The sequence below is a fragment of the Chitinophaga sp. S165 genome (genome assembly GCF_003182155.1).
Lineage (GTDB): Bacteria > Bacteroidota > Bacteroidia > Chitinophagales > Chitinophagaceae > Chitinophaga.
On sequence record NZ_QGTG01000001.1, the window covers coordinates 766,747 to 882,089 of the forward strand.

The 115,343-nt window shown below is 45.7% G+C and carries 76 protein-coding genes (2 of these 76 only partly in view); 31 read left to right on the forward strand and 45 right to left on the reverse strand.

Features of this window, described 5'->3' with window-relative positions:
* Window positions 1-9,290 carry the 5' portion of an Ig-like domain-containing protein gene (locus tag C7475_RS02885; RefSeq protein ID WP_158286402.1) on the reverse strand. 1,945 nt of this gene lie to the left of the window's left edge, so the window shows 9,290 of its 11,235 coding nt (coding positions 1-9,290); the start codon lies at window positions 9,288-9,290; its stop codon lies off the left edge, out of view.
* 249 nt (window positions 9,291-9,539) lie between these two features.
* Here C7475_RS02885 and C7475_RS02890 point away from each other — a divergent pair, with 249 nt between their 5' ends.
* The 5 genes from C7475_RS02890 to C7475_RS02910 all read left to right on the forward strand — a co-directional run bounded on the left by C7475_RS02890 (window position 9,540) and on the right by C7475_RS02910 (window position 14,921).
* Complete coding sequence (locus tag C7475_RS02890) at window positions 9,540-10,166, forward strand: response regulator transcription factor (RefSeq protein ID WP_110050840.1); 627 nt, start codon at window positions 9,540-9,542, stop codon at window positions 10,164-10,166.
* A 100-nt stretch (window positions 10,167-10,266) separates the two neighbouring features.
* Window positions 10,267-11,448: an AhpC/TSA family protein gene (locus C7475_RS02895; RefSeq protein ID WP_110050842.1), complete on the forward strand. Its 1,182-nt coding sequence runs from the start codon at window positions 10,267-10,269 to the stop codon at window positions 11,446-11,448.
* 152 nt (window positions 11,449-11,600) lie between these two features.
* Complete coding sequence (locus C7475_RS02900; RefSeq protein WP_146217447.1) at window positions 11,601-11,882, forward strand: hypothetical protein; 282 nt, start codon at window positions 11,601-11,603, stop codon at window positions 11,880-11,882.
* A 105-nt stretch (window positions 11,883-11,987) separates the two neighbouring features.
* Entirely contained in the window at window positions 11,988-14,336 is a 2,349-nt protein-coding gene (locus C7475_RS02905) for an ABC transporter permease (protein WP_110050846.1), read from the forward strand.
* A 30-nt stretch (window positions 14,337-14,366) separates the two neighbouring features.
* On the forward strand, window positions 14,367-14,921 hold the full coding sequence (locus tag C7475_RS02910) for a putative glycolipid-binding domain-containing protein (protein ID WP_110050849.1): 555 nt from the start codon (window positions 14,367-14,369) through the stop codon (window positions 14,919-14,921).
* A 280-nt stretch (window positions 14,922-15,201) separates the two neighbouring features.
* Here the strand turns inward: C7475_RS02910 and C7475_RS02920 are convergent, their stop codons facing one another.
* From C7475_RS02920 to C7475_RS02930, 3 genes are read right to left on the reverse strand one after another with little or no spacing between them, the layout of a single operon-like run.
* Window positions 15,202-15,954 (reverse strand): hypothetical protein, encoded by a 753-nt coding sequence (locus C7475_RS02920; protein ID WP_146217448.1) that lies wholly within the window; start codon window positions 15,952-15,954, stop codon window positions 15,202-15,204.
* 37 nt (window positions 15,955-15,991) lie between these two features.
* A complete protein-coding gene (locus C7475_RS02925) occupies window positions 15,992-17,080 on the reverse strand; it encodes a hypothetical protein (RefSeq protein ID WP_146217449.1) in 1,089 nt (362 codons plus the stop codon).
* 11 nt (window positions 17,081-17,091) lie between these two features.
* Window positions 17,092-19,389: a hypothetical protein gene (locus C7475_RS02930; protein WP_110050857.1), complete on the reverse strand. Its 2,298-nt coding sequence runs from the start codon at window positions 19,387-19,389 to the stop codon at window positions 17,092-17,094.
* Between the two features lie 467 nt (window positions 19,390-19,856).
* On the opposite strand from C7475_RS02930, the gene C7475_RS02935 reads away from it, so the two are divergent.
* Entirely contained in the window at window positions 19,857-20,066 is a 210-nt protein-coding gene (locus C7475_RS02935) for a YwbE family protein (protein WP_110050859.1), read from the forward strand.
* Here the strand turns inward: C7475_RS02935 and C7475_RS02940 are convergent.
* Window positions 20,063-25,111, reverse strand: a complete 5,049-nt coding sequence (locus C7475_RS02940; RefSeq protein ID WP_110050869.1) for a DUF4132 domain-containing protein — start codon at window positions 25,109-25,111, stop codon at window positions 20,063-20,065. The two genes, C7475_RS02935 and C7475_RS02940, sit on opposite strands and share 4 nt — an antisense overlap.
* 41 nt (window positions 25,112-25,152) lie before the next feature.
* Window positions 25,153-25,578, reverse strand: coding sequence for a hypothetical protein (locus C7475_RS02945; protein WP_110050871.1), 426 nt, complete (start codon window positions 25,576-25,578; stop codon window positions 25,153-25,155).
* Window positions 25,579-25,653: 75 nt separating this feature from the next.
* Here C7475_RS02945 and C7475_RS02950 point away from each other — a divergent pair, with 75 nt between their 5' ends.
* Complete coding sequence (locus C7475_RS02950) at window positions 25,654-25,887, forward strand: hypothetical protein (RefSeq protein ID WP_110050873.1); 234 nt, start codon at window positions 25,654-25,656, stop codon at window positions 25,885-25,887.
* A gap of 14 nt (window positions 25,888-25,901) precedes the next feature.
* Here the strand turns inward: C7475_RS02950 and C7475_RS02955 are convergent, their stop codons facing one another.
* The 11 genes from C7475_RS02955 to C7475_RS03005 all read right to left on the reverse strand — a co-directional run bounded on the left by C7475_RS02955 (window position 25,902) and on the right by C7475_RS03005 (window position 41,787).
* Window positions 25,902-26,786: an AraC family transcriptional regulator gene (locus C7475_RS02955; protein ID WP_110050875.1), complete on the reverse strand. Its 885-nt coding sequence runs from the start codon at window positions 26,784-26,786 to the stop codon at window positions 25,902-25,904.
* Between the two features lie 130 nt (window positions 26,787-26,916).
* The gene (locus C7475_RS02960; RefSeq protein WP_110050877.1) at window positions 26,917-29,469 is read right to left on the reverse strand and encodes a TonB-dependent receptor domain-containing protein; all 2,553 of its coding nucleotides are present in this window, start codon (window positions 29,467-29,469) and stop codon (window positions 26,917-26,919) included.
* A gap of 83 nt (window positions 29,470-29,552) precedes the next feature.
* Window positions 29,553-29,918, reverse strand: coding sequence for a winged helix-turn-helix domain-containing protein (locus C7475_RS02965; RefSeq protein WP_110050879.1), 366 nt, complete (start codon window positions 29,916-29,918; stop codon window positions 29,553-29,555).
* Between the two features lie 148 nt (window positions 29,919-30,066).
* Window positions 30,067-31,044, reverse strand: coding sequence for a GTP 3',8-cyclase MoaA (moaA, locus tag C7475_RS02970; protein ID WP_110050881.1), 978 nt, complete (start codon window positions 31,042-31,044; stop codon window positions 30,067-30,069).
* A complete protein-coding gene (locus C7475_RS02975; RefSeq protein WP_110052795.1) occupies window positions 31,034-31,642 on the reverse strand; it encodes an NTP transferase domain-containing protein in 609 nt (202 codons plus the stop codon). The genes moaA and C7475_RS02975 overlap by 11 nt, the downstream gene beginning before the upstream one ends.
* Window positions 31,643-31,653: 11 nt before the next feature.
* On the reverse strand, window positions 31,654-32,772 hold the full coding sequence (locus tag C7475_RS02980) for an XdhC family protein (protein WP_110050883.1): 1,119 nt from the start codon (window positions 32,770-32,772) through the stop codon (window positions 31,654-31,656).
* 1 nt (window position 32,773) lies between these two features.
* The gene (locus C7475_RS02985) at window positions 32,774-33,439 is read right to left on the reverse strand and encodes a hypothetical protein (protein WP_110050885.1); all 666 of its coding nucleotides are present in this window, start codon (window positions 33,437-33,439) and stop codon (window positions 32,774-32,776) included.
* A 9-nt stretch (window positions 33,440-33,448) separates the two neighbouring features.
* Window positions 33,449-35,656, reverse strand: a complete 2,208-nt coding sequence (locus C7475_RS02990; protein ID WP_110050887.1) for a xanthine dehydrogenase family protein molybdopterin-binding subunit — start codon at window positions 35,654-35,656, stop codon at window positions 33,449-33,451.
* Window positions 35,653-36,126, reverse strand: a complete 474-nt coding sequence (locus tag C7475_RS02995) for a (2Fe-2S)-binding protein (protein ID WP_110050889.1) — start codon at window positions 36,124-36,126, stop codon at window positions 35,653-35,655. The genes C7475_RS02990 and C7475_RS02995 overlap by 4 nt, the downstream gene beginning before the upstream one ends.
* Before the next feature lie 1,075 nt (window positions 36,127-37,201).
* Window positions 37,202-37,552, reverse strand: a complete 351-nt coding sequence (locus C7475_RS03000) for a hypothetical protein (RefSeq protein WP_110050891.1) — start codon at window positions 37,550-37,552, stop codon at window positions 37,202-37,204.
* Window positions 37,553-37,554: 2 nt separating this feature from the next.
* Window positions 37,555-41,787 carry a DUF6443 domain-containing protein gene (locus C7475_RS03005; protein WP_110050893.1) on the reverse strand — a complete coding sequence of 1,411 codons (4,233 nt, stop codon included), beginning with the start codon at window positions 41,785-41,787 and terminating at the stop codon, window positions 37,555-37,557.
* Between the two features lie 533 nt (window positions 41,788-42,320).
* On the opposite strand from C7475_RS03005, the gene C7475_RS03010 reads away from it, so the two are divergent.
* The 3 genes from C7475_RS03010 (at window position 42,321) to C7475_RS03020 (ending at window position 45,353) form a co-directional block, all read left to right on the forward strand.
* Window positions 42,321-42,860, forward strand: coding sequence for a hypothetical protein (locus tag C7475_RS03010; protein WP_110050895.1), 540 nt, complete (start codon window positions 42,321-42,323; stop codon window positions 42,858-42,860).
* Window positions 42,861-43,113: 253 nt separating this feature from the next.
* The gene (locus tag C7475_RS03015; RefSeq protein WP_110050897.1) at window positions 43,114-43,518 is read left to right on the forward strand and encodes a DUF2809 domain-containing protein; all 405 of its coding nucleotides are present in this window, start codon (window positions 43,114-43,116) and stop codon (window positions 43,516-43,518) included.
* Window positions 43,519-43,580: 62 nt separating this feature from the next.
* Window positions 43,581-45,353 carry a cellulase family glycosylhydrolase gene (locus C7475_RS03020; protein WP_110050899.1) on the forward strand — a complete coding sequence of 591 codons (1,773 nt, stop codon included), beginning with the start codon at window positions 43,581-43,583 and terminating at the stop codon, window positions 45,351-45,353.
* Window positions 45,354-45,470: 117 nt separating this feature from the next.
* Here C7475_RS03020 and C7475_RS03025 read toward each other — a convergent pair whose 3' ends face one another.
* Window positions 45,471-45,842, reverse strand: a complete 372-nt coding sequence (locus C7475_RS03025; RefSeq protein WP_110050901.1) for a DUF779 domain-containing protein — start codon at window positions 45,840-45,842, stop codon at window positions 45,471-45,473.
* Between the two features lie 27 nt (window positions 45,843-45,869).
* A complete protein-coding gene (locus tag C7475_RS03030; RefSeq protein ID WP_110050903.1) occupies window positions 45,870-47,402 on the reverse strand; it encodes an aldehyde dehydrogenase family protein in 1,533 nt (510 codons plus the stop codon).
* A 156-nt stretch (window positions 47,403-47,558) separates the two neighbouring features.
* Between C7475_RS03030 and C7475_RS03035 the strand changes: the two genes are divergently transcribed.
* On the forward strand, window positions 47,559-48,482 hold the full coding sequence (locus tag C7475_RS03035) for an AraC family transcriptional regulator (RefSeq protein WP_110050905.1): 924 nt from the start codon (window positions 47,559-47,561) through the stop codon (window positions 48,480-48,482).
* Here the strand turns inward: C7475_RS03035 and C7475_RS03040 are convergent, their stop codons facing one another.
* Entirely contained in the window at window positions 48,483-50,360 is a 1,878-nt protein-coding gene (locus C7475_RS03040) for a M1 family metallopeptidase (protein WP_110050907.1), read from the reverse strand.
* A 98-nt stretch (window positions 50,361-50,458) separates the two neighbouring features.
* Between C7475_RS03040 and C7475_RS03045 the strand changes: the two genes are divergently transcribed.
* From C7475_RS03045 to C7475_RS03070, 6 genes are all read left to right on the forward strand, one after another.
* Window positions 50,459-50,695: a hypothetical protein gene (locus C7475_RS03045; RefSeq protein WP_146217450.1), complete on the forward strand. Its 237-nt coding sequence runs from the start codon at window positions 50,459-50,461 to the stop codon at window positions 50,693-50,695.
* 167 nt (window positions 50,696-50,862) lie between these two features.
* The gene (locus C7475_RS03050) at window positions 50,863-51,432 is read left to right on the forward strand and encodes an RNA polymerase sigma factor (RefSeq protein ID WP_110050911.1); all 570 of its coding nucleotides are present in this window, start codon (window positions 50,863-50,865) and stop codon (window positions 51,430-51,432) included.
* A gap of 89 nt (window positions 51,433-51,521) precedes the next feature.
* Window positions 51,522-52,481, forward strand: a complete 960-nt coding sequence (locus C7475_RS03055; RefSeq protein WP_110050913.1) for a FecR family protein — start codon at window positions 51,522-51,524, stop codon at window positions 52,479-52,481.
* A 127-nt stretch (window positions 52,482-52,608) separates the two neighbouring features.
* On the forward strand, window positions 52,609-55,938 hold the full coding sequence (locus tag C7475_RS03060; RefSeq protein ID WP_110050915.1) for a TonB-dependent receptor: 3,330 nt from the start codon (window positions 52,609-52,611) through the stop codon (window positions 55,936-55,938).
* 19 nt (window positions 55,939-55,957) lie between these two features.
* Window positions 55,958-57,496 carry a RagB/SusD family nutrient uptake outer membrane protein gene (locus C7475_RS03065; RefSeq protein WP_110050917.1) on the forward strand — a complete coding sequence of 513 codons (1,539 nt, stop codon included), beginning with the start codon at window positions 55,958-55,960 and terminating at the stop codon, window positions 57,494-57,496.
* A 28-nt stretch (window positions 57,497-57,524) separates the two neighbouring features.
* Entirely contained in the window at window positions 57,525-58,391 is an 867-nt protein-coding gene (locus tag C7475_RS03070) for a glycerophosphodiester phosphodiesterase family protein (protein ID WP_110050919.1), read from the forward strand.
* 81 nt (window positions 58,392-58,472) lie between these two features.
* On the opposite strand, the gene C7475_RS03075 is transcribed toward C7475_RS03070, so the two are convergent.
* Window positions 58,473-58,973: a 2'-5' RNA ligase family protein gene (locus C7475_RS03075; protein ID WP_110050921.1), complete on the reverse strand. Its 501-nt coding sequence runs from the start codon at window positions 58,971-58,973 to the stop codon at window positions 58,473-58,475.
* 214 nt (window positions 58,974-59,187) lie between these two features.
* On the opposite strand from C7475_RS03075, the gene C7475_RS03080 reads away from it, so the two are divergent.
* Window positions 59,188-62,241, forward strand: a complete 3,054-nt coding sequence (locus tag C7475_RS03080) for a two-component regulator propeller domain-containing protein (protein ID WP_110050923.1) — start codon at window positions 59,188-59,190, stop codon at window positions 62,239-62,241.
* A gap of 25 nt (window positions 62,242-62,266) precedes the next feature.
* A complete protein-coding gene (locus tag C7475_RS03085; protein WP_110050925.1) occupies window positions 62,267-62,914 on the forward strand; it encodes a response regulator transcription factor in 648 nt (215 codons plus the stop codon).
* A gap of 309 nt (window positions 62,915-63,223) precedes the next feature.
* Here the strand turns inward: C7475_RS03085 and C7475_RS03090 are convergent, their stop codons facing one another.
* From C7475_RS03090 to C7475_RS03100, 3 genes are all read right to left on the reverse strand, one after another.
* Window positions 63,224-63,649 (reverse strand): SRPBCC domain-containing protein, encoded by a 426-nt coding sequence (locus C7475_RS03090; protein WP_110050927.1) that lies wholly within the window; start codon window positions 63,647-63,649, stop codon window positions 63,224-63,226.
* 89 nt (window positions 63,650-63,738) lie between these two features.
* Window positions 63,739-64,404 (reverse strand): flavin reductase family protein, encoded by a 666-nt coding sequence (locus C7475_RS03095; RefSeq protein ID WP_110050929.1) that lies wholly within the window; start codon window positions 64,402-64,404, stop codon window positions 63,739-63,741.
* 140 nt (window positions 64,405-64,544) lie between these two features.
* The gene (locus C7475_RS03100; RefSeq protein ID WP_146217451.1) at window positions 64,545-73,067 is read right to left on the reverse strand and encodes a gliding motility-associated C-terminal domain-containing protein; all 8,523 of its coding nucleotides are present in this window, start codon (window positions 73,065-73,067) and stop codon (window positions 64,545-64,547) included.
* Window positions 73,068-73,663: 596 nt separating this feature from the next.
* Here C7475_RS03100 and C7475_RS03105 point away from each other — a divergent pair.
* Window positions 73,664-74,155 (forward strand): DinB family protein, encoded by a 492-nt coding sequence (locus tag C7475_RS03105; RefSeq protein WP_110050933.1) that lies wholly within the window; start codon window positions 73,664-73,666, stop codon window positions 74,153-74,155.
* A 124-nt stretch (window positions 74,156-74,279) separates the two neighbouring features.
* A complete protein-coding gene (locus C7475_RS03110) occupies window positions 74,280-74,699 on the forward strand; it encodes a VOC family protein (protein ID WP_110050935.1) in 420 nt (139 codons plus the stop codon).
* 91 nt (window positions 74,700-74,790) lie between these two features.
* Here the strand turns inward: C7475_RS03110 and C7475_RS03115 are convergent, their stop codons facing one another.
* Entirely contained in the window at window positions 74,791-76,128 is a 1,338-nt protein-coding gene (locus C7475_RS03115) for an alkaline phosphatase family protein (RefSeq protein ID WP_110050937.1), read from the reverse strand.
* 170 nt (window positions 76,129-76,298) lie between these two features.
* On the opposite strand from C7475_RS03115, the gene C7475_RS03120 reads away from it, so the two are divergent.
* A complete protein-coding gene (locus tag C7475_RS03120; protein ID WP_146217452.1) occupies window positions 76,299-77,177 on the forward strand; it encodes a hypothetical protein in 879 nt (292 codons plus the stop codon).
* A 71-nt stretch (window positions 77,178-77,248) separates the two neighbouring features.
* Here the strand turns inward: C7475_RS03120 and C7475_RS03125 are convergent, their stop codons facing one another.
* From C7475_RS03125 to C7475_RS03155, 7 genes are all read right to left on the reverse strand, one after another.
* Window positions 77,249-78,301 carry an acyltransferase family protein gene (locus C7475_RS03125; RefSeq protein ID WP_110050941.1) on the reverse strand — a complete coding sequence of 351 codons (1,053 nt, stop codon included), beginning with the start codon at window positions 78,299-78,301 and terminating at the stop codon, window positions 77,249-77,251.
* Window positions 78,302-78,328: 27 nt separating this feature from the next.
* Entirely contained in the window at window positions 78,329-79,183 is an 855-nt protein-coding gene (locus C7475_RS03130; RefSeq protein WP_110050943.1) for a PKD domain-containing protein, read from the reverse strand.
* 23 nt (window positions 79,184-79,206) lie between these two features.
* Entirely contained in the window at window positions 79,207-80,703 is a 1,497-nt protein-coding gene (locus C7475_RS03135; RefSeq protein WP_110050945.1) for a RagB/SusD family nutrient uptake outer membrane protein, read from the reverse strand.
* A 14-nt stretch (window positions 80,704-80,717) separates the two neighbouring features.
* The gene (locus C7475_RS03140; RefSeq protein ID WP_110050947.1) at window positions 80,718-83,981 is read right to left on the reverse strand and encodes a SusC/RagA family TonB-linked outer membrane protein; all 3,264 of its coding nucleotides are present in this window, start codon (window positions 83,979-83,981) and stop codon (window positions 80,718-80,720) included.
* Window positions 83,982-84,169: 188 nt separating this feature from the next.
* Window positions 84,170-85,321 carry a FecR family protein gene (locus C7475_RS03145; protein ID WP_110050949.1) on the reverse strand — a complete coding sequence of 384 codons (1,152 nt, stop codon included), beginning with the start codon at window positions 85,319-85,321 and terminating at the stop codon, window positions 84,170-84,172.
* 55 nt (window positions 85,322-85,376) lie between these two features.
* Window positions 85,377-85,958, reverse strand: coding sequence for an RNA polymerase sigma factor (locus C7475_RS03150; RefSeq protein ID WP_110050951.1), 582 nt, complete (start codon window positions 85,956-85,958; stop codon window positions 85,377-85,379).
* Window positions 85,959-86,296: 338 nt separating this feature from the next.
* Window positions 86,297-87,433: a TlpA disulfide reductase family protein gene (locus tag C7475_RS03155; RefSeq protein WP_110050953.1), complete on the reverse strand. Its 1,137-nt coding sequence runs from the start codon at window positions 87,431-87,433 to the stop codon at window positions 86,297-86,299.
* A 449-nt stretch (window positions 87,434-87,882) separates the two neighbouring features.
* Here C7475_RS03155 and C7475_RS03160 point away from each other — a divergent pair, with 449 nt between their 5' ends.
* The gene (locus C7475_RS03160) at window positions 87,883-88,254 is read left to right on the forward strand and encodes a hypothetical protein (RefSeq protein WP_110050955.1); all 372 of its coding nucleotides are present in this window, start codon (window positions 87,883-87,885) and stop codon (window positions 88,252-88,254) included.
* Window positions 88,255-88,359: 105 nt separating this feature from the next.
* On the opposite strand, the gene C7475_RS03165 is transcribed toward C7475_RS03160, so the two are convergent.
* Genes C7475_RS03165 through C7475_RS03175 form a run of 3 tightly spaced genes read right to left on the reverse strand, consistent with a single transcriptional unit; the run spans window position 88,360 to window position 91,494 of the window.
* Entirely contained in the window at window positions 88,360-89,220 is an 861-nt protein-coding gene (locus C7475_RS03165) for a hypothetical protein (protein WP_110050957.1), read from the reverse strand.
* Window positions 89,210-90,889 (reverse strand): P-loop NTPase fold protein, encoded by a 1,680-nt coding sequence (locus C7475_RS03170; protein ID WP_110050959.1) that lies wholly within the window; start codon window positions 90,887-90,889, stop codon window positions 89,210-89,212. Before C7475_RS03170 ends, C7475_RS03165 begins: the two co-directional genes overlap by 11 nt.
* Window positions 90,886-91,494 carry a hypothetical protein gene (locus C7475_RS03175; protein ID WP_146217453.1) on the reverse strand — a complete coding sequence of 203 codons (609 nt, stop codon included), beginning with the start codon at window positions 91,492-91,494 and terminating at the stop codon, window positions 90,886-90,888. The genes C7475_RS03170 and C7475_RS03175 overlap by 4 nt, the downstream gene beginning before the upstream one ends.
* A 413-nt stretch (window positions 91,495-91,907) precedes the next feature.
* On the opposite strand from C7475_RS03175, the gene C7475_RS03180 reads away from it, so the two are divergent.
* The gene (locus tag C7475_RS03180) at window positions 91,908-92,987 is read left to right on the forward strand and encodes a serine hydrolase (RefSeq protein ID WP_110050964.1); all 1,080 of its coding nucleotides are present in this window, start codon (window positions 91,908-91,910) and stop codon (window positions 92,985-92,987) included.
* Window positions 92,988-93,053: 66 nt separating this feature from the next.
* Here C7475_RS03180 and C7475_RS03185 read toward each other — a convergent pair whose 3' ends face one another.
* From C7475_RS03185 to C7475_RS03225, 9 genes are all read right to left on the reverse strand, one after another.
* Window positions 93,054-95,558: a zinc-dependent metalloprotease gene (locus C7475_RS03185; RefSeq protein ID WP_158286403.1), complete on the reverse strand. Its 2,505-nt coding sequence runs from the start codon at window positions 95,556-95,558 to the stop codon at window positions 93,054-93,056.
* Between the two features lie 29 nt (window positions 95,559-95,587).
* Window positions 95,588-96,085, reverse strand: coding sequence for a hypothetical protein (locus C7475_RS03190; RefSeq protein ID WP_146217454.1), 498 nt, complete (start codon window positions 96,083-96,085; stop codon window positions 95,588-95,590).
* 141 nt (window positions 96,086-96,226) lie between these two features.
* Window positions 96,227-97,762, reverse strand: coding sequence for a RagB/SusD family nutrient uptake outer membrane protein (locus tag C7475_RS03195; protein ID WP_110050970.1), 1,536 nt, complete (start codon window positions 97,760-97,762; stop codon window positions 96,227-96,229).
* Window positions 97,763-97,780: 18 nt separating this feature from the next.
* Window positions 97,781-101,149 (reverse strand): SusC/RagA family TonB-linked outer membrane protein, encoded by a 3,369-nt coding sequence (locus tag C7475_RS03200; protein ID WP_158286404.1) that lies wholly within the window; start codon window positions 101,147-101,149, stop codon window positions 97,781-97,783.
* A 341-nt stretch (window positions 101,150-101,490) separates the two neighbouring features.
* Complete coding sequence (locus C7475_RS03205) at window positions 101,491-102,657, reverse strand: FecR family protein (RefSeq protein ID WP_110050974.1); 1,167 nt, start codon at window positions 102,655-102,657, stop codon at window positions 101,491-101,493.
* A 45-nt stretch (window positions 102,658-102,702) separates the two neighbouring features.
* Window positions 102,703-103,314 (reverse strand): RNA polymerase sigma factor, encoded by a 612-nt coding sequence (locus tag C7475_RS03210; protein ID WP_110050977.1) that lies wholly within the window; start codon window positions 103,312-103,314, stop codon window positions 102,703-102,705.
* 144 nt (window positions 103,315-103,458) lie between these two features.
* Window positions 103,459-104,430 (reverse strand): ion channel, encoded by a 972-nt coding sequence (locus C7475_RS03215; RefSeq protein WP_110050979.1) that lies wholly within the window; start codon window positions 104,428-104,430, stop codon window positions 103,459-103,461.
* 502 nt (window positions 104,431-104,932) lie between these two features.
* Complete coding sequence (locus C7475_RS03220) at window positions 104,933-106,954, reverse strand: integrin alpha (protein ID WP_110050981.1); 2,022 nt, start codon at window positions 106,952-106,954, stop codon at window positions 104,933-104,935.
* 77 nt (window positions 106,955-107,031) lie between these two features.
* Complete coding sequence (locus C7475_RS03225; protein ID WP_110050984.1) at window positions 107,032-109,200, reverse strand: FG-GAP-like repeat-containing protein; 2,169 nt, start codon at window positions 109,198-109,200, stop codon at window positions 107,032-107,034.
* 228 nt (window positions 109,201-109,428) lie between these two features.
* On the opposite strand from C7475_RS03225, the gene C7475_RS03230 reads away from it, so the two are divergent.
* The 6 genes from C7475_RS03230 (at window position 109,429) to C7475_RS03255 (ending at window position 113,626) form a co-directional block, all read left to right on the forward strand.
* On the forward strand, window positions 109,429-109,851 hold the full coding sequence (locus C7475_RS03230) for a glycerophosphodiester phosphodiesterase family protein (protein WP_110050986.1): 423 nt from the start codon (window positions 109,429-109,431) through the stop codon (window positions 109,849-109,851).
* Window positions 109,848-110,207, forward strand: a complete 360-nt coding sequence (locus C7475_RS03235) for a hypothetical protein (protein ID WP_110050988.1) — start codon at window positions 109,848-109,850, stop codon at window positions 110,205-110,207. The genes C7475_RS03230 and C7475_RS03235 overlap by 4 nt, the downstream gene beginning before the upstream one ends.
* Before the next feature lie 229 nt (window positions 110,208-110,436).
* A complete protein-coding gene (gene rluF / locus C7475_RS03240; protein ID WP_110050990.1) occupies window positions 110,437-111,429 on the forward strand; it encodes a 23S rRNA pseudouridine(2604) synthase RluF in 993 nt (330 codons plus the stop codon).
* A gap of 64 nt (window positions 111,430-111,493) precedes the next feature.
* Entirely contained in the window at window positions 111,494-112,027 is a 534-nt protein-coding gene (locus tag C7475_RS03245) for a DUF1877 family protein (RefSeq protein WP_110050993.1), read from the forward strand.
* A gap of 157 nt (window positions 112,028-112,184) precedes the next feature.
* On the forward strand, window positions 112,185-112,568 hold the full coding sequence (locus C7475_RS03250; RefSeq protein ID WP_110050995.1) for a PKD domain-containing protein: 384 nt from the start codon (window positions 112,185-112,187) through the stop codon (window positions 112,566-112,568).
* Between the two features lie 170 nt (window positions 112,569-112,738).
* The gene (locus C7475_RS03255) at window positions 112,739-113,626 is read left to right on the forward strand and encodes a DUF3626 domain-containing protein (protein WP_110050998.1); all 888 of its coding nucleotides are present in this window, start codon (window positions 112,739-112,741) and stop codon (window positions 113,624-113,626) included.
* Between the two features lie 6 nt (window positions 113,627-113,632).
* Here the strand turns inward: C7475_RS03255 and C7475_RS03260 are convergent, their stop codons facing one another.
* Window positions 113,633-114,355 (reverse strand): hypothetical protein, encoded by a 723-nt coding sequence (locus C7475_RS03260; protein WP_110051000.1) that lies wholly within the window; start codon window positions 114,353-114,355, stop codon window positions 113,633-113,635.
* A gap of 645 nt (window positions 114,356-115,000) precedes the next feature.
* Here C7475_RS03260 and C7475_RS03265 point away from each other — a divergent pair.
* Window positions 115,001-115,343, forward strand: the beginning of a protein-coding gene (locus tag C7475_RS03265) for a DUF262 domain-containing protein (protein WP_158286405.1). The gene runs 1,472 nt beyond the window's last position; 343 of the gene's 1,815 nt are visible here — the first part of the coding sequence; its start codon is at window positions 115,001-115,003; the stop codon falls past the right edge of the window.

The following is a 115,343-nucleotide window of genomic DNA, read 5'->3' on the forward strand; positions in this document are numbered from 1 at the left end:
GTATCGATAACTATATTCAGCGTTGCACTAGATGCACTGGTATTACCTACGCCATCAGTAGATGTTGCTGTGAAGGCATGTGTACCATCAGTCAATGCTGTCGGTGTGGTGAAGGTATAAGTACCACCTGCGCTAGCTGTAGTTGTACCGGCAATGTTACCATCTATAATGATAGTTACAGTGCTATTAGCTTCTGCTGTACCAGTTACTGTTGGTGTATTGTCAGCAGTTGGATTCACTGCAGTAGTGATAGTTGGTACAATTGGCGCCTGCGTATCGATAACGATATTCAGTGTTGCACTAGATGCACTGGTATTACCCACGCCATCCGTAGATGTAGCAGTGAAGGCATGCGTACCATCAGTAAGCGCTGTTGGTGCGGTGAATGTATAAGTACCTGCTGCAGTAGCAGTAGCTGTACCGGCAACATTACCATCTATAATGATGGTCACTGTGCTGTTAGCTTCTGCTGTACCGGTGACGGTTGGTGTATTGTCAGCAGTTGGATTCACTGCGGTAGTAACAGTCGGCACAATTGGCGCCTGCGTATCAACAACGATATTCAACGTTGCGCTTGTTCCACTAGTATTACCTACGCCATCAGTAGATGTAGCGGTAAATGCATGCGTACCATCAGTCAGTGGTGTTGGTGCGGTGAAGGTATAAGTACCTGCTGCAGTAGCAGTAGCTGTACCGGCAACATTACCATCTATAATGATGGTCACTGTGCTGTTAGCTTCTGCTGTACCGGTTACTGTTGGTGTATTGTCAGCAGTTGGATTCACAGTGGTAGTGATAGTTGGTACTATCGGAGCCTGTGTATCGATAACGATATTCAGTGTCGCACTTGTTGCACTCGTATTGCCCACGCCGTCGGTGGATGTAGCAGTGAAGGCATGCGTACCATCAGTCAGTGGCGTTGGTGCTGTGAATGTATAAGTACCACCTGCGGTAGCAGTAGTTGTACCGGCTACACTTCCATCTATAATAATGGCCACAGTACTATTAGCTTCCGCTGTACCGGTGACAGTTGGAGTATTATCCGCAGTTGGATTCACAGCTGTAGTGATAGTCGGTACAATTGGCGCCTGTGTATCGATAACGATATTTAGTGTTGCACTAGATGCACTGGTATTACCTACGCCATCGGTAGATGTAGCTGTGAAGGCATGCGTACCATCAGTCAGTGGTGTTGGTGCGGTGAATGTATATGTACCTGCTACAGTAGCAGTAGTTGTACCGGCAATACTACCATCTATAATGATTGTTACTGTGCTATTAGCTTCTGCCGTGCCAGTTACAGTCGGTGTATTATCTGCGGTTGGATTTACTGCAGTGGTAATGGTTGGTACAATTGGCGCCTGCGTATCAATAACGATATTCAGCGTCGCACTTGTTGCACTGGTATTACCTACTCCATCCGTAGCCGTAGCAGTGAATGCATGTGTACCATCAGTCAGTGGTGTTGGACTCGTGAATGTATATGTACCTGCTGCAGTAGCAGTAGTTGTACCGGCAACAATACCATCTATAATGATCGTCACAGTGCTATTAGCTTCTGCCGTGCCAGTTACAGTCGGTGTATTATCTGCGGTTGGATTTACTGCAGTGGTAATGGTTGGCACAATTGGCGCCTGCGTATCGATAACGATATTTAGTGTTGCACTAGATGCACTGGTATTACCTACGCCATCGGTAGATGTAGCGGTGAATGCATGCGTACCATCAGTAAGCGCTGTCGGTGTTGTGAATGTATAAGTACCGGCTGCAGTAGCTGTAGTTGTACCAGCAACACTACCATCTACAATGATAGTAACAGTGCTGTTAGCTTCTGCTGTACCAGTTACAGTTGGTGTGTTATCCGCAGTTGGATTCACTGCTGTAGTGATAGTCGGTACTATCGGTGCCTGCGTATCGATAATGACATTCAGCGTCGCACTTGTTGCACTGGTATTACCTACTCCATCCGTAGATGTTGCGGTGAATGCATGCGTACCGTCAGGCAGCGCTGTTGGTGCGGTGAATGTATAGGTACCGGCTGCAGTAGCAGTAGTTGTACCGGCTACACTACCATCTATAATGATGGTCACAGTGCTGTTAGCTTCCGCGGTACCTGTTACGGTTGGTGTATTATCAGCCGTTGGATTCACTGCGGTAGTGATAGTTGGTACGATTGGTGCCTGTGTATCAATAACGATATTTAGTGTTGCGCTTGTTCCACTAGTATTTCCTACACCATCGGTAGATGTTGCGGTGAAGGCATGTGTCCCGTCAGTCAGTGGTGTTGGAGTCGTGAATGTATAGGTACCACCTGCACTAGCTGTAGTTGTACCAGCAATGTTACCATCTATAATGATCGTTACTGTGCTGTTAGCTTCTGCAGTACCTGTTACGGTTGGTGTATTGTCAGCAGTTGGATTCACTGCTGTAGTAATAGTCGGCACAATTGGTGCCTGCGTATCGATAACAATATTCAGTGTCGCACTTGTTCCACTGGTATTACCCACGCCATCCGTAGATGTAGCAGTGAATGCATGCGTACCATCAGTCAGTGCTGTTGGAGTCGTGAATGTATAAGTACCACCTGTGGTAGCAACCGCCGTACCAGCAACACTACCATCTATAATGATCGTTACTGTGCTGTTAGCTTCTGCAGTACCTGTTACGGTTGGTGTATTATCAGCAGTTGGATTCACAGCTGTAATGATTGTCGGTACTATCGGTGCCTGTGTATCAATAACGATATTCAGCGTTGCACTTGATGCACTGGTATTACCAACTCCATCGGTTGAAGTAGCAGTGAATGCATGCGTACCATCAGTCAGTGGCGTTGGAGTCGTGAATGTATATGTACCTGCTGCAGTAGCAGTAGTTGTACCGGCTACACTTCCATCTATAATGATAGCCACAGTGCTGTTAGCTTCTGCTATACCGGTTACTGTTGGTGTATTGTCAGCAGTTGGATTCACAGCGGTAGTGATAGTTGGTACTATCGGTGCCTGCGTATCGATAACGATATTCAGCGTCGCGCTTGTTCCACTGGTATTACCTACACCATCGGTAGATGTTGCGGTGAATGCATGCGTACCATCAGTCAGTGGTGTTGGAGCCGTGAATGTATAGGTACCGGTTGCAGTAGCTGTAGTTGTACCGGCAATGTTACCATCTATAATGATTGTTACTGTGCTGTTAGCTTCTGCTGTACCTGTTACAGTTGGTGTATTATCAGCAGTTGGATTCACAGCTGTAGTGATGGTTGGTACAATTGGCGCCTGCGTATCGATAACGATATTCAGCGTTGCACTTGTCGCACTGGTATTACCCACGCCATCAGTAGATGTGGCAGTGAAGGCATGCGTACCATCAGTCAGCGCTGTTGGTGCGGTGAATGTATAGGTACCGGCTGCAGTAGCAGTAGTTGTACCGGCAACAATACCATCTATAATGATCGTCACAGTGCTATTAGCTTCTGCTGTACCTGTTACAGTTGGTGTATTATCAGCAGTTGGATTTACAGCTGTAGTGATGGTTGGTACAATCGGCGCCTGCGTATCAATAACGATATTCAGCGTCGCACTTGATGCACTGGTATTACCTACTCCATCGGTAGATGTAGCGGTGAATGCATGCGTACCATCAGTCAGTGGCGTTGGTGCTGTAAAAGTATAAGTACCACCTGCAGTAGCTGTAGTTGTACCAGCAACACTACCATCTACAATGATAGTAACAGTGCTGTTAGCTTCTGCTGTACCAGTTACAGTTGGTGTGTTATCCGCAGTTGGATTTACTGCTGTAGTAATAGTCGGCACAATTGGCGCCTGCGTATCAATAACGATATTCAGCGTCGCACTTGATGCACTGGTATTACCAACTCCATCGGTTGAAGTAGCAGTGAATGCATGCGTACCATCAGTCAGTGCTGTTGGCGCTGTGAAGGTATAAGTACCAGCTGCAGTAGCAGTAGTTGTACCGACTACACTTCCATCTATAATGATAATAACAGTGCTGTTGGCTTCTGCTGTACCTGTTACGGTTGGTGTGTTATCCGCAGTTGGATTCACAGCGGTAGTAATAGTCGGCACAATTGGCGCCTGCGTATCGATAACGATATTCAGCGTCGCACTTGTTGCACTCGTATTACCTACTCCATCCGTAGATGTAGCGGTGAATGCATGCGTACCATCAGTCAGCGCTGTTGGTGCGGTGAATGTATAGGTACCGGCTGCAGTAGCAGTAGTTGTACCGGCAACAATACCATCTATAATGATCGTCACAGTGCTGTTCGCCTCTGCTGTACCGGTTACAGTTGGTGTATTATCAGCAGTTGGATTTACTGCAGTGGTAATGGTTGGCACAATTGGCGCCTGCGTATCAATAACGATATTCAGCGTCGCACTTGATGCACTGGTATTACCAACTCCATCGGTTGAAGTAGCAGTGAATGCATGCGTACCATCAGTCAGTGCTGTTGGCGCTGTGAAGGTATAAGTACCAGCTGCAGTAGCAGTAGTTGTACCGACTACACTTCCATCTATAATGATAATAACAGTGCTGTTGGCTTCTGCTGTACCTGTTACGGTTGGTGTGTTATCCGCAGTTGGATTCACAGCGGTAGTAATAGTCGGCACAATTGGCGCCTGCGTATCGATAACGATGTTCAGCGTTGCGCTTGTTCCACTAGCATTTCCTACACCATCGGTAGATGTTGCAGTGAATGCATGCGTACCATCAGTCAGCGCTGTTGGAGTCGTGAATGTATAAGTACCTGCTGCAGTAGCAACCGCTGTACCAGCAACACTACCATCTATAATGATAGTCACAGTGCTATTAACTTCTGCTGTACCGGTTACAGTTGGTGTATTATCAGTAGTTGGATTCACTGCTGTAGTGATAGTCGGTACTATCGGTGCCTGCGTATCGATAACGATATTCAGTGTTGCACTAGATGCACTCGTATTACCTACGCCATCCGTAGATGTAGCGGTGAAGGCATGCGTACCATCAGTCAGTGCTGTTGGAGTCGTGAATGTATATGTACCACCTGCAGTAGCTGTAGTTGTACCAGCAACACTACCATCTACAATGATAGTAACAGTGCTGTTAGCTTCTGCTGTACCTGTTACAGTTGGTGTATTGTCAGTAGTTGGATTCACTGCTGTAGTGATAGTCGGTACTATCGGTGCCTGCGTATCGATAACGATATTCAGCGTTGCGCTTGTTCCACTGGTATTACCTGCGCCATCAGTAGATGTAGCAGTGAACGCATGTGTACCGTCAGAGAGTTGTGTTGGTACAGTGAAAGTATATGCGCCACCTGCACTAGCAGTAGCTGTACCGGCAGCAATACCATCTACAATGATGGTGACAGTGCTGTTAGGCTCCGCAGTACCGGTAACTGCCGGTGTATTATCAGCCGTTGGATTCTGAGCCGTGGTGATGGTTGGAATTGCCGGTACCTGGGTATCGACCAGGATATTCAGCGGAGCACTCTGAGGACCGGTGTTAGTAGCTGCATCAGTAGCAGTAGCGGTAATGCCGCGCAGCCCATCAGGTAATGATGAAGTGAATGTGTACGCATAATTCCCACTTGCATCTGCGATAGTAGAACCGGCCAATGCACCGTCACGATAAATAGTTACAGTGCTGTTAGGCTCCGCGGTACCCGTTACGGTCGGGGTATTATCATTAGCCGGAGTGATCACAGCAGATACAACAGGAGCAGGAGGCGCCTGGGTATCAACGGTGATGTTCAATACAGGACTGTGTACACTGATGTTGCCTGCTGCATCAGTAGCTGTGGCACTTAAAGCGTACACATTATCTGCCAATGCAGGATTGAATGTATAAGAATAATTGCCACTGGCATTTGCTGTGACAGTAGTAACGACAATTACACCTCTGTAAATAGTTACTGTGCTGTTAGGTTCAGCTGTACCTGTTACAGTCGGCGTATTATTATTTGTGATCGTTCTATTGGTAGTAATAGCTGGTGCAGCCGGTGCAGTAGCATCTACTGTGATATTCAGCGGAGCACTTTGTGCACTGGTATTGCCTATGGCGTCCGTAGCTGTTGCAGTGACTGCATAAGTGCCGTCTGGCAACGCCGGGTTAAAAGTATATGTATAATTACCGCCACCATTTGGAGTAGCAGTACCAATAGCTATGCCGTCCTTATAGATGGTGACAGTGCTATTAGCATCTGTAGTGGCAGTAACGGTCGGTGTATTATCGTTGGTCAGTGTCTGAGCTGTAGTAAGCGTTGGCACAGCCGGCGCCTGCGTATCGATCGTAAAGTTCAGGGCCGGGCTCTGTGCACTGGTGTTACCTGCCGCATCGGTGGCAGTCACCTTAATCGTTTTAAGTCCGTCGGGCAGTACAGGGAAGGTAAAGATGTAATCCCCGTTGTTATCCGCCAGAGCAGTACCGACAGCTGTACCTCCATTATAGATGGTGACAGTGCTGTTGGGTTCCGCATTACCTATAATAGTAGGCGTGTTATCGCTAGTTACACCGGCAACGCCGCCTACCAATGTTGGAGCAGCAGGTATATTTGGTGCTGTAACATCTATCGTCAGTGGGAATGGATCACTGCTAACGCTTACGTTGCCCGCCACATCTGTGGCAGTCACAGTAATATTGTGCAATGATATGCTCATAGAAGGCGCCGTGAGTGTCCACTGACCAGCCGCATTGGTCGTAGCCGTACCGATCTGGGTAACGCCGTCATATATTTTCACCTGGGAGCCTGGTTCGGCAGAACCGGTCAGGTCAGGTGTAACATCATTTGATGCACTTCCGCTACCGGAAGCCAGGGCAGGCTGACCGGGTTTGGCCGGAGCCGTTCTGTCCACTGTTATTGTATAAACAGCACTCGCAGCACTGGTGTTACTCCCTGTAGTGGCAGTAGCCGTAAAGGCATAGGTACCATCAGCCAGCGTAGTACCTGTATAGTTAAATGTCCAGTTACCTGAACCATTTACAGTAGTAGTGCCTACAGATCCCAGATCGGCCCTGTACACGGTGATTGTGGCAGACGATTGCCCTGTACCGCTGATAGACAGTGTGGCATCATTGGTGATGTTATCTGTAGTACTCAACCCGTTATCATCTGCAAAAGAAGTAATAGCAGGCGCTGATGGCGCGTTCACCATTACACGGGTATAGTCAATATTCAATACCGGATCAGAAGCATAACCACCATATTCCACCACATATCCCAGATTGTTGCCATCATTCAGGTCATTCCATCTACCGTCATTCGTAGAGTACAACTGCATGTACTGTTCATTGGTGTTCTGGTAGTTATTGGGCTCTCCGCCATTCCATTTCATATACGCTCCATTCACCGAAACAGGATTATTTAACCCAGTGGAAATGGCCGTGCCTTTTTCCGGCCCTGTTACCCAGTAATAGTTTCCGTATGCCTGATTCTGATTATTATAAACAGTGCTACCTACCGTGCTGTTGATCAGCAGATAATTACAGGTACCCCCTACCCATCCGTCACTGGAGAGTTTGGAGGTGATAAAGTCATTTTCTATCTGCGCGGTGATCGTGGCAAGATATCCCTGAAGGCCATATAATGTACGGGCTTCCGCAGCAGCTTTCGCTGCCGTCCAGCTCATTGGCGTAGTAATATATTCGTAGTAGTGCGGCTTCGTACCGACAGTATAACTAACTACATTCCCGAGCACAAAACGGATCGTCCTGTTGCCGGTCGTACCACTGGTAGTATTGAACTTCATGGTACGGTAGAAGGTCTGCCAGTCAGTTGATGAGGCGGTGCCTGTGAAGCTGGCAACACCGGTAGTGGCATTATATGCGGCAGTGACACCGGCAGGCAGTGTACCCCAGGAGATCACATCTCCCGCAACAAATCCTGCGTCTATATATACTCGTCCATCTGTAATGCTGGAACTACCTTTTACAAGGACCTGATCATCTATGATGGACGCTGTTGTAAATAATGATTTCTGCTGAACGCCTTCATTCGTAGAAGTGATCTCAGAAGCAGTACTAGTAGCTGCCCTGGTAGCTAGTGTAAAGTAGTCGCCTTTCGTGAGACTTACACCGGAGATACACACCCTGTTCACTAGCGTAGTGATGCCCGTGCTAACTACAGCAGCATTACTGAAGTCGCCGTCCTTATCTATGAGCAGGGCAAAGTTACCCGAGTTCGAAACGTCTATACCCAGGCCGGTCAATTCGAAGCAAACATCAACCGTGCCGATATTCCCGTTCAGGTCTGCTCTCCATACCTGCTGCAACCTGGAGGTATATGTAGAAGGCGTCTGAGAGGATGCGGTATATCCTCCGCGGTTATTACCGAAGCTTAACACTACGCCTGTATTGGTCGCGGATGGATTCGTAACTGACAGTATCCCACTGAAAGAAGCACTTATATTATAAGTGCCTCCACAAGCAGAAGTACGTATACCCACGCCATTGACATCATTGTTAAATGGAATTCCAAGTGTGTAATTAGACGCCATATCCGTAAAGTCCGTAGCATATTTATTTGCCAGATAAATATTAACGCGCTCTATTTCGCAGGCGGTGAGTTTACGATTATAGACAATCAGCTCACTGATATCTCCATTATAATAGTTGTTGTCACCGTCCAGGCCTACCTTAAACGTCGAAAGACCAGTAGCATTGGCTGTCTGGTCTGTAAATGCAGAAATCAGCTTACCATTCAGATAAGCTGCTGACGCGTTAGTTCCGTTACTGTAAACTGCTGTAACAAGCCTTGTTTCGGCGGCCTTTGCGCCCCCGGGTATGACGACGGCTGTACCACCAGTGGCCAGGCTGGCATCGTCTGTGCCCGTTGCAGCTTTATTATTGAAGTAGCGTTGCTGGCTTCCATTATCATTTCCCCATATAGCCTGGGCATTACCATCGTTTGTTCCCGGACGGTATACAGCAAAAATGGTGACATCCGGAGATGTCACCTTCCTAATATCCAGCCCGGCTACGGTCATACCTGAACCTACTGAGGCTGAGGTCCGGCTAAAATTGACTACCGGGCGGTCGTTTGGTCCCCCGCTGTTATATTTTACTGTGTTAGTTCCCGAGCTTACTGCATTATGTCCACCGCCTGACTTATCAAACCAGGTAGACAATGTTGCACCATAAGCAGGCGCAGTTCCCCCCGCCAGTACATCTGAGGCGTCCAGCCACAACACAGCCCCGTTATTTACACCGGCCGGTCCTGTCTGAGCAAACAAAGAGCTAGTGAGCAGGCAACATAGAAGCATGTAGCCCAGGCACTTACAAAGAAATGATCTCATTCTGAAAATAATTGTTGTATTGGTATTGGGACGGAAAACACACAGGGCGTTTCCCGAATCATTCATAGGTACAATTTGTTTAATGTCACATGATGGTTTTCATATGCAACAAATTTATATACTTGTTTGATTTAATTATTTAGAATAACTTGTATTAATATGTAGTAGTTTTACTACAAAATATTGTAGTACGTCTTCCATTCATTGTTTATTTAAATGTCGTAACGTACTTTTACACAATAAGTTGCTATGCCTAATATCTTAGTTGTAGATGATCAGGAGGTGGTCCGGTATGGAACTACGCTCATTTTACAAAAGTCTATCGAGGATGCACATGTGAGTGAGGCGTCCAGTTTCGAGGACACCTTGAAAATATTATCCACCAAACAATTTGACCTGGTAATATTGGATATTGATATGCCGGGAGGGAATAATCACCAGATGCTCGACGTTATCCGTCTGAGGCATCCCGACATTAAGATCCTGATATTCTCCAGCTACGATGAACAGATATTCGGATGGAGATACCTCGAAGCGGGGGCTGACGGTTTCCTTTCCAAAAAGACAGGTATAGAAGAGATCAAGAACGCCGCGAAGACCCTTCTCCGGGACGAAAAATACCTCAGTCCTGCGCTGAAACAAACATTACTGAACAATTTCACTAATAAAAAAGCGACAACCAATCCTATTCAGCGTTTATCCAGCCGCGAAAACAATATCATGCAGCTGCTGATAAAAGGGTCCAGTGTAGCCGAAATAGCAGAAAAACTCAGTTTGCAGATCTCTACTGTCAGCACTTACAAAAAGCGCATTTTTGAAAAATTGCAGGTGTCTAACGTCATAGAAATGATAGAGAAAGTACAGCTCTACTCATAACCCCTTATTCTCCAATTATTAAATAATTATTATATTGATACCCCAAATCAACTAAAATCATTTAACGTAAGCATTAATTCATTATTCGGACTACAACCCTATGAAAAAGCTATTAACTATTGCTACAGGTCTTCTTGTGGCCTCTTGTTCCATGGCCCAGGAAAAACACGGCCCCTTTCAGCTAAACGGTACAATTACAGGTAAGGATAACGGCTACGTATATCTTCGTTATGGTAACGGCTTCTACATTGAAGACAGCTGTGCCATTAAGAACGGGACCTTCTCCTTCAAAGGGATGCTCAGCGAACCCGTATTGGCAACCATCAGTGGTAATGGTGAGAGTGGAATTGATTTCTATCTTGATCCGGCTACCATTACGGTTGACGTAAAGTCACCCTCCTTCCAGGAGGCCACTATAACGGGGTCGGGCACACAGGATGAATACCGGGAATTATTGCAGGAAAGAGCCGGCGCGCAGCAGGAAATGGCGCCGCTGTCCCGTGCGTTCGAAGACGCTAACAAACAATACCTGAACGCTATCCAGACCAGGAAATCCGAGGCTGAGTTAAGTACGCTGAAAGCCAAAGCAGATGCAGCTAAAGAGAAATTGCTGCCTCTCCAGGAAAAGGTCAGAGAGGTCAGTTATGGCTTTTTTCGCTCACACCCCGACTCTTATGTAACGGCGGCAGAGTTACGCTATTTTACCAGCTATATGAAACCGGAAACCCTGAAATCTTATATCGGTAAACTTTCTCCCCGGCTCCAAACAAGCATTTATGGAAGAGAGCTGACAGATATCCTTGAAAAGATACAGAACGGTTCTCCAGGTAGCCGTGCACAGCTGTTTAGTCAGCCGGATATGAATGGTCAACCAGTCAGCCTGATGACCTTCAAAGGCAAATATCTATTATTGGATTTCTGGGGCAGCTGGTGCCTTCCCTGCCGTAAGAACAACGCGCACCTGAAAGATCTGTACGCCCAATATAAAGATAAAGGTCTGGCAATACTGGGCATCGCTGACAACGATAATAAGCCCGAAGAGTGGAAGAAAGCGATTGCAAAGGATGGCGTGGCTGTCTGGAGCCATATTCTTCGCGGACTTGATTCCAACAAGTTCAAAGAAGATGGTAAACCGCAACCGGGGGACATTTATAATATGTATGGCGTCCATGCTGTACCTACCCAGATACTGATCAATCCCGAGGGTGTTATCGTGGCCCGCTTCGGAAGCGGCGGTGAAAGTTATGAGCAATTAGATACGAAACTTGCTGAAATATTTTAAAGGACCAGTTGCCCGGATAGATCATCAGCTGATGATCTATCCGGGCAATCTGATCAGCATACAAAATTTCACATGCTTATATGCAGGCATCCGGACTGAAAATGATAAATTTGTCTTCTGGAATTGTTAACGGCCTAAAAGAAGTATGTGTTATGGAAACGACCTTTTATATTTTGTTACACCTAAAGACTATAGATGGACATGAGAATTTCGGCAAATTCGCCATGGGCAACCATAAGGAAACTGCCGATAACATCTTCCGCCAGTTAAAGGGAAACTCCGATGTAACAGATCAGTGCGGCCTCCATCTCGAATTCATTGAGATGCACGATAATCTTCCCTATAATATCAAGATGCTGAGTTGTAGCCTGGACCAACTCGCTGAAAATGTCAAGATCATCACCAAAGAGACCTTTAAGCGGTTTGCTGTATAGCAATCCATCTCCTGATATTACCTGTTTTACATTTTTCCCTGTTTTGTTTATGGAAAAGTAAGCTTCATGCATCTATGGGTATAACAACCATCTAAAACGCCCGTTATGTTAGCTAACTATCTCCGTATATCGTTCCGTCATCTCTGGAAAAACAGGACATCTACTACAATTAACATAATCGGCCTTACCGTAGGACTATCTTGTGGCATACTGATTTTCCTGCTGGTCAGTTACCTGTTCAGCTTCGACCGTTACCATCATAAAGCAGACAGAACATACTGGATCGTAACAGACATTCACCGGGAAAATACATTATCAGTCGATGCTACTCCCAGGGCACTTGGAGCAATGCTTCGTCAGGACTACCCTTTTGTCGAAAATGCTGTAAGACTGGAGAATCTTTTTGGACGGGTGATCTCTATACCCGGCACCTCTCTGAAATTTGAGGAGTCGCGTAATATCTGTTTCACCGAGACACAATTCTTCGATGTATTTGATGTACAATGGCTGCATGGCAATAAAGGCACTGCGCTGTCTTCGCCCAATACGGTTGTACTCTCAGAGCGTTATGCGCAAAAGTATTTCGGTAGTACTGATGTTATTGGCCGGACACTAAGATTTGATAATCAGCAGGAACTGACCGTAACAGGCGTGATCGGAAATCCACCGTCCAATACCAAACTGGGATATGAAGTAATGGTGTCCTATCCGGTGATCAAACAGACAGACTGGGGTAGTACACGGGCGATGTGTTTTGTCGCCCTCCGAAATGGCGCTTCTCCACAGCAGCTTACAAAGGCACTTTCACAGGTACACGGGAAATATCTATCCGCCGGAGAAGCAAAACTACTTGATTTTAAAGCACTGCCCCTAAGTGAGCTGAATCATAATACACAATATGGCGGCGCTGTTCCCCGTCCTCTTTTATATATACTCATTGCTATCGGCGTGTTACTCGTACTTGCAGCGTGTATCAATTTTATAAATATGGCCACAGCACAGGCCATCAACCGGGCTAAAGAAACCGGGATCAGGAAAGCGATCGGTAGTACCAGGACACAATTGATCCTGCAATTCCTTACCGAGACAGGCATCGTAACGCTTCTGGCGGTCGTTATATCACTTGTTGTCGTTCAATTGAACCTTCCGATGCTGAACAATGCGCTATCTGTGATAAGGGCAGATATCAGCGTTTTATGGTTATTCCGGCCCGATTCCCTGGGATGGTTCATCGGACTGATCCTGGCCGTTATTTTGCTGGCCGGTCTATATCCATCAATTGTTCTTACACGCTTCTCTCCCATTGCCGTAATACATGGCCGGATAGCAGCTACGAAAACCAGAGGCGTCACATTAAGAAAGACGCTTGTGGTCACCCAGTTTTTCATCACACAGTTTTTTATTATAGCGGTTATTGTAATGACCGCGCAGGTCAGATATATTCAACGGACAGACCTGGGTTTTCGAAAAGAGGCTATACTGACGGTAGCCATTCCCGCCAGCACAGCTATCAAACAACAAACCCTGCGACAACAATTATCGCAGGTACCGGGTGTGGAACAGGTGTCTCTCGGACTGGAGACGCCTGCCTCCCGCCGTAACGATCCTAATCCCTTTACCTATGAAAATAATAATGCCGGTTTCCCAGCGAATGTTAAGATCGGCGATACGGAATACGCATCACTTTTTGGGTTACACTTTCTTGCAGGCAGGAATTTTATGAGTAATGACACCCTGAATGCGGAAGCCATCGTGACAACAATGCTGGTTAAGCAACTGGGACTGGCGTCTCCGGACGACATAATCGGTAAACGGATCAATATCTGGGGGCAGGACAAAACGGTTATCGGCGTAGTCGATGATTTTCACTCACAGGACCTGCATCATGCAGTAAAACCTGTTATATTACTGAACTATCCTTCGGAAAATAGAATGGTTGCATTAAAACTCCACCCAGGCGCCAGTATAGCAGCTATTGAGCAAGCATGGAACGCTGTTTATCCGGAACAGGTATTTCACATGACCTTTGTAGATGATGTGATTGCGCAATTTTACCTGGTCGAAAGTATCCTGTTAGGTTTGATACAGGTATTTTCGTTCGTGGCAATATTGATCGGATGTCTCGGATTATATGGGCTTGTATTGTTCATTGCTGCAGCCAGGAACAAAGAAATCGGCGTACGAAAGGTATTCGGAGCTTCCATTACCAGCCTGACCAGCTTATTGATGAAGGACTTCATACGGCTTGTCGGTATCGGCATCGTAATAGCCACCCCGCTGGCTTACATGGCTATGAATAAGTGGTTACAGGGTTTTGCGTACAGAGTAAACATCAGTTGGTGGATGCCGGGTCTTGCCGGCGCCCTCATTGTTGGCATTGCCATGCTGACAGTTGGCTGGGAGTCGTTGAAGGCCGCATCAAAAGATCCGGTAAAGGTGTTGAAAGCGGATTGATTTTTCCTGTAAATTGCCAAAAACAATTGTATGACCTCAAAGCAAATTGTCTGGAGTGGCATTTACTATAACACCATCGAATATCTTCATCTTCAGTCAGATGTTGCTCATCATATACAAGGATATATTACCGGACTGGTGAATGATCAACCGCTTCATGTTGATTATAAAATCACTGCTAACCTTAATTGGGAAACTACCTCTGTGATAATTAAGGCGCACGATCATATAGAAAAAGAGCTGCAGTTCACCAGGGAGAATAACAAATGGCACGATAAACAGGGAACTGTACATGAGATCTTTGATGCTTGTATAGATATTGATATTTCGCTTACACCGTTCACGAATACACTGGCAGTGAACAGGTTGTCCCTGATGATAGGTCAATCGCGGGAGATCACGGTTCTCTATTTTGATCTGCCCGCGATGGATGTCAAGCCCGTGAAACAGCGGTATACGAGATTGGCGGACAGACTTTACAGGTACGAGAGTTTATATTCAGGTTTCACAGCGGAACTGGAGGTAGATAATGATGGACTCGTACTGGATTATCCGGAAATATGGTCACGGCAATGGCCGAAGTAATGACTGCTTTAGACGTTAATAACGCCATTACCTATGTTATATTTCCGGGCATTGTCAGACCATTAACCATACAATACCCAACACAGTTACGAAGGTGGTTAAAATTCCAATCAGAACGTTAAGCTCGCTATCGTCAAATAATAGATCATTATATGACTTTCTAAACCCGGTAAAACACCACCGGACAAATGCTCCGGGAAATATAAGTATCACTCTCCAGACGGCCTCCAGAATCATCTCCAATATTGTGTCCATGTCTTAAATCAACTGTCAATTCCAATTATTGCAGGTCCGGAGAACCCACAAATATTTTATACTCATTATACGCCGTTGTCGGCTTGAATTCACTGCCTTCTTTATAAAAGAATTTTGTGTTGTCGAACTGACTAGCCTCAGACTGAAGCGGCTTATAATTATTATAATAACTCTGTACAATCGCATATTCCCCATACTCCGCCGGTGCTTCGGTATTTGCTCCGCCGGTTGATTCCATCAACATGGTCGTTTTAAGAACATATCTCATTGACAGCAGATAGCCGGAAGACTTCTCAAAATCCATCTGCAATTCCTTGTAAGGACCGCCTTCTTTAAACCCGACCGTGATAGTTTTCAGCTTACCTTTTTCTGCAACAATACACCGGTTCACACCTGCCGTTTTCATTGAAACCCTCATCTGTTCCAGCGGATCAATGGCATTTTGAGACATGGATTTGGATAGATACATGATCTTGTCTTCCTTAAAGAGAGTAATAACATATTTCTCATTAGCTGTCATTTCAGTATTTGCCAGCTGATAGTAATATTTATTACCTGCGATCTCCATATGCCCGTTCAATGAATCCAACAACTCTCCGGGACGCAATTCACTGGCATAGGTATACCTCACATCGAACGACAAAGGCTGTTTGTATACGCCCTGCAGAGCTTTCATTTCTACGAACAGTTTTGCCGTATCATTAACTTCCTGGGCAGATGCCTTGTGTAGCATTACGAGACTACACAAGGCTATAATACCGGTTCTCAACACATTCATTTCCTTTGATTTAATCTTTAGTACCGTCTTAAAGTTACTATTTCGTATATACAAATTTCATCTGCCAATACTCTTCCCTGGAATTCTTCACCCGCAACAGGTAACTTTTCCCTTCCTCCAGATTGAATTTTCTTTTTATTTCAAATGCCATCATATTGTCGCCTGGTTTTACATTCAGATCACCGGACGCGATCACGGTATTACCTGTTTCCAGACCTACCAATTCATATCTGACACTCTTGTCATTCACTTCATTGGTATAAGTGAAATGAACATTTCCCGTCACCGCTGCTACGGCGCCATCCAGTTCTTTTCTCAGCTGGATATGTGAGTTTTCTGCTACTACCTGTTTCACCAACGAAGACTTCAACCTGAATGTCCATACATCCGTTTGTGCGGCAAACGCTGATCCGTTTTTAGCAATAATGGTCCATGCATATTGTTTCCCGGTATCCAGCGATAATGCTGAAGACGGATAATTGGCGAAGAGATTGTTGGTTGACGGCAGCCTGTATACAGGCAGATTCTGTTGTACTGCTTCCACGGCAGATTGTCCATTCCTTACTTCTGTTAACAGTAACTCGTAATTCAGATTACTGAAGATACTTGCAGGAGATGGCGGCAACCAGGTGAACTGCGGATTGAATGTTTCAAGTATACTCTGATCGGCAGGAGTATTCAATAAAGGAGGTCCTACGGGAGCTACAGCGAACGGGCTACAATCTTCGGAGATCAGATCTCCGTTAGCAACACCCTGTACATAAAGGCTGTAACATGCCTGGTAATTACCCACGGGCAACAGGCCATTCGGACTTCTGTCAGCCACGTTCGATAGATATTCATACTGAACAGGCGATACGTCGGCCACCTGCAATTGCTTCGCTCCTTTTGCCAGCGTGATGTTACGGGAAATACCGGTCAATACAGGCTGGTTAGTCTTGACATCTACCAGTCTCATAACCACTTTAACTGTTGCCGGAGCATCTGATACAGATACCAATACTATATTCCATAATTGAGCTTTTGCCAATACGCCTTCAGGAGGCACTTGCGCAGTCATGCTAACCTGTGCTTTGGCTTGCATACCAAAGAACAAAACAAGCAGTAACAGCTGGCATTTTTTCATTTTGATCATGTTTAAAATGTCTTTGTATAGGTTAATCTTCCGTTATTACTGGATACCAGGCGCTTTTCCATACCCGGTATAAATGCTTTTTCTGCCATGAGTGCGATCTCTCCTAACTTTGGTATCGCGAGCCTTGCATTGCCCGAATAGCCGATCTGTGTGAGCTGATACACCGTTTGATAATTATATTTCATGCCTCCGCCTATTTCGAGCCATGACCTCATCTTATATTGCACGTTTCCGTCTGCTCCGTATAGGTTATATTCAGGATTGGTGGCAAAAGATCCTCCACCGTTGATAGTGAATTTCCCGACAAAAACTGTTTGATTCAACAGCATATTCTTGCTGTTGAAATAGAGGAAATTGCTATCGGTCTGTTTATTATAAAACTGCGTGTAGGAGAATACAGTACTCATCATAATCCCCCTGACGCTGTAGAAATGGCTTGCGGTCCCAACAAGATTATAGAAAAGATTCTCTGTATAACTGTCGTCACTCAGCTTTGTGATCTGGGAGCTTGGGAAATAACCTACTGTCAGTACCGGCCATTTCTTCATCCGCAGGGTTGCCTGTATGCTCTTAAAGACAGTATTACTCTGATAGTTGGTCTGCTGGTAATTTGTCGTGAAATCATTCTTTTTAATACTTCCGCTGATGGTCAGCTGTTGTTTGAAGAATGGCTGATCTACACGAATGGACCATCCTGTTTGAGAAGATCCCGTGGTGAAGAGACTGAACGACTGGAAGTTAGCGCCCATCATCTTATACATACCATTGATCTTTGTACCTGTCTGCGGCCAGAATGAACTGAGCTTAACCGAATATGCTTCATTAGAGTGATCGTCCAGCTTTAACGCAGTAGCCAATGTACTGCTATGGTCCTCTACAGGTCTGGCATAAGTAGGCAATGAAGATTTAGCTGCCTCACCGATGATATAATTATTCTGGTCCAGCTGCCAGCGGCCTTCCAGTGAGAAGCCCATGATCCGCTGTTCAAGGTTGTCTGTGTTGTTGTTCCCTCCGGGAGTCGTATTAAAATTATACACCTGCTTCTTGCCGGTATAGTACGTCATAATGATATTGTTGCCATCCCGCATTCCCAGTCCGAAACGGACGAGATTGAGATACTGCCTGGACCTGTTCGCGTTAGTAAAAAAGTCGCGGAAACGATAGTCTACGCGGCCGGTAGCAAAGCCCACATAATAGGAAGGATTATATTCTGCCTGTACGCCTAGTATACTGATGTTTTTGGCAGTAAGCTCTGAGTAGTCGACCAGCGTGCGGCCAATACCGACTGAGCGGATTGCCAGCAGATGTTTATATCCTTTAGGCAACATCGTATCTGGCAAATTTGCCTCTCTGAGATTCTCTGCCAGTTCCTTATTATTCTTACTACGTATCAGCACGTCCGCCAATGCACCCTTTCTGAAATTGTAGATATCTTCCTGTTTCTTATACAACGCCTGTAATTTCATCAGCTCCGCCTGCAGGGAATCCAGTTTTCTATCTGCATTTTCGTAGCGGGTCGTCAGTCGCTGTAAGGCTGAATCTGCGTCTTCTTTTTTCCCTTTCATACTTCCGGGCAACTCAAGCTTACCAAGTCCTCTCTTACCCATATGCAGATCGGGCATCTCCATTTCCGGATTGCCGAGGGCGTCCAGTGAGTCCCGGATCTTTCCGTAATAAGCCCGTTCCCTGGCTTCTACTAAACGTTGAAGGAAAGCGGGATCAGTTTTCCAGCCTTTTAGTCTATTGATCTCCAGTTGTTTGGCTTCCAGTTTTGCTCTGAGTTTTTCCAGTTCTTCCAGTTGTGCATATTTTCCGGCATCCCAACCTTTTGCACGCTGTAACATGGCATTTTTAAAATCCCGGCTGGTAAATTGCAAATTAGCATCTGTCAGATTTCTGAAAAGGGAGGAGTTCCCCATCCTGGTCGTAAAGTTCAGACGTATAGGATAACGGTCCTTATATGTCAGTTCCAGGCTGGTTTGCAGGGTATGCTGGTAAACGTCTTTTTGTACAAAAGGAGTATCGACATTGGATTGATAGAAAAGATCATACATGACGTTCCCATGTACGGTAAGAAGAGGTGTACGCCTGGACGTTATTACCGGATACGGGGCATTTTTCTTACGCTCATAATAACCTATCACTGTATCATTGCCAACGGGCTTAAAAGGTACAACAAGAATTACAGGAGACTTATTATCTCCATTCACAAAGTAGTAGAGACTATCGCCGAACTGAGGATATTGTTGACCTTTTGGAAGCTTTATCTTCCACTTCCTGTAATAGTCAGACATCTGCATGTTTATTGCAGATTGACTATGTACATGGCACACAGTGAGTAATAAAGTGACTAAAAGGGATATTAAATATTTCACGGTATAACAGATCAAACCACCTTCGGGCTAATAACTTCCTAAGAGACAAGGGAAACAGCATTTTGTCTTGATAGTAGTTTATTAATCAGGAAAGCAAACAATTATTTAAAGTAATTATTGCGAAAAGTGAGCAAACATAACAAGTCTCATCAATTGTGTCTTTGGTTCTAACAAAAATGGGGATAGAAGGATTTTCGCTACAGTATCTAACACGGAACTATCCAAAATTTTGTCCTAATAGCTGTATCGCAAACATAGGCATTTTTTAAAACATTTAATCTTAAACGGATACTTTTTTATTCAAATAATTGCCTGAAGATCGCTTGGTTAGCAACAACACAGCAATACTCCGGTAGGTAAAAATCCCTACCTTTGCGCCCATAATTTACACTATGGACGGTCAGTACAGAAAAGATATATACCCGGGATTGGCAGTGGCGATCATTCTTAAAAAAGACCAGCGTAGCGGTACGCTCACGTATGGCATTGTTAAAAGTATCCTCACTTCCGCCCCTTACCATTCCCGGGGTATTAAAGTAAAACTGGAAGACGGCCAGATCGGCCGTGTAGCTGCCTTCGTTGATGACGAAGACCTGCTTTAAAACTTCAGTTGCTGCAAAATGGTCGGGTCCTGGATCTCTTTATCCCGTGCCAGCAGCAGAACTTTCGAGATCAGCTCGGCCGATTTCGGATCATCATCCGCAAACGGCAGGAACAACCTTCCCCGCTGCTGAGAATGTACCGGCAGAATAGACAGGTACCTGCCCGGCATCTGATGCACCACCGCACTACCCAGATGCACACTGTATTCTCCATGATGCCCTGCAATCTTCGCATGTGTGCCACTCACCGTCACATTCTCCAGCTTGAATAGTCTCGCAGTTTCCCGCAGCAATGCCGTACGCATTTCAATGCTGGAATGACTGGTTTCAGGGTCTACACCGCCAACATGCGCTACACTCACCACAAGATCAATGTCTCTCATAACCTCACTGAAAATGCGTGGGTTAATATCTTCAAAAGCGACGTTATTATACGTTTTCAGATCATGAAAGATCACTTCTTCCAGTACCGGCGTTTCAACCTCTGCCGGTGTGAACCAGTTAGCCTGGGCATACATTTTGGCAACAAATCCCTCCTTATGGAACACCTTCTGTAATCCTTCTTCATAATCTACTTTCCAGCCCCTGGATTTCAATAAGGCCACTGTCTGTGAAGGTTGAACCTGATGCCCGGCATAACGGCGTGAAACAGCCTTATCCTGCAGTTCTTCAGCTAATGGCAGATACAACTCCCTGAATACCTGTTTAAAGGGCTGCTGCAGTTGTTGGTCAAAGGCAGAACGTTGATAGTCACTCCACTCACCACTGGCATACAGATCGGTACAGTGAGCGACCCTGATCAGCTCATCGTTCGTTGGTGTGGTCATCTTTCCATTTGCAGATGTCAGCTGACCACCGCTATAGAACCCATGTCCTTTTTTACCGATGAAAACAAGTTTCTGCAGGTGTTTTGAAATGACCGGATGGGTGAACAGGTTGCCGAGTTCCTCCAGCTGAAAGCCATCACCTCTTACCATTGCATCTTCCAATGCCTTACGTGACCGGCGCAGTTGTTCCCGAAGCGTCTTTTTGAACTCGCTCAGTTCCAGCACCTTCTTATCCTTTTTATACTTTGCCGGCACACTTGCCAGTTTCTTATCGTTACGAAAGGCCACCACATCAGCCTCACCATCTTCGTTTATTACAAGACCGATCAATACATCGTCGTATTGCACCTGTGTCTCTTTCGACAGGATATCCCGCACCTGCTTTGTTTCCATTGCCCAGGTCAGCCTTACGGGATCAGCGTATCCGGCGTTCCTCGCCAGGTTTTCCATTGCAATACGGATAGCCAGGCCCTCGCTTGTCTGTTTCTGTGCACCGAATTGTTTGCTTTCTTTTTTGAACTGCTGAATATATTCATACCGGGACAACACATCTTTCTCCGCATTGGACTTATTGAGCGGAATGAGCCCATAAATACGCAGATAGTCCTGGTCGCGCTTCTCTTTTACCTTCTGTGCCACTTCTTTCAATTTCAGATCTCCAGTCATCACGTCGGCGTACAGCCTGGCCCTCCTGTGACCATTACCATCACTGACATACTTTGCAGCATCGTATACCTTTTGCCAGTGCTCCTGTCCGAGTTCTTTATAGGCTGTTTCGAACCAGTCCTTATCAACAGCTCCGTCCCTGAAGTCCTGAATATCAACAGCGGAATATCTTGCTATTTCACTTTCTGCTTCCGCATTATCTTCCCCGTAACCCGATGTTTTAGTATGCGCATGCATCCACCAGATGCCTGCATCCAATCCTTTCCAGTTAAGATATCTGCTGATGAACTTCTGCCACTGTGGCGCATATACTGCCGCCTCGAGAAGTTGCGTATCAGATACTTTGAGTTTGCTGACGCATTCTTCAAATATCTCCTGTGTATCTGTTACCAGTGGATAGCAACGTTTCAGCAATGCACTGAACATTTGCTGTTTACTATATTCGTTTGAAGAATAAACATATCCCCTATGTAACGCCGTTTTTCCAAGCCCTGCCATGATGCTGACAAAACGTTGCACTCCTCCCAGCCATTGCAACTCCTGTACTAATCTTGTTACCGGTGTTGCAGAGTCGCCTCTTTTCAGTTCTATGTCAAGCAGGTGCTCACGTAAACGGTCAAACATAGGCGTCAAAAAGGGGTAAAGATCAAAGTAGTTGTTACTCTCTCCGGGTTTCTTTACAAACGACAGTGTCCGTATATTGTCGCCAGACAACATGCCCCTGTACATTTCACTTTCAGAGATCACTCCCAGTTTAAATGCCCGGCAGAAGATACTCAACGGGGGAAGATGATGCACAATATTCTCTTCGAGACCTGTAAATTGACGCCAATGAAATAACTGCCAGCATTTCTCTACCAGGTGGTCGGGAAGCTTATGACTATCTATCTTATCAAGGAACAGGTCTAGCAGGTTATTGCCCTGCCAGCCATCCTGCCAGCGGTAATAACGATCATCATCCTCGTCGTCGTCTTCGTCTTTATGATATAAAACGTCATCGGGTAAAGCAGCAAAAATACGGGTGGTCGCCCCTATCAGAAAATCATCCTGCTCTTCAAAAGGATGAATAAATGATAATGCTCCTGTGATCCTCGTAAGCGGGTTGTACCATCTGTATTGAAGGTTGTCGTCCTGCATGCTATCCGGCACTAATTCATCCAACACCGGGATATATGGCAATGCAAATGAGCTCTCTCTGTCAGTGGATATCGAATCCCGTTGCACCGCGATGATGTTTAAGAGGAACAGGTCCCTCGGCGCCAAACCCGACGACTGATACCACTCTTCCCACACTTCCGGTAATGGATGATCTTCGTACTCTTCGCGGGGTGACGCATATTTATGATGATACCCTTTCTTTGGCAGGAACATATTTCCCAACAACATGGCCGATCTTGTATTGTCATAGTTCACTGTCTCGTATTCATAGTCCTTATGGGCTATAAATAAATCATACAGCCCTTGCAGTGCGACCCTGATCGATTGTTTCGGAACAGAAAAACCATATTCTCCTTCTGCCAGGTATTTACCATACAGATCATCTGTATCTACTACAGGCGCTACAACAGGTGATAACTGTTGCGGGTCAAACAGTCCATATCCATTTTCCGCAGTAAAATTGTTTGTTTCTCCGCCGCCGGAAAGCTGTTCAAGTAATATTTCCTCCTTCTGGGAAATACTCTTTCTTGCTTTAAACGTTTCCAGTAATTCGGGTAATGCGGTCAATTCCCTTTTTTGCTGTTGCATTTGCAAGGCAATGTCCAGCCCTGCCAGTCGTTGTTCACCATCCCCCTGCAACAGAGAACGTGTAATATCGCTTAATAAACTATCTGACTGTTTGAGCAGCAGTGCTATGACTTTAGCTCTTATTGTACCACTTTTCCGTTTCAGCAATTCCTTGAATACACCAGATTCTTCAGCAGTCAGCGTAGTTGTTGCCAGTCCTTTAAATGCTGCATCCAGCAGAAACTCTCCTCTTTCTTTCAATATGCGGAAACAGAAATTACGCTGGTAATCAGTTACAGGCTTTAGCTCTTTCTTTTCCGCCCAGTAATAACTTGTATGGTCAGGCAAGACTACTCTAGTCAATTGCTCTTTCACACTTAATTCCATCTCGTCAAAATATGATAATACAAGGTCCAGCCGTTCCTGTTTATCCAGCAAAAGCGCCAGCATTACCTCAAATATTGCGCTCCTGCTATATGTTATATTCATCCAGGAAAAAGCGATACTGTTAAATGCTTTTTCCTTCACTGCAGAACGCTGCAATATGGCCTGTAACTTTCCAAACAGATCGGGATATTGCTCATCATAAAATGCAGGGTTCTCCGGTATCCTAAACTCAAGAATGTTCACTGCAATACCGTTAACGACCAGGTGCCCGTCAGTCAAAGCAGGGAATAGAACAGGCATATCCAGTTCAAAATGTTTCGCCTCCATCACAAATTTCAGCGCGACGCAACGCTTCTCTGGAGAAGGATCTTCCACCAGCTGTAACAGATAAGGTAAAGTCTGTTCTATATCGAACACACCCTGGGCCCATAGCGCCATATAAATATCTGTATTGTTCTGGCTCTTTATTCCCTCAGGTATACGCGCGGGTTCGGACAGGTACTCATATGCCTTTTGCAGGAATGCATTTACTGCGGATGCTTTTTCTGTTTCCCAGCTTACTCCTGCCCATACATCGATCGCTCTGACGACTGAGGAGAATCTGGTCATTTTGTTATCCACCAATACTTTGATCATATAGATCAATGCGCCTCTGCTGCTTTCATCCAGTGCTTCCAATATGGTTTGCCGTAGCCCTTCCTGTCGCTGTGCAGCCAGCAGCAATTTCTCCACCAGCTGCCATGCAGCTTCTTTTTCACTTAACAACAGCGCCTTTATCACACCCCGGCTAACCTTGCCGATAACCTCTTTATTAAAAATAATATCTTCCAATAAAGAGAACACGCCTTTATCATCAAGATCTATTGCGGCAGCCCACAGGTAGAACAGGGACGTTGTTGGAAGCTGATGGTCCCATATGATCTGTTCTTTAATATCCAGATCGTAGCATATATACTCGTACCCGTCGATATATTGCAGCTTAGAGGCTTGTGTAATAGTATTACCCAGGAAATTCCACTGGTTGGGAAGATATAATTCACGCTTCCCAGGCGACCGGAACGAACGGCGGTCATACCCTATCTGGTACATCAGTTCAGGAAACTTGTACCAGGCGTGCTTTACGTATATCGCCTTTTCTTCTCCGAAAAGGAAGATGAGCAGGTTATAAGCCTCCTGGTCGTTCCATTCATTCTCAGGCAGCAATTCCGCCAACCTCATATATCGTTTATCGCCATACGCTACATTAGTATAGCCGTAAAAATATTCCTCTTCATTCTGATAAGGAGGAAGTTTGGCCATCAGTACCAATATAATTTCAGCAGTTCTTTTTGTCAGCAACGCATGACTGGCAGTACCATCATAAATAGATTTCAGGGTGGTTTCCAGTTCGTTTACGTAGTTGGGGATAATCCTTGTATCAAGGAATTGTTGGACATTCATAATTAAAAAGGATATAAATAACTATATAGGGTTTTGTACCATCATCTGTAACCTCCGGCAAGGAATGTCAATCTTATGAATGTGATCACAGTATCCGGAGAAAGATTTAGTTGTCCCGATAAGAGCTTCAGCTCTTCATCGTCAGCAAATACAGCATACATCCCGTCTTCAAAGGCCTGTAGGGCAGTTTCCTGCGCTTTCACCACATCAGCTTTCTGTTCGTTATAAATGCTGCCGAAGCCGATCTTACCAGCTGATGCCTTATCTGCTATTTGTTCGTCGGTTAGAAAGGGTAACAGGTTCTTCTCAAAAGGTTTACTATTATAAGTAATCACCTGTTGTTTAACAACAGCCGTGATCAAATTGTGAAGGCTGGGTTGGTTGCCTATGTCATCTATTTCGATCATCTGTCTTTCGAGTAAAGCCTGTTTTCGTCCCGCTTGTTTAACATTGATTATCAATTCCATCAGGGTTTCTATTTACAATGACAGCCCCAAGATAAAAAAATTCACTTAAATACCCTTAACGGTTATCTTTGCCGCATGAAATATGCCGACAAAGAGATCCAGGAGATGGAGGAATTTTTTAAAACAGCTGATTTACCTGAAACAATTGAACTGAGTGCCGGGAGTGTTATTACGAATGTTCCTGCCTTTATATTCAGTCACCTTCAGATCATTAAATTAAGAAAAGGGGTGGGAATTTTTGAGGTTTTCTATGACCGTCTTTTACAGGTAAAAGAAAAATTATCTGCTACAGAGCAGGGAGTAGCCTGATTACTCCCACTGCTCTAGACCAGTTTCGCCGACCGGGGCGTCATGCCCGTCTGCTTCTTGAAAAAGTTATTAAAATACGCCGGATAGTCAAACCCCAGGCTATAAGCAATATCCGCGATACTCCAATCTGTATTTCTTAGCAATAATTTTGCTTCTGCAATGATTCTTTCCCTGATATGCACTGTGGTAGCTTTTCCCGTTACCTCTCTCACGGCATGGTTCAGGTGATTGACATGTACGGTCAGATGTTTGGCATAGTCTCCCGCTGTCTTCAATGATAACGCCTGTGAAGGAGAATGCACCGGGAATTGTTTTTCCAGCAGTTCCATAAAGGACATCGTAATACGTACTGCCGCACTGCTTGACCGGTTCACTGTTGCCGCCGGCTGCATTCGCAGTGCTTCATGAATGATCAGGTTAACATAGTTGCCGATCACATCATATTTATGTACGTAATCAGACGCTTCTTCTTCGATCATTTTCCTGAAAAGGTTCTCTGCAGTAGCGTACTGCTCCTCACTCAGGAAACATACGGGGTTACCTCCTATCTTGAATAAAGGCGAATCCTGCAGGGAGAAATGTGCACGGTCACGTACATTGATAAATTCCTCTGTAAACTGGCAATAATAGCCCGTCCATCTTTCAGAAACGGGTTCCCAGCTATATGGCACTAAAGGATTTGAAAAGGTCAGTGCGGGCCTGTCTACCAGAATTCCCTGGTCGGCATAATGCAACCTGCTGATACCTCTGAATAAAGTTATTTTATAAAAATCCCTGCGGACATAAGGTGTGGCTGTTTTATATTGTTCACTTACCGCGTGCACTTTAAAAGGCCCATTCTCAAGTCTTACACTATCACATCCGTATGCGAAAGAGTCTCTGTTAACGTTGGCTTCCATATTATCAAATTTGAGATAAGACTATTCTAACAATAAATCTACGTTAAAATAGTCTTACTCAAATTTTTATCTCAGAAATCAACGGCATTCATTACACCAAAACGGCCACTATTTAATTGAATAGTTTTTCTTAACGCAAGCCATACGTTAACGTCAGATAATACATCCCACCGATAGACGGACCTCCCAGGAAAGAGTAGTAATACTTGTTCAACAGGTTACTGGCCCCTAATTTCGCCCGGCAGTTGATCTTATCGAACGTGTATGTTACCTGTGCGTCAAGGGTATTATAAGCCTTTACATCGCCATTTACGAGGAAGGACTGCCAGTAATATCCGCTTTGCCATTTCCAGGAAATACCGGCCCCTGCATGCTTAAATATGCGTTCCTTTGCTACGGATACATTCACTGTCCAGGCCGGGGTATTAAACCCATCTTCCAGTCCGTCTTCCTTATCCGATTTCTTCAGTTTTGCATAGGTCACATTTCCATTAGTTACGTAATTATTTTCCGTGTAGGTCAGACCAACACTTCCTCCATAGTTGTTCACTTCCGTCTGCGAATTCGTCCACATACGGTAAGGGCTTTGTTTGTTTTTGCTGTAAAGGGCGAAGGGAATAGAGTCAGCCACCTGCGTATCAGGCACATTCATATTGGTTTGGGCGATAAAGTTGCTGTACTTATTGAGATAAGCTTCCGCGTCTATAAAGAACCTGCCGTCGCCGAAGATGCCTTTATACCCGAGCTCCATCGACTTTACATGTTCTGCTTTGATATACGTATAGGGATTCTTTTTCAGGATGCCCTGGTTCTTTGTAATAGCTTCCGTCTGGGTTAGTACGCCAGTATTAATATCGTTCAGCACCGCCTGCTGGAAACTGGTAATAGAAGATGCCAGCCATGCATTTTCAAAAATACCATGTGACATTGCAGGTAGTCCACCCACACGTTTCACCCCACCGCTGTTCACATTGGAATATGCTTCAAAGATACTCGGGTAACGGTAACCACTCTGGTAAGACGCTCTGAAGTGCTGTGTATTTACCGGCGAATACACGGCTGTAAAACGTGGCGTGATCATCAGGTCAAAGTAGTCATTCTTATCTCCCCGTATAATAGCCCCAAGTTTAAGGCTGCCATCCAGTAATATTTTCGTAACAGATACAAATCCACCCGTCTTGGCATAATGAATATTTGTGTACTCTTTTCCCTGCTTTGGATTGATAAAATAATTCCCATCCGGCTCAATGATATAGGTACGGTGATCACCTCCTGCAAGGACCTGCATGCCCAGTTTCTCTTTTACATCTTTTAGCAGATGTGCTGTCAGATCTACCTGACCTTCAGCATGTATAAAACTTGCTTTTACTTTTAATGCCGCGCCCAGGTCCCAGTTATTGATCTGCGCCAGTTTGTTCAGCGTGTTATTAAACCCCTCTGTCCCTGGCAGATATCTTCCGGCATCGGCCGCTGTTCTTGCCTGCCGATGCGCATCTGCAATAGTAGCTCCACCCCCCGTCGCATTATTGAAAGCAGTGGTATAGTCAGCGTACCACCTATCGTCTGGTTTGTAGTTGCGGTCAATATTCTCGGCCATAGACCGGAGATTGTATGAATTGCCGGTATTCTCCCGATTCAGATACAGTCTCAGTTCCACGCTGTTTGACTGGAACTGTAATCCATGTTGTTGTACCAGGTAATCCTGCAGACGGAAACGGTTCGACCGCTGATATACGTTATCCAGCAGTGCCATATGATACAGATAAGTCAGGGTCATTCCGGGCTTCAGTTGATAATAAATGCCTGCATCTGCCTTGATATTCTGCAAATCATAGTCCACCACATCCTTCTCATCATAACCGGTACGCGCTACTACGTAATTACGGCCGCCCAGTGTGATCGTTTTCCTGTTGGAGGATTCGTTCCCGTAACTGCTTAAAGGGTCCTGTGCCGGGTTATCCGGTCCCAGTAAACCGGTACTCGCGTTGGCTTTCCCGTTCAGTTCCTGATGATCGTTCGCGATCCAGTCATATCCTTTGTTAAATGTAACGTTGATCTTAAATGCCAGTCTGGGGCTGATCACTTTAGCCCAACGCAGGCTTGTTTCCGTATAGGCTTTTACTGCGCTGTTTGCATCGCCCAGGTGTGTCAACGCTGTTTTCTGCTGCAGACTCACACCTTCCGAGGTAAATGGATTTTTTGTAGAGATGTTAGCCAATCCGTTAACGGTATTCATTCCATATAATGCAGATGCTACACCCGGCAGGATCTCTACGTTACTTACATCCAGGTCGGATGGCCCCAGTGCATTCGCAATAGGACCGCCAATGTGTGGCGATTGCACGTCCATACCGTCTACCAGTTGTGCGAAACGCACATTTGTAGTGTTGGCAAAACCACGCGCATTCAATACCTTAAAACCGAGGCTTGGAGTGATCAACTGTACCCCCTGTAAATGTTCCAGGGCATCATAAAAAGAAGGAGCTGCAGACACCCTGAAATATTGTTCCCCAGCCTTCTGAATACTTACCGGCGACTGTAACAGACTCTCCTTCGTACGGGAAGCCGATACAGTTACTTCAGATAATATTTTTACGACTGTGTCTCTCTGCAAATAAGCAGTATCCTGTCCGTACGCAACTGTACTAAGAAAAATAAAAGCGATGAATAGATGTTTGGTCATAATAGCTATTTGCCTCGTTGTGTATTTCAGAATATAACGAATAGGTAAAAAAAGCACATTCCAATGATGTGCATATGTGGGTTTTATTTCAGGCGTTGTGTCTCTTCTTCGAGGAATTTGCTGAACCGAACTCTCAATTCACGATGGTAAGCTATCAGCTGACGGGCCTCTTCTGAAATAGCCGAACCTCCGCCATTATCGCCACCGGTGCTGGTCACCACCAACGGTGTATCAGACATGTTGTTCAGGTTATTAATGAGTTCCCAGGCCTTCTTATAGGACATCTTCATCTTCTTTGCCGCCTGGTTAATAGAGCCGGTTTCCTGGATTAGCTCCAGCAATTCCACCGGTCCGGGACCGAAGAAACGTTTGCCATTGCCTTCTACCCACAAACTGCCATTCACCTTCAATGCGCCGTTCACCAATATGTCTTTAATTGCTTTTTCCATTTATCTGATTCCGGTTATGATTATCACAAACATATCGCTATAAACGCATATTTTCATGATCCAACGTTAGTCTTATGTAATGTGTTTCCCGGATCACCGCACAATCAATTACACCAGCCATTACATTATGATGAAGTTCTTCCCATAATCAGCCTCCTATTGTGATCATGCTCCTGTTTTCAAGCGCAGCAGCTTTGACGTCTTCCAATCCTGAGAACTGGCCTCCCAGCGCCTTCGCTTTACTGAGGATGTTCTGTTGGATCAGCGGTAATACATCTTCACCATTTCTCAGGGCGGTCAGCAGATCGGTTTCCCCTTTTGAGAAGAGGCAATTCTTCAGCTTTCCGTCGGCAGTAAGGCGCATCCTGTTGCAGGTATCACAGAAGGGAGACGTCATTGTGCTGATAACAGAGAATGTACCTGCGTGACCCGGTACAATGAAGCCTTTAGCTGTATCATGGGCACCTCCCTTCAATGGCAGATAATCGTATTCCGTACTGATACTATGTAAGATCTCCTGGAAAGACAGGACTTTATTGCTGGTCCACCTGTTGCCGTTAAAAGGCATGAACTCTATAAAACGTACATGCACAGGCGTATGTTTCGTCCAGGCCACAAAATCATTGATCTCACTGTCGTTCAGATCTTTCATCACGACTACGTTTACCTTCACACGAATATCTTTTTTTATCAGCAGATCGATGTTGCTTTTCACCTGATGAAAGAGGTTACGCCGGGTGATCAGCATAAACTTGTCTGCCTGCAAAGTATCGAGACTGATATTAAGGGAACGGACGCCAGCTTCCTCCAGTACATCTGCGAATTCATGGAGGCGAACGCCGTTGGTTGTCATGGTTAATTCCACAGGCAGGCGCGAAAGCGAAAGGATGATCTTCGTCGCATCTTTTCTTACGAGTGGTTCTCCACCGGTAAGCCTGATCTTACTTACACCATTTGCGGTAAAGATGTTTGCCAAAGTGGCTATTTCATCGGCCTGCATCAATCGGGAAGCCGGTGTAAAATCATATTCCTCCTCCGGCATGCAGTAAAAGCAACGCAGGTTACAATTATCTGTCAGGGAAATCCTCAAATAATCATGCACACGATTAAACGAATCAATTATCATCTGCTAAAACTTGCCCTGTTAATAATCGCTGATAATCTTCAGCTGTATCAATATCTAAAGCTCCAAGTGGAAAAGGCACCAGGGCCAGGTCGTCTGTCGATTGCTGCAAGATCTTCTTAGCGCCCTCCTGCCCTTCTAAGGCCGTCAGCGCATCGAAGTAGGTATTATTGAAAAGCACAGGTGTTCCGGCAGTATTATCGTAGGTACAAGCTATAATACCTTTCCCGGCAATTACCTGCTGGTCCATTAGCTGTTTTAACAGTCCTGCGTTTACGAATGGCTGATCACACACCATGATGATCACTCCCTCCAGGTCCTGATGTCTGGCCAGGGCCTTCATTCCTGTGCTGATCGAAGAACCCATCCCTTCAACCCAATGATCATTTTCCACTATTTCAATTGCGAATCCGCAAAGTTTTTCCAATATCTGTGGAGCGTTCGCTCCTGTTACCAAAATAACGGGACTACCTACCGCAGCAATTGCTTCTTCCGCCATCTGACAGATAAGGGTTTTGCCCTTATACATCAGCAGTTGTTTCGGTTGTCCCAGGCGGGATGAATTTCCCGCACCCAAAATAATTACACCGTAGTTTCCCATATCCATACGATTTACAAAGTATGTATCGGCCCGTTTTTCTCTCGTAAAGGAATGCCAGTCCTTTCTGAAAGTACGCTTTTTATTTCAGCCGTCACAGACAATGCAATTTCTTCAGCTGTTTCTGCGCCAATGTCCAATCCCACCGGTCCGTGGATCCTGGCCCTTTCTTCGTCTCCGATCGTGATCCCCTTTGCCGCCAGTTCCTCCAGCATGCGCTCCAGCTTTTTCTTTGGCCCCAGCGTACCGATGTAAGTTACTTCTTTTTGCAGCAGTATTTCCAGCAGTGCCAGGTCATAATTGTAATTATGGGTCATCAGCACAAAAACCGTCCTTTCATCAATGGCTACCTTTTGCAGCACTTCAGCCGCCTTGCTCACGATCACCCTTCGGGCGCCGGGAAACCTGGCTGGAGTGGCATATAAGGCCCTGCCATCTACTACGGTCGTATGCCAGCCCTGGATACGGGCTATTTCTACCAATGGGATTGCGTCATTTCCTGCTCCTGCTATTACCAGGGATACAGGCGGTTTCAATAATTCGACGAAACCATGTAATGCCGGTTTTTCATCTCCATACTGTTTTACCATCCCCCGTTTGGTACTGAATACATCCAGCACGTCTTTCACGATCTCCGTTTTCAGTTCTCCTTCTTCCAGACTTCCTGCAAAATCGTTCCCTGAATAACGAAGACAGGTACCAGGCTGCTCCGCAGCCTGGTTTAACCTGAAAAGAGTTACCAACACAGCGTCTTCGCGTTTTCCCATCACCTGTTCCAACAGCCTGATGGCATTAAGCGGGTCTGCAGGATCAATCGGCTCGAACAGGATATGAACGATACCGTTGCATCCCAGCTGTACACCTATTTTCGCATCATCCTCATCTGTCGTATCGTAGGTCACCAGCTTATTCTGTTGCTGAATGATGGCCAGGAGCGCTTTTCTCAAAGCATCCCCTTCCAGGCATCCGCCACTGATAGCGCCGGTCATCTCACCATCTTCCGTTACCAGCATCCTGGCGCCGGGACGGCGATAAGACGATCCTTCCACATGTACCACAGTAGCCAACGCCACTTTCTTTCCGGTTTCACGGGACGCTGTATACGCTCTTAAAATATCCTCAATTTCTTTCATCTTATTTATCTGGCAAGTAAGCGCCCTTATCCAGCCATGTTTTAAAATGTTTCACGAATTCGGCGCGGGTCATAGGTAAATGAGCCAATCCTTCTGCCGGGTTCCAGCCACTGCCAACCAGTGAATCTTTGCTTACGTGTTCAATCAGCGCTTCATGGTCTTTGTGACCGTTCTCATTTTTGTTAAGCATGGTCATTGCCAGCTGTCTGGGCGTTTTGCCCTGGAATACCATTTTCATATCAGCCGGTGGCAAATGCCAGTTCGGGTTACCTGGCGGCATATGCAGGCCTGGTGTGTTCTGCGGCTGGTGACAGTTGGAGCATTTCATTGCGTAAAGCCCCTTACCGTCTTCCCCTCGCTGTACATTCATGGTATGTATGTGGCTGTCATCTCCCTGTAAAGGCCTGTCGCCTGTCGGGTGACAGTTCATACAACGTGGGTGCATCAGCACCTTGTATGCCTGCAGGAACGCTTTTTTTGAGATCACGCTGTCCGGCTCTGCAGCCTCCTCTTTTGCAACAGGCGGCTTTGTTTTATCGTCCTTCGGCACCCCGTTAAAAGCATCCGTACGGAAAGATACTACAACTGAAGAAATTGCCGTTACAGCGAGCAGAAGATAAACTGCCTTCTTTGTATTAAAAATCTGATTCTTAGTAGTTTGTGCCATAACATCTCATTACGTGTGAGGAATCTGCATCTCTGCATCTATTGAATGGACCGCCTTGTTGAAAGGCAGTTGCCGCAAACGTCTGCCTGTGGCATTGAAGTACGCGTTAGCAATTGCCGGTGCTACCGGTGGCACGCCTGGTTCTCCCACACCACCCATTTTACCGTCGCTCTTCACAATATGTACTTCTATCTCTGCAGGGGTGTCAAACATCCTGGCCACCACGTAATCGTTAAAATTGCCTTGTTTCACCTGACCTTTTTCAAGGGTGATCTCTCCAAGTAAAGCAGCACTTAACCCGTAATTGATTCCGCTTTCGATCTGCGCTTTCACGCCATCAGGATTCACAGCCAGCCCACAGTCGATCGCACTTACAACACGGTGAACCTTGATAGTACCATCCGGATTGAGTGAGATTTCTGCTACCTGAGCCACATAACTCAGGAACGACTCATGCACTGCAATTCCTCTGAAACGGCCGGCCGGCAGAGGTTTACCCCAACCTGCCTTTTCAGCTGCCAGGTTCAGCGCAGCGAGATGTCTTGGATGTGATTTCAATAATTCCTGGCGGTATGCCAGCTGGTCCTTTCCTGCTGCCTGTGCCAGTTCATCGATCATCCCCTCCATTGCCATCGCTGTATGGGTATGACCTACAGAACGCCACCATAATACAGGTACTTCGTTCTTCGGAGAATGCAGGGTGATCAGCCTGTCAGGAATAGCTCCCATATAAGGAGAGTCAACTACCCCTTCTACAGATGCTCCATCTATACCATCTTTGATCATTCCGGCGAAAAACGTTCCTTCCATAATGGACTGTCCGACGATAGTATGTTTCCAGGCTACCGGCATCCCTTCCGCATTCAAACCAGCTGTTATTTTATGCAGGAACATCGGCCTGTAAAAGCCCCCCTTCACATCATCTTCGCGTGCCCACACCATCTTCACCAATGGCTTGCCACTGGCTTTAATGATCTCGGCTGCTTCCTTCACGAAGTCAGAAGCCGGCGTAGCCCTTCTTCCGAATCCTCCGCCCAGGAAAACGGTATTTACCCTTACCTGTTCGGGTTTCAGTCCTAAGACTTTTGCAGCTGCCTCCTGGTCAATACCAGGCATCTGCGTACCTGTCCATATTTCACACTGATTACCTTTCAGTTGAATAGTTACATTCAAAGGCTCCATCGGTGCATGCGCCAGATAAGGGAATACGTACTCTGCTTCCACGGTCTTCACCGCTTTTGACATGGCACTATCGACATTCCCTTCCTTACCTGCCAGCGTTCCGGGTGTTTTTGCCAGCTGTTTGTATTGCGTAAGCATAGCTGCTGAATCTACCTTCACGCCGGATCCCAGGTCCCAGTCCACCTTCAATGCTGCTCTGCCTTTCTTGGCAGCCCAATAGTTATCAGCTAATACCGCTACGCCACCGGGGATCTGCACTACCTGTTTTACGCCGGGTATAGATTTAGCTTTCGCTGCATCCACCGTTTTCACTTTTGCACCAAAAACCGGGGCATGTAATACAACGGCTGTCAGCATACCCGGAAACTGCATGTCCATTCCGAACTTCGCTGTACCGTTTATTTTAGCAGGCGTATCCAGCCGCTTAACACCCTTACCGATATATTTCCAGTCCTTAGGGTCTTTCAGCGGTACCTCTCCTGGTGCCGGCAATGTTGCTGCAGCCGTAGCCAGTTCGCCATAAGTAGCGCTCTTGTCGCCCGCCGTCACCACACCATTTTCCGCCTTACACTCAGCCGGGCTTACACCAAATTTCTGAGCTGCTGCCTGTACCAGTAATGCTTTTGCTGTAGCTCCGGCTTTACGGTACCTGTCAAATTCAGACCAGGTGGTACTGGAACCTCCGGTGATCTGGATACCAAAGGCAGTATGTTGATATGGCTTCCATGCATCTCCATGTTGAACCGTCATCTTATTGACGTCCACATCCAATTCTTCCGCTATCATCATGGATAACGTCGTCCAGATACCCTGTCCCATTTCAGCATGCGCCAGGTATACCAATACTTCATTATCTGCAGTTATATGCAAATAGGCGTTCGGCGCGAATGCTGCCCCACTCTGTGGGCCTACCATCGACGCCGCTGCGCCGAGTTTTTTTGCTCCGGGCACCGTAAATGATATCAGCAATCCGCTGCTCAATACCGCGCCGGTTTTCAGGAAATTACGCCTGCTTACATTTGTTGTAGTACTCATTTTCCGCTACCTCCTTCCCGCTGCATTTTTGCGGCCAGGTGTATGGCCTTCCTGATCCGGGGATATGTGCCGCAGCGACAGATATTCCCAGACATTGCATTGTCAATGTCTTCATCTGTTGGATTTGGATTTTCTTTCAGTAATACGGCGGCTGACATGATCTGGCCGGACTGGCAATATCCGCATTGCGGTACGTCCAGCTCTATCCATGCTTTCTGCAGATAGTTATCCGGATTGGCAGATAATCCTTCAATAGTTACTATTTCTTTCCCTACAGCCCGCGACACCAATGTAACACATGAACGTACCGCCTCTCCATCCAAATGAACGGTACACGCGCCACACTGGGCCATACCGCAACCGAATTTGGTACCAGTTAATCCGACTACATCCCGTATTGCCCATAATAATGGCATGTCAGGACTAGCGTCCACTGAGTACTCTTTCTGGTTGATCTTTAGCTTAACCATAAAGAATTGCTTTTCTGTAAATAATAGATTCAAATAGGTTGTGGCCTGGGACTATTGATAAAGGGAGAAACCCTACGTTATTGCACTATTTCGCAATAAGTTCCTGAACATAGGTTATCCTTATCAAATTTGACCTTTTGCTTCCTGATTCTGTTTTAACGTTTAAAAGCAAATTTAGTTCGAAGAGGGGGAATTCAAATTGCAATATTCAAACAGATAACTATAAATTTCAAAGTTTAATATGGGTTGTAAGCTGTTGACAGTCGTTATTACTTCCGGGGAATAACGACTATTATGAGTTATAAAAATCAAATTGCTTATACTTATTTAAGATGCTTATATAGCTCACTGCCGGAAGTGCCTACGCAAGCCTATTCTGCATGCGAACTCCGGGTGTATACTGTTCGGCTCATTTCTGTTGCGGTTATACTATTTTCTATGATGTCCTTTGAAGAACAGACTTTTCTGTTGCTTATTTAGCTCAAGTACAGAATGCGGTTTTTTCACTTGTTTTCTGACTACATCGTTCCCCGTTTTTGGAGCATCTTTGCAAATTTCTCTTGCTTGCTAGTATCCATTCTTCTGTCATACCGACCTGCAGCTTGATACATTTAAGAATGCGGGAGCAGCTTATCTTGGAGATCCGCTCAAATGTCGGCCTGCTATCAGTGAGAATTCATTTTATTGCTGCTTACATTGCTTTACAAATGCCGGTGCGGATTATATTTATAACAGCTTACATTTCTCCCAGACTGGAGCTACTACTGAGATCCTTTTTACAGTATAGACCCGAAATCCCGTGAGCCTTCGTTATCGGGGGTTATATTGCTCCCGGTTTGAGGTGGGACTGCGGGCTGGCGCCCCTTTCCGAGACGCGCGATTGAACGCTGTCAAGCGTAGGGGCTTTGGAATATCCATTTAACCCCTATCATTCGTATCAGCCTCTCCAATGGGCTAATGCCCGCTGTCTCCACCTCAAACCTTCCGCTAATTATTGTCTATCTCATTTCTCAGGACTGTAGCTTAAATCCGCACATTTGCAAACCGCGAGTTCCTAATCATTTCCGAATAATAATTAGAAGAAAAAGTATACTCCGGTTCCACGTTCTAATGCTTCCTGAAAAAGAACCTTAATTTGCGCCAATTTATCATTAGCAACATCTTTATTAAAGATATCGCTATTCAATACTCCCTCTAGCTCTTCCGTCTTAACTATCGCGGCATATTCGTAATCGTCAATCATCGCATCTGTGATCTCATTCATGTCATCAAAGACACCGGCCCTGTATAAGTCTTCAAATTCGGCTGGAGTTAATTCAATTTCGATCAACTGATCCGGCGTCGCCTCATTATAATCCAACGCATGCTCCGCATCTTTATCTTTGGGAACTGAGATTATCCTAGTTTTAACAAAATTTGCTGTCATAATTAATCTATGTTTTTATAGTGTGTAATTTGATGGTATTCACCCTGACTTCTGCCCATTTGTTTACTATTAACAATTTTGTTATTGGGAACAGTGCCGGTGAAGTCTATATATTTTCTCTTTCCCTTCAATTGCAGATTTTCAATTCGGAAGTAATCACCTAAATTGTCGTATACAACCTGAATTCCTGTTTCATTATTAAGATAAATTGTTTTTTGGCTATCCTTACTCAAAAACCCTTTCGCTCCGGGCGCAAATTGATCTATCGCTCCCTGAAGGCTCGCTTTAGGCCATTCACTGCTGTACTCCGCAGCACGTCCTGCACCATCAAGCTTTCCCGCCATTTTCGTCGTTACCTCTACACCCTCTATTGTACTTGCTCCCGCTCCCGCGCCTTTTCCTCCCAGGGCGAGTTCCTGTGCTGCTACCGCCGTAAACTTTATCTCCATTCCACCGAGGCTGGTAACAGCTGCTAAAGGATTCTTACGGATCTCTTCGAAAAGTAGTTGGGGTGTGGTTGTTCCAGTGGCAATACGGTTTTTCAAATTCTCCATCCCCTGCGAGGCCTTTTCACTAACAAACTCCTTTTGACGATTCGTATTATTCCTGAAATTGTCCCTGGCATTGGAGGCGAAGTTCAGGAGCCTGGCCCAAAAGCCGTCTCCCAGGCCGGGCCAGTCGCCAAGCAGGTCACTGTATCTGACAGGATTATCAAAATTGGATGCGTAGGGCGACCACGCCTCCATGTTGTCAATTTTCGGATCTATCTGCTTCCATCTTCCTATTTGAGGGTCCAGGGTGCGATAAAAGGCGTCGTATTGTAGAAGGTCCAGCTCCTGACTGAATTCGATGCCGTTATACCTTTTGCGGTTTTCAGGATACAACGCTCCTTTTAAGGCGCTCCTACTGATCCCCGCCATTGTCAAACCAAATGGATAGTAATGCGTTTCCTCCAGTAATGGCCCTCCGTTGTGCGTGACTACAAGGTTGTCAAAAAATACATCCTGACCACTCTCGTTGCTGGTGTAAATGTAAAGAAAGCCACTTTTCTTTATCCTCATCTTCTGCAATGCCAACGTATGCAACACATCTATCCCATTTCCTACCTGACGTACGCCGGAGTTTTCATCTACCAGGTTAAACTGATCATCAAACATCACGTAGCTGAGATATGCTTTCGGTTTGTCTGGCTGGTTCTGAGATGCGTCCTTTGTTTTTAACTGGTTATAGGTACTGCTGCTTAACGTATATACAGGTGATGCGCTCCCTCCCGACTGATGTATACCGTCTACAACTCCCGGGCTGCTGAAGGCCTGCAATATAGCGGTAACCATTGCTGTCGCATTAGTATTGGAGGTAGCTGCACCGGCGTTTTTGTAGAAAGCCCTGACTGCTATTTGTATACTGTCGCCAGCTACAAGCCGTAATACGATGGATGTACCAACCTTCTGCCCGTTTATGGCATTGAGCCTGGATACGTAAGCGTTGGGGTTAGTAGTATTGTCCTGCGGATAATTTACCGGTTTCGGAGCACGGGTGTTGTCTATATTGCTGAATAGTGCATTTTCATTCGTGGTGGCAGCCGTCTCCATCGTTGCGGCGTAAATGGTCGTATCTTTCCGGCTACTCAATACCATCCGTACATTGCCCAACTGATCTTTAATAAAATAGTCGAAGGCGTATGTTACTGGCTGTCCGCCCTTGTAAATAGGCCGGATCCGGCCTTCCTCATGAGACATAAATTGTAACGTATCCTGCTCGTACTGAAAGCCATTTATGTAATGCGTTACATTCAGCTGCTGTGGTTGAGTGGAGCCGTCTGATACCATTTTCGCCAGCCGCTCTCCGGAGCCTCCGGCATACAGGTAATAAATAGATGCTTGCCTGTTCTTTGTGAAAAGAATAGCCGGCAATTGCTGATGGTTGTAATAGATAGTGTCAATAGCTTTGTTCTTGTCCTTCGCTATGTTACCGTTAGGATCATACCAGTAATCCTGTACTTCCCGGTTATCTGTTTCTTTGAAGTCGCCCAGTATGGAAGAGGGATTGTTCTTCTTATCAGTCACATAACTAAGTCTGTGGCTATTTGGGAAATACCCGTATTTCAAACTGTCGATCGTTTGGATCGCCAGGCCGTTCAATCCCATTTGTTTCATTGATAAGAGATTGCCACCTCCATCGTAGGTTAGTCCGATTACTGAAAAGTCAGCTTTGGTATTATTCCAGGCAGTGCTACCGCTTAACTGCTCGGTGAAATCAGCTCGTGTCAGCCGGTCTGCCCTGTCATAATCATATCCGTAAGCACGTGGAATACCATCAGATAAGCTTTTCCACTTGATCCCCGCAATGTTCCCATTGTAGGCCACACTGTCGAAGCCGTGGTCGTAACTGTAATCCTGACCAAACCAGTTGGAGGCCGCATTGGGTGTATTGACAAACTGCCTGTTGAGCGACTTTAACCAGCCGCGAATGTTGTATTCATAATGCAGTACTTCTAACTGGGACGCGGTGCCTGTCACATCCAGCCGTTTTGTCTTTATGCGTCCTAATTCGTCATAACTGTTTACCGCTATTGTACGTTGCAAGGCCGGATTATCATTGATACGTTTTTTGATGGAATCCAGCCTGCCTCCAGCATCGTAATCAAACATCGTAAGCACGGTTGACTGCGGTGTTAACGTGCTACGAGGATTTGTATGTTTCAGGTAAGTGCTTAAAACCTTACCGCTGAAGTCATATAGCGTGTTTGTGACGTCCTTTCCTCCTGGCATATTATCAGCAATGGTTTGAATAACACGGCCTTTATTATTGTAGTAGATAGTCGTTGTATTGAATTGTTCCATTGCCTCAATACGGGAACGCCTACCTGTCACCATTCCCTTTGTTTTTAAACCTGGTACTGCCGGCAGGACCTCTGCGTATGGATTGACGCCCGCCTGCACTTTGCTAATATCGGTTACAATATATGGTTGCCTTCCCGGGAAATTATAGTCATCATAGTAGGTATTCGTCAGTACCCGTAACGCGGTGGAATCAATGAAAGGAAATGCATTCAACGGATCAAACGTCGCCAGATTGATGGCCGTCTGCATAACCTCCCGGCTTCTTGCATCATAAAATAAGGCAGTCTTCTGTTCCCGGTTCAACTGATCATAATAAGTGGCATGCCACATTCCCAGGACTTTCAGTATGCCATCCCTTCTGCCTGTCAGCCGGTCGCGCACATCGTACAGCATCTCCGTACTATCTGCTCCCGGTACCTTCTGCACAATGAGCCGTCGGCGGTTGTCGTACCGGTACATGAAACACAGTTCCCTTGCAACGTCGGCGGGTATGACCCAGTTATGGCTGATTGCCTGTATTGCTTTGGGTGGTATGATGAAGCGCTGATCTCCCCTTGCATCGTAAACATAGTACGTACAAAGCCATCCGGTGTGTGCTGTGCCTGGGAATGCTGCGAGCTGGATCTTCTTCAGTACTATACGCCCCTCTTTATCCTTGTATGTGATTGCCAACGTACCCGCTTCATTGATAGTCACATCTTTCAACAATTCAGCTTTCCCATATATCCGGCTGCTGACAGGTATGAGACTTGTTGCCGGTAAATCCCAAACCCTCACGGAATCTGTACTGCTGTTAAGCAGGTATTGTTGCTTTACCGGGCGATTTCCTCCTTCTTTTGCCCAGCTGTTACCAGGATCCCACGTTTGCAATACCCTGTTAAGCGGAGCTGCTTCATACGCTGTTTGAGCGTAATAAATACTGTCAGCATCCGTTCCGGGAATCATTGCGCTATCCTTGTAAAAAGCCCGCTGATCTATGAATGGCGATTTCTTGAAAAGCCCGTCATTCACGTTTCCCGTTTTCGGTACATAAGGCAGGTATTTATATTGCTCCCGTCCAAATACATCATACACAACCGGGGAGACAAGGTCCCGGCCTCCCGGACTAACGCCTTTTTCTACCGTCTGCAATAGCCTTCCCAGGCCGTCAAAATACCGGGTTTCCTGTGCCACTTCTGCCACTGTTCTACCAGCAGATATCACCGTTGCATTGTCTGACGTTGGCATTGCCGGCGTCCAGATCCGTATAAAATTGGTAGCCGTCATAGCATAAGCTGCCGGCGGCGCTACAGGAATTGCAACAGGCCTCGAAGTATTTGCAGGCCTGTTCTGTGCAGATAAAATACTGGCACTACATGACAAAATGAATAAAAGAAAACTGGTCAGTTTCATAGTATCGAAATAAATAATGATTCCGCCCCACGAGTGGTGAAGTGAACCAATAATGATCGGAGTAGCTGCGTGAATGGCAGAACAGTTACAGCGTCGAAAACATTCGCTGATGGCTCAGAGCCAATACTGCGCAATATCCGGGACTAACAATAATTATGTAAATCGGAAATAAACAGTTAAAACGATAGGTATTGTAGGATCAAGTTTCTCATATTAAAACAATCAATGGTTACAGGGCACGAAATAAAGCTATCTTTTTGAATAATTAGTTAATGAGAAGTTAACAGAATAAAATAACGATGTAATAGCCTCCTCAATATAGTGATCCTTCTAAAATGTTCCAATAGGCTTTCTATCGGCTTCATACAAGGCTACTAAAAGGTTACCAAAAGGGTATTTAAAGGTCATTTATATATCAAATCGATATTGAAGTGACCTTTAAATAATATTTTGATGTCAATTTAGTATCCTTATACGTACCTTTGAGAAACGATACAGGAAACTTGTATTACTAACCTCAAAACGACCTTTTTATGGCCATTGTTAAAGACAATATCCTCATGCAACTTGTCAGGGGTTCTCTTGGCAAGCAAATCACGATCTACGAAAGGAATGGGCAGATCATTATGGCGAAGAAACGCGGCCCTTCAAAGAAAAAGCCTACACAAAAGCAGCTGGAGGCAAGGCATAAGATGACCATTGCTTCGATGCGTGCGCAGATAATGCTGGAAGATCCGCAGATAAAGGCTTACTATCAGTCGCTGGCAGGGCCAGGACAAAATGCCTATAATATAGCGGTAAAGGATGCGTATCGCAGTCCTGAAGTCCAGAATATCAGGCTGGAAAAAGAACAGGTAGTAGTGACTACTCAACATGAGTTCCGGGTAGCAGAAGTGGAGGTAAAGGTAATAGACGCTGACGGGGTAATTACGGAGAGCGGCCGGGCATTTTTGGGCCGCAACGGAGTAGACTGGTATTATAAAGCAGCTGCACTGCCTGTGGGTGCTAAAGTCATTGTAGTAGTGAAAAGTTTACCAGGGATTCTAACGGTGAGGGAATTGTTGCTTACATAACTGTTTTCAGTGTTTAACATGGCCTCTTTCCGATTGGCGATCATTCCCGAATACGCCTTAATTGAATAGCTGGCTTGAATTATTCTGATATGTGTTATTCCGCACCAAAAGTGGATAGGCGTAGCCGTGACTTAATCACACGGATCATTTATACCTGCCTCCCGCTGGTATGTTTACCCCTACCGGATACCTCCGTACTTTCGCCGGAAATATGAATGCAGAAACACTATAATGTTTCCTATATTTGAGGCGTATGATACCTATGAGAACCAAGAAGATCCTTTTGTATTTTGCACTGTTCCTGCTATCCATTCCCCTCGGACTGGCAACACGTTATTTCCCGGACTATTTTCCCGACATGATAAGGATCTATGGAGGTGATGCCCTCTATGCGACCTGCCTGTTTTTCTTTCTCCGGCTCCTGTTTCCCGCTACAGAGCTGGCAAAACTGGGTATCCTGAGTTTTCTGGCATGTCTCGTTATTGAACTGCAACAGTTATACAAGGCCGGTTGGATCGTTCATCTGAGGCATACCTTTCCATTCGGGCTGATACTAGGCTATGATTTTGTACTTAGCGATTGCATATGTTATGCGGTTGGCAGCATCCTGGGAGTATGTATTGCATACCTCATGGAACGGTCCTGGGCTCTTCGCTAGTTTCTTATAAATTGCTATTTTACCTCCTCGTCAATTTACCCGTCCATCCATAATTCATTGTTATGAAACTAACTAAACACGTCACGTTATTGCTATTGATCTCACTGTCCTTTAAACCCATGAAAGGATTTAGCCAGGGCTTCCTGAGAGCCAAAGGCACGCAGATCGTTAACCAGAAAGGACAAAACGTATTACTGCGCGGCATCGGCCTGGGCGGCTGGATGCTGCAGGAAGGATATATGTTGCGCGTAAATGGCCAGGGCCAGCAACATAAGATCCGCGCAGGTATTGAAAGTCTGATCGGGCCTAAAAGAACACAGGAGTTCTATGATGCCTGGCTTGACAATCATACCACCAAAGCGGATATTGACTCCATGAAAGCATGGGGCTTCAATTCCGTTCGTTTACCCATGCACTTTAACCTGTACACGTTACCGGCAGATAAAGAACCTGTAGCCGGACAACATACCTGGCTGGAAAAAGGATTTGCCATGACCGACAGTTTGCTGGCCTGGTGTAAGGCTAACGATATGTACCTGATCCTGGACCTGCATGCGGCTCCCGGCGGACAAGGCAATGACCTCAACATTGCTGACCGTGACGGTTCCAAGCCTTCTCTCTGGGAGAATGAGGCTGATCGCTTAAAGACAGTGGCATTATGGAAAAAACTGGCAGAACGTTACCGTGATGAGCCTTTCATCGGGGCCTATGATATCCTCAATGAACCCAACTATGGTTTTGAAGATCCTGAGAATGATAAAAACGGTTTAAAGGAGCAGAATAACGTGCCGCTGAAACAACTCATGCAGGATATTACAAAGGCTATCCGTGAGGTAGATGAAAATCATATCATCATCATTGAAGGTAATGGCTGGGGAAATAACTATAATGGCATCCTGCCTCCGTGGGACAAAAACATGGTGCTGAGCTTCCACAAGTACTGGAGCCTGAATGATTCCGCATCCATCGCCAATATCATCAATTTCCGCAAGCAATACAACGTTCCGGTATGGCTGGGTGAGACAGGTGAAAACTCTAATGTCTGGTTCACGGAAGCTATCCGTTTATTTGAGAAAAATAACATTGGCTGGTCATGGTGGCCACTGAAGAAAATAGGTACTAACAACCCGCTGGAAATCAGATCTAACGAGAAATATATGCATGTCATCAACTACATAAGTGGCAAAGGCAGTGCGCCTGCAGGAGATGTGGCGTATGAAGGTTTAATGGAGGTTGCAAGAGGATCGAACATCCGCAGTAATATTCTGCACCGCGATGTGATCGATGCTATGATCCGTCAGCCGTTCTCTGATAAAACATTACCATTTAAAAACAATACTATCACTAAAACGGGTACACTGGATGCGGTGGATTATGACCTGGGAAGGAACCGTGCTGCCTACTTCGATACGGATACTGCAAACTATCGTACATCCAATCCGAAATGGGTAGGCGGCAACCGTGGCAGGGTATATCGGAATGACGGTGTTGATATAATAGCCGACTCCGCCAATGCAGGCAGCTATTGTGTAACTGATCTTGTTACAGGCGAGTGGTTGAAGTACACCGTAAACATCACACTGAAAGGGAAATATAATATTTCTTTTATTGCGGCCCCTGGTAAAGTACCTGGTAAGCTGGCCATTGCAATTGACGGAAAACCAATAGGCAAAGTAACGGTGATCCCTGCAAAGGAAAACAGGAATAATGGCTGGCAAACCTATGCACTGCGTAATGTAGCGTTGAAGAACGGCCGCCAAACCCTCCGGTTGTCCGCCGAAACGGGAGGATTTGACTTAAAGGCCATCCGTTTTGAAAAGTCCCCTGTCCCATAAGAACTCGTTGCGGCTGTACAGCAGACGCAGGGTATCAAATACTGATCATCATAAGCTGATGTACGGATATGAAAAGTCCTGTAGTTGAAACTGCAGGACTTTCCATTGTAGGATAGTTTAAGTCAGCGGTTGTGTCGCTTCCAGCTCCGCAAGCTCCTCGTTAGAGAATATGCGTGAGCGGATATGAAATCTGACTCCCAGGGGGATTTCCAGTGAAAAACTACTGCCACGCCCCTTGATGACGTCCAGAATCAGTTGCGTGTGTTTCCAGTACTCAAACTGGTCCCCGCTCATATAAAACTTACAACCGGCTACTTCGCCCAGACATACATCTGATGCGCCGGTCTTGAATTCCCCTTCAGGAAAGCACATTGGTTGTGAGCCGTCACAACAGCCCCCACTTTGGTGAAACATGAGGGGGCCATTTTTGTGACGGAGCTCGTTGATCAAGGATACGGCTTCCTCTGTTGCTATGATTCTCCTGGTCATGAAAAAAGTTAAGACACTGTATAAAGTTTAAAAGAATCCCAGTTTCTGTTTGCCGTAAGAGATCAGCATGTTCTTCGTTTGACGATAATGGTTCAGCATCATCTTATGCGTTTCTCTTCCGAAACCTGACTTTTTGTACCCGCCGAACGGCGCATGCGCCGGGTAAGCGTGATAACAATTCACCCATACCCTGCCTGCCTGAAGTGCTCTCGGTACCTGGTACAGTTCGTGGGCATCCCTGGTCCACACACCGGCGCCTAAACCGTAGAGGGTATCATTGGCTATCTGGATCGCTTCTTCTGTTGTTTTAAAAGTAGTTACACAAGCTACCGGCCCAAAGATCTCTTCCTGGAATACGCGCATTTTATTATCGCCTTTGAGCAAGGTAGGCTGGATATAAAATCCGTGTTCCAGACCACTGTTCTGGTGGAAGGCTTCCCCTCCGCATAATACCTGTGCACCTTCCTGTTTACCGATGTCCAGGTAACTCAGGATCTTCTGGTACTGGTCTTCGCTGGCCTGGGCTCCCATCATTACATTAGCATCGAGCGGGTTACCCATTTGAATAGCTTTTGTGCGCTGGATGACACGGTCCATAAAGCGGTCGTAAATGTGCTCGTGCACCAGTATACGGCTTGGGCAGGTACATACCTCACCCTGGTTGAGGGCGAACAATACGGCGCCTTCCACTGCCTTATCGAAGAATTCGTCATCCGCATCGGCCACACTTTCAAAGAAGATGTTAGGGCTTTTACCACCCAATTCCATTGTGATCGGGATCAGGTTTTCAGAGGCATACTGCATAATGAGCCTACCGGTTGTGGTTTCACCTGTAAAGGCTACCTTCTGTACTTTTGGAGAAGAGGCAAGCGGTTTACCAGCTTCCACACCAAAGCCGGTTACAATGTTCAATACTCCTTTAGGCAGCACCTGGCCGACCAGTTCCATCAGCACCATAATACTGGTGGGGGTCTGTTCTGCAGGTTTTACCACTACACAGCAACCTGCAGCCAGGGCAGGCGCAATCTTCCAGGTTGCCATCAGCAACGGGAAGTTCCACGGGATGATCTGTCCTACAACCCCGATAGGCTCATGCAGGTTGATGCTTACCGTAGTTTCATCATGTTCACTGATCGTTCCTTCTTCACTACGGATCACTCCTGCGAAATACCGGAAATGATCGATAACCAGCGGCAGGTCGGCTGCTCTCGTTTCCCGGATAGGTTTTCCGTTATCTATCGTTTCAACTACTGCCAGATATTCCAGATTATCTTCCACTATCTGTGCAATTTTCAACAACAGGTTACTACGATAAGCTGCTGCTGTTTTGCCCCAGGTTTTGAATGCCTCGTGGGCTGCATCTATCGCTTTGTCAATATCCGCGGCATTACCTCTCGCAGCCTGTGTAAAAACCTTTCCATCTATTGGAGAAATGTTATCGAAATATTCACCGCTGGATGGTGGCACCCATTCGCCATTAATAAAGTGATCGTACCTGGTCTTAAATTCAGGGCGTGCTGCCAGGGTTGATGAAGGGGCAGCAGATGTTGCAACGCTCATAATTTGTGGAGTTTTTAAACGTGAAATAATACCTGCAATATCCTTAACTGCTCATAAGACGCGGATATTATCGTACTTATTTATAGCACAATCGTACCTTAATTTTGAGATGCCTGGAAAATTGGTTAACTTGTTAATAGTAAACAGATTACTCTTATGCAGATAAAAAATTATTTGCAGACGATCGACCTTACTGTGCCGCAGCAGCTGCAAACTTTAGTGGAGAACAGACGCGTGTTCAACCTCCGGAATTGTGAACTGAATATCTTCGAGAGTTATCAGCAGGCATATCATGTTCCGCTTACTTTTAATGACCTGGTGATCACCAGCATGATCAGGGGTAAGAAGGTCATGCATCTTTTCAATAAACCTTCTTTTGATTATCTGCCTGGTGAAACTGTCATTGTTCCACCACAGGAAACCATGATCATTGACTTTCCGGAAGCTACTGTGGATAATCCCACACAATGTATTGCCCTGGCAATTGATGATTGTTACATCAGGGAAACTGTCAACTATCTGAACCACTATTACAATACCGGTGAAGAGCAACAGAACTGGCAACTCTCATTCCGCCAGTACCATTTTGAAAACAATCATGAGATCACAGAACTCATCAATAAACTGATCCGCATTTGCAGCAGTAGCGAAAAGTCTAAAAATATTTATGCAGATCTTCAACTGAAAGAATTGCTCATCCGCTTATTGCAAAGCCAACAACTGGGAGAAGCAGAAGAAGGCAGCGCTGCCAATATGAACGGTAACCGGCAGAATTTTGTGCTGAATTATATACAGGAACATCTGACAGAAAAGATAGCTGTAGATGCACTAAGCCGTAAAGCTTATCTGAGCAGGAACCTGTTCTTCAAATGGTTCCGGGAGCAATTTGGTATCACACCACTGGAGTACGTGAACAAAGAAAGGATTAAACTGGCCAAACAGCTATTAGCAAAGCCGCAAAGCAGTATTTACGATGTAAGTAAGCTTTGCGGCTTCACTGATGTGAATTATTTTGTCAGAGTGTTCAGAAAACTGGAGGGCACTACACCCAAAGTATACCAGTCTTCCCTGCAATTATAGTTAGTTCGCTTTCCACTCATTATCTGTCGGCGTGTAATCCATATACAAGCCGCCATCCAGCTTTGCTGTGACGATCTTCTTTCCCGCAGGCACAATTACCACTTGCTTATTACCGCTCTTCCACACTGCCGGTGTCTGATGCACTGTTTTGCTTGTGCCATCTTCAAAAGTGACCACTACATCGAACGGAATAGCAAAACCACCCACATTGATAACAGACAACTCTGCATTGTTACCCTTTGTCTTCACTCCTGCCAGCTGCAGATCAATGTAATTATTACTGAAGAACCAGTTATTCCAGAACCAGTTAAGCTCCTGACCGGCGTTGTTATTGAAGGAATTGAAAAAGTCCCACGGAATAGGATGTTTGCCATTCCAGTCATGCATATAAGCATGCAGACATTTACGGAATGAGTTATCGCCTAACAGGTCTTTCAGGGCCAGATAGGCCAGTGAAGGTTTTCCATACGCATTATTGCCATAGCCTGCACCACTTACCTGATGGGATTGGGAAATAATAGGCTGATCTTCCTCTCCTGAAGGATCTTTGATATAATATTCCACCCGGAACATTTTGTAGAACCTGTCAGCTTCTTCTTTGCCCTTTTCTGCAATACCGATCAGGTATTCGAATGTAGTGGCCCAACCTTCGTCCATAAATGCATAGCGGGTTTCATTGATCCCCATATAGAACGGGAAATAAGTATGTGCTATCTCATGGTCCTGTACCAGTTGTGCAAAACCGATCTGCTCTCCTACGGTCGCATCATTGACCATCATCGGGTATTCCATGTCAGCAAAGCCCTGGAAAGCGGTCATGGTAGGAAAAGGATATGCCACACCCGGCCAGTTGCGGGAGAACCAGTCCAATGCATAGCGGGAAAAATCCACAGAATGGTGAAAGTCGGTAGCAGTTTCATCATAAGCAGCCTGCACACTGGTACGTCTGCCGGTAGCACTGTCCACTACCACGCTGGCCGCATCCCATACATAATGGCTGCTTGTACCGAAGGTTACATCCGCTATATGGGAAGCTGTGAATTTCCAGGTGTTCCAGTCTTTCTGCTGTGTTACCTTTCCACCGTTCATTTCATCTTTACCGGCAATATGGATCAGCTGGTCAGAGGTATAAGATTTCTTCAAACGTTCAGCTATAGCCGGCTGCAATACTTCCGGTCCGTTCTGCAATACACCGGTACCCCATACCACATAATTCTTTGGCACAGTTACCGCCACATTGTAATCGTTAAAATCACTGTAGAACTCTACCCTGTCAGAATGTTCGATCTTATCCCAGCCGTTATAATCGTCATATACGGAAATACGCGGATAAGCGTAAGCCAGGAAGAAAGTGGTGCTATCGATCCTGCCTTCCCTTCCACTCTGTTTTGACAGCGTATAATGCCAGCTGATGCTCAGATCAACACTGTCTTTTGATACCAGTGGTCGCGGCAGCTTTGCCGTACCTACTGTAGCCACATCATTGTCAAATGGGACATTCATTCCGCCGATGATCAGCGTATCTATCACCACACCATCTTCTGTCAGGAAATCCTTACTTACATACCCGGAACGTGGCGCGTTTACTTTATGCAGATTACAAAGCAGACGGATCACGACCTGTCGTAAAGTATCGGGGCTATTATTGATATATCGTATTTTTTCCCGGCCATAAACCAGACCGGAAGGCGCGTTTACTTTTAGCTGAATGTCGTAGCGGCCCTTATTTTGCCAGTAATGTGCGCCTGGCAGGCCATTCTTTGCTCTTGTCCCGTTAGCATAGGCTTTTTTGATGTTCCTGGGCATATACAGCTCCTGGGCAGACACTGAGCCGATGTACCCTAGCGCGAGCATCAGTGTGATTGCGATCCTGATCATAAGATGTGTTTAGATATTGCGGCAAATATACTGTCCCCTTGAATTAGTAGTATGAAAGTAGGCATAATGATTGTACCGCTTATCATAAAATGTCATATATGAATACATTCACCATTGACCACGATACTAAACAGATCACTGTAGAACAGACCGGCCAGCGCCACTTTAATGTTAAGTTGCCCGGAAGGACCATGGTACTGGTGCTAAAGCAGGATAATGAGGGCGCCAATCACTGGTTTGAAGACGGAAGCGATAATGAGACTGAAGAAACAAAAGAAATCGGATTGGCCATCGATAATTATCTGGCGAAAGATGATTCACTTTCTGATGACTGATCTATAATACTACAAACGCCCGCATAAAGCAGATAGCCTTATGCGGGTTGTTTATTTACTGGATCTCAGCAGTTTGCAACACTGCCCGGACAACTGCTCACAATTATTTAATATAAAAATTCCCCGAAGCCCTAGTACTTTTGAGCACCGTAAACAAATGCTGCTCTATGTCAGGCCAATTAAGTGAATGGGGGGAAATTGAATTGTTCCGGCAATTCCAGCAGGGCCATGCTGCAGCGTTTGAAGAAATCTACAGACGATTTTCTGCTGTTCTTTACCAGCACGCATTCAAAATGCTGGATAATGAAGCAGACGCACAGGATATCATACAGGATGTTTTTGCGAACCTGTGGACAAAAAGAGCGGAGCTTAACATCCCCGAGTCACCCGCCGCCTATCTTTATGTGAGCACGCGTAATAAAGTGCTGAATGTTATATCTGGTAAACGCTCCTACCAACACCACCTCGATCATTTAAAACAATTCATTTCCGATACCGACAGCAGCACCATCGAGCAGCTCAACGAAAGAGAATTGCTTCTCTGCATTGAAAAGGAAGTACAACAACTACCGGCCAAAATGCGGGAAGTGTTTGAACTAAGCCGCAAGGCCACCCTATCTCATAGGGAGATTGCACAACAGCTGGAACTATCCCCCGAAACTGTGAAAAAACAGGTCAGTAACGCCGTACGCATATTGAAGCATAAACTTGTACACTTCATTTTCTTCCTTTTCTAAGACTTTGTCTCTCCCCTTTTTCTCTTAACATTTAGATAATATAGCCATCTACTCCCACCGCTTTTTTCAACTGTCTTATATATGTACGCATGCGAAAGTGCGGCGCCTATATGGACAAACAGGAGATCAATAAACTACTGCAACGATACGTAACAGGTGAATGCACTGCTGATGAAAAGCGGCTCATCGAGGCATGGTATAAACTACGAAGTGAAAACAGTACTGCCGATATATCCGGTCTGGACATCGCTGCTGCGCAAGAACAGATCTGGGCGAATCTGCAACAGACGCCGGTACGGGAAATAAGCTACAAATGGCGGATAGCAGCCGCTATTATAATACTGATCTGTACAGGATACCTGTTATATGCATTGCTCAATGGTACCCGTACCTCCTGGAAAGAAGTATATGCCGGTCAGCATAAACCTTATCATCTCACCCTGCCTGATGGTTCAGATATCTGGCTAAATGCTGGTAGCCGTTTACGTTACCCCGCACAATTCAAAGACAATGAGCGGCGGATAATGTTACTGACAGGGGAAGCGCGTGTACACGCTGCAGAAGATCCGCAGCACCCTTTCATTATCATAGCAGGCGGCCTGCAGACACGTGTATTAGGGACGGTTTTTAATGTGCGTTCTTACAACGAACTACCATTTGTACAGGTAACTGTACAGGAAGGAAAAGTGGCAGTGTCACGGGATAATTATGAAGATAAAACCAATGTGCTGCTGCTTCCAAATGAAAGGGCAACGCTCTATACCGATAAGTTTAATATTGTTAAAGATACAGTGGACGCAGCTGCCATCAGCGGATGGACAACAGACCAGTTGCTCTTTAATAACGAACGGCTGGACATGATCGCTATTTTGCTGGCGCATAAGTATGACGTCAGGATCTCCTTTGCCGACAGTACGTTACCGTCCTACAAGGTAACGGCCGGATTTGCTGCAACAGACACGATAAAAGAAGTATTGGAGGCATTAAGCCTGGCGAATAATCTGACCTACAGGATACAGGGCAACAATATCATGTTCAATAAACAATAAATATAAAAACCGGTAACAGGTCGCTACCGGTCGGCCGGGAAACATCAATCAGTAACTGCAATCACATATTGATCTTCCCGGTTTGATTTCATCATGATTTAATCAAAATTAAAACCAGCGCAAAGGTATGAAAATTTGTACCAGTAGTGTCATGTCTGTTATTCAACGGCATGTAAAGGCAGGCTATTGCCTGATCATTCCTGTACTGCTGGCCGCACAGCTCACCGCTACCGGCCATCAGCAGACGTCGTCCGACCCTGTTTTAAAGGAGACGATCGACTGTTCCATCGACCGTAAAACGCTGAAGGAAGCTTTTACACTCGTTCAGAAAAAGAGCGGCTACATGTTCATTTACAATGAAAAGCTCCTCTCCCCTTACACCTCTGTAAGCATTGACGCACATCATCAGTCGGTGACCGATATCATTGCAGGTCTGCTGCGCAACCTGCCACTGACCTACCGTATCCAGAACGGAAAGGTGATCATCATGGAAAAAGCCGGGGCTAAACGTCCGCAGGCCATCAATGATGCTGCCGCAGCAAATGATGACAAGATCAAGGGAAAGGTGACCGACGAAAATGGCGCTCCGCTTCCGGGTGTGACTATCATGGTTAAAGGCCGTAATAAAGGCGCTATTTCTGATGGTGATGGTAACTTCATCCTGACTGCCGCCAATGATGAAACATTGCTCTTTTCTATATCCGGTTACAAGAACAAAGAAATGTCCGTACAGTCAAACATGCAGGTAACACTCGCTTCTGATATCCGCGGACTGAATGAGATGGTTGTAGTAGGCTATGGAGCTCAGAAAAAGAGGGATGTAACCGGTGCTGTATCATCTGTAAAGAGCAAGGATATTGCGGAGCAACCTGTATCCAATCCTATCGAAGCGTTAAAAGGAAAAGTGGCAGGCCTCGACATCGCCAACTCCGGTAATGAGCCTGGAGCAAGCGCGAATATCACGCTACGTGGCCAGCGTTCCATCACAGCCGGTAACACTCCGCTGATCGTACTGGATGGTATTCCGCTGGCGGCTACCGATGGAAAGACCCCTCCCAGCCTGAACGAGATCAACCCCAACGATATTCAAAGCATTGAGGTGCTGAAAGATGCCTCCTCTACTGCTATTTATGGCTCCAGGGCAGCCAATGGCGTTATCCTCATCACCACTAAGAAAGGCGCTGCCGGTCAAACGAACGTGTCTTACAGCGGTTATTATGGTACTACATCCATTACCCGTAAGCTCGACGTAATGGACGGCGCTCAGTTTGCCCAACTGAGAAGAGAGGCTGCCAGGACTAACAGTCCTGATAACCAGTATCCTCCCGATGCTGCCCTCTTTGATGATATTGCCCTGAAATCACTGGCTACAGGCCGTTCTACGGACTGGCAGGACCTGGTATACCATTCTGGCACTAAACAGAATCACCAGGTCTCTGTAACCGGTGGCAAGGAGCATACACAATTTGCAATTTCCTTCAATTACTATAAGGAAAAAGGTGTGGTAGATAAGTCTGACTTTACCCGTGGTTCTGTACGTATCAACGTAGACCACCAGGTGAACAGCCGTCTGCGTATGGGTGTTTATTCCTTCCTGACCCGTTCGGGAGAGAACCAGGTAAGCAATGATGTTTTTGACAACATGCTCCGCACCAGCCCACTGGGTATTCCGTACGATAGTCTGGGTAATCTTTTGTTCCGTCCTACCAACGATGAAGGCCAGCGTGTCAATCCACTGCTGGATATTAAGAACTATACCAACCAGACTTACAAGACCCGTATTTTCAGCAGTCTTTACGGAGAATGGGACATTGCCAAAGGACTCAGCTACCGCCTCAACGTAGGCCCGGAAATAGAAAACACCCGCAATGGCGCTTTCGCCGGCAGTCAGACCACTACCAACCAGGGTGGTACACCAGCAGCAAGCGTAGCTAACAAAGAACTGGTATCTATCACTATCGAGAACATCCTGAAGTATGACCGCAAGTTTGGAAAAGACCACCATCTGAATGTCACCTTCTTACAGAGTTCACAGCAGATGGAGATCAACACTTCAAGCACTACAGCGAATCAGCTGCCATATGAATCACAGAGCTATCACAATATAGGTACCGCAGGTCAGGTACTGAGCATTGTGAGCGATTACCAGAAAAGCCTGCTGCTGTCTTATATGGGCCGTATCAATTACGACTTTAAAGAACGTTACCTCCTCACACTGACTGCACGCCGCGATGGTTCTTCCGTATTTGCCCAGGGGCATAAATGGGAATCCTTCCCTTCTGCAGCGCTGGGATGGCGTATTGATGCAGAACCGTTCATGCAGGGTGTAACTAAACTTACTGCGCTGAAACTACGCGCCAGCTATGGTAAAACAGGTAACAACGGTATTCCTCCATACGGCACCTTCAGCATCCTGACCCCTAGTCCATATGCCTTCGGCAGTACCGGTTCCAGTGGTTTCATCCCGGCAACCATCTCCAACCCGAACCTGAAATGGGAAACTACAAAGGAATTTAACGTAGGTCTGGACTTCGGCCTCTTCAAAGACAGGATCAGCGGCGCTATTGAGCACTATATTTCCAATACCGACAACCTGTTGCTGACCCGTGGTATTCCCGGCAGCACCGGATATACCAAAGTGCTCCAGAACATAGGCGCTACACGTAACGTGGGTTGGGAAGTGACCCTCTCTACCGTGAACCTGCAAACGAAGAGCGGCTTCCAATGGAGAACAGACTTCAGTTTCTCTACTAACAGGAACAGGATCACCAAACTGTATGGAGACGGCAAAGACGATATCGGTAACAGCTGGTTCATTGGACAGCCGATAGGATCTATCTACAGCTACCGCAAAATCGGCATCTGGCAGACCAGCGAAGCCGCAGAAGCAGCTACCTATGGATATAAACCGGGGATGATCAAACTCCAGGACATCAACAACGATAAAAAGCTCAATGACCAGGACCGTGCTATATTGGGTAATACAACACCATCCTGGTTCGGAGGAATCACGAACCGTTTTTCTTACAAGGGACTTGAGCTTTCAACTGTTGTTAACGTCAGACAACATTACCTGATCACTTCCCAGTTCTATAACAACAATAACCGTCTGGCAGGCCGTTACAATAACCTGGATGTAAACTACTGGACACCGGAACATGCCACTAACGACAATCCTCGTCCGGACCAGAACCAGGAAAGTGTATTCATGGGTAATACCCTGTCTTATAAGGACGCCAGTTTTGTGCGTATCAAGAACCTGGCCCTTAGTTATTCCCTGCCGGCAAGCCTGCTGCGCCCTACAGGTATTAAAAGCCTGCGTGTGAACATCAGCGCGGAAAATCCATTCACATTCACTTCATATAAAGGACAGGACCCTGAGTTTGAATCCGACGGTACACGCGCAATGTACCCTATGGTGAAAATGTATGCGGTAGGACTGAATGCATCCTTTTAATCTTTAAAACACTCAGATCATGATCATAAGCAAAAAGTTGAACATATCGGCAGTGCTGCTACTGGGAGCGCTTGGCTTCAGCTCATGCAGCCTGGACGAAAAAGATCTATACAAACCTGTTCCGGAAGCCATCTTCAGTAATGCTACAGGTATTGGTAACGGCGTTAGCGGCGTATATAGTACCCTGCGCAGGTTGTATGGTTCAGAGCCAGGTTTTACCGTAACTGAAATGGGAACAGATATTTTCCAGCATGGCAAGGACGGCAGCTTCAAATTTATGGACGATTATTCGACCGCCTTCAATCCTCAAAACAGCTATCTCACGAGTATCTGGAACAACTGTTATATAGGCATAAATACAGCTAACACTGTTCTGGACAAGATAGACGCCGTGTCTATGGACCCGGCCCTGAAAACGCGCTATAAAGCCGAAGTACGCTTCCTGCGGGCCAATTACTATTACTGGCTGACCACACAATTCGGAGATGTGGTGTATACAGATCATGAAACCAAAGGCGTGGTAACAGACGCCCAAAGGGTATCTAAAGATACCATCTGGAGAAAGATGCAGGAGGACACAAAGTTCGCCGCAGATAACCTGGGCTGGACGACCAACGAGTATGGGCGTGTAACGAAAGGGGCAGCACTACATCAGCTGGCAAAGATCGCCTTGCTGATGAAAGACTATAAAGGCGCATCTGATGCTGCACTGGAGCTGATCAACAATGGGCCGTTCAAACTGCAATCTACTTACGCAGCAGTATTCGACTATTCTAACCAACAGAACAGTGAGATCGTTTTTGCTACGCAGTATCTCAACAACGCCTTGTACAACGGGCCAGGCAATAGCGGCCACGCGTTCTTTACGCCAGCCTATGACCAGTTCGGCCTGACCAGGGACCTTAACCAGGGAGGCAGACCATACACCCGTTTCCGCCCTACGGCTTTCTTCAGGAACCTGTTTGAGGCCAATGACAGCCGCTTTGACGTCACCTTCCGTTATACATGGTTCTATAACAATGCGGCCACCACACCGGCAGGTAAGAAAGTGGGAGATACCGTAGTATGGACGATCAGTCCGGGTGTTACTTCCAATGTCGCGCCTAACACTGATAACATGCACTGGGCTATCAAAAAGCATGACGATCCTACCCGTTCCAGTCCGCAGGACCTCTCCGGCTTCCGGGACTTCTTTGTGTACCGTCTCTCTGAAACCTATCTGATAGCAGCTGAAGCACTGATGATGCAACAGAAGAGCGATGAAGGTGTGATCTGGCTGAACAAAGTAAGAGACAGAGCAGCGAAACCAGGAACTACCCTTACACAGCTGACGGCCGCACAACTAACGGTAGACGCGATACTGGATGAACGTGCACGTGAACTCGGCGGCGAAGAAGACCGCTGGCAGGAACTGACACGTACCGGTAAACTGGTGGAAAGAGCGTCGAAGTACAATCCGAATGCGGCGAAGATCCAGGCACATCATGTCCTGCGGCCTATTCCACAGGAACAGATAGACCTTTCTACCAATAAGTTCCAACAGAATGACGGTTATTAATACAAAACATTAAAAGCAACAGAAACATATGAAACGTTACCTTTCTTTCATGTTAGTGGCAGGCGCATTGTCTGCACAGGCACAACAGGCACCCGTAAAATCCATCCTGGATGAGTTCTATTATCATCCTGAACATATCATGGTAGCAGCACACCGTGCAGCACATACTAAATATCCGGAGAATTCCCTTGCCGCGGTACGGGAAGCTATTGCACAAGGCATCGATGTTGCAGAAGTGGACGTGCGTGAAACAAAGGACAATATCCTGATCCTGATGCACGATAAAGACATTCAGCGTGTGACCGGTAAACCAGGTCTGGTAAGGGACTTTACCTACGAAGAGTTGCAGCAGTTCCCACTACTGTATAACGGACAGCCTTCCGCTGAGAAGATCCCGACTTTTGATGCATTGCTGAAACTGGCCAAAGACAAGATCATGATCGACGTGGACTTTAAGGAAGGCCGTAAAGAGCCTGCCCAACAAGCTATTGAGCTGATCGTAGCTAACGGAATGCAGGAGCAGGTACTTTTCTTTCTCTATGATCACCGCTATGCGCCGTTGCTGCATGAGTGGAACCCTGCTATTCCTATCATGCCAAGAGCACACAGTGCTGCTGAAATACAGGAGATCTGGCAGGTTGGAGAGAAACAGGGTAAATTCCCTGCCATTCATATAGATGATTCTTTCTATTCCGATACGTTAATGCAGAAGATCACGAGCAATGGTTCCAGGATCTGGACCAATGCCCTGGGTAAATATGATAACATGGAGAAAGCGGCAGCAAACACCGGCTTCGATCAACTGCGGAAGGACGCCAAATATGCTAACGCTATTCAGACAGATCATCCAGAGAAACTGCTTGCCTATCTGCGCAAGAAAGGGCTACATAAATAAACTATACTATTTTAAGTATCTATAGATTTTATCTATAGCCTATAGAAGACGATGTACTTTGTTTAGAAGTGCATCGTCTTCTTATTTATGGAAAGAAAAGGTTTCCAGCGCCTTCCATGGTCCATGTAAATAACGCCAGGTTTGTAGTCCTGTAACCTGAATATCGAACGGTGTAAAGTCCTGCAATAGCGACTGGTGGAGCTGTTCGGCCTTATAGGAGGTAACTTTATTTTGAACGGTAATGTGGGGACGTAACGGTTGTCTGTCTTGTTTTGTCAACCAGGGATCAAACATATGTTGTAGCTGTTGATGTAACTTTTGCAATTCATCAGATACCAATCGGTATGCTACACCTTTTCCAAAATTAACGATACCGGCTACATTTAATATGAGCGGCCCTCTTTCTGCAGCACTCCTCAAAGCTGCTATGATGGCCGATTCGCCAATAGGCAGGCGATGAAACAGGGTAATATGAGCATCCAGGTAATTGGCATGCGCCGGAAAATAAAGTTGGCGCAAAGTGTTAAAGTGTACCTGATACACTTCTTCAATTTGCAACGTAACGATCATGATATTGCTCATATTCTGTAAAAAAAATAATGCTCAATATTAATCTCTTTTCTGTAACAAAAAAACGCTGAAATCCGTTTCTGATAAGCATTACAACAAGTTAATGTTATAACATGGATAAAAAATTAACTTTATTTTTATAAAAAATGAATAAATCCTTACAATTTAATATTATTAAACGTGTAATTTTGATTCTCAACAAAATCAGCAGTGGAACAAACCTATCATGAGAAAAACTTACCTTTTATTGGTAACGATAGTCATGTTAACCCAAACCATTATAGCACAACAACAGACGCCTTATTTCAACACATTAAGGACTGAGAACGGGCTTTCCCACAACAAAGTCAACTGTATACTACAGGACAAACGGGGATTCATATGGTTTGGTACAGAGGATGGTTTAAATCGTTATGACGGTAAGTATTTTACCGTATTCAGAAGGACGCCTGGCGATACGACCAGCATATCCGGCAACATTGTCAGCGACCTACTGGAAGATGAAAATGGTATTATCTGGATTGCTACTGAAGACGGCGGCTTAAGCGCATACGATTACCGTCAGCCCCCGGCGAAGCAGTTCAGACAATACAGGTACAAGGCGGACAATGAAAATGGTATTCCCGAAAACCATATCAATGTCATAGTGGATGATCATAACGGCTATCTCTGGGTGGGAACAGGGAATTATCGCACCAGAAGATTTAACAAGAAGACGGGAGAATTTTCACATCCGGTAAAAACCGGCACAACCTCCATCCTGTCGCTAAGCGTAGATGCCTCCGATACGTTATGGGTAGGCAGGGCGGGCGGAGGCCTGTTAAAAGTTAATACCCGTACATTACAGTTCACCGGCGACAAAAGATACGATGACCTGTACGTCCGGCTTCCCCATGTATCCGTCACCGCCCTGTTCCTTGACCATAACAAGGACATGTGGTATGGCGCCTGGGACAAGGCTCTCTATCATTACGACCATCTGAAAAAAACAGAGGAAACATTCCGGTTTACACCCGGTAAGAACTCATTTCCGAATGATGAGATCAATGCTTTTGCGGAAGATAAGGACCACCGTCTCTGGATGGCCGCTAAAGACTCGGGACTGATCGTTTATGACCAGGACCAGCACCATTTCTCCCACTATAAGCACCATCCATTCGTAGACGGTTCGATCGTGAACGATCATGTGAATGACGTATACATTGACAGAACGGGTATTGTATGGGCAGCTACCAATAATGGTATCAGTTACTACAATCCGTTATACTACCCTTTTAAACAGACATTTTTACCGGAAACGGGCGGAGATATCAGCATCTTCGACTTCTATAAAGATCCGGCGGGCCGGTTATGGATAGGTACCAATAATGGTATTTTCATTAAACATCCTGGCAAACATGCTTTCGAGCACCGGAAACTAACCTATAAGGGACAGCAGCTGGCGGTCACCAAGTTCTTTGCAGACCAGGACGGTACGTTCTATATCGGTACCGACTACACCCTCTTTGCATATGACACCTTAAAAGGTACGCTGACCATGCTTCCAAATACGGAAAAAGACCCGGTCATGAAAAAGCTTATAGCTTCCAGGATCGTGTCTATTGTAAAGGATACCATGCGCGGTCATCCGGTACTCATCGTATCACCATATGGTCATTACCTCAGTTATTATGACTTCACAGATAAAGTATGGGTAACCCGTAGTGACTCCGTCAGGGCTATATTAAAACGGTATAACCTGAAGGATAACCTGGTGCGGAAAATGTCAAAGGCGACAAACGGTAACATCTGGCTGGCCACCGCCAGGCACGGACTGGGCGACTGGCCGCAGAAAGAAGGGCAACAGGTGAAATACCTGCATGACATCAACAATGAAGACGTATATGATATCCAGGAAGGACAAGAGGGACATATCTGGGTCAGCTCATATGGAGGTGGATTGAATTACCTGAACGTGCAAACGCAGAAAGTGCAGCACATCACGGAATCCAGCAATCTGACAGAAGGGCTGCAAACAGATGAGAAAGGCAATGTATGGATGGTATGCAACGGACATATACATAAGTACGATCCCGGCGTCAGGATCTACAGCTGTTATGACCTGCCTACCCTTCAGAAGAATGGTGGTGTGAGAGGTTATATGTACAAAGACAATGAAGGCAATATTTATGTGGGGGGCACAAATTATTACCTGACATTCAATCCTCGTGACATAGCCGGGATCAACACCGAACCGCCGGTATACCTGACGGACTTTAAGATCTTCAATGATTCGCACAGCGATCTGCTGCAAAAGCGGGCCGTTGAACTGGACTACACCAAGAACTATTTTTCGATTGAGTTTTCCGCACCGGAATTCAGCGGGGACAATATCCAGTACTCCTACATGCTCGCCGGGGTGGATAAGGCGTGGAACAATGTTGGCAAGCGTAACTTCGCCTACTATTCCAACCTGAAGGGCGGAGACTATACGTTCATGGTGAAGGCCAGTAACTGGAAGGGGGTATTCGGCGACAGGGTCACAGCCCTGCACATTACCATTATCCCTCCTTTCTGGACAAGGTGGTGGTTCTATCTGTTATGTACAGTACTGATCGCAGGTACTATTTATCTGATCTACCGTTACCGTATCAATGAGTTGCTGAAACGGCAGGAGATCAGGAATGGTATAGCACAGGACCTGCATGATAGTGTGGGATCTACACTGAGCGGCATCTCCGTTTACAGTGAAGTAGCCAGAATATACAACGAACAACACAAAAGTGAACAATTGAAAGAATTGTTAACCACCATTGGAACAACGGCCAACGAAATGATCTCCGAGATGTCTGACATTGTGTGGGCAATCAATCCGAAAAATGATCACGTCAGTAGTATTGTGAAGCGGATGGAGTCTTATGCGAAACCTCTGTGTACCGCTAAAAAGATCCATTTCATTTTCGACTGCGACCAGAAGATCGAGACACTGAACCTTGCCATGCATCAGCGAAAGAATTTCTATCTCATTTTCAAAGAAGCGGTGAACAATGCATTAAAACATGCAGCATGCAGTATTATCAAAGTGAACATCAGCTACCGTCGCAATGTACTGGAACTTAACATCCAGGACGATGGTATAGGATTTGATCATCAGGCAGTACAGGACCCTTCCGTCAGGAGCCTGTCTGGCAATGGACTCAACAACATCAGGCACCGCGCCAGTGAAATGAAGGCCGACCTGGGGATAGAAAGTGAACCATACAAAGGGACATATTTAAAACTAAGCTTTCCTGTTGCCTGACCAGGCGACAAAAAAACGACAAACCATGAGTATACGCGTTGCCATCTTTGACGACAACAAAAACATCCGTAACAGCATCACTTTATTGCTAAACACGGCCCCCTCAATTGAAGTAGTGGGCGTCTTCAGTGACGCTCGTAATTGTGTGAACGATGTACTTAACTGTAGCCCTGACATTGTACTAATGGATATTGAAATGCCGGAGATGAGTGGTATTGAAGCCATTAAAGTTCTCTGCAAAGAAGTTCCACATGTACAGATCCTCATTCAGACGGTGTTTGAGGATGATGACAGGGTTTTTGACTCAATCTGTGCCGGCGCATCCGGTTACATTTTGAAGAATCATCTGAACACGCGGTTACTTGACGCTATCCAGGAACTTCAGACTGGCGGCTCGCCAATGAGTCCGTCGATAGCGCGCAGAGTATTAAACCTGCTTCAGAAAAGCGTAGTACAGAAGCCGGAGCCGAATAATGACAGCTACAATCTGACAGCGAGAGAAAAAGAGGTATTGACATGTATCGTCAACGGACTGAGTTACAAAATGATTGCCAGTGAACTTAACATCAGCTACGAAACAGTGCGTAGTCATGTGAAAAAAATTTATGAAAAGCTGCACGTAGCTTCACTTACAGAAGCCGTTGCGCTTGCAATCAATCAACGCATTGTATGATACGGCCTTGCCAATTCTCCCCACTCTGAGTTACCGGTCTCCCCGATTTAGGTGATTTTCTGACATGTGAAGATGGTCTACATTTGCTATAGAAAAGGCGATGAGGCCTGTTCAGAGAAAAACGAAACTTAAAAAGGAAATTACATCCTGCTAGAGATAAACTAAATTCAAATGATCTGTTTACGTTAATTTATCTGGTGTAGCCCTGTTCTCAGGGCTCTTTTTTTTTCTGTAATTGTCGGAAAAATGTTAACTGAATACATAAGATCGAATATCTGAAATTGTCTGTTTCCAGCCTCATATTTACTGTCAGACTCCTGTATAAGGGTTTCCCTTCCCTTCTTCCAGATATTGCTTCAGACTGAGCAGGAACATCGCCCAGTGGTAATTGCAGCTGCGGTAATAGTCTGTTACCTCCTGCCAGTTATAATGTTTCAATAATAGCGTTGTAACACCTTCTTTTTCGGAAGAGATCTTAAAACAAATGAAGGTACCTACCCATTCCGGATCAGACTCCATACATTCCCACAATACCTTTTCACCGGCACGCAATTCCAGGACCTGCATTTGCGTGACATAATCCTCTCCCCAGTTAAATTCATTCACAAACCCGACTTCCGCCGCCACCTTCAGCTTTGTCGTCCATACAGCCGCCAGTCCTTCCGCTGTGGTAAGGGCTTCATATACTTTTGCCGGGCTGGCCTTTATCTGTTGCAGATGCTCGATCGCCACCATATGTTTCCGTTTTAACTTATATCAAAAGTAAGAATGTCGAAGTAGCTCCGGAATGGCTAAACGGGACATATCAGGGGATATATTGCCAGCTACGTTGTACTGGCTTTCTCGATATCCGCCGTCCGGTATAAATGTTCAGGGATCTGCGCCAGTGTGGATGAATGCAGCTTACTGCCCAATCCATAAAACTCCTGGAAACTCATGATTAACGGGCGCCACTTATCAGGGTCTACTTTATTTTTCTGTCCTTTCATTAATATCGATTCGTCCAGGTGTACACGGGTGATCCGCATTTCAAATGTAATGATCTTTCCCCGTTGTGCCGCATTATCTGTTGCAAGACCGTGTGATGCTTCCAATACCGCTTCCAGATGTACAGGACATTCCTGCACCCGGGGCGGCTCAACGGTTTCTGATGCCACAGGTGTTAAGCCGGCCAGGCCAAACTTATCTTCCTCATAGCGGTAGCCTTTCTGTTCTTTCCCGGCAGGCACCGGATCACTGCCTGTAGTCCTGGCAAGCAGGTTTACAGCTTCCACCTGTTGTACCGAAGGCAGGTTCAGGACGCATTGCCGGGTACGGAATATGTTTTCCGTTGTTTTGGAAAGTGCGGATAGGCCCAACATACACCGCCATCCCAGCCAGAAGACAGAAGACATAGGCGCAAGGTTATATGTGCCATTTTCATTAACAGTACTGATCAGTACCACGGGGGTGCCGAAATAAAGGATCGCGGGCTCACTGCGGAGATGCATAATAGTGTTATTTAGATGTCCCAAAGTTAGATGGGCCGCAGTGCCTTCTCAACCCGGTTCTTGCGGAAGTGCGCAAATGAAAAGGCGCCCCGTGATCAACCCGGGACGCCCTTTTGCCTATTGTACTTTACACTTCTTACTTATTTGATAACGGTTATCTGACCATTTACCACTATAACCGGCCCTCCTGCTTTTTGCTTGTAGCTTATTGACCAGATATAAGCGCCATTCTCAACCAGATTGTTCAGGTATCGTCCATCCCATCCTTTTCTTGCGTCTTTGCCAATGAACACCTGCTGGCCCCAACGGTTGAAGATGCGTAATTCATAATCATACATCGGACCATCTATCGTTGGCCTGAACACATCGTTCTTACCATCGCCATTAGGCGTGAACGCCGTCGGGAATCTCGGATTTGGCTCACATGGTTTATAGGTCACAGCGATGTTGTCAGTTACTGATCCGCATTCGTTGTATACAATTACAGAATAATAACCGGTACTGGTCACCTTATACGTACTGGTTGTAGCACCATCCTGCCAGCGTACGCTATTGCCTGCACCTGCATTCACATTCAATATCAGGGCATTTTCAAGACACAGCGTAGTATCGCGGCCCAGGTCGAAGTCCGGAATACCAGCTATGGTAACTTTTACGCTGTCCATCGTGATCTGGGAACAGAACCTGTCCATAACAGAGACAACATAATTACCCGCAACCGTTACTTCTTTCACAGGATTTGTATCACCATCATTCCACAGGTAAGACACAGCGTCGGCGTTAGTAGCATCCAGCACTACACGACCGCCTATACAGATATCCCTTTGCGGACCGAGGTCAAGGTCCAGATGTGATTTCAGACTTACAGATACAGTATCTTCCACAACACAACCATCGCGGGTTACGGTCACCCAATAATCGCCCGGTCTGGACACGACGATGGAATTACCTGTCTCTCCGTTGTTCCAAAGTATTTCACCGCCATCAGGATCTACCGTCAGCATAGCTGTTTCATCAGGGCAGATCTCTACATCTTCAGACAATACAACATTCGGAGCTCTACCCACTGTTACGGTTACGTCATCATGCGTGGTACAACCATTCACTGTTACATCCACACCATAAGTACCGGCCATATATACGTCGATCGAAGAGCTGGTTTCGCCGGTGCTCCAGATATAGGTAGCTCCGGGAGTGTATGCATTTAACGTTGTGCTTGATCCTTCACAAATAGAAACATCAGGTACGTCTACTACCGGCGGAGTATTGATCGTTACTTTCACTTCATCGCTGGTACCGCAAACACCATTGAACACCGTCACTTTGTAAGTACCGCTGGTAGTTACTGTAATGGTCTGTGTCGTTGCACCTGTTGACCAGTAGATGTTGTAAGCTGCGTTATTCATGCCGGCATCCAACGTTACTGTTTCTCCACTACAAACTGATACATCACTACCCAGTTCAACTACCGGCTTCTCAGTGTATTGCAGATCGTAAGTTACAGGATCTGATACACAACCCGTTGCACCGTCAGTCACCGTAAAGGTAGCCTGTGTAGCACCCTTCAGATCGAACACGTTGCTGCTTTGTGTTATCGGAGCATCAACGGTAGCTGGTACCACGCTCACAAGTGTGAACTTAGGTTTACTTACTTTATTCTTTAAGAGTACAGCGAATTTAGTGTTGTTAGAACAATTGGCAGCCATATTCGGATCCAGTTCCGGTTTCGGACAAGGATTGATGGTAATGGTCTGCACACGTTCTATAGCGGTGTTGCCGCATGCGTCGCTGATATTCCATCTTCTGATAATGGTATATCCTGCGCATTTATCCACTACAAACGGTTCCTGTACCATGGTCACTTTCCGTGGGAAGTTCACATCACAGTTATCTTTTGCGTACAGTGTAGCCGGAACAGGTATTGCATCACCACAATTCAGGGTCACGTCTGCCGGAGCAGGATCGATCACCGGTCTGGTGGTGTCTGTTACGTTAATTACCTGGCGGGCGATGCTGGTATTACTGCAAGCATCTTTCGCAGTCCATGTACGGATCAGGCGATAATTACCTGCGCATGCGCCACTGATATTCTCACGGGTCTGCAGGTAAGTAACCTTCACTGCGCTGCATCTGTCTGTTGCTGTCAGGTTAGCTGGCGGTTCAGGCACAGCACCACAATCTACAGTTGTATCAGCAGGCGGTAATGAAGTAAATACCGGTTTGGTTGTATCTACGACTGTGATCATCTGTTGCATGGTAGCGGTATTACCGCAATTATCAACAGCTGTCCAGGTACGTGTTAATCTATAATTATTCGGACAGGTAGTAGAAAGGAAGTCTTTACGTTGAGACACTTTCACTTTTAAGTTAGCCGTACAGTTGTCTGTGGCCGTTACGGCTGCTACATCCGGTACACTGTCACAATCTACAGTGATAGCCGGAGGTAAGATAATGGAGAACACCGGTTTGGTATTATCCTGAACGGTGATGGTCTGTGTCAGCACAGCCTTGTTACCGCAAAGGTCTGTCGCGGTCCATGTACGGATGATCTGGAAGTTACCGTCACACTTGCTACCTGGCAGGTTCTTACGAACGTCTACCGGATTGACAGTAATGGTACCAGGTGTACAATTATCTGTAGCTGTCAGCGGTTGTCCTGCAGGAAGCTGATCACAATTAACAGTGATATTGGCCGGAGCAGGATTATCAAACACTGGTGCTGTTATATCGCGAACAGTAATTACTTGTCTCAGGGTATCGCTGGCATTACCGCAGGCATCTACAGCCACCCATTTACGGATCAGCTGATAGTTGCTCGGACATGCGCCAGCCTGGCTCACTGTCACCTCTATAGGAGTAACAGTTATTGCACCGGAGCAGGCGTCTGTAGCGGTGAGATTCACTGCTGCGGGAATAGCGTCACAGTTTACGGTCACATTCGCCGGAGCCGTTACATTGAATACCGGTGCAGTTTTATCTGTTACCGTGATCACCTGTTGTGCCTGGGCAGTAAGACCACAACGGTCAGTCGCAGTCCAGGTACGTTCAATTCTGAACGTGCATGCATCTACGGTGGTCGTTACATCGTTGCTTGTTACCGTTACTGTTTCATTATTATAAGGAGCATGACTGAACACCGGCGTACCGAATTTGGTAGTATAGTCAGTACCCTGTACACAATCTACTGTGACCGGTGCAGGAACGGATACCACTACCGGCGGCAGGCTCATAAGTGTCAGCATGACTGCGTTACTGATGTTTCCTGTACAAGCGCCAGACATTACCACACGTCTGAACCAGGTACTTTGTGTAATGTTCGCAGGCGTATAGCTGTCGCTATTACCACCTGTACCGGTCGTTACGTTCACAAAACCTGTAATGGCATTGGTAGTGCTCATCTGCCACTGATAGGTAAATGTACCGGTACCGCCACTTACGACACCACCTGTCAGCATAGCTGGTGCATCGCTTGCACACAGTACCTGATCGGCAGTGATCGTATTGCCCTGAATAGCAGGCTGATTGGTCAATACAACGTCATCAGGCGTTGACGTACATGCGCCATTGGCGATAGTCCAGCGGAGCGTTGTTGTGGTGCCTGGCTGTACGGTCACTGATGCAGTTGCGCTATGGATGTCGGAGATGACAGCCGATGCGCCGCCTACAATAGTCCAGGTACCGACAGCGGAAGCAGGAGAAGCATTGTTCGCATTCATCACGAAATTCGGATCATCACAATGTACCAGATCTCCACCTGCAGTCGCATTGTTAGGCATTACGCTATTTGTAAGCGTGATGCTGTCAACCGAGTTACAGGTACTGTTTGACGTCACCCAGGCGATGGTAGCAGTTGTACCTGCAGGCACGGTCACTACAGCTGACGGATTACTCATATCACCGGCGCCGATGCTTGCGGTAGTACCCGCAGGCAGGCTCCAGGCGGCAGTACCTGTTACTGGTGAGTTGGCGGCCATGGTGAACTGAGCATTGTTACAATGCTGCTGGTCTACGCCGGCGTTGGCAGTTGTAGGTCTAGGTATACTTGTAAGTATTACATCTTCTGAATTGGTGCAGTTACCATTGGTCATGGTCCAGCGTAAGGTTGCTGCACCTCCCGCTGGCAGACTAATATGAGCCGTGTCCATATTGGCCTGACCGGCCGCAATGATAGCAGTGCCGCTTACTACAGACCAGGTACCAATAGCACCTGTCAGAGTAGGTTTGTTACCCGCCATTTTAAAGTCAAGGCCGGCACATAGTGACTGATCAGGACCTGCATTTGCCAGATCAGGCAATGCATAGTTAGTCAGTATCACAGTATCGCTGGTGGTACAACCACCGTTTGCGATCGTCCATTCTAATTTCAGTTCAGTACCGGCAGGCACTGTTAAATTAGCTATCTGATTATGTATATCTGCAGGAGGGAAAATAAAGGTAGCCGGGGATATTACTCTCCAGGTACCGGTACCGCCTAAAGCGGAATTAGCTGAAAGTGTGAACGCAGCCACGTTACAATGTGCTTCATTAGGACCGGCAGCAGCAGGATTTGGCGCCAGGCTGTTACTCAGCGTCACATCATCTGCAGAAGAGCAACCACCGTTGGCGATGGTCCAGCGTAATACTACAACCGTACCTGTCGGGATACTCAGTACTGCATTCGGGCTGTGAATAGCACCAGCAGGGAAGGTAAATCCGGCAGGGGTAGAGGATACTACGCTCCATGTACCGATACCACCACCAACTCCGGGAGCGTTAGCAGCAAGGGTGAACACACTATTATTACATTGTGATACGTCCTGTCCTGCCTGCGCAGTTACAGGCATTACTGAATTGGTCAGCACAACAACATCTGTACTTGTACAGGTACCGTTGGTCGTTTGCCAGGTCAGGCTTACGCTTGTGCCTACCGGTACAGTAACCACTGCATTCGGATTGTTGATCTGAGCAGCAGGGATAGTAGCAGTTGTTCCTGCAGGCAGTACCCATTTGCCTGTACCTGCAGTTACCGGAGTAGCTGCCATTGCAAAGTTAGCTATACCACACTGCGATTGATCGGGACCAGCATAGGCTGCAGTCGGCGGCGTTGCATTAGTTAATACGACATTGTCGGTAGAGATACAGGTTCCGTTTCTTACCGTCCAAGTAGCTGTCACCGACGCTCCTACCGGTACACTGATTATCGCAGCCGGATTGTTTTCCTGGCCGGCGGCGATGTTTGCAGTAGAACCAGCAGGTAACGTCCACGTACCAACACCGATTGCAGGCGATGTCGCTTTCATGGTGAACTGTGTGTTACCGCATTGTGTAGTATCATTTCCCGCTTTAGCAGTAGAAGGAGGTGCAAAGTTCGTCAGCACGGCGGTATCTGAAGCAATACAGGTACCGTTTGTTACAACCCATGCAGCCTTGACACTTGTACCCAGTGGTACAGTGATCACTGCTGTGCGGCTATTGATCTGACCTGCCGGAATTGTAGCGGTAGTTCCTGTAGGCAGCACCCATTTACCTACTCCAGGAGCAGGATCGCTGGCCCCCATATTAAAGGTGATGCTGTTACAGTTTGAGAGATCAGCCCCTGCGTATACAGTAGCCGGCATTGCTGTGAAAGTTACTGTCGTACTTACGCACGCAGTAGTATCACAAGCGCCCAGGCTCTCGGCACGCACATAATAAGTGGTGGTAGCTGTTACCGGTAAAGTAACAGATGCACCTGTAGCCAGGCGCGTGCCTGTACCGCAACCATTTCCATACCATGCCCATACTGCATTTGGTGTAACACCGTCAGCCTTCACACCGAGGCTTCCGCCATTTACGGTCAGCATAACCGAGTTACCGGCACCGCAGATAGTAGTTTTATCTGCCGTGATACTTGTAGGAGCTGTTGGTCCGGATTCCACATTCACTGTGAAAGGAATGGTAGAATCACAACCAGCTTTTGCTGTCCTGTAACTCAGGTTAAATGTATATATACCCGGAGGCGTTGCAGCAGGATAAGAAATTTTCAGCGGCCAAACCAATGGCTGGTCGGTGATATTTACAAAGCCAGGCATCGGTGCCGTACCAGGTGTAATTGAATATAAGGTAGGTGTTCCTTTTGTTGATGCTGTATCCAGGACAAAGAATCCTTTGCTGTTACAGGACACAACCGGGTTCACCAGATTGATAACAGGCTTACCTATTTTATGAAGCACCACTTCATCAACATTGGCCACACATCCTCCAGCGTTGGTAATAGTCCATCTGAGCACGATATCTCCCTCATTATCAAGCGCGGTCACTGTTGTATTGTAAGCAGTGTCATAAGCGATAGTTGCGTTACCGGATACCAGTGTCCACTTACCTCTTTCTCTCGCCGGACCAAAAGTCACGGAATCTCCAAGCGGCTGACTGGCATTCATGGTAAATATATTATCAGTGCCACACTGTGTCGTATCCCTGCCCGCATCACTGTAGGTAGGATCTAACAGGAGATTGAGCGTATCAATTACCGTTGTAAAACAGGCCGGATTGTTCGGGCTCTTTATAGTCCATGACAATACAACTGAAGTTCCTGGTTTCTTAACCGTAACCCTCGTACGCTCAGCCGTCGGTATCAGGATTTTAACGTAGTTGTCAATCACGTCATCAATAACAGCCGGACCGAAAAGCGATTCCACCCTCCAGGTACCAGTAGCTCCCGGTATTTTATCCACCTCAACATTGAAGTTACCGGTAGGGTTAGCTGATGCACAATATGTGTTCTGATTAGGTTTCAGCTGTGTTACCGGCGTAGCACTAGCCTTTACAATAACAGGATTCGACGTAGCCGTGCAGGTATTCGCAGCGTTAGTTACTTCTACTGAAAATATAGTATCAGCAATACTGTTGATCTGCACCTGGCCAGCCAATACCTTATTAGCATATTGCGGCATCGCCGTACGTACACCGGTAATTGGGTCCGGACCTCTGTACCAGGTAATCTGATAACCATTCAGTACATCATTGATCTTCAGATCTACGGATTCGCCGACACATACATTGGTGCTGGAAACCGCCACATCTACTCTCGGATTACGTACCAGTTTGATCTCTGTGCTGTTTTCGTCCATACAGGTATGTCCGTCAGCATAGGTCATAAACCCGTACACAGTAATAGTAGTATCGCTTATAACCTGAATTGTACGTTTTGTATCTGTATAACCAGGAATGTCTTTCCATTCATAGTAATCAAATCCACCGGATGCTTCCAATTCCACAATCGTACCCGCGCACACTTCACTTTGCGTCAGATTGAGGATCGGCATCGGCAATATCGTGAGCCTGATAGATGATGAAGGTGATGCACAGGTCGTTAAGTCACTTCCTCTTTCATAGATCAGTACCTGGAAAAGGTAATCAGCTGCTATTTTACGGGTACCTTTCAGTTCGCCTTCGGCGATCACCAGTTGTGGTGATGTGGTACCGGTACCAAAAGGTACGTTGATCCATGTTCTGCCTTCGTCATCACTCATCTGCCACTGGTACACAGGATCTACGAAGTAACCTGCCGGCTGATAGGAAGCTGATAAAGTGATCGGCGCTCCTTCACACAATACTTCTTTAAGATCCACATCTCCATCAATTTTCGCAACGATGCTGGGGCTACAATAAGAAAATTCGATATCGTCTATAGCGATATCGTTACCACAACCTCCCGGTTTATCATTTACAATAAATACTGTTACTGAATTTACATCTGAAGGAACAATAAATGTTCCGCCATAACGCTGCCAGGTTGGTCCTCTTGAACCCAGCATCATTGATACTGAATTGGTTTTGAATTCATTCAGGACCCTGGCCGGGTTTGCAGCATCGACTACTCTGAAGGTAACGCCAGCATATTGATAACCATTCCGGCAATCTTTTGTAAAGACATCATTGGTATTAACGTTCATCAGCCATGCGCTGAAATTATATACAGAACCAGGACAAAGGCCTGTTACTGTTTTCTGATAGAACTGGCTGGGCGCTACAGATGGATTAACCAGCAGCATCGCACCACGATAACCACCGGTATGATCGATGGTATTAGCCCAGGTACTATTACCTACAGATGGATTATTAGTAATAATATAGCTTTCAAGGCCAAGTGCACCTGAAGGCTGATAGTTATATTGTACTACACCATCTACAGGATAATTTCTACGGTCTACGCCATCCAGCATAGTACCGAAGTTCTCTGCGAATCCCGCCATTGTTGCTCCACCATCACCACAAGTGTTGATAGTACAATCCTCTGCACGCAGTGTCTGCGTACGTGTCACTGTTCTCAGTACATTATCCGCACCTCTATAATAAAGCGTAATATTAAATGTATAATTACCAGGTACCAGGAACTGCAGTGTCAGAGCTGTTGTATTTTTCAGCTTATCTGCTTTGGTTACCCCCGCACTCTCTGTATAGAGCACTTCAAAGTCGGCGTCGGTGTTATTAGGCGTTGTGATGCTCCAGTCGGCCTTCTGGGGAATAGTAAGACCGGTGCCTTCCACCATGGCGTTCACACTTGTGAACTTGATCTGATTGGCAGTAGCGTTGGTTCTGGACATACATACCACATCTGGTATATTAACGTACACTGTCTGTGCCTGCACCATCTCAAAAGCGCAACACAATAACAGGCATAAGAGTATTAGAAGCTTTTTCATCAATAGGGATTTCGTGAATGCTCAGGAACAGTTAAAACCAATGAGTGGGATTACCTGTGTTGCTGATATACAATGTTTTTGTGTTTGAAAAAGCCCGGTTCACCTCTCCCTCGACAATAGAATAGGAAGTATAAAAAGTTTCCATAGGCATCAGTGGTATAGCGAAAAAATATTACTATTTTAAGATTAAAAGTATAAATAATATGAAAATATTAAAAATACGTACCTATATGTAGGATGATCATTAGGGGTACTAACGTGGCGGGCTCTGGTAATGGAATTTGATAGTCAGCCTCTTATTCGCTAAAGGATTGTTAAAAAAATTTAGCAAAAGTTATCCACAATGTAAGTTATCCACAACGGTGAGAAGCGGCTTGTTAAAGTGTGTTTGTAGCAGTATTTGAGTCAACTCCTTTATAATCAATATCCCTGCTCGAAAGCTCCTGCTTTTTGATTTATTATAGCCACCGGTGAACCAGTTAGATGAGATTTGTGTTTTTTTCATAGCTCCGGAATGATGCTGACATAGGGTTGTCACCCGGCATGTTTTCCTTTGTACTGTAATTCACAATACTCATCCTTTAAACCAATTAGACATGACACAGGAACTGATCGCTTCGAAAACAGTAATTACCCCCGAAGAAATGCTTGAACACTGGCAAGGACACCGCAGGGTGACACGCAAACTAATTGAAGCTTTCCCCGAAACCGAACTTTTCACCTTCTCTGTAGGCGGCATGCGGCCGTTCGCTGACCTGGCCATGGAAATGATCAGTATGGGAATGCCTGGTATTGATGGCATCGTTACCGGAAAATGGGCGAAATATGAAGAAGGTAATAATCGGCCGCAAACTAAAGAAGCATTGTTGTATCTCTGGGATGAGCTAACGGAAAAGCTTAACCGTTCGTGGCCGCAGATCAGACCAGAGAGATTCCAGGAAATAGATCTTGCATTCGGACAATGGGAAGGCCCTATTCATTTTACGCTGTTTTACTTCATTGACAATGAGATCCATCACCGTGGACAAGGATATGTCTACCTCCGTGCGCTGGGTATTGAACCGCCTGCCTTCTGGGACAGAGGCTGATCCTTGCTGAGGTAGTAATCTCACCGCTATATGTCTGATATGCCCTGCGTCGCAGACATATTATCCGGTTAAATTTGAATAACACGCTAATCGAAGTATTCTTTAACACTCAAAAAAAACTGACATGGCTGCAATTGATCCTTATTTGATCTTTGACGGTAACTGTGAGGAAGCATTTAATTTTTATAAGTCTGTGCTTGGCGGAGAATTCGAAATGATTTCAAAATTCAAAGACATGCCAGGGGAACAATGTCCTGCAGGCGACGAGAACAAGATCATGCACGTATCCATTCCTATTGGCAATGGCAACAGGCTGATGGGCAGTGATACCGGTTCAGGAATGGGAGGTGTTACCTTTGGTAATAATTTCTCTATCTCTCTTAGTGCCACTTCTGAAGACGAAACAAAGAAATTATTTAATGGTCTTTCAGCAGGTGGTAAAGTTACTATGCCGCTGGAACCAACTTTCTGGGCTCCGCTTTTCGGTATGCTGACAGACAAATTTGGCGTTAACTGGATGGTGGGTTACAACAAAGAATCCTGATCCAGGTCTACAAACAAAAAAGTAAAGCGTTTAAATCCTTCGCAGGACTTAAACGCTTCTTTTTACATGGGTATTTCATAGATAGTAGGTCTTATTGTTTCAGCACACCCGCAGGGATATGCCCGTCTGCTGTGTTAAATGGCAGCCCCAGTAGTTTTGCGATAATGGGTGCTACATCCGTCAGGTCCATTTCCTTCACTGTATTTCCTTTGGCAATGCCAGGCCCATATGCCACAAAACCAGTCTGGATCTCACGGAAGTCCGGATAAAACCCATGCGTCCCGCCCTTCGCCGTTTTAACAACAGCGCCTTTTAGACCACCTCCGATAGTGATACCCGGTGTTGCTGCGAGAGCCAATACTGCATTAGGATCAGCGCCAATGGCATCCAGCTGTTTACGGTCTATCACTTTGAAAAGCTTCTGCTGATCTGCTGGTAAATGAGAGAGGATCTCTTTCACTTTTTCCAGCGACTGCTTATCGTTTTTATCCTTCAGATGCAGGAATGCAGAGCCGCCGGCGGTATGGAACCTGGCCTTCCAGTTGCCACTGTCAATATTTGTGATCAATCCTGCCTGTGCCAATAATACATTCGGAGCGAATGACTGCTTAATATCTACAAAACCATGATCACCTGTTACAATGACCGTGGTACTGTCCTGGATCCCAGCCCTGATCAGGGCTTCCAGGATCGTGCCGATAGCCCTGTCGGCGCCTGCTACGGCCTTTCTTACCAATAGTCCGTCCCTACCTTGCATATGTTCGTAGTGATCGGTGCAAGCCAGGTGTAAGGTTGTAAAGGCAGGTTTATATTTCGTAATAATATAAGCGCTCATTCTTGCAACATTCTCATCCATCACCAATTCCTCCCTTTCCATAGAGAAATCATCCCGTCCCAGCTTACCGGTTGCATTTTTCTCTATTTCCTCCCACAGACCAGGCGTTGCCGCCTGCGCAGTGGCCTCCCTTCTGTCCTTGTCCTTACCTACCGGCCATACATCAGGAATATTATAGTCCACGGGCGCGCCTACAGTTACCGGCCAGATCACGTTAGCATTTGTCTTTCCTGCTTTATGTACAGCGTCATACAGTGTAGGTACTTTGATGGCATTGTAATAGAAATACCAGTTACCGCTTGCCTTCCCTTCTTCGAAAGGAGCATTGTAGTAAATACCATGTTTAGCAGGTTTTACACCGGTAATAATAGTTGTATGATCAGGATAGGTTACACTGGGGAATACACAATTCACTCCATCGGCAGATACACCGTTTTCCTTCATCATCCTGAGATTGTTCATGCCCCAGGAAGCCTCCTGGTAGAAATCGGGACGAAATCCGTCAATAGTGATCAGTACAACGTGGCTCGCCTGTTGAGCTGCTGCTGACAATGTTAACAACATAGCTCCTGCCATTGCATGGATACGCTTCATGTTTACGCTCTTGTTTATTACAAGAACTGCAGTATGAATCGCTTACCGTCAGGCAGCCAGGTTAAGAAATTGTTAACCGCTGGGAATGTATTAAATATGCTTATCGTATATTTGCGCCCGATATTAAACGAAGCTCCCTATACATGCTGTATAAAAACATCTTATGCTGTTTGGCAGCCCTCCTTGCTGTGGGTTTACAATCAGCCGCTCAAACGAATGAACAGTCTTCCACTTTCTTAAATGCACGCGCTGTGAAATGTGACGCCTGTAAAGACGTTGTATATAACACCGAAGGATATGTGATCACCAAAGCTGAGTTACAGGAGGATCTGGAAAAGGCAAATATGAACCGCATTAAAAAGTCCTTTGCCATTCCTCAGAAGGATACTGCCAGGTATGCTCCTCCCTTTCCGGGTACCCGGATATATAAGTATGATGACACACGGGACAGTATTCTATTTCATTACTCGGTTTATTTCACACAAAAAGCGCCAGGTAAAGTTTGGGTTATTACGTTTATGACGCCCTGTGACAGAGACTCGGCTATCGAGGAAAAAATGTACAACGCTATCCTCAACGATGCCGTTCCAGGTTATGTTTCAACTTCACTTCTACCGAAGGACAGTGTTAGATTTGCTGGCAGGAAGATCATGACAGAACCTGGCAGTAAATGGGCGGATATCTGGACTTTATCTTCCTACAATCGTTACAACTCACTGTCCTGGTCTGAATTCAGCAACCGGGAGAGAGCGTTACAATTATCAAATTTCTTTCAAAACTATGGCAGCAGAGGCTATAAATTGCTGGAAGAGAGTGACGTGCCAATCACCTTCGAAGGAAAAGAAGTCATTGCACTTAAAAGAATATTCGTAAGGAAGCGCGCCAAACGGGACGGGTTACTTTTAAATAATTATTTCGTTGACTATGTTATTACTGCAGAAGTGAGAGGACGATATGTGACCTGTCTGCTGTCGCACCCAACGGAAGATCCATCTATCGTGGTACTTCGCCCGTTGATGAAACAACTCATGCGGTTTAAGAACCACTAACCGCCTATAAACTTCCCCGGTCAACACTCTTGTCCTGAAAGGATACATTGTGCGACCGGGGAAGTGCTTTTTTACAATTTAAAGAAGATCTTCTTCTGATACAGCCAGTAACACAAGTACCACTCTAATCCCAATGTTACAAGTGCTGCCGGTATATGCCAGGGCACAAAGATGTGCACTACACCGTTCAGCCATTGAGCGCCTACCGTTTCGAAGAACAGATAGATGAAAATAGCATTCATACCTACTACTACTGCGATCCATGTATAGCGCTGATGATCTTTTACGTCTATCCACCAGTAAAGGAAGGACAGTATCAGCAATACCCAGCCCACAGATGCCAACACAAACCCTGCTGTGCTGATCCTCTTAATGATGGGTGACAGGCCTGTCAGATCTACCCCGAAACCCAAACAAAGTGTTATTGCTCCCGCAATAGCCAGGATAGCTACCTTACGCTTACCTTCAAGGGATGAAGACAATAACTTACCTGCAGTCACGCCCCACACAGTATGGGCGGCGGTAGGAATAATGTTGATGGCTACCCAGCCGTCGCTATTGATCTTTCCCATGAGCAAGGTATCCATATAAGCGCCAAAATTGTGGTATTCCACAAACGGCTGATCAAAGCCGGGCACGAGTATGGTACGGTACAAAACATCATTCAGCAATATCAACAGAAACCCTGTACAGATCTGAAAGGTATAGGAACGCCCGATCACTAAATAAGCGATAACGCCTGTCACAGACAATTGTGTCAGCACATTCCATAGCTCCCATACCAGCTTGCCTGCATATACGCAATGCAACCCTGTTCCCAGCAGGAACAGTTTAAGGCTGCGGACGGCAATATGTTTGAAGTTCTGAGTCCAGCCAATTCCTTTCCTGCGTTTGCTTTCATAGGAGATATACATTGCCGTACCTGCCATAAACATAAAGGCAGGTTGCACGAGGTCCCAGAAGCGCAGGCCATGCCAGGGATGATGAAAGAACTGTGTAATAAAATCGTTGTCATGCCAATCCCGGATAGACTCATATACCCGGCAACTTTCGCCCGCCAGTAATATCATGATCACTCCACGCATGACATCCAGCGATAGTAAACGGCCGGTCTGTTTTTCCATTATGCTTGTTGGGTTAATAGGTTTTTATCATTCAAAATTAATGAGTACCGAAGGCTGTCCGCGGTCTGGCATATCTCCCAGGGTAGCTGACCAGTCGTTCTTCGTAGCTTCTATACCGATACGCATTGCGGTTGTACCCGCCAGACCTTTCAGTTTAGAACGGGAAAGGCGCAGCTCAAATTTCAGCACATCACCATCCTGTTGTTTTGCACCTACAGTATAAAACTCTGTTATGCTCTGAAAGTCAAAAGAGAACGCGTTCTGCTCACCTTTATGATAGAACACATCAAACCAATCCGCCAGCACGGCTCCTTCCAGCAAAACGTCATAACCGCCCTCCGGAAATGTACCCGTTAGCAGTCCCGTTCCCGCATCATTATCGGTATCCATATAAAAATCGTATATATCCCCGTTTTCTGCCTTTGATTTCACTTCGAGGTATACGTACACGTACGAGGCGTCATAATCGAATTTTGCCCGCTTAAAATACTTCTCCGCAGCACCGGAAGTAACCTCATAATCCGTCACATTATCCCAGTCGGCCAGGGAGTTATCGTCTAGTTTTACGGGCGATGTTTTGGCAATATACAAAACGGTTGATCCTTCCGTTACCTTTCCGTCCTTTGTGGTCGCATACAGGGTCGGCACATATTTTCCTTTTCCGGGATAAGTATGTACAGGGCTTTCTTCGTCGGATGTAGTACCATCCCCGAAGTCCCATTTGTAGGATACTGCTCCTGTTGTTTTGTTCGTAAAGGTCACATCGTTTCCACTGATGCTGACCTCATAAAAAAGATCTGCATCCGGCGTTACTTTGTCGTCGCTGCAACCGCAGATAAATGCTATTGCTATGATGGTAAAGATATATCTGAATGAACGCATGGTAATCAGGCTTTAAAGATGAATTAAGGATTCTGGGCGCACAGTTTGTTGGTCTGGATCTCATCGATCGGTATAAAATAGACCACCCTCTTGTTGTCGGGCGCAATGACCATATTCGCATATCCCGCAGGCCTTTTGCTGAGATCTATATCAGACTCTTTCAGTCCCGGCAGATGATACCCCCAGTAAGTCCGGTCCAGGTTCAGTTTATTCCGGTACACATCGAATGTACGGTGCCCTTCAAAGGCCAGCTCTATCCTCCTCTCCTTCAGTACCGTTTGCAGGGCGGTCTTACCTGCCGGCAGCTGACCGTTGTATAACGCTCCCTGTAAGCCCCTGTTCTTCCTGATCATGTCCACATCTGCAAGTGCAGCAGCGGTATTACCTGCTTTAGCTTCTGCCTCCGCTTTATTCAGGTACATTTCTGCCAGGCGGAAAAGTATCGGTGAACTGAGTGTAGGACTTCCTCCCTGACCGGAGAATTTCATGATATAATATGTTTCAATCCCATTCTTTTTCTCCGGCGTATTTACAATATAAGACCAGCGTACATCCTGCGGATAAGCAGACATAGTATCCCGCAGCGATTGTGATGCAAACTCTTCTCCCCAGCCAGAGTTACCGTCAGAGTAGATCATAGACGCGATCGAACCTGCCTTGCCATAATCATCAACAGGTGTAAACGCCACACAAAGGATCGTTTCTCTGCTACCCATCGCATTTGCGAACATGGTACGGAAAGCAGTAGTATCTGTCAACGAAAACCTGTTGGAATTGATGACCTTATTGCTATAGTAAATAGTGCTGTCGTTATTCCCCTTATAGAGATACGCCCTTGATAACAATGCCCACGCCGCCTCCTGGGATGCATACTGTACACCACGCTGCTCCGCCATCAGTTCCGCGCCTTTCTCAGCATCCGCAATGATGGATGCATATACCTCTGCTACTGTCGACCGTGCCTTCGAAGAAGGATCAGTGGAAGAAGTACGCAGGATGATCCCCGGTGCTGCAGGGTCCTGCGTATAAGGACGGGCATAAAACTTCACCAGGTTAAAGTGACAAAAAGCTCTCAGGAAATAGCATTCCCCGATCAGCTGTTTCATAGTTGCATCAGGATTCTGAACGCCTTCAGCAGCTTCTATTACCGTATTGACATCATTGATGATCTTGTAGGAAATATACCAGAAGTAGCGACTGTTGGTCTGCGTAGGCGTATGGTTCAGTGAGAAACTATAATACAGCGGGTCTGTGGTGGTTTGCGCGCAAACAATATCATCGCTGGCAAAGTCGCTCATCTGGAAATACTGCCGCAGGTACATATTGTTAAGGTCCGTCGTTCCGTTAAACTCCACGTGATCTTTAAACAATGCGTACGCGCCGTTCAGCGCCTGTCTCATTCCCTGCGTAGTCTGTGTTATTGTTCCCGTGGTGAGTGAATCGCTGGGATTAACATCCTTCAGGCAACTGCCGAACAACAGCGGGAAAGTAAGTATGATAAGAAGAATTCTTGTTGTCATGTGCTGATAGTTTACTAGAACCTGATATTGATATTAAACAGATACTGGCGGTTGTTCGGATATTTGAAATCCGATACGCCGGGCATTACATAACTGGCAGAGGTAATAGTCGTAGCAGGGTCCTGTCCGAGGAATTTCGTGAACGTATATACATTGTCTGCCGTCAGTGAAAGTGTAACCCCATCCATATGCCAGCGGTTGGTCCATATCTTTGGCAGCTTGTAAGACAATGAGATATTACGGATAGACAGGAAGTCGCCGTCTTTCAAATAACGGGTAGACGTTTCTGTCGAATTAGCCGCATTCTGCGGACTGGGTTCTGTGGCATCATCCCCCGGCTTCGACCAGATCTTATAATCTGAAGGCAGTTTAATCTGGTTGTAGTAAGGTTCATTCCCATCATTCATTACAAAGCGCAGGCTGTTGCTGAATACTTTGTTCCCTGTCAGATAGTAGGCATTTACGCTAAGTGAAAGGTTTTTGTATGTCCATTGCGTATTAAATCCACCCTGTAACTTAGGCAATGCAGAACCCACTTCCTGATAAGTAGCGCTGGCATAGTCTGAAGTTGCCGTGCGGGAGATCTCCTTACCATTCGCATCGCGGTTAATTACTTCCCATTGCGGAGCGCCTGTTTCTTTATTTACACCTAACCATTTAGGCATGTAGAATTCATACAGGTTACCATCGTTACGATAGATCTGCGAAATGCTCCAGGTAGGCTGTGTACGGGTAATTTCACTTGGCAGGTCACGCAGTTTATTGGTATTATAGTTGATATTAAAATCCGTCGTCCATTCAAAGTTGTTAGTCTTAATGTTGATAGTATTGATGCCTAATTCTATCCCGTTATTGATGACCTGTCCTACATTCTCCCAGCGTTGTTCAAAACCCACCGACAATGGTTGAGGTACCTGTAGCAGCAGATTATCTGTAACGTTATTATAAGCATCAATGGTAAAATTGATCCTGTTAAACAATCCAACATCCAGGCCTACGTTCAGTTGGCGTTTACTTTCCCAGGTGAGGCCAGGGCTAGGCAACTGAGAAGGTGTAGCTGCCGTACCTCCGTTATACTGGCTGCTCAGTGAGTAAAGTCCCAGGTAACGGGAAGAGCCAATATCCTGCGTACCGGTTACTCCATAACTTGCCCTTAATTTCAGATTGCTGAACAGTTTACTGCCTGTCAGGAACTCTTCGTTGCTGATCTGCCAGGCCGCAGATACCGCAGGGAATGAACCATAGCGGTTACTGGCCGGAAATGCAGAAGAACCATCCACACGATATGATCCCGTCAGAAAATATTTATCCTTATAACCGTAGCTCACCTGCGATATCAAAGACTGTATAATTGCCTGATCGGTTGAGCCGGTCACCAGCTGGTTGTTGGACACTACGTTCAGCACCTTCAATCCTTCAGGCAATCCCTTTCCGGAAGCGCCTAATATTTCCGTTTTACTGTTCTCTATAGCGATACCAGCCAAACCACTGATGGTATGATCACCCTTACGAAAATTGAACTTCAGGAGGTCGTTGGAAATGATCCCGTAGGATAAAGTACTCAACTCATTCAGAAAGCCGGTACCGTTATATAGTCCAGCCACCACGGATGAATAGTAATCACTGCCCTTATTATAACTCACAGCCGCCCTGTTGCTGCTGGAAAAAGACAACCAGTCGGTGATGTTCACGTTCAGTCCGAGATCATAGTTAACGTCAAAGTTCTTGTAGGGATGATTGGAATTTTTTATGGTATGTATAGGGTTCGTCTTATCCCTCGACCACCATTTAAAAGTGGCATTGCCATCTACATACACCGGCTGGCCATTGGCGTCATAAGGATTATCCCATGGCATATTCAGATAAGCATAGTAGACATCTTCATAATTATAGCTTTTGCCAATAGATCCGCTGATGTTTATATTGTTAGTAACACTCACATGTTTAGAAAAATGATAAGTAGAATTTCCGCGCAGGTTGATACGTTGATAACCGGTATTCATGAAAGTACCTTTCTCATTGTAGTAGGAAAGACCGGTATAATACTCGCTCTTTTCCGTTGTACCGCTGGCTGATATATAGATATTCTGCATAGGAGCCGTTTCGAACATGGTATTCAGCCAGCTATAGTTCTGAGCTGCCAGTGTTTTCGGCCTTTCGCTATAGAATTTGAGGATGTCGATCTTATAGGAATTATTGGCAGTCCCCGGAATATAATCGCGATAGAACTCTTTATGGCGTTCATACAACTCGCTCCCGTTCATCATCTCCATTCTGCCGAAGTCCGGCCTGCGAAACCCAGTCGTTACTTTCGCCTCAAAGCGTGTCTTACCGAGTTTAGCTTTTTTAGTTGTTACGATGATCACACCTGCGTTGGCTTGTGAGCCGTACATGGCGGTAGCGCCGGCATCTTTCAGGACAGTGATACTCTCTACATCATTAGGATCATAATTGCCACCAATGATACCGTCTACGACAAACAGCGGGCTTTGAGAAGCATTTACAGAAGACACGCCTCTTAACCTCAGTTCAGATGCGGTACCGGGCACGCCCGAACTATTCACCACCTGTAAACCGGCCACCTTACCCTGCAGCATGCTGCCCACATCGTTGGTGGTCACGTCTTTGAGTTTCTCGGACGATACTACACTGACGGCACTGGTCAGCTCACTTTTCTTTTTGTCGCTATACCCCACGACCACCACTTCATTAAAGTTGCGGGTATCTTCCTCCAGTTGTATACTGACTTGTGCGGCAGCAGGCACTTCGCGTGTAGCGAAGCCCATATTACTGATCACCAGCAGATCTCCCGGTCGCAGGTCACGTAATACGAAGCGCCCCTGGTTATCTGTCTGGGTACCTTTGCGGGTACCTTTAACAAGTACGGTAGCGCCGGGTAACGGCACATTGCCGGGGGCAATAACAGTACCGGTGACCGTTATAAGCGAATCAGCGGTAGGCGCCGTGGAATTATTCCCCGGAGGGGGTACTTTTTTAATAACAAAATTCTTTCCCTCCAGAGAGTATACTACCTGCTGGTTGCGGAGGCACAGATCTAGCACTTCCTGAACAGAAGCGTCTTTCACGCGAAAAGTGACTGGCAGTGTATTGGAAAGCACCTTTTCCGAATAAACGATAGATACGCCGGTCTGGGTAATGATCTCGGTAAAGACATCCCGTAGTGGCATGTTCCTGGCGTTTAAGGTAACTTTCTGGGAATATCCGGCTGCACTCACGTGCAGGATGGTCGCCAGCAGCAGAAACGTGGTCAATTTCATAACCAGGCAAATTTTGGTTGATAGCCCGCACGTGGAGCGGGCCTGTACATAACAGTCGAATTGCATACTTTTGCAGTGTTTGGTAGTACTTAAATGGTCTTACAGCGATTATTGAGGATACCAGATAACCACCGGGGATGTTGCGAGCATCTCCGGTTTATTTGATTGTCCTCCTGGTTGATATTAAACTATGGTAATACGATTACCTTTCTCCCTTCGATCCTGAAATGATTATAACCATTCCCTTCCAGTAAGGCCAGTATATCGGCCAACTGCAGGTCCCTTCCTATACCGCCGCCATACAATTCCATTCCGGGGCTGGCCTTGTAAACAATGTCTACATCGTACCAGCGGGCTACTTCCCTTAAAATGGCGGGTAAATCCATGTTATTAAATACAAACAATCCGTTCTTCCATGCGGTCACTTTTCTGATGTCTGCTGTCCTGACTGTAAGTTGATGGTCTTCATTATTCATTACCGCCTGTTGGCCCGGGCGTAATAATTGTGCTGCGCTGCCTTCCTTCACCTGAATGCTGCCTGTCAGTAACGTGGTGTTAATGGTATTTTCATCTCTATACGCCATAATGTCGAATCCGGTACCCAGTACCTGTACCTCCATATTACGCACCTTCACTTTAAATGGCTGCCGGGCATTGGCTGCCACCTCAAAGTATCCCTGCCCTTCCAGTTCCACCACTCTTTCCTTCTCTGTGAAGGCAGTTGGGTAACGCAACATGGTGGCTGAATTGAGCCATACTTTAGTGCCATCGGGTAATACGAGCCTGAACTGTCCGCCCCTGGGCGTTGTAAGCTTATTATAGTGAATACTGCCGTCTGCCGGCTGACTGGCATAAGACAGCTGTCCGTTGTGCTGCTGAATAGCCATATTCCCCTGCCTGATCACCTGTTTACCTGCACTGTCCAGCGTTACCACAGTACCGTCTGCCAGCGTCAATTCTGCTTTATTTCCGCCAGGTACGATCACTGCCGGAGCAGCCTGTTCTGCTAATACCGGCCGCTTTGCCGTATGCCTGCGCTGTGCCATCCAGAAAGCAACACCTACCAGCAGGGCGAATGAGGCAGCCACTGCCATCCTTCTGAAGTTGAATACTTTTGTCCGGGGTTGTTCTACTGGCCTGATCTGCTGATAAACCTGTTCATAATCAATATCCGGGGCGGGGTGTTCTCCATGCCAGACGTCTTCCAGTAAATGGTCCAGTGTTTCAGGATCATCTCCCCGGCCAATAGCAGCGAAAAGCTCATCCAGCTCTTCCCGGCTGCATGATTTATCTACATAACGTGCTAACAGATAAGCAATTCTTTGTTGATGGTCAGGCATATACTTATAAAGACGGATGTGAAAGAAAAAAGGACCGTGGATTCCGAAAAAAAATTCAAGGGGTGGTCAGTATGAACAGCAGTAATAACAATTCGGAGTGCCGGGATAGGAACTGACGCAGGAATCGCAGTGTTTCTACCTGTACATTTTTGACCCTGCTCTTTGACAATTGCAGCTGATTGGCGATAGCTGCATGGTCCAGTCCCTCCTGCCGGCTTAACCGGAAAATGGTACGTTGCTGTTCCGTGAGGCGGGACAGGGCGGTATTGATCAGTTGCTGGCTTTCCCTGGCATCCAGTTGGAGATCGAGCGCATCGGCCACATTGGAGATATTCGACCATATATGATCGACCAGCTTTTGCTGTTGTGCGATCTTCCGGAGGTGGTCCAGGGTCTTATTTCTGGCGATGATAAAGATGTAGTTACCGGGGTTTACGATCGGGGGTAGCTGGTCACGGTTGGTCCAGAGTTTCAGAAAGGTTTCCTGCAGAATGTCTTCGGCATCGACGGCAGAATGAGTGAGATGGAACACAAAAGCGGCCACCTGCCTGCTATGACGGTTATATAGCTCCCTAAAGGCGCTTTCATCGCCCTTTTTCATTCGCTGTAACAGGTCGGTATCGGTATCTTGCTGCATGCGTAAACCCGCTGTTTCCTTTGGCTGCTTAAAATGTTCTCAAGCTAAAAATACAAAAAAACTGTGCTTCTCGATCCAATATTGCATGCCTATTATTTATTATGCAGAGGGGTCTGTCAATATGTGTGTTCGTAGGATATCATTACCATAATAAAATTAAAAGCCGCCCCAAACTGAATTGAGACGACTTTCTTATTGGACTTTAATCAACCCCTAAGTTTGGAGTGAACAGACCGGAACCGCTGCTACAGGGTTGTTGTTCATCACCCCTTATTATTGCCGCAAAATGAAAAGCAACGATTCCGGTACAGATTGTTCACTGTTATATTAATCAATCACTACTTCCCCATCAAACTATTCAGCTTTTCTTCCAGCAGTTTACCTTTCAGGTTTCTGGCGATGATCTTTCCTGTTTCATCTATCAGTACATTCTGAGGCACCGCAGAGATCCTGTACAACTGTGCGATCTCGTTCTTCATGAATTTCATATCAGATACATTGTAGCCCGTCAGCTTATCTTCGCTGACAGCCTTGTTCCAATATTCCCTGCGCGCTTCAAGGCCTACATTTATTACCGCCAGCTTTTTATTGTCGTAAGCCTTTACGATCTGTTTCAATTCCTGGTTCTCAATTCTGGAAGCGGAGTTCCAGCTGCCCCAGAAATTCAGTAATACAAACTTTCCTTTGAATGAAGAGAGCACTACTTTGTTACCATCCTGATCTTTCTGTGAGAAATCAGGTGCTTCAGTACCTACAGCTGCCTGTTTTGATTCAGTCAGTTTCTTCAGAAATGCTTTACCCTGTACTGTTTTCTTGGTTTTTTCACTTAATATCTTGTACAAGGGCTCTACGTCAACGTGATCAATGAAAGCTCCTGCATATTCATCAAGGATATCGATACAGATGTACATTTCCGGGTATGTCTGAATGAACTCCTTCATCTTATCTTTTCTCTCATCCATAGCAGCACGGAAGCGCTCCATATAATCCCTTTTCGCTGCGAGTCCCTGTGTGCTTACGTCAGAGAACATTGTATTGGAAGATTCTTTGGTCAATGCCTCGATCTTCGCATTTACGTCAGCCATGTACTTCAGATATCCTGCGTAATCGTCCTGCGATTTACAACCGTTCGCTTCAAAGTTCGCGATATCTTCATCAGAAGTCAGCCACATGCTGGCGCCTGGTTCAACATAAATATGTGCAACGTTTCTGCTGGTAAAAAAATTCACTGGTTCACCATTCTTGCTAACCATCAACAGTGCGTTCACCGGATATGGTGCTTCCTGTACGATTTTGAAAGTGCCATTTTCTATATCTGCTGAGTCATATACCATATCACCATCTACCGAATAGCCTATATAAACTTTCGCCGGAGCTGGCAGTTTCCCGAGTTGCCCTCTGATATAGAAGGTTGTTTGCGCAAACATTGGCAGAGAGATCAAACACGCCGCGAGAAACATCAAAATTCTGTTCATCTGTTATATCCTTTATAAAATCCTATTTGAAATGTTGGCGATAATCAAAAAGACAAATGCGCATTATCAATTAAATTATTCGTTTCCTATATGACAACAATTATTACCCGTTAGGCGTACAAGCGTTAAAAAAAAATTTAAAGTATTTATTATTTCCCCTGTGAATTGAGATCCCGGACCGGAGGGAAATTTATGCCCTGCATGCAGCATAACTACTTTTGTTTCTGCCATTTAAAGCACCGGCGGGGATAAAAATACCGTATGGAGCGCCGCTAGCCCTATTTTGCCCGATACGACTGATAATCAGTTACTAAATAAAAATAATTGCGTATTGGCGTGGCCGTGAAAAAAAAAATTTTATCCCCATACGCAATAAAAAGCCAACATATATATAATAATTTGTTAAATTGTCTACCGGATTAAGAAAATTCTGTCAACAACTAAGGCCTATGAACAAGAGAGTACTCTACCTATTATTTTTTATTTTCGCTAGCACCTTTACTTCCACGTTCGGAAACCGAATAGACTCAAAAGTTGCTAAAGCAGCTTTTACTGAGATCGGATACCAGAAAGACGCTGAGTATTATTATACTTTTTACATAGTCCTTTCTAAAGAACAGACAACGTCAATTGCATATATCCAGGTACAAAGCAATGCTACCGGCCAGGTATTGAAGCTGGACAGCTTCAAAGGTGATGTGACTTTCTGGAAGGCTAATATGTTCACTATAAAGGACGAGGCCAGTGTTTCCTTTTATGACGGAGATAAACTGGTGTCAAAGAAGTTAAAAGGTGTGATTGACGGTGGCATGAAAATGTAAATTGAATAAGTTAAATCATACTAAAAGCCCTGACAACTGTTTCAGAATACAGTTTTCAGGGCTTTTACTTTTAATGATCGTTCCGTTGTAATGCCCAAAAACTCCTCAGGCAAACGAGTCTCTGTTTAGAGAAAAAAGATATCCCATCAACGATTCCCCATTATCCGGTAGCCCTCTGTTCCTCAAACGGGGACCAAAATAATCTTTGAAGTGCTGTAAACTTTCCATTGCATCTTTTAAATCTTTAAAATCCCTGTCGGACAGAAGATTCCGGCTTTCGAGCATTAATAGGACCACCACCAGTGTCCTTGCCGAATTCTTATTTATTAAATTCTTTAAACTCAAGAACTGGTATTGGAAACGTATTTTGTTAGAAAGCCGTTTTATCTTTCTTGGATTTCCTAAAACTTCTATCTCATCCCGATAGGTATTGAACACTCTTTTCAATTCTTCCGGATCTTTGTCCAGCACCATGTCGTGAGGAATGTATGGCAATGTCTTCCACGCTATCCAAAATAAAAATAAAATCACGGACAGGATCGCAGCGGTTACACTACTGGTCAGGAAAGAATCCCTGCTGTGCTTTTTTACAGCAGCTTCCATATCTGAATCATTAATAACATGTGCTGGTATATAGTTACTTCTTAGAGAGCTGTCGTGTCTGGGGGCGACACCAATGGGACTTCCACCCCCGGAAGATTGTAACCTGACTGAATCCCCATCATTTTGTCGTGCGTAGCTGACGGGGCTATTTAATCCCTCTGGTACATCTACCAATTTGACGAACATTGTATCTCTTATCTTTACATCCGTTTTGGACTCCTGAAAATTACCCAGGGAACGAAATATTGTATAAGAAGTATATGCCCCTGCCAGCGTAAAAACAACCGACAAAAATGCACCATTAAATTTAAGTGCCTGTTGCAGATATTCTCCGATTATTTTTAAACCCTCATTAATTTTCATACAACTTTCTTAATTTTTCCTTGTTACTGCTATCAAATGGAACGGGAACGATCAGCTGTACCATTTTTTCAACATATAAGGCGCCTAGTGTCTCTGCCGGCATATTAGCATCATTAACCTTCTTCAATTGCACGCCTACATTTCTTGTAACTTCAGCGGTATACATCCCTAAGACGAATATTATATTCGGGCTTTTTAATTTTGAGCCGGGAGGTTTTGATGCAACATCACTAATAAAATTAATTGCTTCAATCAGTTCCAGTATCTTGTCGCCGCTAATTCTATCAAGATCATCTACAAAAACAACCAGCCGCGTACCTTTTTCTCCCGCCTCCATAATCTCCCAAAACTCTTTCTTGAACTTGCTTCTACTACCCGGCTCCATCTTCTCCGCTTCCAATACGAAATTGTTTCTTGGTAACAATTCGAAAAATGCGGACAGTCCTGCGGGCATAAATTGTTTATTCAGAAAGAAAATACTAAATATGATCAGCACTCCGGCTCCTATAGGAGTCAGGGTATGAAAACCGAACCCGCCTTTACTATCGAACGAGAAAATATGTTTCAGGCTAGTGCAATACTCATATATAACCGAAGATCGTTCTTCACTGATGCCCAACGACTTTACAATGAGCAGTAAAACAAAAGGAACCACGATCGCAATAGAAAAACCAAAAATGAACTTCTTTAGTACTGATAGTTGCAGGAAACGGATATACGCCAGCTTCATTCGAAAAAAAGAAAAGAAGCCATAATCATATCTTTGTTCATAACAACCTACAATATTCAGTAAAAAGGAACTTAGTAAATTCGTTTCTCCCTGCACATGCCAAGCATTAAACCAGGTCGTAAGGAACCGTCGTCTCATTTTTTTATCCCCTTCCAATTTTTCTTTGATCCTGTTCATCATAGAACTTTTTCCACTGCCCCAGGTACCACTAATTACCATTGTAAGCGGCAGCTCTAGTTCAGTATTTCTCATTACTCTAACGATACATTCTTCAAGCGAATGAAAGCCTAACAGATCTTCATCCTCTGTACCCACAGGCTTCTCCGACTTTGTTTGCAATGCGTTCTCCTCCCTGCTGGAATCGACTAGCTCCAGAATCTTTTTCTTATCATTGGCCGTCCGATAAAACACATAAACAAGAACCGATATCATCATTGTAAGCACCACACAGTTCATGAGCTGCATAAGAACAGTACCTTTGAGTGCTACTTTATTTAAAAGTGGATGTAACTGAAATCGTCCGTTAGCGTATTTCATCAAATAGTTCTTCCCATAGTTTTCTACGATGGCATAGGCAGGCTTCCCGTTTTGTAATGTCAAAATCTTAATTTCTTTTGCATCTGCGATAGTGTCATAGACAGGAACAAGGTTATCAACTGCAAACGTATCAGATGGATAATCATTCAATACCTCTATTTTTTGATACAAGGGTCCGGCGTCGCCTCCATAGGAATATATGCTAAGTGAATCTATGATTTTCTTCGTACCGATAATATTGAAAAGATCTTTGACTTGACCTTTACCGCTCACATATCGCATCTCACCCGAATAAGAGATGTACCATCCATTATTAATTTCACTATAAATAACCTGTTGACAATAGCCAGTAATTGATTTGCCAACGAAAAGGAAGATTAGCAATATTATTACCTTTTTCATCGTGGTGTTGGTTGACGTTTAGGTGCAGCAGAATCGACGGATGCTGGAATCATTCCAAATAAGAATTCATCAAGATACTTCTCAAAAAGGAATCTATGATCTATCTGAAACTTAACTCTATGATCCAGGGATATAGCCATTGAGGCTATTGTATCACCGGTATTATATACATGCTGGTCCCGAACGTTATTGATATCAATACCAACAATAAAGGGGAACCGCCCGTATAAATAGATACTGTCGGTGTTGGGAACTATTGCTACCCCGGTCACTTCTCTCGACGCCAATGGAGGTCTTTCTCCTCCGTCTGCAAAATTATCAGAAGACGCTAGTTTTACTCTGACACGACCGTTCTTCTCTACGACAAATAAGTTTTTTTTCCGGGTAAACCCTATAAATACCGGAGAATCTCTAACCGGCCAACCGGCATTAATCGGCTTAAAATACTGGCCGGAATCTTCACTGAGATAAATAGTACGTTTATTATCCCACAGTCCTGAAACAACAACCAGATTGCCTGCCGAAGCCATATTGTCTTCCAGTCTGACATCTAGTATAGGGGCTTTTGATTTCACCTCCACCAACACTGAATAAATTACCACCATTACACTCAGAATAAGGAATAGGAGAAATGCTATCCGGAGTCGATGCCGGGTCCCATTATAATTACGGATAACTGAAGCGATTGATCCTCTGTTATCAGAAGATTGTGGTGAATGCTGCATCGTGTAACAGAATATTGGGGTGAGAACACAGGGAATAACTAGCTGATCTTCAAGTTTCTATTTACTAATATAAGGATATTTCCATGATCACCCAAAAAGTAACCCGGCCTCATTTGCGCTGAGATGGGAAAGCCTGCTACTGAGAGATTCAGGCATATATCCCATATGGCAAACGACACAAAGCTAGACATATCTACCAATGGTATCCATTATTTCCATAAATTTATCCCAAACTATACTAGCCCGGAAATAAGCCTCAACGAACCTCTGTTAACTAAACAAAAGTCCCCTCTATGCGATATTCATTAAAGAGTAGTCCATTTTCACTTCAGCTATCAGCTGTTCTTGTTATACTGTTCCTCTTTCCTGCAGGCCTTTACGCACAGAAGGACAGGATCGATACATTCATTGAAAATACCATGGCAAGACAACGTATCGTCGGCCTGGCTGTAGGAGTCATAAAAGACGGAAAGGTCATTAAGGCAAAAGGATTCGGGTTTTCAAATGTTGAACTCAATATTCCCGTTACTGCCAACACGGTGTTTAAGCTCGGCTCTGTCAGCAAACACATAATTGCGGTGGCCATCATGAAACTGACAGAGGAGGGTAAGTTAAAGCTGGATGATCCGGCGGTAAAATTCTTTCCCGACGCGCCATCCCATTGGAATAAGATCACTATCAGGCACCTGCTGAACCATACTTCCGGCCTGATAAGAGAATCACCAGCTTTTGACGCCATGGCAACACAACCGGACTCCTTGCTTATCAGAGCCGCCTACAAGGATACGCTTGTCTTCCCGACCGGAACCAAATGGCAATATTGCAACCTCGGGTATTTTATGCTGGCAGACATTATCAGGCAAATAGACGGACGAAGCTTTTCTGAGTATATGAGGAAGGAGATATTTGAAAAGAACGGATTAATGGCAACACAGGTAACGTCGCTGTCGCACATTGTTTATGGTCGGGCAAACGGCTATCTGCACCCTGGTGGAGATACAATCGTTAATGCTTTAAATTATGTGGCGCTGCGCCCAAGTGGTGCATTCCTCTCCAGTATTGACGATATGCTGAAATGGGAAATGCTGATACAGGACGGTAAAGTGTTACCACGCAACAAATGGCAACAGATGTGGCAGGATACTTTTAAAATTAATACCACAGATACAAGCAGCAGTGCCGTTTATTATGGATATGGATGGAATGTAGCTAACTATAAGAACAGGGAATCCGTTTATCATGGAGGTTCGCTGCCTGGGTTTAGAGCTGTATATTACCGATTACCTGAAGAACGTACTGCAATCATCATATTGACTAATACAGAACCGGTTAATACAACCCCTATTGCACAGGGTGTTGCAGACCTTTTGTAAAACGAAAGAGGCCAGGTCTGTCTCCAACCCGGCCCACTCTCCATTTATCAAAGAAACAACCAGTCGTTAATCTTTTGGATTCGTTGCATTTTTTATGCGGTATTGCAGGTCCAGCAGATGTGCTTTAGTGAGCATATCCGTTGTATGCGATAACGCCTGTGTTATTTCACGCTGCAGGTTCAGGGCGTCAACACGCACCATCGATGATGCATCTGTTTCAGTTGCACCAGGATCCCTGTTTACGAGAATAACCATTATAGCTCCCAGATAGTTTTTCTGCAGATTGCGACGATAGCGGTCTATTACCACCGATCCGCCTGCCAGTTCTTTCCAAACAGCAAGGTGAATAGTACTGAGGTATTTATCCAGCGGATAAGCCTTATTACCATACAACTGCATAAGGTCCAGCATACGGTTGAGACGTTGAATATCCAGCAGGCTATTCACCATTCTTGCCTGTACATCTTCCACGAAATTTGACACCGCAGGCGCCTCACTCAATGGATTAGCAGATACCGGCGCATTTACCTTATTAAGGATCGCGGTATCTAATAACCAATACGGCGTATTGAAAACCTGCGTATTGAAGAAATCAAGCGCCTGTTGTTGCAATGCGCCTGAAGGGATAGACATCACGTCTCCCGGCTGGCCATCACTTTTTCTGGTTTCATATACACCACCAACATTACGCAGCACATGTGTGAGATAACGCATGTACTGATCTTTAATGGCCTGATACATTGAAGAAAGCCCTTCCCGTGTGCCATCAGCTTCATACGTCCATTCTGGCAGATGAGGTAAAATACGTTGCAGGTTTTTGATGCCATAGGTGCCGGCTTTTACTGCATTATCGCCAAGATCTTCCGTCTGACAACGGGGATCGAATTTCTGCGTTTCTCCATCGCCAAACCAAAGTCTGGGGTTTGCTGTAGTACGTTTTAGTATCCAGGACTGCGTGATCTTTTTATCCTCTTCAACTGTTAGCGCATGCGTATTTCTGTATCCCCATTCAATGGCCCATTTGTCGTATTCTCCGATGTGAGGAAATAACAACTGCTGCGGAATATGATCTTCCGGCTGCGCCACATAATTAAAACGGGCGTAGTCCATGATACTGGCGGTATGTCCATGTGCTTTCAGGTAGGAGATCTTACGCAGGCTATCTACCGGCGTACGGCTGCTGCTGCCGAAGTTATGCCGCAAACCCAATGTATGGCCTACTTCGTGACTGGATACGAATCTGATCAACTGTCCCATCAGCTCATCATCAAATTTGGCTTTCCGTGAGGCAGGGTCTACTGCGGCCGTCTGCACCATGTACCAGTCGTGCAGAATGGTCATTACGTTATGATACCAGCCGATATGCGTCTGGATGATCTCGCCGCTGCGCGGGTCATGCACCTGCGGGCCATAGGCATTTGCCACTTCAGAGGGGAAATAGTTTAACCAGGAATAACGCGCATCATCCATATGCATGCTCGTATCATTGGCAGGCCATTCTTTACCGATGATGGCATGTTTAAATCCTGCCTGCTCAAATGCTTCCTGCCAGTCGTTGATACCCTGTATCAGGTATGGGCGCCATTGTTTAGGCGTTGCCGGATCAATATATATCGTGATAGGTTGTTTAGGCTCTACCAGTTCTCCCCTTTTCCATTTTTCGATGTCTTCATCTTTAGGTTCCAGCTTCCATCTTAAGATGAATTTCCGCTTTTCCATCTTCTGCTGATCATCACCGAACGCATTTACGTAATCGGCAAAGTAACCAACTCTGGGGTCGAATACACGTTGCTGCATAGGTATTTTCGGCAACACTATAAAAGAGGTATTAGTTTCTACTGTTACAGGTTCTCCGAGAGGCAGGCCTCTTTTTGAGTTCATATTCCTCGTTATGCTGACCTCCACGTTAATAGGATACGTATGAATGTACTCAACATGCAGGTCTTTCGTTGTCATCGTATTCAAGCCCTTACCTAATGACGAACTCTCATCGATCTCGTTAACAAATGATTTTTCCATCAGTAATTTGGTGGCATCTATTACGTAACCGGCAGAGTCTTTAGCATAAGCTTTGATAGGGAAAGAAAACACCACCGGGTCCAGGCTTGAGGAGGACACTGCTTTATAGATCGCGTTAGAACTATCGGCTATATTAGCCACAAGTATCGTGCGGATCCTGATGCTGGAATCTGCACCTTTTTCAAACCGGATGGTGTGCTCACTTATTTCCTCACCGGGATAAGCGTTGTATCCTGCCGGGCCTTTTGACAGGCGGCCAATCACCATGATGTCCCTTCCTATTAATGAATCAGGAATTTCAAAATAAATACTATCTCTATAGCGGTGAACGGCGAAAATGCCTTTCTGGCTACTATAGTTCTTGTTGATGATCTGTTCGTACTTACTTACCGGCGGAGGAGGTACTTTACGCGCAGTATCCGGCTTAATCGTATCCTTACGTTGTTTTGGCAGGAAGTCGCTCAATTTCAGCTGTCCATGGGCTGGCTGCACTGTAACAAGAAATGCCAGCACCAGGAACAGCGGTAAAAAGAAAGTTTTTATATAATGCATGCGTTTCATTTATAAAATATAATTGCGGATTAGAACACGGGCCTGTCTATCTGAAAGCAGTTTCCCTGCTCTTTGCCGAAGGCGGTGAAGCCACTGCCGGATAAACGGGACACACTGATGGCAGGATTACTGTACAGCACCTGCATATAGTTACCAGCTCTCCCGGCTGAATAATTATCCCACAGGAATACAACAGGCAGGGTGAATGCGCCTTCTTTTTGCAGGAGGTAGTCTGCCCGCTGGGTATGCTGGCTACCGGGAGCACGCAGATCGATCAATACCGGGTATTGCTGCTGTTGTACCCATTGTGTAAGCAGTGGCACTGCCAATGGCCTGTATGTGTTGATCAGGTTCAGGATCAGTGAATCATCAGTTGCATCGGGAAAGGATACTGCGAACAGGGTTGCTGTACCGCCACTCACCTGAAGATCAACATATCCTGTAGTGAAAGGAAGACCTGCAGTTGACCGGCGTTCACCATAGGGTATATAGCTTTCCGGTCCCTGAAGGCTTGTCAGCTCAGGCATTTTTTTACGCGGTGGGACAGCCGGCCCTGAACTGCAGCTCTGCTGGATAATCAGGACAAAGAGTATTAATGGAAGGAATGTTATACCTCCCGGATATTTTCTGTAAATCATATGTTTCTTATGTAATGTTGTTCTGCTACACTAGTTATATCCGGGGTTTTGTTTCAACAACGGGTTGTTTACAAGTTCTGTAACTGGAAGAGGATATAATAACTGGAAGTCCTTCCATGGCAGCTTTTCAGGTATAGCACTCAACACTGTCTTAGCCATGCCCGTACGTTTAAGGTCCATCCAGCGATGGCCCCATTCCAGGAATAATTCGGTACGGCGTTCACGTGCTATTGCTTTTAACAGGCCTTCTTTATCGGCAGCTGTAGTAGCAGGCAGTCCTGCTCTGCTTCGTACGGCGTTCAATGCGGTCTGTGCTTCCGTAATTTCGCCCAGCTGAGCTTTAGCCTCTGCGCTGATCAGATACTGTTCTCCAAGCCTTAACACCGTATAATAGCGGGGCGGCTTACCAGCATCATTATGCGTTTCCGGATATTTGGAAGGGAAGTATATCGGAACACCAAAATAGGGAGCAGTAACTGGAGTAGGAACACTGTCTATCCACTGTGTCCGTCTTTTATCTCCGGCTTCAAATGCTTTTGGAAGATCACTGCTCATATAGAAATTGGGAACGTAACTGGTTACACTCTGTGCGAACGTTGCCGAGTCAGTGAATATCGGCCAATATTCAGGTGGGAATTCACTCAGCTTAATAACCGGATTAAACAGGTAAGCCTCTAATGTTCGGTTATAAAGAGGGCTCAGCGTCGGATCTGGTATGAATTGCAGGATAGCTTCCTTGCTATTTGACAGAAATACTCCCTTAAGGTCCTCCAATAAACTGTATTGACCATTGGCTATTACAGAATCAGCCTGCATTGCTGCATTCGTCCAGTCTTTCTGATACAGATACACCCTGGCCAATAAGGCCGTCGCAGCATACTTATTGGCTCGTACCCGTGCCCCGCGTGCAAAATCATAATTTGTGTTCAGCAGTTGCTGTGCGTCTTTCAGGTCGGCTACCATTTGCTGATACACCTGTTCCTGTGGCGTTCTTGACATAGTTGCATTGATACGATAGTCGGTTGTAATTACAAGCGGAACATCGCCGAACATATTGGTCAGATAGAAGTAAGTGAATGCCCTTATAAATTTGGCTTCACCTGTTACCTGCCGGCGGGTACTATCGTCGAGTAATTCACTCTTTGATGCCGCGATACCTTCAATAATGCTGTTAACACTGTAGATTGCCTTGTAAGCAGCTGTCCATCCACCATCTGATGTAAACGTATTGGTAGTTAGAACGTTGTTGCTAAAGAAGGGGTAATGCGCGACGTCATTCGTTCCCATTCCGCAAATCAATTCATCTGCAGACAGACCGGCAATTAATGTAACCCCACCGTTACTATACAACTCGGACGCGCCGCTTCCGTTAATAAGCCGGGTATACACACCTGCCATGGCCGATAACGTCAGGTCATTGCTACTGAAGGTCTGACTGGTACTAATTGTTGTAGTCGGCGGAGCGATCTCTATAAGTTTTGAACAGCTGGATACAGCCGTCATGATCAATCCCAGGCATGCCAGCAAACAAATTCTTTTCAGGATCGTTCTATCAAAATGTCTCATTTTCACAGCATTTTTTTATTAAAATCCACAGGTAACACCTGCAGTAATGATTCTGGCCGGAGGCATTGTACCAAACGACGTCATCGCCGGGTCCATCCCTTTATATGGCGTTATTACAAAGATGTTCTGAGCGCTGATATTGGCTGCGAAGCTATTTACACGGAGCATCCGCGTCAGATGAGCGGGCATCCTGTATGACACCTGTACGGTGTTCAGGCGCAGATAACTGCCGTCAGTATAATTACCATCGCTCGCTGAAAACCCATAAGTTGTTGAAAGCGCCGACAATTTAGGAGACAATGCATGCTGCCCCGGATATTGCCAGCGATTTTCATAGGCCCACCGGGATATATTTTCCGCATTGCCCGGGTTCTGCGCGATCTGAGACTGGGGCACCATTTGCTTAACGAAAACAAAATCAGCGGTAAGCGATACATTTTTTAAGCGGACGGTGTTACTGAAACCTCCCTGGAAAGCAGGCGTCAGGTTAATTTTCACGTAACGGTCGTCCTTTCCTGTACCGGGAGCAAATGTCTCGTCAGTCTTTACTTCTCCGTCGTGGTTATGGTCCTCATAGGTCAATACACCAGTGACTGGGTCCACACCGGTATAATGATAAAGATAGAGTGCACTGATAGGGTCTCCTATTTTATACCTGGAGAGATATGGTGACTTTTCCAGCATTGGAAAAGCCAACAGAACATTGGTATTACGGCTGATGTTGAACTTCATATTCCAGGAGAAGTCCGTACGCTCTATCGCCCTTGCATTCACACTGAACTCCAATCCGCTGTTCTGGATCGATGCAGGTGAATTCTCTACTACGGAAATAAACCCTGTAATAACAGGCGTTGGATAGCCTATCAGCTGGTTGTTGCAACGCTCCCTATACCAGGCAGCTTCCATAGAGATCCGATCGTCGAGCAACGCAACATTCAATGCTCCCTCAAGCTTTCTGGTTGTTTGCCAATGGAAGTCCGGATTGGCCTGCAACTGAGGTATAAGCGGACTTATTCCATTATAAGGAGAAGCAAGCTGAGTGCCTCCGGTTGAAACACCCCATTGCGTCAAATACTGGTAGTCGCCGATCTGGTCACTGCCTGTTACGCCCACACTACCCCGTAACTTTACGAAGCTGATCAATGCCGGTAGATGTTGACGTATCCAGTGTTCATCACTTAATATCCAGGCTGCACCCAGGGAACCAAAGTTTCCAAATTGGTGTCCCGATCCGAAACGACTGCTACCATCCCTCCGGCCGTTTAGGTTAAGAATATATTTATCATCCCAGGTATACCCTATACGACCAAACGTACCGGCATACTTGTATTGTGCTGAAGCATCTGTGGCTTTTACTGTTGGCGCGTTGTTGATACTCGTCAGCAAAACATCGCTTGTAAAGCCATTCCCCATCTGCGTTGTTCCCCACGTTTTGTTAGACTGGAGGGTAGCGCCGGCAAGCACATTCAATCTTCCTTTTTTCCCCGCATTTACGGTGTATTCCGCCTGTGGTTCAATCTGCAGGTTAGAATTACCCGAGTTGGCAAAGGTTGCTGATCCGAGGGGATCCCTTACAGGATCTTTTGCTGCAATCGGACTGAGATTTTTCGACCTTGCCTGATTTAGATTGTAGCCGAATGTAGATCTTATATAGAGCCCGTTTGTAACATTGTAGCTTACTGCAAAACTTCCCATCAGCAGGTTGGTGCCGAAGGACGAAGTGTTAAACTTGTTTCCTCCGGGCATCAGTACAGTACTTATGCGGTATTCTCCATAGTTCAGATGTCCTAAACTGTCATACACAGGCGGCGCGTTCGGAGGTATAAGCGCCGAACTTGTTCTGTTGGTCCCATCAGTGTTCAGCACACCATAAGTAGCTGATATATCCGTCCTGAACCGCCGGTTGCGGCTTTGCGTACCGACATTAACAGCTGCAGTAGCCCGCGTGGTTGCACCATTCAGTTTTGTAAGGTCGGTTGACCGGTTGTATCCTCCGCCAATACGGTATGTAACCTGCTCTGACCCGCCACTCATGTCTGCCTGCACGTTCGTCACCTTTCCCACATTATTCCAGAAATACTTCTGCCAGTCAGTGTACCGCGTCGTGTCCCATACCATAATGTCGGGAGCATAACCGGTACCTGGAGCTGACTGGGGAGTAATGCCATCGTTCTTATAGGCTTCCCTTCTCATAGCCACATACTGCGGTGTGTTTAAGATGTCCCAGTGCCCTGTAGTGAAGGAAATGCCCTGTTGCGCCGAAACATTAAATCCATTCACGCCAGCCTTGCCTTTCCTGGTTGTGATAAGGATCACCCCATTGGCCCCGCGACTACCATAAATGGCGGTAGCATCAGCATCCTTCAGGATCTCTACAGAAGCAATATCTGCCGGATTTATTGCGGACAGCGGACTGACACCTACAGAAGGCGACAAGCCTGTCTGGTCCAGCCCTGAAGAAATGACATTTCCTGACGAGGAGTTCCTGGCATACATGTTTGCCTTGCCGTTTATTTCCAGTACAGTGAGTGGAACACCATCTATGATATACAGTGGATCAGAGGTAAAGTTCTGATCGATAGACTTGCGCCCTCTCAGCTCCACCTTGACAGCTCCTATCGGAGAACCATTCTGCTGCGTGATCTCCAGCCCCGCTACTCTTCCCTGCATGCCCAGCAGTGGACTGAATATGGGTTGCTTGGCCAGATCTTCCCCCTTTACAGTGACAATATCGCCTGTAGTTTTTCTTTTAGTTGTAGTGCCATATGCCTGTATCACTGTTTCGTCCAACTGGCTTACATATGGTTTCAGTTTGATAAAATTAGCGCTGCTCTTCTGGTTTTTTTCTGACATCACAGGTACTTCCTGTGTAATGTAACCAATAGAGGATATTACAAGTATAGCAGTACGCGGTACTGCTTTGAGCACATAAGAGCCACCGCCGACTGTAACAGCTCCCTGCTTGCTCCCTTTCACCATGACCGTCACGCCATCCAGCGGCTTTTGCGTTTCCTCATGTACGATCACCCCGATCAGATCAATTGTATTGGTATCTGCAGCAGGCAATTCAGAACGTAAAAAATTGACAGGATTTTTTTTAGGTTCAATGAAAATGATCTCATTCTGAATCTGATATTCAAGTTCCTGGTCTTTCAGCAAATTGTCAAGCACCTGCCTGAATGGAGCATTTTTCACATCCAGACTGACCGGTTTTGTGTGCTGTAATTCCCTTTCCTTGTACAGAATAGAGATACCCGTCTGTTTAGACATTTCAACAAAAACTTCCTTTAACGGAAGATTCCTTGCTTTAATAGAAACAACCTGCGATACGCCTTTAGCGGCGATATGCAGGCAGATGACAATCATTAAGAAAGCGGTCATTCTCATAACCCTGAATAATTTACTTTCTATGCATCTCCGGAATACAGGCGCCGGTAGGGCGGCGCGGGAGGTGAATTTGGTTGATAATAAATCTCCGTAAGGGGCTTTCCCCTTAGTGTTGAAATACATACATTTGCTTTGTTGGTAATGAAAATAGTCTCTGAACGATTATTGGTTGTTGTCAACATCTGCAGGGGGTGTTGGCGCACCTCCTGTTCCGTTTTTGTGACCTCCTTAGCTGTTTATCATTTATTACTCTAATGTTGTTTTCGCTTATTACAGGCAAATCATTCCCCCCCGCGGTCATTATCCGCGGTCACCCCATAAATTCTTTTTCTTACAATGATTTACTTTGAGAGGATAACGACCTTATTATCCTCAATCCGTGAGTGAACACCATATTGCTCCAGTACGTGTAATACGTCCCGAAGGTTTAATGTCCTGCTGATTCTTCCCCCAAATTCCCCTACTGTATTTCCTTTTGATTGATCAATAATTTCAACATCGTACCATCTCGACAACTGCCGCATAAGCGTCGGCAGGTCTGTATTGTCCAGTTCAAAAAAACCGGTCTTCCACGCCAGCGCCCTGTCAACATCTGCCGGTGCAACCGTCATTGCACCAGTATGCTCGTCCACGAGGGCTTGCTGGCCGGGTCGCAGCGTTTGCTGAGATCCGCCGCTTATTACTTTAACAGCACCTGTTACCAGCGTGGTGACTGATTGCACTTCTTCGGTATAGGACATAATATTGAAATCGGTACCCAGTACTTCAACGACTTCTTTATTGTTCACCTTTACGCTGAAAGGCTGATCCGCCCGTTTTGCTACTTCAAAGTATGCTTCGCCCTGAAGCTCCACTACCCTACTTCTTCCTGAGAACGCGGTAGGGTATTTCAACCTGGAGGCAGCATTCAGCCAGACTTTTGTGCCATCAGGCAGTATAAGCTGAAACTGTCCTCCCCGGGGTACATAAAGTGTATTATAACTTACAGATGCCGGATCGCCGGACCCATGATATTGTAAAAGACCATTCTGCTGGTGAACGGCTGTAGTACCTTGCTGTATCTGCTGATTGCCCTTATCGTCCAATGCTACTTCTGCACCATCGGCCAGGGTAAGTATCGCCTTATTGCTACCCGGCGTACCTGGCTGGCTGGCTGCCGTTGCAGCTACCTCCACCCGCGCAGGACGTTGCCAGAGATAGATACCTGCACCGCATAATACCACCACCGCTGCCGCCCACCATATGTGACGGAAAGGACGTATGCTACGAACTATCCCTTGTGTTGCAGGAGCCGTTGTTTCCAGTATCGTTTCCAGTATTTCGGTACCGGCGCCTTCCCGCATTTTATATGCGGGTAGCCCCTGGGCACTATATTGGTCTATGAGCATTTTTACCTGATCCTCATATTGTTTATCGCCCAACATCAGCCGAAGCTCGGCCATTTCGGCCTCTGTTTGCTGTTGCCGGACGTAACGGTCCATCAGATATAAAAGTCTTTCATTTAGCATAAATACCGCGGTTAATAGTAAAGACTACATTTTTAAAGGCGTGGGTTACATTGCCGGAAAAAAAAGTAGCAGATTTTTTAAAAGGAAGAATAATATGAGGGTAAAAGGCGTACGGGACGTGATGTAAGCCCTTATGGACCGCATGGCGCGGCTCATGTGAACTTTAACAGTTTCAGAGGATAGACCTAACCGGCCGGCAATGGCCTCCCGGGTTAATTGTTCTTCCCGGAACAGGATATATACCTGCTGCTGTTGTGGCGATAATTGTCTGATTGCCTCACGGAGAAGATTTTCCAGCTCCTTCCGGTGGATAGCTGCATCCACCTCTAAAGGTTCCACAGAGACATGATCATCCGCCAGCATTTCGTGCGCCTGCCGACGGGCGCTCGTTTTCAACCAGGTATAAATATAATTGCGGGCCAGAATAAAAAGCCACGATTCGAAGTCGCGGATCTCAGGCAGAGTTTCCTTTTGCATCCAGACCTTCAGAAATACGTCCTGGACGATCTCTTCGGCCACGACTTCAGACCTGGTAAGATGATAAGCGAGTGAGTAAATCTTCTCGTTGTAACGGGCATAGATAGCCTTGAATGCATCCTGTGCACCTTCTCTAATGCGCTGCAGTAATATTTTCTCGTTGTCTGGCTGATCAGGCATTCCCGAACGTCTCTGAATGAATCTTTTCCAGCATAATCTGGTCTGTCCGGGCTAAAAATAATAAAAATAAACTTCACGCCCCAAAATTGCACCTGTGGCAGGTGCTCACTTTTTAAGGAGCCTATGTACCGGATGCCTGTTTTTCTAGCCCAGCCGCTCCGCTTCCTGCTTCACCTCCGCCGGCACTGTCGTATTCAGTTTCTGCAATTCCAGGATCGTTGTATTGCCAGTTTCCCGGTACATCGGTACAAAGCGCCTGTTGAACTGTATTTCCTCCCAGGTATAAGAGGTCCGTTTCAATACTGAACTGGAAAACACTTCGTCAAATCCCTGCACATGCACATAGATCTCTACATCCGCAGCTTTTATATCCTCTTCGTTCAAACCCAGTAAAGGACTGTCTTCATCAATTGCATGCACCACCGTCCAGTTCATAGGCAGGTTCTGTATACGGCTGCGTTCCAGCTTAAGCTCAAAGAACCGGTATACCGGTTTACCATCCTCCGGTACAAGCAGTGCCAGATTAGCCTTTACATCGACGCCGGTGAGCGTATGCATCGCTTTAAAGGAAGCAAAGCGGAACATCAGGCCCATTTTATCTTTGTAGGGCGCTATTACAGCATGATCGCTGAATTTGAGGAAAGCTTTGGGCTTCGAAAAACGTCCATAGATTAAACCCGTGAAAACTGCCAGGTACAGGAAGCCGTTCAATGCTTCAATGGATGCTACCAGATTGACGCCGTCTCCCACCGGGTTTACGCGGCCGTAACCAACTGTCGTGAAGGTTTCCGTACTGAAGAAATAGATCTCCTTGAACTGCTGCCACTCTGAAGTTCCCAGAACGCCCTGGAACTCTTGTGCGCCGAGTCCCAGATAGATCAATGTATAAACCAGGTTGATAGATACAAAGAAGATGATGATGGCTAAGAAGAATTTCCAGGAAGAAAGGTTGAGTAATGTATGGTAAATGCTCACACGCTCCCAAACCGGTATCCCTTCTTTACGCAGGTTGAACGAACCATCCTTGTTTATAAAGCGGCCCACAGAGCTGTTGGAACTGCTGCCAAAACCGGTATCGTCATTGGTCCTGGAAAAGGGATTAATACGTAAAGCCATATAAGGAAAATCTTTATGAGGCAAAACTAAAACTTAGATTTCACTTTTGCCAATCCTCCCCGGTTACGTCTGCATACAGATTCCGCTTAGTAGCACAGGAGCTGATGATGACCTGCCTCAGTAACGAAATACGTATTTATATCGACGCGCTGATAACGCGATTTTGTCTTTAGATCGATGCTAAAAGTGTAAAAATTGTGTGCTGTTTTCTTTTTACATCACAAAGCTAAATATAAAACCGATGCGGGAAATACGTAATTTAAAAGGCATAACAAACACGTTCTCAATCAATTAAAATACATTACAAAATAACACTATTCCAAAATCGCGGTGTTAAAACTCCGGTTAGATATCGCTCAGATATCGCTTAGATACCGCTCATCCTACGTTGATCCTACGTTCATGAACGTAAGATTAACGTAGGATGAGCGGTATCTAAGCGATATCTGAGCGAATATTAATCAAACGCTCTTAAGGCATTCAGCAAAAGTAAGAAACTTCACTAACGTCCGGGACGTCTTTTCCTCTCAGCCGTCCTTTGGTTTGACGCCGCATTCTGAGGATTTGCCATACGTGCCGGCGTATAAGGAGCCCCCAGGAAGATCGCAGCGATCCCCTCTTGAGGCTGTGGATTATTACACTGCGGAGCCCCTACTAATAAATCAGGATATCCATCTCCGTTCACGTCGCCTACACCCGCAACTGAAGATCCCAGCAAGGCATTCGTCTTATCACTATGAATATATCCTGCTGCCCAGAAATTTATGCCGGGAGGATATCCATAATACATGAATACTGCACCTTCCCGTTCCTCCTGACTTTCGTCCCAACCGTCTTTCCATTTAGGTGCACCTACCACGGCATCGTCAAATCCATCCTGATTTATATCGCCGACAAATGCGATCTGTGATGCGTAAAGCGTTGAATCCTGTCCTGAAGTAACAACTTGATGAGGCGTAGTGACGATACCTGTACTGCTACCGATATAAAGAAAAAATGCGCCAGACTGCAGGCGATTATGTTCTATGTCCGCATAATCTTTTGCACCCACTATTATATCATCATATCCATCGCCATTTACATCTCCACCTCCCGCAATTGCACTACCAAAAGATCCTGCCTGATCGGGACGCGGTATAGTTTGGGAAGGCGTCATCTCCACACCGCTAAAATCGCCATTAAAGATGTACAGCCCTTCATTAGATACCACCATTATTGCACGTGAACCGGCTCCGCTGATACTTCCGGCATCCGACACCTTTGAACCGAAACGGGTGGCTCCGCCAACAGCGAGTTCCGACGTGAATGCGAATTCCAGACCCCAGCTAGTTCCGTATACAACGGTCACATAACCTTCACCGTTATCTGCTCCGATCAGCACATCATCGTTCCCGTCCCCATCAATGTCTGGCGCAATAGCCACACTAACACCAAAATGATCGCCTTGTCTTGAAGAGCGGATTATTTCTGGAGTAGTGCTAGTACCTGCAGCTGATCCATAATAAACGTACACCATGCCTGTATCGTTATTAAAGGTGCCTGCATGATAAGGAACTCCTACCAGTACATCATCAAATCCATCACCATTTACATCTCCGCCGCCAGCTATATACTCTCCAAAATGCCCTTCCGGAACATTTTTTTCCAGCAAGGTGTAATTGTTAGGATTTATACCATTAGGCCCGCTACCGTAAAAAATAAATACAGCTCCTTCATGGGATTCTCCTTTGCTATAATAAGGCGCACCTACTACTACATCGGGATATCCGTCGGCATTTACGTCTCCGGCTGAGGAAACCGCAGCACCCATTTGAGCGCCTGCCTGATCCGATTGCATGATGGTCCTCGCATATAACAATGTCAGCTCGCCTACGATAGATTGAAGTGAAAGCGGGAATGCTGCGTGTTCAGCATCTACCGATATTTCTACCTGGTTTTGATGTACAGTAAAATGTGCGGGCAGCTTTTTACCCTTTGCATCCGTTACTTTCAGATCGCTATAATCGAGCTCCTGTCCTTTGTTTTCAAACGCAAGACTGGTAGCGCTTTTGTATCGTGCATTCCAGCCTTCTTCCGGTTGCAGCTGCACGGTTACTTTACCGGTTGCAGTCCCCGCTTCCTGGATGATAAATTTCTGCTGAATGCCCTTTTCATCATTAGTATATTCAACTTTAAAATGATGATCATGGTTAAACTGCACGCTATTTTCATTCATCGAAACCAGCGGCTGTGCCACGGGATTATATCCGCCTACTTCTTTTACCGTTAATTTAAACGCCCATTGCTGATCCGCTTTTTCGGATACAATGTTCAATTCATTTCCGGTGTAAGAAGCCTTTAAACCATTCACTGGATTAGGGCTATGATAAGTTGTTGTATTATCTTGCTTTTTGATGAAGTATTCAATCTTTTCAACCTGCTTTTGTGCTTTCTGCAGCAGTTCCTTGTCAATAACCGGCGAAGAAGTTGCGTGTGCAGCCAGTGCCGTAAAAACTAAAAGACCTGAAAAATATTGCTTTTTCATGGTGAGGATATTATAGGTTATACATTAGGGGTGAGTAAACCGCCCGGATCAGCTATCCGGGGAGTGTGATACATGGACTATTGTTTAATTATTTTTTCCCTGATCACTTTACTGCCATTATTAATAATTACAAAGTAGGTACCCGGAACGAGTGTACTCACATCAATAGCCTGGTTGCCATTTTCCACTTTTCCTATTTGTACGGTCTTTACAATAGCTCCAGTTACATCTGTTATCTGAACATAAGTATCTGCTTTCGTGTCCAAACCTTCGAACTGAACAGACAGATTGTTTACTACCGGGTTAGGGAAAGTTTTCACAACTGCGGATGTTTTTGTTTCTACAACACCGTCAGATTTAGGTTCAGCCATTCGTGCAAGACTATATGCACCACCCAGATAAACCAGGCCCACTCCTTCATCGATCTGGCCCCTGTCGTATAACGGTGCGCCTACTATAATATCGCCATATCCATCTCCATTTACATCTCCTGCACCTGCTACTGCATTCAACCAGGAGGTAGCGACGGTGGGCTGTATGGTGGCTCCAGCCGAAGAGCTCAAACCGGATGATGAACCATAATAGAGGGACGCTCTTCCTACATTCGGCGTTAAGGTTGAACTTTCCCATGCTGGTGCTGAAACAATTACCTCCTGGTATCCATCGTTATTGACATCTCCTGCAAATGCCACCTGTGAGGCGAACAGGGCAGAATCCTTGTCTCCTTTTATTATCAGGTTAGGCGTGTCAAACGTTGGGTTACCAGGGCTGTTATAATCCCAATAGCCGTAATAAACATACAATGCTCCTGAATGATTGAGGCTACCGTCTGCATAGTCTTTTGCGCCCACGATCATATCATCATATCCATCACCATTTATATCACGTTGACCAGCTATAGAGCAGCCAAATGATATTCCCGGAGCGGGACTGTGTATAATAGTAGGGAAGTCAACTTCTATCTCATAGTTGCTATGCCAGAACAGATACAGATCTTCAGCAGCTGCGATCATCACGGAACGTCCGAGTCCGAATCCATATATATCTCCGGCGCCCGCTACTTTTGTTCCAAAGCCTGTCGTTCCGCTGATAGCGATTTCGGTCATCAGAGAATTTTTTATTCCCCAGATAGTGCCATAGTAAACGGTCACGTATCCTTCTCCGGCGTTTGCGCCGATAAGAATATCGTCGGTGCCGTCAAACTCCAGGTCTTTGGCAATAGCCACGCTAATTCCAAAATTATCTCCCTGCCTTACAGAACGCAGAATATAGGGAGTAGGGTTCAGCCCTGCAGCCGAGCCGGAATAGACATATACATACCCGGTATCATTACCCGGCATACCGGCCCTATGCGGCACTCCTACTACCACATCATCGTAGCCATCACCATTGATGTCTCCACCGCCGGCCAGTATCTCGCCAAAATGCGCATTTACGACATTCCCTTCCAACACAGTGAAAACATTGGGATTGATACCATTCGGTGTACTACCGTAATGAATATATACGGCTCCTTCCGCCGTCTGTCCATTGGCATAATAGGGTGCGCCTACTATCACATCATCATAGCCATCACCATTGATGTCTCCGGCTCCTGTAACTGCTGCTCCTAATTGGGCACCTGCCAGATTACGTTCCAGACGGCTTTTTGCTTGTAGTTCCGACAAGGTACCTACGACAGTCTGAATTGAAAGCGGGTATGCTGCCTGTTCTGCATCAACAGCTATCTCTACTTGATTTTGCTGTACGGTGAAGTGTGCGGGCAGCTTTTTACCTTTTGCATCCTGTACTTCAAGATCACTGTAATTAAGTATTTGCCCGTTGTTACTGAAGGTGAGGCTGTTTGCGCCACCGTACATAGCAAGCCAACTATTCGCCGGTTGAAGTTGTACCGTCGGCGTACTATTAGGCTCCGCGGGTTCCCGGATGATAAAACGCTGACGGATACCTTGTTCATCATTTGTGTATTCCACCTGGAAATGATGATCATGGTCGAATCGTACCTTGTTATTTTGCCTCGTCATAAGAGGCGATGATGCAGGTTTATGTCCGTTTACGGCCTTTATCGCCAGGCTAAACGTCCATTGTTGTTCCGCGTCCTGCGGAGTAATGCTCACTGCGTCGGCAGTATAACTTGCGTTAAGACCTTTCTCAGGCCCCGGACTATTGTCCGTAACGGGGAAAGTATTAGCTCGTACGCCAACGCCAATAAGCAGTAAAAGAACTGGAATGTAGTACTTTTTCATGGTGAGGGTTATATGGGTTTTATAATATAGGGTTGAATATTTAAAGGTATATCGGGTTAAGATTTTGACTACCCAAAGTAGGAAAAAAGCCTGAAAAGAATCATTATATCTTTTATAATAGTAAAGGTTTCGAGAACTAAAATATAATATACAACTTTGCAGCAACAGCGTAACTTGTTAAACAAAACGGTCTTATAGGCTATTCGCGAATAACAATCCGAAAGAACTATGTCAGTTACTAAAAAAATATCCGCTTTATTGGTCTTTCTGTTATGCAGTCTTACTGTTTATTGTCAGTCAAACAGTTATCTTTTGATTGCCCACCGCGGCGGTGTAGTTGATAGTCTGCGGGAAGAGAATAGTATGGAAGCGCTTCAGGAAGCCGGCAAACGGGGATATTACATGATTGAAGTTGACGTACGGCTCACCAGCGATAGCATATTGGTAACGCATCATGATGCTAATCTTAAACGGACTTTCGGCATAGATACTTCGCTATCCGCGATGACCTGGAAGGCACTAAGTATATTGAAGAATAACAACGGCTATCGTATCCTGTCGTTTGAGGATGTTTTAAAAGCGGCAAAGGGGCGTCTACAGATCATGATCGATCTGAAAATACGCGGCAACCATCCAGCTATCTTCGGATGATAGCCCTGCTTAAAAAGTATGACCTGAATGAGCAGGCGCTTATGATTGGAACAGACGAATCAACACCATTCTTCACCGGCAAAATAAAACTCAGTTGTACCAGAGCACAACTTGAAGAGAACATGAATAAAAAAAGCTTCAGCCCTTCGCATTACTATCTTTTTTCCGGCGATATCTCAGCCGAAGATGTTAGCTGGACGAAACAGCACCATATCCTGACTGTGGGTGTTGTAAACGCCTGGAGTTTCAAAAATGGCAATAGCATGGCGCTGGCACAGGAACAGGCACAGCGTCTAATCAAAGCTGGTGTGACTTGTTTTCAGATAGACAGTATCTTTGAGCCGTTCTTACGATAGGCTAACAGCTATTAATCAATTAAAGAATCAATTTGACGGATCAGGCATCAGAGTTCCTTGTGGGGCTACTGTATAGTTTCAGACACATTAACATCTCTCATGATATAAAAATTGTGATTTTCCCTGATAATCAGGGAAAGCCAGTTAACAGGATGTATTTTTTTCCTCCCAATTACCGACCTTTGCCCCTGGAAGGCACACGCCTGCCACTTTAAAATATCATACGTCATTGGACCAATCAATCAGTTTAAACAAGTTTATCAGTGATACCGGGTATTGTTCACGCCGGGAGGCAGACAATCTCATCACGCAGGGCCGGGTATTATTGAATGACCGGCCGGCTGCTTTGGGCAACCGCTACAAGCCGGGTGACACTGTTGAAGTAGACGGTAGCCTTATCACTGCCGCTAAAAAAGAAAAACGTGTATACCTGGCCCTCAACAAACCTCCAGGCATCACTACCACTACCGAATTACATATCAAGGACAATATTATCAGTTTTGTTAATTATCCCCAGCGGATATTTCCTATTGGCCGCCTCGACAAAGACTCTGAGGGGCTGATCTTCCTTACCAATGATGGCGACATCATTAATAAGATCCTGAGGGCGGCTAACAACCACGAAAAGGAATACGTCGTAAGGGTTAACAAACCCATCAACCCCGCATTTGTACAGCAGATGTCGCAGGGGGTACCTATTCTGGATACCCGTACACTGCCCTGTAAAGTACAGATGATGGGGCGGCAAACCTTCCGTATAACACTTACGCAGGGCCTCAACCGGCAGATCAGACGCATGTGCGAATATCTTGGCTATACAGTTGTCGGCTTACAACGTGTCCGTATCATGAATGTAAGGCTCGACAAACTTCCTTTAGGTAAATGGCGCCATCTTAGTGAGGCTGAGATATCATTCCTGAAAGAAAGCGTAGCTGATTCCAGTAAGGTCCGTAGTGAGGATAATCCGTCTGCACCGCGTAAGAAGGCTCCTGCCCGTACACCGGCAAAGGACCATCCGAAAACCGCCTTTACGCCCGAAACCAAGCCGTCGCCGCATAAGCACAAAACAACAAAGCCGCCTGCTAAAGACAGTAAACCGCGGACAGGGAAACCAACAGAGAAGCCGGGGAAGCGGGAAAATGCGGTACAGAAGCCTTCGCAATCCAGAAGAGGCAAGCCTTCCAGCCCACCAAAAAATGCGGGGAAAAGAAGACGGGGATAGTAAAAAGGAGAAGCGATCAGGTTTTCTTATTTTTCCTTAGTTTTGCTCCCCAAATTTCGTAGTAATGAGTCAGAGCATAACACTCTATCGTGTATCTCAGGAAAATTTTGAGGCAATGAAAGCCAATCCGGAGGGAACTGTTATACTGGACATCTCCAAAGAAAATATTGTCTTTCCGCAAACTTTCGAGGGACTGAAATTCATCTTGTCGAAGGAGCAGGATGAAGCAACGGTCTCTTTGCTGGAGCAGATATTTTATCCCGAGACTTACGTCGGAAAAGAGATCGATCTGGATGAGCTGGAGATGTTATCGGAGGATCTTGATTTTGAAAGCACTGCCATTTATTATAATGACGTAAACGGCGTTGCAGACATGCATACTTTTTTAGGCAGTATTTCCCTGGAGCAGTTTCATAAACTGTATAATGCAAAAGAGCTTAATGAAAATGACATTTATCCTAACAATGTCTGGATCGAAGAAGGAGAGCCGGATAGAGCATTTACCAGGAAGCATCTGGCAGAAGAGTTTACTGATCTTAAGAATTTCATGGCAGCGGCGAAGGCGGATAATGATTATGTCTTGTCCTTAGTAAGATAACCTTTAACAAAAGCCCGCTGCTCTGGCAGCGGGTTTTTACTTTATATGTCGTGAGTGCATACACTCAACTGCGGTATTTTAACTTTCTGTATTAACCGCGATCATTTATTTTCAGGCCGACATTACAATTCTTGTTTACCCAAAATTCTCCTTTCAAATGAAAAGAACATTGTTGTTGCTCCTCGCGGTATTTGCCGGCGTCAGCATGTATGCAAATACCGATGTTCAGCCTGTTGTAAGATCAGTTGCTCATAAGGCAGTGCCAACACCTGATTTTACGTACCGTGTAACTACGTTATGGGGTACTAATCCGCTGATACAGTATGCCACTATTTATCTTACTACTCCGCTGCCTGCTGACTTACCTACGGTTGCCAATGTAAACTGGGATTTCGGGGACGGATCAGCGCCTGCAGTAAATGCACGCCCGCTGGTTAACCACGTCTATCAGCCAGTTACTTACACCGTTACACTTACATTGACGTATGTGACAGGTGAAGTATTTGTAATAACCAAAGAGGTTGTTATTGCCCTCCCTTAATTAACTGTTCTCAGTGGCCCGCATCATCAATGATACGGGCCACTTCCCCAGAAAGAAGTCCCCAGTATCGGGCTTACCCCTACCCGATTTCGGTGATTGTTTAATGCTGTTAAAACCGTCACTTTTACCAGAGGAAAAAAACACATCACTTCATCAAATAATAACATATTATGACACCCAAAGAAAGACAGCAAGTACTTGCCCGTCTGGCAGCGAGTGACGTAGTTTCCTTAAAGCATAAGGAAATAATAGAAGATACTGCGCAGATGACACAAGATGAAAATGATGCTATCCTGAACATTATGCAGAATATGAATGTAACATCGCGTGGGGTAGCGGAGATACAGTTACGGCAGATGGTACGGCATCTTCAGCGGGCCGCGCTGACAATTAACTTTGACATCAATAGTTTTCTAAAATATCCTCCGCCTAAGGACCTTAAGAATATTCATGAGAGAGGTTCCAACGACGCGAATTATATGAACCGGAGAGAAAATGTGGAACAAAAATTCTTCAAATATAATAATGCCAACAGACCAGGCCCACAGGGTATTCTCGACAATATCAGGCAGTTCGGCAGTAAGCCGAATAACCCCACTTTCGAACCGGTTACAAGGCCGAAATATGCTGCCCTTAATTACACTAGCAATCCGAGAGGTCCGGCAAGGCAATACGGCAATTCCTATATGGAACTGAAAGAACATGTCAAACACAAATGTACCTATACAGCAGGTGATTCATTTGTATATGAACATGATCCGCTCTCGGATAAGAAAATAGCCACCTTCCATAATTTGGAACGCGTCATTGCGAATATGGAACCTAATCCTTTAGAGTGGCTGCATAATGCAGCAGTAGGAAGCCCCAGGCATCCTAATCTACAGGTAGGCCGTTATGTTGAAGCGCAAGTTCATACGGAAATATTGTTCAACAGGGATGTAAAGAAATTATACATCAAAAAGACAGACATCAAACCTCACGGATTAACGAAAGTCATCAGAGAATGTATTGAAATATTCGCCAAAAGGAATGGCATTGTGGTGGAGTTCATTGCCTGATCGTCATCAGCAACTGCCTCCTTCCGGCCAATTATTCCAATGGTTATTAGCACTTTTTGTTGGATTGTAACAGGAAATGTCACCTGATTCCAGTACGCTCGCAATCATCTGGAATGTTTCATTTTCCGATGGCTTTTCTTCACCTGCTATATCGGGGTGATACCACTCATCCAACTGCATGATCTTAGGAATGTTCAGACGGAAACAGTCATATATTTCATCTTCAAGTGCTAAAAATTCGTTTTTATATTCAGGGAGACTTGCACGCATAAATTCATACCCCCTGATTGCAGGTGGATTTTCTAACGTCACATTGCGTGAAGTGTAAAATGCAGGATCTTTGGGAATGCTGACCTTCTGATCTCTGATCAACATAGAATGTACATCGGGATTGACCGTACCCCATGAATCATGTATAAACGTGGCGCCTTCATCACTCTCGGCTGTTACATACAGGACGTTTTCTGCGGTCATTCCAGGCTCAAAACCGAGACAATTACCATATACGTAGATGCAATTCTCTACACCATTATGCCCATGGAAGCGGTAATGATAGCCTACTACTTCTATAGCTATCACCCATCTTTCGATGTCGCCAAAGACAGATAGTCGCGATACAACAGGATAAATGTATCCGTTATCCAGTACGGGGAAATTAAAGTCTTGTGCGCAGACGTCCAGTTGAGCGAGGATATCACTGGAAGAAAAAGTTGCTTTTTTGTTTGGCATAGAAATTAACGATCAGGTTAATTTTTCAGTAAAGGTGATGATACTTTGAAAACCTTGTTCTTTTACATCCAGGTCTACCTGGACCTTAGGTGCAGGAATGTATGCAATTACGAGGTAGCTTATTCATCCCGGCTTAATTTTTACGCCGGAAACGAATGATTGTCGCCCCCAAACCCAGGAGCTAAGCAGCAACATCACGATACAAATAAACAGGAAGACCATGCCTGCGAATCCGGCCATTCCACAGCCAGACGGAGGTGGTGTAGTTATAGGCAAGATATAGACCATCCTTGCAGATAATAGGAAAATGGAGCTGAAGATCAGGGCTATTGATAGTAAGACGTATTTCACCAGGAAGGGATTTTGAACCAAAGATATATCTATTTATGGATTGATGTATGATAATGGAATCCGACCGGGATACCGTAAGCTTTCAGCTGGTTACATTAGTTAGAAGCGTATAGCTTTCGGGCTTGTAAATACTGTGAAATATTACTCAAATTCTGTTTAATTTAGCCCCCGGCAATGCCTAACCTGGGTATTTTGACTTATTTTCATTTGATTTTCAGTAAATTGTACGGCTTATTATCAACCCCTTTTACCTTTTTTTCTTATTGTACATCACAAGATTACAAAATTGAAACTATGGACGACATCTTCAAACCTCAAAGTTTAAGCATCAAAGCCTTACTAGGAAATACAGATGCCCTTTACCAGATTCCCCACTATCAAAGACCCTACTCATGGGGAGACGATCAACTATCTAAATTATGGGATGACCTGCGGGAGGCCCAGGATGTTGAACCCAATTATTTTTTAGGATCAATTATTACTGCTAAACCAGAAGAAGCCTCCAGTTACCTGGATATCGTAGACGGACAGCAACGCCTAACTACACTTTTCATTCTGATGTGTGTGTGCAGGGATCTTTATCCAGATCTGAATGATCACTTGCCGGCAGAAAATTTTGATGCAGTAAGCGCTTTTA

What these genes read in the sequence shown, in the direction of transcription:
- C7475_RS02890 (WP_110050840.1), top strand. Translation starts at nt 9,540, where the DNA reads ATGCCTAATATCTTAGTTGTAGATGATCAGGAGGTGGTCCGGTATGGA.
- C7475_RS02895 (WP_110050842.1), top strand. Translation starts at nt 10,267, where the DNA reads ATGAAAAAGCTATTAACTATTGCTACAGGTCTTCTTGTGGCCTCTTGT.
- C7475_RS02900 (WP_146217447.1), top strand. Translation starts at nt 11,601, where the DNA reads ATGGAAACGACCTTTTATATTTTGTTACACCTAAAGACTATAGATGGA.
- C7475_RS02905 (WP_110050846.1), top strand. Translation starts at nt 11,988, where the DNA reads ATGTTAGCTAACTATCTCCGTATATCGTTCCGTCATCTCTGGAAAAAC.
- C7475_RS02910 (WP_110050849.1), top strand. Translation starts at nt 14,367, where the DNA reads ATGACCTCAAAGCAAATTGTCTGGAGTGGCATTTACTATAACACCATC.
- C7475_RS02920 (WP_146217448.1), bottom strand. Translation starts at nt 15,954, where the DNA reads ATGAATGTGTTGAGAACCGGTATTATAGCCTTGTGTAGTCTCGTAATG.
- C7475_RS02925 (WP_146217449.1), bottom strand. Translation starts at nt 17,080, where the DNA reads ATGAAAAAATGCCAGCTGTTACTGCTTGTTTTGTTCTTTGGTATGCAA.
- C7475_RS02930 (WP_110050857.1), bottom strand. Translation starts at nt 19,389, where the DNA reads ATGCAGATGTCTGACTATTACAGGAAGTGGAAGATAAAGCTTCCAAAA.
- C7475_RS02935 (WP_110050859.1), top strand. Translation starts at nt 19,857, where the DNA reads ATGGACGGTCAGTACAGAAAAGATATATACCCGGGATTGGCAGTGGCG.
- C7475_RS02940 (WP_110050869.1), bottom strand. Translation starts at nt 25,111, where the DNA reads ATGAATGTCCAACAATTCCTTGATACAAGGATTATCCCCAACTACGTA.
- C7475_RS02945 (WP_110050871.1), bottom strand. Translation starts at nt 25,578, where the DNA reads ATGGAATTGATAATCAATGTTAAACAAGCGGGACGAAAACAGGCTTTA.
- C7475_RS02950 (WP_110050873.1), top strand. Translation starts at nt 25,654, where the DNA reads ATGAAATATGCCGACAAAGAGATCCAGGAGATGGAGGAATTTTTTAAA.
- C7475_RS02955 (WP_110050875.1), bottom strand. Translation starts at nt 26,786, where the DNA reads ATGGAAGCCAACGTTAACAGAGACTCTTTCGCATACGGATGTGATAGT.
- C7475_RS02960 (WP_110050877.1), bottom strand. Translation starts at nt 29,469, where the DNA reads ATGACCAAACATCTATTCATCGCTTTTATTTTTCTTAGTACAGTTGCG.
- C7475_RS02965 (WP_110050879.1), bottom strand. Translation starts at nt 29,918, where the DNA reads ATGGAAAAAGCAATTAAAGACATATTGGTGAACGGCGCATTGAAGGTG.
- moaA (WP_110050881.1), bottom strand. Translation starts at nt 31,044, where the DNA reads ATGATAATTGATTCGTTTAATCGTGTGCATGATTATTTGAGGATTTCC.
- C7475_RS02975 (WP_110052795.1), bottom strand. Translation starts at nt 31,642, where the DNA reads ATGGGAAACTACGGTGTAATTATTTTGGGTGCGGGAAATTCATCCCGC.
- C7475_RS02980 (WP_110050883.1), bottom strand. Translation starts at nt 32,772, where the DNA reads ATGAAAGAAATTGAGGATATTTTAAGAGCGTATACAGCGTCCCGTGAA.
- C7475_RS02985 (WP_110050885.1), bottom strand. Translation starts at nt 33,439, where the DNA reads ATGGCACAAACTACTAAGAATCAGATTTTTAATACAAAGAAGGCAGTT.
- C7475_RS02990 (WP_110050887.1), bottom strand. Translation starts at nt 35,656, where the DNA reads ATGAGTACTACAACAAATGTAAGCAGGCGTAATTTCCTGAAAACCGGC.
- C7475_RS02995 (WP_110050889.1), bottom strand. Translation starts at nt 36,126, where the DNA reads ATGGTTAAGCTAAAGATCAACCAGAAAGAGTACTCAGTGGACGCTAGT.
- C7475_RS03000 (WP_110050891.1), bottom strand. Translation starts at nt 37,552, where the DNA reads ATGACAGCAAATTTTGTTAAAACTAGGATAATCTCAGTTCCCAAAGAT.
- C7475_RS03005 (WP_110050893.1), bottom strand. Translation starts at nt 41,787, where the DNA reads ATGAAACTGACCAGTTTTCTTTTATTCATTTTGTCATGTAGTGCCAGT.
- C7475_RS03010 (WP_110050895.1), top strand. Translation starts at nt 42,321, where the DNA reads ATGGCCATTGTTAAAGACAATATCCTCATGCAACTTGTCAGGGGTTCT.
- C7475_RS03015 (WP_110050897.1), top strand. Translation starts at nt 43,114, where the DNA reads ATGATACCTATGAGAACCAAGAAGATCCTTTTGTATTTTGCACTGTTC.
- C7475_RS03020 (WP_110050899.1), top strand. Translation starts at nt 43,581, where the DNA reads ATGAAACTAACTAAACACGTCACGTTATTGCTATTGATCTCACTGTCC.
- C7475_RS03025 (WP_110050901.1), bottom strand. Translation starts at nt 45,842, where the DNA reads ATGACCAGGAGAATCATAGCAACAGAGGAAGCCGTATCCTTGATCAAC.
- C7475_RS03030 (WP_110050903.1), bottom strand. Translation starts at nt 47,402, where the DNA reads ATGAGCGTTGCAACATCTGCTGCCCCTTCATCAACCCTGGCAGCACGC.
- C7475_RS03035 (WP_110050905.1), top strand. Translation starts at nt 47,559, where the DNA reads ATGCAGATAAAAAATTATTTGCAGACGATCGACCTTACTGTGCCGCAG.
- C7475_RS03040 (WP_110050907.1), bottom strand. Translation starts at nt 50,360, where the DNA reads ATGATCAGGATCGCAATCACACTGATGCTCGCGCTAGGGTACATCGGC.
- C7475_RS03045 (WP_146217450.1), top strand. Translation starts at nt 50,459, where the DNA reads ATGAATACATTCACCATTGACCACGATACTAAACAGATCACTGTAGAA.
- C7475_RS03050 (WP_110050911.1), top strand. Translation starts at nt 50,863, where the DNA reads ATGTCAGGCCAATTAAGTGAATGGGGGGAAATTGAATTGTTCCGGCAA.
- C7475_RS03055 (WP_110050913.1), top strand. Translation starts at nt 51,522, where the DNA reads ATGCGAAAGTGCGGCGCCTATATGGACAAACAGGAGATCAATAAACTA.
- C7475_RS03060 (WP_110050915.1), top strand. Translation starts at nt 52,609, where the DNA reads ATGAAAATTTGTACCAGTAGTGTCATGTCTGTTATTCAACGGCATGTA.
- C7475_RS03065 (WP_110050917.1), top strand. Translation starts at nt 55,958, where the DNA reads ATGATCATAAGCAAAAAGTTGAACATATCGGCAGTGCTGCTACTGGGA.
- C7475_RS03070 (WP_110050919.1), top strand. Translation starts at nt 57,525, where the DNA reads ATGAAACGTTACCTTTCTTTCATGTTAGTGGCAGGCGCATTGTCTGCA.
- C7475_RS03075 (WP_110050921.1), bottom strand. Translation starts at nt 58,973, where the DNA reads ATGAGCAATATCATGATCGTTACGTTGCAAATTGAAGAAGTGTATCAG.
- C7475_RS03080 (WP_110050923.1), top strand. Translation starts at nt 59,188, where the DNA reads ATGAGAAAAACTTACCTTTTATTGGTAACGATAGTCATGTTAACCCAA.
- C7475_RS03085 (WP_110050925.1), top strand. Translation starts at nt 62,267, where the DNA reads ATGAGTATACGCGTTGCCATCTTTGACGACAACAAAAACATCCGTAAC.
- C7475_RS03090 (WP_110050927.1), bottom strand. Translation starts at nt 63,649, where the DNA reads ATGGTGGCGATCGAGCATCTGCAACAGATAAAGGCCAGCCCGGCAAAA.
- C7475_RS03095 (WP_110050929.1), bottom strand. Translation starts at nt 64,404, where the DNA reads ATGCATCTCCGCAGTGAGCCCGCGATCCTTTATTTCGGCACCCCCGTG.
- C7475_RS03100 (WP_146217451.1), bottom strand. Translation starts at nt 73,067, where the DNA reads ATGAAAAAGCTTCTAATACTCTTATGCCTGTTATTGTGTTGCGCTTTT.
- C7475_RS03105 (WP_110050933.1), top strand. Translation starts at nt 73,664, where the DNA reads ATGACACAGGAACTGATCGCTTCGAAAACAGTAATTACCCCCGAAGAA.
- C7475_RS03110 (WP_110050935.1), top strand. Translation starts at nt 74,280, where the DNA reads ATGGCTGCAATTGATCCTTATTTGATCTTTGACGGTAACTGTGAGGAA.
- C7475_RS03115 (WP_110050937.1), bottom strand. Translation starts at nt 76,128, where the DNA reads ATGAAGCGTATCCATGCAATGGCAGGAGCTATGTTGTTAACATTGTCA.
- C7475_RS03125 (WP_110050941.1), bottom strand. Translation starts at nt 78,301, where the DNA reads ATGGAAAAACAGACCGGCCGTTTACTATCGCTGGATGTCATGCGTGGA.
- C7475_RS03130 (WP_110050943.1), bottom strand. Translation starts at nt 79,183, where the DNA reads ATGCGTTCATTCAGATATATCTTTACCATCATAGCAATAGCATTTATC.
- C7475_RS03135 (WP_110050945.1), bottom strand. Translation starts at nt 80,703, where the DNA reads ATGACAACAAGAATTCTTCTTATCATACTTACTTTCCCGCTGTTGTTC.
- C7475_RS03140 (WP_110050947.1), bottom strand. Translation starts at nt 83,981, where the DNA reads ATGAAATTGACCACGTTTCTGCTGCTGGCGACCATCCTGCACGTGAGT.
- C7475_RS03145 (WP_110050949.1), bottom strand. Translation starts at nt 85,321, where the DNA reads ATGCCTGACCATCAACAAAGAATTGCTTATCTGTTAGCACGTTATGTA.
- C7475_RS03150 (WP_110050951.1), bottom strand. Translation starts at nt 85,958, where the DNA reads ATGCAGCAAGATACCGATACCGACCTGTTACAGCGAATGAAAAAGGGC.
- C7475_RS03155 (WP_110050953.1), bottom strand. Translation starts at nt 87,433, where the DNA reads ATGAACAGAATTTTGATGTTTCTCGCGGCGTGTTTGATCTCTCTGCCA.
- C7475_RS03160 (WP_110050955.1), top strand. Translation starts at nt 87,883, where the DNA reads ATGAACAAGAGAGTACTCTACCTATTATTTTTTATTTTCGCTAGCACC.
- C7475_RS03165 (WP_110050957.1), bottom strand. Translation starts at nt 89,220, where the DNA reads ATGAAAATTAATGAGGGTTTAAAAATAATCGGAGAATATCTGCAACAG.
- C7475_RS03170 (WP_110050959.1), bottom strand. Translation starts at nt 90,889, where the DNA reads ATGAAAAAGGTAATAATATTGCTAATCTTCCTTTTCGTTGGCAAATCA.
- C7475_RS03175 (WP_146217453.1), bottom strand. Translation starts at nt 91,494, where the DNA reads ATGGTGGTAATTTATTCAGTGTTGGTGGAGGTGAAATCAAAAGCCCCT.
- C7475_RS03180 (WP_110050964.1), top strand. Translation starts at nt 91,908, where the DNA reads ATGCGATATTCATTAAAGAGTAGTCCATTTTCACTTCAGCTATCAGCT.
- C7475_RS03185 (WP_158286403.1), bottom strand. Translation starts at nt 95,558, where the DNA reads ATGCATTATATAAAAACTTTCTTTTTACCGCTGTTCCTGGTGCTGGCA.
- C7475_RS03190 (WP_146217454.1), bottom strand. Translation starts at nt 96,085, where the DNA reads ATGCCTGAGCTGACAAGCCTTCAGGGACCGGAAAGCTATATACCCTAT.
- C7475_RS03195 (WP_110050970.1), bottom strand. Translation starts at nt 97,762, where the DNA reads ATGAGACATTTTGATAGAACGATCCTGAAAAGAATTTGTTTGCTGGCA.
- C7475_RS03200 (WP_158286404.1), bottom strand. Translation starts at nt 101,149, where the DNA reads ATGAGAATGACCGCTTTCTTAATGATTGTCATCTGCCTGCATATCGCC.
- C7475_RS03205 (WP_110050974.1), bottom strand. Translation starts at nt 102,657, where the DNA reads ATGCTAAATGAAAGACTTTTATATCTGATGGACCGTTACGTCCGGCAA.
- C7475_RS03210 (WP_110050977.1), bottom strand. Translation starts at nt 103,314, where the DNA reads ATGCCTGATCAGCCAGACAACGAGAAAATATTACTGCAGCGCATTAGA.
- C7475_RS03215 (WP_110050979.1), bottom strand. Translation starts at nt 104,430, where the DNA reads ATGGCTTTACGTATTAATCCCTTTTCCAGGACCAATGACGATACCGGT.
- C7475_RS03220 (WP_110050981.1), bottom strand. Translation starts at nt 106,954, where the DNA reads ATGAAAAAGCAATATTTTTCAGGTCTTTTAGTTTTTACGGCACTGGCT.
- C7475_RS03225 (WP_110050984.1), bottom strand. Translation starts at nt 109,200, where the DNA reads ATGAAAAAGTACTACATTCCAGTTCTTTTACTGCTTATTGGCGTTGGC.
- C7475_RS03230 (WP_110050986.1), top strand. Translation starts at nt 109,429, where the DNA reads ATGTCAGTTACTAAAAAAATATCCGCTTTATTGGTCTTTCTGTTATGC.
- C7475_RS03235 (WP_110050988.1), top strand. Translation starts at nt 109,848, where the DNA reads ATGATAGCCCTGCTTAAAAAGTATGACCTGAATGAGCAGGCGCTTATG.
- C7475_RS03245 (WP_110050993.1), top strand. Translation starts at nt 111,494, where the DNA reads ATGAGTCAGAGCATAACACTCTATCGTGTATCTCAGGAAAATTTTGAG.
- C7475_RS03250 (WP_110050995.1), top strand. Translation starts at nt 112,185, where the DNA reads ATGAAAAGAACATTGTTGTTGCTCCTCGCGGTATTTGCCGGCGTCAGC.
- C7475_RS03255 (WP_110050998.1), top strand. Translation starts at nt 112,739, where the DNA reads ATGACACCCAAAGAAAGACAGCAAGTACTTGCCCGTCTGGCAGCGAGT.
- C7475_RS03260 (WP_110051000.1), bottom strand. Translation starts at nt 114,355, where the DNA reads ATGCCAAACAAAAAAGCAACTTTTTCTTCCAGTGATATCCTCGCTCAA.